Genomic DNA, 94,296 nt, shown 5'->3' with positions numbered 1-94,296 from the left:
AACTTGTAAGCTAAAAGACCGAAGTCTTCCGCATCCGCTATCAAGCGCCCACACTTATCGGTTGTTTGTTTGTTAAAGAACTCACCGCGGTTCGCTTTGCTTACCGCGTCGCTGCGTTTGCTGCAGCAGAGAAACGAGACTATAAAGAACTTTCTACGTTTCGTCAAACACTTTTAATCTTTTGCCGCCTCAGGAAGCTCTGCTATTTCTGCTCTGCCCGCCCTTGCCGCTAACCCCACAACCCTTGCCCCGTCTGCTTTGCAGCGCGTTGTTCGTGTTGCGAGGGGGCGAATACTAAAGGCTCCAGGCCAGCCTGACAAGCCCTTTTCGAAAAAAATTATAAGAGCCTTTTCGATCACCCTTTGTAGCGCACTTTCGGAGTAGTCCGAAAATAAAAGCAATACTCGATGCCTGGCACGCAGCCTAGCCACTAAGGAAGACCCATCGGGCCGCCAGCCTGCTATATGGCAGCCAGGCAAACCCACCTCCAACGGCACGAACGAAAAAATGGCCTGGAGCGCTTAACGCTTCAGGCCATTTTTTGTGCTTCTTTTACTGCTCAGAATAAGTGGTGCGGCTGGCAGGATTCGAACCCACGACCCCTTGGTTCGTAGCCAAGTACTCTATCCAACTGAGCTACAGCCGCACGCGAAGACGGCATTCTAGCGCAGTGAGAGAAAAATGCAAGCCCCTTCTTGCCCGCCCGCCCTGGCTACCAGCGATAGCGCGCGCCCAGCGTGCCCCCAGGATTGCGCCCGGCTTTCAGCTTGACCCAGAGCTTGACGCCCCCGTTCGTGCTGCCGTGCGCGCCAAGGTTGACGGAAAGCAGCCCACGCAACATGTCGGGATCGATGCGGGTGCCATTGATATTGATCACCTGCTTGCGGTCCTGCCAAAGATCCGCCTCGACAAAGGGGTAGACCCCGCCGACGCCGGTCAGCCGGGTTGGTTGCGTCCGGTAGACCCGCACCACCACCTCCGCGGCGCTCGCGTCCGCCGGCTGTCCGGAGAGAAAACCGGTTGCGTTCTTATCGAGGCCGGGCTGATAGGCGAGTTGCAGGCGCGGCTGTATCGTCAGGCCGCCGCTGCGCGGCAATACGGTATCCATCGCGAGCGCCATGCTTTGCATCCGGCCGCCAACGACCCCGGTGGCCGAAGTGGCATCGTCCAGCCGCAGGAAGAACTCGGCGTGTCGCGGCCGGCTGGCGGGTTCGGCATAAACCGGATCGCGCAAGGCCGCCGAAAGCCCGGGGGCATCGTCGTCCGCGCTGGGCGGAGCCGATGCAGCTGAAGTACTGCCGCTCCAGGAGGACCATTTGCCGATCGACGCGACCAGCGGTGCCTGCACATCGCCACCGCTGGCTGGCGCTGCCGGCGACGGGGATTCAATTGCAAGCTGTGCAACTGAATCGGGTTCGAGCTGGTCCCAGCCGAGGCCGGCGTTGCTGCCGGATGGACGCTCTTCGGCCTGCGCCAGGGAGGTCACCAACATCGCAAGGATCGAGCAGCAACAAAGCCGGCAAGGATGGGGATGGGCGGCGTATGTGCAAAGCCCGGTCCCTGCGGTGCCTGCACTACCCTGCGTCGCGCTCGCAGATGACACACTCCTGGCCATGACTGCAACCCCTGGCTGAAATGAACCATGTCGACTCTGCTTGAGCATAGATCAAACAAGGCGCAAGCGTTAGCGGTTAGGCGCGCCTTGCGTGGGGCGCCGTACAGGGCGGCCTGGCGAGCGGCCGGAACGCGCCGGCCGCTGCCACATTGCTATGCAAACCAGAGGCGCTCCGCTAGGATCGCGGCTGGCCGCCGGGACGCAGGACGAAAGCCCGGCGAGCCAGCCCAAGCAGTACAAGAAGAAGCGAAACAACGGAACAGCGGAAGATCCTGATGACCAACGACCCCATTGACAGGCCTGGCAATCCTGGCGAGCCCGATGCTTCAAAAATGAAACAGAATGGCGCCGTCGGCAAGTTGCCGATCGCCCCGGTGCACAACGTCCTGCGCGATACCCGCGAACTGCTGGGCAGCAGCGGCGAACTCGAAGCCGGGCGCGGCATGATCACCGCCATCCTCGCGCTGGCCCTGGGCGGGCTGAGCCTGCTGGGCGTGATTGCTTTCCATTTCCCGCAATACCTGACCACGCCCGAGCTACGCCATAAGTATTCGGTCGACGTGTTGCGTCACGTGCTGTTTGCCGCGCTGCTGGTGTCCGGCGGCATGTCGCTGAGCAACCTGGTGCTGGGCCGCAAGCGCAGCCTGAACGCCGCGGCATTCGCACTGGTCGCACTTGCGGTGGCGTTGGGCGGCTCACGCGTAGCCGTGGGCGACTTCCCGGACCACACGCCGTACATCGGCCTGGACTGGTTCATCCTCGACCTGCTCGGTTCGACGCTGATCTTCGTGGTGATCGAAAAGATGTTCCCGCTCTATCGCGGGCAGGCCGTATTCCGGCGCGAATGGCAGACCGACCTGGCGCACTTCGCGGTCAACCACTTCATCGTTGGCCTGATCCTGCTGACGGTCAATTTCCTGATCTTCCGCTTGTTCGGCTGGCTGGTGCGCGACAGCGTGCACGCGTTCGTGGGTGGCATTCCCTTCGTGCTGCAACTGCTGCTGTGCATTCTCGCGGCCGACCTGGCGCAGTACTGGACCCACCGCGCGTATCACGAGGTACCCTTCCTGTGGAAATTCCACGCTGTGCACCACAGCACCAAGACCATGGACTGGCTCGCAGGCTCGCGCCAGCACATGCTGGAACTGGTGTTCACGCGCGTGCTGGTGCTGGCGCCGCTCTACGTGCTGGGCTTCAACAAGGGCGTCATCGACGCGTACATCATCATCGTCGGCTTCCAGGCGGTGTTCAACCACGCCAATGTCCACCTGCCGTGGGGCCCGCTGCGCTACCTGGTGGTCACGCCGGATTTCCATCACTGGCACCATGCGTCGGATGACGAGGCGATCGACAAGAACTACTCGGCGCACTATGCCTTTCTCGACTACCTGTTTGGCACGGCGGTGAAATCCGGCAAGCGTTTCCCCGAAAAATACGGCGTAGTCGGCGACTACATGCCGGACGGCTTCGTGCGCCAGCAGCTATTCCCCTTCCGGCCGATGCCACCAGCACGCAAGGACGACGAGGCATAAGACGGTCCGGCGTGCTGGCATCGACGTACGCCCGCTCGGGATCGAAGCCCCTCAGGTCGGCGATATTCTGCTGCTGGCCGCCGCCCCATCGCAGATGGGGGCGAAACCAAGTGGCGTGCGTGGAGTGCGGGAAATAGACCGCCATGGGAGGCTGTGCCTTGCAATGTGCCGCCGAAAGGGGCCGTATGCCGCGCGGGTAGCAACCGCATGAAAGCGCGGCACAAAAGAAAAAGGCCGCTGCATAAGCAACGGCCTTTTTCATCGAGTCTTGGTGCCCAGAAGAGGACTCGAACCTCCACAGTGTTGCCACCGCTAGGACCTGAACCTAGTGCGTCTACCAATTTCGCCATCTGGGCTTCGTTTTGCTGCCTTGCTGCAGCGCTGCGAAGAACGACATTATGTAGAACACGGAATCTGCTGTCAACCCCCGCCCTGAAATTTCTTTCGCGGCGGCGATCAAGGCTGAAAACAGACGTGCCCAGGCCTGCCATCCAGGTGCAAGGTGGCTGTAGCGGGACGCGTGCTCGCCACCACCTTGCCTGCACGCAATACCAGCAGACGGGTGGCGCGCAGCCGGATCGCCTCGACCGCGTCGCGTGCCTGCAGCAGCACCAGGTCGGCCCGACAGCCCGGTGCGATGCCATAGCCTTCCAGGCCGAGGATGCGCGCCGGCGTTTCTGTGACGGCAGCAAAGCACGCGCGCATGGCGTCCTGCCCGGTCATCTGCGCCACGTGCAGCCCCATATGCGCCACCTCCAGCATGTCACCCGAGCCCAGGCTGTACCACGGGTCCATCACGCAGTCATGGCCGAACGCCACCGGCACGCCGGCGGCCAGCAACTCCGGCACACGGGTCATGCCGCGCCGCTTCGGATAGCTATCGTGCCGGCCCTGCAGCGTGATGTTGATCAGCGGGTTGGYGATSGCCGCCACGCCTGACTCCCGAATCAGCGGGATCAGCTTGGAGACGTAGTAGTTGTCCATCGAATGCATCGAGGTCAGGTGCGAGCCCGTCACCCTGCCCTGCAAGCCAAGGCGCACGGTCTGGCTGGCCAGCGTCTCGATATGACGGGACATCGGATCGTCGCTCTCGTCGCAGTGCATGTCCACCCGCAGGCCCCGCTCGCAGGCCAGCTCGCACAGGATGCGCACGGACTCGGCGCCATCGGCCATGGTTCGCTCGAAATGCGGGATGCCGCCCACTACGTCAACGCCCATGCCGAGCGCCCGCTTGAGATTGTCGAGCGCGCCCGGCGCGCGCAGCACGCCGTCCTGCGGAAAGGCCACCAGTTGCAGGTCGAGGTAAGGCCGGACCTTCTCGCGCACGTGCAGCAGCGCCTCGGTGGCAAGCAGGCGCGGGTCGCACACATCCACGTGCGAACGGATTGCCAGCAGGCCCTTGGCCACCGCCCAGTCGCAATAGGCCAGCGCGCGTTCGACGATGGCGTCCTGCGTCAGCAGCGGCTTGAGCTCGCCCCATAGCGCGATGCCTTCGAGTAACGTGCCGGACTGGTTGATGCGCGGCAGGCCGTAGGATAGCGTCGAGTCCATGTGGAAATGCGCATCGACAAATGGCGGCGTCACCAGTTGCCCTGCGGCATCGACCTCGGCAGCGGCTGGCGCCTTGAGCGCCGGCTCCACCGCCTTGATGCGGTCGCCCAGGATGCCGATGTCGATGCCGGCGCGGCCATCGGGGAGCGTGCAGTTGCGTAGGATCAGGTCGAGCATGGTGCGGGCCTTGTCATGATGATTGCTTGCCTGGAATCAACGTTCGCCCTTGCGATAGGGCTTCATCAGCGCCTGCGGGTAGGCGGCGCGACGCGCCACCAGCACCAGCGCGAGGATCGACAGCACATACGGCAACATCAGGTAAAGCTGGTAAGGCAACGCCGGCAAGCCGGGCAGGCTCGCACCGCTTTGCTGCAAGCGCAACTGCAGCGCGTCGAAGGCGGCGAACAGCAACGCGCCGGCCAGCGCGCGGCCCGGCCGCCACGAAGCAAACACCACCAGCGCCACGCAGATCCAGCCCCGACCGTTGATCATGTTAAAGAAGAATGCGTTGAACGCGGATAGCGTGAGGAACGCGCCGCCCACCGCCATCAGGGCAGAGCCCGCCATGATCGCACCGATACGCATCGCGCCTACGCGAATCCCCTGCCCCTGCGCCGCGGCGGGATTCTCGCCGACCATGCGCACGGCCAGCCCGAGCGGCGTCCGGTAGAGCAGCCAGGCCACCACCGGCACCAGCCCCAGCGCCAGCAGCGTCAATGCGGTCTCCTCACCAAACACCGGACGCAACATACCACCGATCAGCGGAATGCCGCCGATCCAGTGCATCGGGGCAAAGGGCGTGATGGTGGGCGGCGTGGACACCGAGGCAAAACCAAGCCGGTAGGCATAGTAGGACAGGCTGGTGGCCAGCATGGTCACGCCCAGCCCAGCCACATGCTGGGACAGCGCCAGGCTCACGGTCAGCCAGCCATGCAGCAGCCCGAAGGCCAGCCCGATGCCGGCTGCCACCGCCACCCCGCCCCATAGCGGCGCACCGTGATAGACCGCCAGCCAGCCACCGAAAGCGCCAGCCACCATGATGCCTTCGATGCCAAGGTTGAGCACGCCGGCACGCTCGCACAGCAGCACGCCCAGCGTGCCGAAGACCAGCGGTGTGGCCACGCGCAGCACTGCGATCCAGAATGGCGCCGAGGCCACGATATCGAGCAGTTCCATCAGGCCACCTTACCCGGGGCATCGAAGCGGATGCGGTAGCGTGTCAGCATGGTCGCCACCAGCATGGCGAGCAGCGCCACCGCCACGATCACGTCGGCAATGCTGTTGGGCACGCCCACCGCGCGGCTCATGCCATCCGCCCCCACCAGCACCCCGGCCACGAACACCGATGCCGCCACCACGCCAAGCGGATGCAGCCCCGCCAGCATGGCGATGACCACGCCCGCATAGCCATAGCCGGGAGAAATATCGAGCGTGAGGTAGCTGGTGCGCCCCGCCACCTCCACCACGCCCGCCAGCCCCGCAAGCCCGCCGGACAACAACGCGGCCCACATCGTTACCCTGCGCACCGGCATGCCGGCGAAGGCCGCGGCCCGTGCATTGGCGCCTACCGCGCGCATCTGCAGGCCAAACACCGTGAAGCGGTTGACCGCCCACAGAATCACGGCCAGCGCGCAAGCCAGCAACAAGCCGCTGTGCACGCGCGCGCGTTCCACCAGCTTGGCCAGCTCCAGCTCCGGCACCAGCGCCACCGATTGCGGCCAGCCCATCGCGGTGGCGTCTTTCATCGGGCCATCGAGCATCATCGAGACAAACAGCAGCACGATGAAATTGGCCAGCAGGGTCGTGACCACCTCATCCACACCGAGCCGGGTCTTGAGCCACGCGGCCCCAAGCAACAACATGGCGCCGGCCAGCATGCCCGCCACCACCATCAGGACAAAGAGCAAGCCCATGGGCAGTTGCTGCGCCCAGGGCGCAACCGCGCCATCGACCTGACCGCCAACCGCCACCGCGGCCAGCGCACCGAGATAGAGTTGCCCTTCCGCACCGATATTGAACAGCCGCGCGCGAAAGGCCACCGCCACCGACAAACCGGTCAGGATCAGCGGCGTGGCGCGCGTGAGCGTTTCCGACCACGCAAAGCGCGAGCCGAAGCCGCCCTCCAGCAGCAGCGCATAGGCACGTCCAACCGGTGCGCCGGCCCAGCGCACCAGCAAGGCGCAGATCATCAGCGTGGCAAGGATGGCAACGATGGGCGCGGCCAGCATGGCTACGCGCGAAACGCCGGTTCTGGCCTCARGCCGCATGGAGCACCTCCCCCTTGCCCGCTTGCGCGTGCTGGCCACCGCCCGAGCCGGCCATGGCCAGGCCGAGCTCGCCCAGCGTCCACGCCGCCGTGGGCCGGGCTTCGGTCAGGTGTCCGGCATGCATTACAGCGATGCGATCGGCCAGCGCGTGCAGCTCATCCAGGTCCTCGGAGATCAGCAGTACGGCAGCGCCTTCGCGCGCAGCCTCGAGCAGGCGGGCGCGCACATAGGCCACCGCGCCGATATCGAGTCCCCAGGTTGGCTGGCTGGCCACCACCAGCCTTGGCGCGCTGCCTTCGCCGCGTACCGAGAGCGCCCGGCCCAGGATCAGCTTTTGCATATTGCCGCCCGACATGGTTCGCGCCGGCACCTCGATGCCGGCGGTGCGCACATCGAAACGCGCGACCAGGTCCCGCGCGAACCGCTGCGCGGCGGCGCGCCGGATGACACCCCAGCGCGAAAAGCGCGGCTCGCTGAGTTGTTCACTAACGGCGTTCTCCCACACGGCAAGATCGCCCACCACGCCGATCGCATGGCGATCCTCCGGCACGCGTGCCACGCCAGCCCCAATCCATGCGCGGGGCTTTGCGGGCATTGGCTTGCCTGCCAAGGTGACACGCCCCTCACTGGCCTCCAGCGTGCCGCCGGCCAGCTCCGCCAACGCGGCCTGTCCGTTGCCTGAGACACCGGCAATGCCGACGATCTCGCCGGCACGCACCTGCAGGCTGACCTCGCGCAGCAGCGCGCGCCCGTTGGCGGCGCGCGCGCCGACGTGCTCCAGCGCAAACACGGGTGGCGCCGCGTTGCCATTGGCGCCATCCTCGACACTCGGCCGCGCCGCGCGTTCCGGCATCGCTACCACGCGGCCGACCATCAACTCTGCCAGTTCGGCCTTGGTGGTCTGCGCCGCGGCGCACTGGGCGACCAGCTTGCCGCCTCGCAGTACCGCGATGCGGTCGGAAACGCGCAGCACCTCGTCAAGCTTGTGGCTGATAAAAATCACTGACAATCCTTCGGCGATCAGTTGCGCCAGCGTGGAGAACAGCGTCTCGGCCTCGTGCGGCGTCAAGACGGCAGTCGGCTCATCGAGAATCAGCACGCGGGCACCGCGATACAACGCCTTCACGATCTCCACGCGCTGACGCTCTCCCACCGACAGCTCGCCGACCCCTGCCTGAGGGCGCACCGCCAGGCCGAAGCGCTCGGCCAGGGCCAGCACCTTGCCGCGCGCGGCGCGCCGATCCAGGCGCCATTGCCACAGCGGCTGGGTGCCGAGCATGATGTTGTCCAGCACCGAAAGATTGTCGGCTAGCGTGAAATGCTGGTGCACCATGCCGATGCCGGCTGCCAGCGCCGCGCGCGGCTGGCCGGGCGGCAACGGCTGGCCGTCCACCTCCACCGTGCCAGCGTCGGCCACGTAGTGTCCGAACAGGATGCTGACCAGCGTGCTCTTGCCGGCGCCGTTCTCGCCCAGCAAGGCCAGCACCTCCCCGCGCTGCAACTCCAGCGAGATATCGTCGTTGGCCACAAGCGGGCCGAATCGCTTGGTAATGCCGGCAAGGCGCAGGATTGGGTTGGACATGGATGGCTGATGATGGCGTTTAAAAGCGTCGACGGTTTGCTCCCCTAGCCCAAACGCGGGCGAGGGGAGCAAACGCAGCCGGGCACGTCAAGTGGCTCCGGCCACCTCACTGCGACGACTTCGGCTCCGTTTCCACCACCTTGACCGCGAACTTGCCATCGAGGATCGCTTTCTCTTTCGCCTTGACCTTGGTCATCACGTCGCCTGGCACCTTGCCGTCGAACGTGCCCAGCGGCGCCAGCTCCGCACCCTTGAACTTCATCAGCGAATAAGAGCCGTAGTCCTCGCTCTTGAACTGGCCGGCCTTGACCTTGCCAAGCGCGGCACCCACGGTGGGCTCCATGTTCCACAGCGCCGAGGCCACCACGGTAGCGGGATACTGCGGCTGCGTGTTGATGACATTGCCGATCGCCAGCTTGCCCTTTTCCTTCGCGGCGTCGGATACGCCAAAGCGTTCGGCGTAGAGCACGTCGGCGCCCTTGTCGATCATGGCGAAGGCCGCTTCCTTGGCCTTGGGCGGATCGAACCACGAGCCGATGAAGCTGACCGTGAACTTGACCTTGGGATTGACCTCGCGCGCGCCTTCCATGAAGGCGTGCATCAGCCGGTTGACCTCAGGGATGGCGTAGCCACCCACCATGCCGATATGGTTGGTCTTGGTCATGCCGCCGGCGATCATGCCAGTGAGGTAGGACGGCTCCTGGATGTAGTTGTCGAACACCGAGAAGTTAGGCGCCTGCGGCTTGCCGGAAGAGCCCATCAGGAACGCAGTCTTGGGATAGTCCTTGGCCACCTTGCGCGCGGCCGCCTCGACGGCGAACGATTCGCCCAGGATCAGCGCCGAGCCCTGCTCCGCGTACTGGCGCAGCACGCGCTCATAGTCGGCGTTGGACACGCTTTCCGAGAACACATAGTCGATCTCGCCGCGCGCCTTGGCCTCGTTGAGCGCCTTGTGAATGCGCGACACCCATTGCTGCTCGACGGGCACGGTGTATACCGCCGCCACCTTCAGCTTGGCCTGCGCCTGCGCCGGCACGACGCCACCGAGTGCGGCCACGCTGGCGGCAGCCGCCGCGAATTTCAACCAGGACCTGCGCTTACCCTCAAAACTCATGGCTCTCTCCCCTTGTTGACGATAACTCCACGGCCAGGCCAGCCGGTTCCAGCCCGCAACCTCGCAGCAAAAGCCGCACCAGGTGGTCGGTGGCCTGTTCATAATCGCGCTGCCCCAGGTGGCTCACCCCAAGCACGGCGCAAACTTGCGACTCAAAATCGGCATAGGTCTGGGTGGCAGCCCAGATCGTGAAAAACAGGTGCTGCGGATCGACGCTGGCCATCTCGCCGCGCGCGATCCACTCCCGGATCACGCCGGCCTTGCGCGCCACCAGTGCGCGCAGCGCGCCGCTGAGCACGTCGCGGATCTCCGGCGCACCGTGCAGCAGTTCGTTGGCAAACACGCGCGAGGCATCCGGATGGCTGGCAGACAGCCGCATCTTGGCGCGGATGTACTGCTCCAGTGCCACCTGGGGCCGCTGCTCCGCGCCGATGATGTCGGTCTCGGACAGCCACAGCGCGAGCGTATGCGCCAGCACGGCCCGATATAGCGCCTGCTTGGTGCGGAAGTAATAGTGCAGGTTGGACTTCGGCACGCCAGCGCGCGTGGCGATCTCGTTCATGGTCGCGCCGGCAAACCCGGCCCGGGCGAACACGTATTCGGCCGCGCGCAGGATCAGCGCCTCGTTCTCCTGGCGGATGCGCCCCCCCGCCACCTCCCGCGGCGGCGGAAAGCATGGCGGCGGCGCCGTAGCCGGCGCTCCCATTACTTGGTGCCGTAGAGGCGGTCGCCGGCGTCGCCCAGGCCTGGCACGATGTAGCCGTGCTCGTTGAGTTCCTCGTCAATGGCCGCGGTGACGATGGCTACGTCGGGGTGCGCCGCTCGCAAGGCCGTCAAGCCCTGCCGCGAAGCGATCAGACACACGTACTTGAGCGTGCTCACGCCGGCTTCCTTCAAGCGGTTGAGCGCGGCGATGGCGGAGTTGCCGGTAGCCAGCATGGGGTCGACCACGATCACCAGCCGCTCATGGATGTCTTCCGGCATCTTGAAGTAGTACTCGATCGGCTCCAGCGTTTCCGGGTCGCGGTACAGGCCGATATGCCCGACCCGCGCGGCCGGCAGCAAGTCCAGCATGCCATCCAGGAAACCATTGCCGGCCCGCAGGATCGACACCAGGCACAGCTTCTTGCCCGAGAGCACCGGCGACTGCATGGGCGCGATCGGCGTCTTGATGGCGATGGTCTCCATCGCCAGGTCGCGGGTCGCCTCGTAGGTCAGCAACTGGCTGATCTCGCGCACCAGCCGGCGGAAATTGTCGGTGGTGGTGTCTTCGCTGCGGACCAGCGTGACCTTGTGCTGCACGAGCGGATGATCCACTACCATCACGGACGCGGTGGCAGGCGGTACGGCGGAGAGGTCGGTCATGATGCGCTCCTGGAAGGCGGTAGCGGATAGCACTTGCTGGTTGCTCATGCTGTTTGCTGTTTGCTGTTTGCTGCGGCGCGGGTCTGGCAAACCCGCTAGAACACCGTGCCGTCGCTGTTGATGGCGAAAGGCGGCGGGCCACCTGGCCTGCGCTTGGCGGCAATGCGCCGCCCCGCGGCCCAGGTGCCGCCCTCCAGCACGCGGGCCAGCGGGAACGACTCTGCCGACAACCCGAGCGCCTCGCGCACGGACGCGGCCACGAGGTCGAGCCCCGTCACCGTGAGCGCGCGCCATTCCACGATAACCGGCTCATCCACCGTGTGCGCCACGGCAGTGAAGCCAGGGTCGCGCGGCACCATCAGCTCGAAATCGAACAGCAGCCCGCCGTTGCGGTATTCGGGCAAGCCCGTCAGGACCTCCAGCCCGGTCACGGTCAGGCCGGCATCTTCCAGCGGTTCCAGCAGCGAGTAGGTGAGCCACTGGGTCAGCTTGTGAAAAGGCACCAGGCCATCCGTACAGGCCGGGTGGTGCCAGCAGTCGCCCAGCGACACACCTTCCAGGCTCACGCGCCCGGGCCATACCGGCCCCAGCGCCACCAGCAGCGTGGTAAGCACGAAGCCGGCCTCGATCTGCCCAGAGCTGGCATGCGCCTTGAGGTAGTCGAACAGGTTGCCCAGCCGCGCCGGCGAACCAAAGACCGCTGGCGTGGCTTGCGCCACCTCGCCAAGACGGCGCAACAGCCCGGCGCGTCCATCCAGGCCCACCAGCGGGTTGTGCTGGGCCACCTGGAATGCGGTTGCGATGGAAGACGCATCGATACGCATCAGGCGCTCGGCATCGGAGCGCAGCGGCTGCCCCGGCTGGGCGGAAAAGCCGCCGCGCGCGAACAGGTCGAAGCTGGCCACGCCAAGCCCTTCGGAGCGCGTCAGCAACAAGTCGCTGGCGGGATCGCGATAGCGCCAGTCCGGGCCCGCGCCAGCATCCAGCAATACGCTGGGGATCACCAGGTCGATGCCGATGCGCGCGCGCTCCTCACGGTCGGCCTCGCCGGAGAGCCCGCCGCGTTCGCACAGGATCTGCCAGCGGTCCAGCTTCTCGCCAGGGCCGCCGCTCTCGAAATGACGCCAGCGGCTGTGGTACGGCACGTTGAGGTCGGGATAGCGCTGGCGGATGGTGGCCGCCACGTAATCGGCCACTGCCGGGATCCGCTCCGGATGCCAGGTAAACAGTTCGGACGCGCCGGCTGCCACATGATCCGTCACGGCAGCGCAGCGGGTGCGTACCGCATGGCCGGTGAGCAACGCGGCGGCCGGATGGCCCGGCGGCACGGGACTGGCCCAGCCACCGGCATCATCCTCGCCGTTGATGAAGGGATTCGCGGCGCCGCGCACGCCACCCGCTTCGGGTATCTCGTTCATTCGTGCAGTCCTCTACCCTTGGCCAGCGCGAGTTCTTCCGCGTCGGGCGGGGTATAGCTAGTGAAGTAGCCAGCCGCCACCTTGGCGTCGATTTCCACGCGGGCATCGGCCGGGATCAGTGCATCGGGAATCGCAACCTGCTCGACCACCTCGATACCCTGAGCGGTCAGTGCCCCGTGCTTCATATTGCTCATCGAAGCCCAGCGGTCGATACGCTTGATGCCGAGCCAATGGAACACGTCGGGCATGAGCTCCTGGAAGCGCATGTCCTGCACGCCGGCGATACATTCCGTGCGTGCAAAATAAGTCTCGGCGCGGTCGCCGCCAACCTGGCGCTTGCGGGCGTTGTAGACCAGGAACTTGGTCACCTCGCCCAGCGCCCGGCCTTCCTTCCGGTTATAGACCACCAGCCCCACACCGCCCTGCTGCGCCATCTCGATGCACACCTCGATGCCGTGGGCCAGGTACGGCCGGCAGGTACATATGTCGGAGCCAAACACGTCCGAGCCGTTGCACTCGTCGTGCACGCGGCAGGCCACCTTGGTCTCGGGCTTGCCAAGCTGGCTGACATCGCCAAAGAAGTACAGGGTCATGCCACCGATCGGCGGCAGGAACACTTTCAGGTCGGGGCGTGTGACCAGTTCCGGGAACATGCCGCTGGTCTGCTCGAACAGGCTGCGGCGCAGCATGCTCTCCTTGATCTCGAAGCGGCGCGCCAGCCCCGGCAGGTACCAGACCGGATCGATCGCGGCTTTGGTGACCCGCACGTCGCCATTGGCATGAAGGATCTGCCCGTCGGGTGTGAGCCGGCCGGCCGCAATGGCGCCCATCAGTTCCGGCATATTGATGTGGGCACGCGTAATGGCGATCGAGGGACGGATGTCGATGCCCGCGGCGATCCGGTCGCCGAAGGCGCTGGAAACCAGGTGGCCCCAGGGATCCATCGAGACGATCTTGTCCGGATCGCTCCACTGCGGGTGAGGCCCGATCACCTCGGCCGGCGAGGTATCGGTGAGATCAGCGCGGTGGTCTCGCTGCAGCTTGCCGGAGGCCACCGCCAGCGCGCGGTAAACCGCGTATGCGCCGGAATGGGTGCCGATCACATTGCGCTGAGCCGGATTGGTCAGACTTGCGATCACGGGGCCGCGCTCCGCTGCCGTGGCGGCCCCCCAGTGGATTGGCTCGGCCGGCTTGTCGCGGCGCGCGTGCGAGGTCAGGACAATATGATCGGACATGGCAGCCTCGGAACAAGAATCCTGACCAAACGGTCAGGTTTACGATTCCATAGTAGGCAACCTTCGTGCCATATCCCAATGCTCGTTTTTACCTTGTGTTGCACGCCGCACGATGCCGCTTGCGCACTGTGCTTGTGCGCAAGCGCCGCGGCTAGCACCAGTCCTGGTGCATCGGCACCATGTAAAAGCGGCACCGGGCCGCTAGGGCCGGGTGCCGCTGGATATGCCTTCGGATAAACCGAAAGCGCTATCGGGACTATCGGGACTATCGGTCGGTCAGGTTGACCGTTGCTGCCCCGCCTGCTGCCGCTGGACCGGCTCGTGAGCAGCGGGCCACAGCGCCAGGCGCAATGCGCGCAACGGCGCACCGCTCTCCACGTAGCGATGGAACAATGCCCCCGCGGCGTTGCTCAGCAGCCAGGCCAGCACCATGCCGAGCGCATTGAGGACGGGCTGGTGCGGAGCCAGATGGAAGACCAGGGCATTCACCACCAGGCAAATCGGGAAATGCACCAGGAACACCGAGTAGGAAATGCGCCCGAAAAATGCCAGGAACTGGGCCTGCGGCCAGTGCTCAAGCCATCCGCCACGGCGCGCCGTGCCGAGCAGGAGCGCGATGGCCAGCGCCACCGCGATGCGCAGCCGGAAATCCACGACCAGCGCTGCCAGCACCACGGTGCACAACACCAGCAGTGCCACCGGTGAACGCTCAGGCTCGGATGCCCAGAAGGCCAGCGTGCCCAAGCCGTAGGCGCCGAAGAAATAAATCGCCCAAATATCCCACGTGGCATCACGGTTGAACCAGAACAGTGAAGCCAGCACCAGCCCGGCCACCGCCAGCGGGCCCATCGGGCTGCCGCCCACGTCGAACCATTGCTCGCAGCGGCGGGCTGCCCACAACGCCACCATCAGCAAGGCGAACAACTGCAGGTCGATGGCCACATACCAGACGCCAGCAGACAAGGCATCGAAGTCCAGCACGTTGTGCAGCAGCAGCACATGCGCCAGGAACTGGTGCAGGCCGGGGGCGCCGGGAATGGAGTCGTGATGCATCCAGGTGCGCGCAATGGCGGCACCGGCAATGGCAATCAAGATAGCCGCGGTATAGGGCACCACCAGCTTCTGGTAGCGGCGCCAGATTGCCTGCAAGGGGCGCGGCACCATCAAATGCCCGCCGGGCGCCAGGCTGCGCGCCGCCAGGAAGCCGCTGATGACGAGGAACACCTGCACGGCGATGCGCGCGTACTGCGAAAACCRGTCGAGCAGACCGGGCGCCAGCACGTGGGCCGCATCGGACATGGGGCCATAGAAGGCAAGATGGTGCAGCACGATCAGCTGTGAACTGATCGCCTTGAGAGCGTCAATGCACGCCATGCGCGAAGGACGGGGGCTCATTTGTTATAAGAATGCTACAAAGTACACAAGGGCCGGATTCTACTCCCAGGAAACAGGATGGCGCCAAAACGGGTCACGATGCACCGCCGCAAAATGGCGAGAAGCGTTGTATTGGTCACACATTGCACCGCAACATATGTACCAAACAGCATATTGACGGCATTTACCTAAAAACTGTAACGATTCCCCACCGGCCCCCTGCATGACCACCAGAGCAACACCGCCGCCACGCCCAGCGAAACCCAATAATCGGTAGGCGCGCCGGCCCACCAGTGGATGTGCCAGGGCGCGAAACTCGGCGCAAAGCGCGCCAGCCCGAACGCCGGGTTCAGCACGAACCAGAGAAAATCCTCGCTGATCCAGAACACCATGATGCAGGCGATCACGCGCGCCTCGGCGCGCCAGTTCCAGCGCCCGCCGAACACCAGTGAAAAATGGAAGAACAGCGCCACGCAGGGGAATACCCACGCGTGATAGCCCGTCATCGGGCGCCCACCCCAGAAAATATCCAGCAGCCAGTGATGCTCGATGCGCCAGGTGGGCAGGTTGGCCGCCCAGCCCGCGGCGCCCTCGATCTGGATCTCCACGTTAGCGAAGAAATAGGCCAGCAGCAGGGTCCACGCCACGGTCAGCACCAACACCATGGGATGGCGCGATGGATAAGACTGGCCCGCGTGCCGGGTTGAAGAAGACAGATTCAGCGCGCGCATCTCAACGCGCCGCCGTCGCAGCCGCGCCGCCGTGGCCGGCTAGCTGGCCGCACTGCGCCAATTGCCCGAGCACGGTTTCCAGCACGCGGCGCGCGGCCGCCGGTTGCCCCAGCGCGCTAGCCCGCGCACGCATCTGGTCGAGCCGTGCCGGCTCCGCCAGCAAGAGGCGCACCCGGTATTCGAGCGATACCAGGTCGACCGCCTTGAGCGCGGCGCCTTGCTCCAGCAGGTAATCGGCATTGCGCTCTTCCTGACCGGGAATCGGCGCATTGACCACCATCGGCACGCCCATCGCCAGGCATTCGGACGTGGTCAGGCCGCCCGGCTTGGTGATGACAAGGTCGGAGCACGCCATCAGGCGTTCCACCTCGTTGGTAAAGCCGAAGGGAAAGAGGCGTCCGGGGTGTGCGGCGGCCAGCGTCTTGAGCCGCGCCAGCGCAGTCTCGTTGCGCCCGGCAAGCACGATCAGCTGGAAATCGTGGTCCAGCCGCATCAGCGCGCCGGCCACCTCGTCAAGGCCGCCGAGCCCTGCCCCGCCGCCCATCAACATGATGGTGCGCCGTGCCGGATCGAGCCCGAAATGCTGTGCGCAGGCCTGGCGATCCTGCGGGCGGGAAAACGCCGGCACCACCGGAATCCCTGTGGTATGGATGCGGCCAGCCTCGATCCGGCTGGCCCGCATGCGAAAGGCGATTTCCTCGCTGGCGGCAAAGTAACCCGTCATATGGGGAATCACCCACATGCCGTGCAGATCAAAGTCAGTCACCTGCACCCACACGGGCACCGCCAGCCGCTCCCTGCGTACCTCATGCATCAGGATCTCGGCGGGCAGGAAGTGCGTGCAGACGATGGCATCCGGGGCGAACTCGTCGATCGCACGGCGCAGCGCGCGCGTGCTCAGGCGCTCGGCGGCGCGCCGCAGCTTTTGCATTGGCGCTGCCGGGTCGGCCTCGGAAGTGTGCTGGTACAGCATGCCCCAGAGGGCCGGATAGCTGTTCACCAGCTTGATGTAGAAGTCGGTGTAGAGCTTGCGAAACGTGGCCGGGACGTATTCCATCACGTCCAGGTGAAGCGTCTGCACGCCGGGGAATTGGGCTTCGGCGGTCAGGCGCAGTGCTTCAGCGGCGCGCATGTGGCCGGCGCCGGCGGAAACACTGAGGAACAGGATCTTCTGCTGCTGCATGGGGATTGGGGGGGATTGGGCTTCCGGGGTGATCCCGGAGGTGCCGGGACGCTGGGGTGCTGGAGAGTTTCGGGGAGGTGCTCACTTCATGACGAAGGACTTGATCAGCGTCAGTTCGCCGGGCTTGCGCATCGGCACGCGGAACACCTGCTGCTTTTCGTTGGGCGTGTTTTCATCGGTGATCAGCGCCACTTGCGCCACGGTAATGGCTTCGGGGCCGGCGCCGCTGCCGTAGTAGTTCACATAGACCAGGTAGGTGCCGGGGGGCGGCGCGGCAATCGAATAGATCTCCGGGCCATAGCCGGTGGTGACGTCAACATCGAGCGCGCCGCCGTTGCTGGCCACGCGATTCGCATAGAAGGTGTGCTGGCCGTCGGGCGCCACCACATGCAGGTCCAGGTCGGTCTGATCGCTGTCCCAGGACAGCACCACGCGCAGGCGCGGACGGGTCTTGCCCTGGTAGCCGTCGTAGAACTGCACGCGCTTGCTGGCGCCCTGCGCACTGCGGATCTCCACGCTGTTGCTGCCGCCCGAGAAGGCGTAGGGCCGTGAGAAGCGGCCATCCTCCTCAACCCGCTGTGGCATCGCCACGCCGTTGACCACCAGGGTGGCAACCGAGCCGCCACCGCGCCGCCCGCGCCCGCCGGGTGCGGGGCTCGACGCGGCGCTCGCGGCATCCGCCTCGGACTTGGGCGCCGCGCGGATGCGCCCGGCAATCATGGCGCTGGCGGCTTGCCCGGCTCGCGTGGAGACCGCCACCGCCGGGTAATGCACTTCCTGCGTATAGGCCGAAGCATCACCGGCCGAGTTGCGCCAGCCGTTGCGCGGCGTGGTGAACTCGATGGCATCGTCGGCTCGCGCGGCGCCGGCCAGCAACAGTGCCGGCAGGGTCAGGCTGATCAAGGCTAGTTTCGGCGAGTGCTGCATATCCACGGTTCCTTCCTGCGTTCTTTGCGACTGGTTTTCTGGCTAGGCGTCAGTGTGGCTGATCGATGTGCCGGATCGATGTGCCGGATCAGAAACGCACCGACTTCATGAGCGCCAGTTCGCCCAGCTTGCGCAGCGGCACCACGAGCGTCTCACGCTTTTCATTGAGCGTGTTCTCGTTGTAGATCAGCGTGAGCTTGGCGGTAATCAGGTCGCGATCGTTCTTGCCTTTCTCGAAGTTGTAGCCGTCGGCGTTGAAATTGCCCCAGTAGTTCACATAGAACAACCACACCCCGGGACGCGGCGCCGCGCTCGAGAAAATCTCCGGCCCCGCTCCATCCACGCTATCCACGTCCAGACCACCCCCTTCCGGCAGCAAGGGGCTGGCAAAGAAGGCATGGCCACCGTCAGGTGAAATCACATGCAGGTCGACCTCGGCCTTGGGATCGTCCCAGGTCAACACCGCGCGCAGCTTGGCCTGAATCTTGGCCGTGTCGGCCTCGTAGAACTGCAAGCGCTGGCGCGAGGCGCCATCAGCGGACACGATCTCCACACTGTTGGAGCCACGGCCAAACGCCCACGGCCGCGCGAAGCGCCCCTGCTCGTCGGCATACAGCGGCATGGCCGTGCCGTTGACCACCAGCGTGGGCGGCTTGCGGCCCTCCTTGCCGACCTTGCGCAGGCGCCCCTCGATCAGCGTGCGGTACTTCTGCGTGCCCCGGTCCACCGGCGGCTTGGGATAAGCGGCGGTATAGCGCTCAAGCTCGTTGGACAAGCCGCCGTGACGCCAGCCGCCCACCGGGCCGTCCAGATCGGCAACCGGCTCGGCCGTGGCCACCAGCGGCGCCGCGACGCAGACCAGGGCCAGCACGCCGTGGCGCCAGTTGCGGGACAAATTGCGGGTGAGATTCATGATGGGTTTTGCGTACGTACCAGCTTGCGCGCCATGGCTTCGACAAAGCCTTCGTCCTGCCCGCGCGGGTGGCGGGCAAATGCAAGATGGAGATATTCGTGGGCCAGCGCAATGCGGTCGTCCTCGCTGGCCAGCCGTTGGATATAGAGCCGGTTGCGGCGCGCGTCGGCATAAGGGCGGCCTTCGCGCACTTCGCACACGGCGGGCAGCGGCGGCGTTTCATAGCCCGGCTCCGCCGCCAGCCGGCGCTCCCAATGCGGCGCGCGCTGCGCCAGCCACTGCCGCGCATTGGCCACCGCCAGGCAATCGCCGGCCACGGGGCTCTGGAACGAGGTGAGCGTGGCCTGAGGCCACCAGCGGGCCAGGATGGCATCGAACGACTGCCCCTGCCCGGCCGCGCGCCGGGCCTCCAGCCAGGCCATGCGCCCCTGGCCGCTCGCGTCATGGTGATAACGCACGGCCACGCCGGACAGCACCAGCGCATCGGTCACATCAGCGGCACGCCGCGCCGCGGCGGTAGGTGCACGCGGCAGCACACGCTGGGTGCGGCTGCTATCGGCAATATGAAAGCAGCCTTGCTCACGCGTGGCTTGCTGGATCAGGTAGCTGCGCGCGGCCACCGCCAGGGCACGGGCGGCCTCGGGCTCGGTGGTATCGCCCTCGCGCTCGACAACCCGCGCCACGTAGTCATTGAGGCCCAAACGGCCCACTACGCGCGGCGCGGCGCCGGGCTTGCGCAGCAACGTGAGTTCGCCACGGCTCTCCACGCGCAGGGTGTTGCCATTGGCAAACTCAGCGCGATAGGTGCCGTTCAGCGGGCCATCCGGCACGGCCTGGCGACTTGCGCCGGTGCCATTGCCGGTACCGGCGGCTTGCAGATCGCGCAGCGGATAACGCTCGAACATGTCGACCAGCACGCAGGCGCCATCATCGGGCACCGGCACGGTGGCCAGCAACGGCTGCAGGCGGGGCGCCGCGCGGCGCAGCACATTGGCACTGGCGCCGGGGCCGCCCAGCCAGACCGGGCTGCCATCGGCAAGCCAGCCGGCCGCGCCGCCGATGGATGCGCCCGGCCGCGCTGGGTCCGGCATGGTCCACGTCTTGGCGCTCAGCAGGCTGCCATAGTTGGCCAGCGTGCCTTCGCCGCGCCCCACCGTCAGTACCGAGACAAGCGTAGCGGCGGCTGCCTGTTGCGCGGCGGGGGGCACGGCATGCAGCCCGGCAAGCAGATCGGCAACGGCCACGTTGCGAGCGGGCTGCATCGCCTGCATGTCCTGCAGCCACGCGGGTGCGCCTGCCTCCTTCCAGAAACGGCGCCAGTCGGCAGCGGACAAACCCAGCCGCCGCGGCTCGAAATAGCGTCCGCAGGATTGAATCAGCGCACGCTCGCGGTCGATGCTCTGGCCGGCCGTGCAGCAGTAAACCTCCTCCGGGTCGCCGCCACGGCAGGTGTAGTCATTGGTTGGCTTGTCACGGCCGACCAGGTAGCCATAGACGAACAGCTTCCACACGCTGCCCAATGGGGTCTGCAAGCTGGCAGGCAATGGCGTGGCAGCGGGCGCGGCGGCGTTGCCGTCGAGGCCGAACAATTGCGCGTCCGCTCCCGCGAGCCGTGCGAAGCGCAGGGGCTCGGCGGGCGCGAGCGTGGCAGCCAGCACGGGCCCGGCGCACGCCGCGCCCACGGCGGCCAGCACCGCAAGCCGTCGCCACCAGGCACGGCCGGTCGCCATGCGCGCTGCCCCGTTCATGCCCGCCTCACTCCACCGTCAAGGGGAAGCCCGCCGTCTTGCCGTCGCCTTGCAGGGCCTTGGCATCTGGCTGGTACATGCGGAAGTAGCGCACCGGGGGCAGGTTGAACTTGCCTGGCAGCGAGAAGCGCACCAGCTGGCGCAGCACCACCGGGCGCTCCAGCGAGACTACCGGCTGGTGATACGACAGCATGCCCATCTCGTACGTCACGGCACGCTGGAACGGCTGCAAGCCGGTGACCTTGTTGTCCGGATCGGGCAAACCGTCGATCCGCAGGCCCCACGTCATGCCTTCGACCTCGCCGCCGGGCGGCAGCGGTGCTTCGACCAGCCCGTAGCGGTAGGTGCCCTGGCGCGGGCTCAGCACGATCTCATCGACGTAGAGCGTGTTGCTGTCGAGCTTGTCGCCCGGCTTGACCGGCTTGGCCGAGAAAGTCAGGCCGGCCGTACCCGCGGCGGCGGCTTCGGCTGGCTTGCCGTCTTTCGCCGCGCCTTCGCTCGTGGGCACCAGGCGATAGAGCTTGCGCTCGATGCCGATCGGCAGGCGCGAGGCTTCCTGGGCACGGCTGCGGTAGGACACCACGGCATTGGTGTTGAACGACTGCGAAGCCGCATCCATGTTCTGCGGCACGGTAAGCGCGAGCGTCTCAGGCAGTTGTGCCCCGCTCCAGCGCCATTCCGGCAGGCCGAGCGGGCTGCGCGCAGCCTTCCAGTTGCCCTGCGGCACGCGCAGCGCGGGATCGCCCTCGCCGGCCAGCCCGCGGCCCAGCCCGCCGCCAAGGGCTTTGTTGAGCCACACCAGCGTCACGGCCCGGTCAATCGTCGGTGAGGCAGCGCCGGCGCGGGCCAGCAGCGCCTGCACGTCGGAGGTGGCAGCGCCCTTGCCCGCCATCAGCAGCAGGCTCTGCACCAGCGGCGAAGGATCGCTCGCCAGCGTCTGGCGCGCGGCCTCGGCGGCGCTGGCCAGGCCTTCCGGCATCGGCTGGCCGATCTGCTTGTAGAGCTGCGCGGCCAGCACCGTCGCCACGCGGCGGCCTTGCGGCGAATCCGGCGCGGCAAACACCAGGCTCTCGCCCACGGCCGCGCCAGGCGCATCGGCGCCGGGGCGAGCGAGCTCGCCGGCCACGCCACCAAGCTGCGTGGCCACCGGCAGGCCCATCTCGTTGATGAACCACAGCGCGAGCGCACGGTGCAGCAGCGGCTCCTTCATGGCCTGCTTATAAGCTTCCAGCGTGCGCTTCCAGTGATCGGGCGGCAGGCTGATGCCGACGGCGCGCGTTGCCAGCCAGTCGGCGTAATAGGCATACGCCGTCAGCAGCGCGCTATTGCCCACCGTATCGCCCCACCACCCAAACTGGCCATTGACCCCGGCCAGCAGCGCCAGGCGCTGGCGCTGGGTGCGCAGCAGCGCGTCGACGCCCTGGGTGCCACCGCCCGTGTCCGCGCCGGTGGCGGCCAGGCTGCGCTGGGCCAATGCCAGCGGAATCAGCCGGCTGGCGGTCTGCTCGGTGCAGCCGTACGGATAAGCCAGCAAGTCGTCCGCCACGCGGGCAAACTGGCTGGCGGCGCCGTCGACGAAGCGCAGGCGCACGTCCTGTGCGTCCGCCGGCAGCTTGAACGCGGCATTGGCACCTGCCAGCGGCAGCGTCAGCTCGCGCTGCGAGAGCCAGCCGGTAGGCTCGACCGTGAGCGTGGTCTGCAGGCGGTCCAGCACCTTGCCCTGCAGCTTGATCTCCGCATTGACCACGCCACCCTGCAGAGCGCCCTGCGCAACCGGCAGGCGCACGTAGTTAGCACCACGCTTGAGCGTCACGCTCTGGTTGACGTTCAGGCCGGCGCCGATCACCACGAGGTCCGCGGCCACCTCCTGCTCACCCTGGTTGAAGGCCACCATGTCGATGCGCGGCGCATCCTCGGCGCGGTAGCGTTGCGGCCCGGTCCATTTGAGATACAGGCCCTTGTCGGACCGGATGCTGGCGGTGCGCTGCCCGACCATGCCGTCGCCAGACATCGCTCGCACCGTGACGCGCCAGCGAGTCAGGGAGTCAGGCATGGTGAAGCTCATGCGCGCGCGGCCGTCTGCGCTGGTACGCAGGTTGGCCTCCCACGCGGCAGTGTCTTTCTCGTCCCGGCGTGGGCGCTCCAGCACCTTCACGCCACGCTCGTTATAGCGGCCTCGCTCCGGGCCACCGGCGCCGGGCTGGCCCGACACGGCGAGGTCGTAGCCGATGAAGTTCAGGCTGGAAGTGGTGCGCACGCTGTTGCGGCGCGGATGGTAGAAGAAGTCGACGATGCTCGGGGCGATTTCAGGCTGCAGCACGTAGACCATCTCATCCACCACGCTGACGGTGAGATTCGCCGGCACGGGCTTGCCATTGAAGGCGCTGGTGAGGTCCAGCGTGACGGTCTCGCCGGGGGCATAGACAGGCTTGTCGCTCTTGACCGCCAGCTCGATCGTGGGCTGTACCACGGCAATGCCGGCGTTCTGGAACACGTAGTCGCCGTCCTTCACGTACAGCACGGAGAACGTCATATTGGGGCTGAAATCGTTGCCCACCTTGATCCGCGCCCGCCATTGCCTGTCGGTGACCTTCTCCAGCGACAGCCAGTCGCCGCCCTTGGACAGCAGGCCGCGCCGCTCCACCCGGTCGCGCTCCAGCGTCAGCAAGGCATCCTCGACGGCGAGCGGGAACGTCACCAGCGCTTCGGCCGTGTCGCCGATGCGGTAGCGGTCCCGGTCGAACACGATCTCGATATTGCCCGGCACGGTCTGCAGGCCCTCGCCAGCCACCCAGTGGCTAGCGGCGGCCAGCAGATTGCCTGCGCCGTCCTTGACGGAGAGCGTGTACGAGCCCGGCTGGTCGAACTTGACCGGGAACGACACAGTGCCATTGGCGGCGGGGCTCAGCGCGCCTTCGCTGCGGGTGCGGGACTCCAGGCGTACCAGTTCCCACTTGGCCGGCGCCTGCGCCGAGGCCTGCCCGGCTGCGGCCAGCGCCCGCAACTGGAAGGTCACGCTCTGGCCCGGGTTGGTGAAGTTGGCCGGCGCCGTGAGCTTGTATGGCGTGGCGCCACGCGCGATCAGCAGTTCGCGCGTGACCTTGACCCGATAGGCCGCGCCGTCGTTGGCGAACACCGTCACCACGTAGCGGCTCGGGTCCTTGGCGGCAGGCAGCACCAGCGCGGCATTGCCACTGCCGTCGGTGGTCAGTTCCTGCTGCTCCAGCTTGACCGGGAACAGGCCGGCATATTGCAGCTCGCCCTCCACCATCGTCACCTGCTGCGCGCGCAGGCTGACGGACAGCTTGGCGTCCTTGACCGGCTTGCCGTCGGGATAGCGCAGCTGGATCTTGCCCTTGACCGCCTCGCCGGTGGCATAGTCGGCCTTGTCCAACGCAAGATTCACGTCGAAATGCGGCTTGATGTACTCGGCCACGCGGAAGGCGCCGCCGTAGGTGTTGCCACCGTAGTCGAAGCGCAGCGTATAGCCGCCGGCCAGGGCATTGGCGGGCAGCGTGAAGCGCGCGTCGGCGCCGTTGTCAGCGGCCAGCGCGGTAGCGACCGAGGCCAGCGGCGCGCCGTTGGGGTCCAGCACCTCCAGCTTGATATCACCGGGCGCGGCGGGGCCGGATTCGGTGGCATTGCGGAAATTGCGGCCGATGAACTTGACCCGGACTTCGTCGCCGGGGCGGTACAGCGGCCGGTCGGTGAAGGCGTACAGCTTGGTGTTGTAGATCTCGCTGTCGTAGTAGAAGTTCTCCGAGATAAACGCGCCGCCGGCTGGATCCACGCCCAGCAGGTAGCTGCGCTCGGGGCTGGCGTGGGCCRGATCTACCGCACCGTCAGCGCCAGTGGTAGCGCTTTGAAGCACACCGAGACCATCTGTCCAGGCGAGGCTGGCGCCGGCAACCGGGCGGCCGCTCTTACGCTGCGCGGCCCAGACCAGCATACCGTTGCCGGTGCTCTTGGTAATGGCCACGGTATCGGACACAAACAGCAAGGTATGGGCACGGTAGGTGCCGATAATGCCTTCGACGATGTACAGGCCCGGCTTGAGCTTGCCCAGCGGCACCATCACGTTGCCCGCGTCTCGCGGCAGGAATTCGCTGCTGCTGCCTTCCAGCTTGACGTCCTTGGGCGGCGCGATTTCCTTGGCGTCCCAGATCGGGTAGCGGAAGCGCTCGACCACGTCATAGCCCTTGAGCGGCTTGTACTGCGGGTTGTTCTCGAATCGGGTCGGCTGGGCAATCTGGTCACCCATGCTGAACTGCGGCGCGTCCTCCACCGCCTTGCTGCGGGTCGCGAACGACAGCACGCGTTGCCATGCGCGGCGCGCCTGCTTGTACCAGCTATCCCACAGGTAGGACAAGGTATTGGCCAACCCTTCACCGCGGTAGTTCGCCTTGACATCGATCCGGTGCAGGTTCTTTTGTGCCTTCAAGAAGGCGATCGGATCGGCGACCCGGTACACGAGGATGTCGGCGCCGCCGTAGCGCTGCAGCTCGCTCTTGTATTCGCGGCCCGGGGCTTCCAGGCGCACCTGCGCCGTCTGGTCGCTACCATAGCTGGCGTCCGACAGCAGGAAGAACGGCTGCCCTTGGAAGGCGCTATAGCCGCTTGACGGCACCGTGTCGAGCGTGACACTCGGCCGCTCGGCGGCGCCTGCCACCTGGGTGCCTGCCAGCAAGGCAAGCGCCAGCAGCATGCGGGGGATGGAGGAACGCAGAAGCGCGCTTGCGCGCGTCATGACGACAAGCATCGTCTTTACCTCGACAAAAAGGCGAAACGGAATACGCCGATGAAATTGGGATTGCCGTCCTGCGGCTGCCAGCGCGAATCGTTCCATTGCATCAAGCGGGAAAGGGTGACGGCACGCAGGCCGTTATCGGTACGGGTCACGGTGCCGGTGTGATAGGCCAGGTACYGGCCCATCCAGATCATCAGGTGCTGKTCRTCGCCCTGGTCGTAGAAAAGCAGGTCGCCGGGCTGCGCCAGGTTGACGTTCCTGGCGACAAAGCGGCTATTGCCCTGCACCAGGGCCAGGGCGGAGGCATAAGCCCCGGTGCTGCCGTCGGCGCGGGTCCAGCGCTGGCCAAGCGTGCGCTGGCTCGGGCTCAGGCTAAGCTCCGGCGGCAACTGGCGGGCCGAGGCGCTGCCTTGCATGCCGTTGGCGCGCAGCCAGCGCGCGTCATGCACCTTGAGCGCCTCGCCCACGGCAAAGCGCACCAGGCCCGCACAATCGCGCTGGTACCAGCGCGGGGTCGGGCCTTGGCGCAGCTGCTCGCCGACGATGCGTACGAACCAGGCACGAAACGCCGCCGATTGCGAGGCATCGAGCGCATCCGCCTCTGGCGTGTCCGACGCCAGGCCCGACAAGGCCCAGGCCCGACCGCCACCGGCCAGGGGCGAGGCAAGCGCCAGCGCCGCCAGCATCGCGCGGCGGCCTCGGCTCACAGCTATCACTGCGCGGCCTCTTGCGGTGCCGGTGCTATCGGTGCTATCGGTGCTATCGGTGCTATCGGCGGGGCCGCGGCCAGCACGCCGCGCGGCGGCGTGCCTGCCTGCTGCCAGGTCACCGGCACCCACGCACGCCCCGAAGGCAAGCTATCAGACAGCACCAGCGAGACCGCCGGGTAGGCCGCAAGGGTCTTCAGCTTAGGGAACAGGTGAGCGCGCGCCGCGTTCAGGAACAGGGCTTCCTGGTCCGCGGGCAACGCCTTGGTGGCTTCGCGGCGCACCAGTGGCGCCAGCATCGACGGGGTGAAGCTGAGCACGGTACGGGCCTGCTGGCCGCGCTGCATGGTGTCGGCCACCGCGGGGAAGCGCTTGCCCTGCACCGCCAGCGCGTCATCCACCAACGCCCCGTCAGGCGAGAACAGCACAGTGTTGCCAGCCAGTGCCAGCGTCACAGGGAAATAGGCACCCGCCGAAAGCTGGGCCGCGAACGGCGCCCCCTTGCCCTCACGCGTGCCGTAGGGCGAGCTGACCGCGCGCGACCACAACACCGCGCCGCCCGCGCCCTGGCGGGTCTGCACAGGCAGGCGCGCATAGGCGTCCTTTTCCGTGCCGGCCTTGGGCTCATAGGCACCGATCACTTGCTCGAACAGGCTCGCCAGCACCGGGCGCAGCGCGGTAGCGGCATCGGCCGACTTGACCCGGGCCATGAACAACGGCGCCACCAGCGCCGACTTGCTGTACCAGCACACCGCAGCCGGCCCTTCGAAGGCCTGGGCCACCTGCGTAGCCAGTTCGTCCTTGCCGCCGCCGACCTTCTGCAGCATCTTGCCTACGGCCTGCCAGTCCACCGGCAGCGTGGCGCACGCCGCGGGGTCGGCCGGCAAGGCCTTCCAGAGTTCGGCCGTGTTCCACGCCCCCGGCAGGCGCGCGCCATCGACCAGCACCGCGCTGTGCCAGGCGGCATCATCGGCGCCGGCCTTGGAATCGGATTTTGAATCGGACTTAGAGTCGGCGCCGGCAAAATCGAAACGCAGCGCTTCGATGCCCGGGAAGAATGCCTGGTAGCCAAACGAGAGGTAATTCGCGCCCACCAGCACGCGATGGCCCTTGGGCGGGCCCTTGGCGGCGTCGAGCGCGAACGATTGCAGCGGGGTCTCGCGCGCGCCGGCATCGTCGGACAGCCAGGCGGCCACCGCCTTCGCGCGGGCGCCGATGGGCTTGCCTTCCGCGTCCAGCAGCATGCCGGCTTCCGACAACACTACCAGGCGATCGCCCTTGCCCGCCAGCAGCAGGCTGCGCGCCGGGCCGATCCGCAAGGCATACAGCGGCGTGCCGCCGACCTCACCGGCACGGCTCAGCTGCGTGTCAGCTGGGGCGATCGTGCCAAGTGTCTGCAGCACCTTGGCCAGCCCGTTGCGCTCCATCGACAGCGCCCAGTAGCGCAAGGTGCCATCGGCGCCGCGCCAGGCCATAAGCCGGCCCGGTTCGTCGAACACGCGCTTGAGCAACGCATCGCCCCAGTCCAGGTCGTGCTCGAAGGCAATGCGACGCAACGCGCCCGAGGCAGACAGGCGGCCTTCGTTGTCTTCGTAATAATTGACGAAATCTTCGGTGAGCACATCGCGCAGCAGCGGCACGCGGAGCATGTCGCGCGGCAGGCTGGACAGGCTTTCGCTGTCGACCAGCGCATCGGGGCGGCTGAAATCGAGTTCAAGCTGGCGGGGCTGCCCCTTCCAGGCGCGTCCGAACGGGTGCCAGACCATTTGCACGGCCACACCAGCGGCAATCGCCAGCGCGGCGGTGCCAAGCGCGATTCTCTTGCGCGAAATCTTCATGATTCCCTTCACGATCGTGATCACTGCACGTCACAGATGCAGCGAACCCGGTAGCGTACCGCGCACATCAATCAAACTGCAACCCAGCCACCGTGAATTTTTGTGACTGCCTGCGCAGCCGCGCGCTCGGCGCCACCCGCCGTCGTAGCGCGCTTTCGGACCGGGCACCGTTGCCCAGGCGGCTCTCCGGGCCGATATTTGCTTATGACAAAGATGTACTTTGCCGAAGCAGGCCACAGGCGTAGCCTCGCCACTTTTGAAATATTCGACATATGTTCTCGTTTGCCACATTCGCCAGTGCCGGCACGTTCCGTGCCTCCCGCCTGCTGGCAAAGCTAGCGTTCGTCGCTGCCGCTGCCCTCTCGATTTCCGCCCCACACGCCGCCCAGGCCCAAAGCCCGGTGCTGGACAAGATCCGCAACACCGGCACCATCGTGCTGGGCTACCGTGAATCGGCGCTGCCCTTTTCCTTCGCCAACGACAAGGGCGAGCCCGCAGGCTACGCGGTGGACCTGTGCCTGCGCGCCGCGGAGGCCGCGCGCGTGAAGCTCGGGCTGAAGACGATCAAGGTGCGCTGGATGCCGCTCACCCCGCAGAACCGGATCCCCGCCGTGGTCAATGGCCTGGTCGATCTCGACTGCGCGCCCAACACGAACTCCCTGGAGCGCCAGAAGCAGGTCGCCTTCAGCGTCTCGCATTACATTTCCACGGTCCGCATGCTGGTGCGCGCGGACTCGGGCATCAAGTCCTTCGAGGACCTGCGCGGCAAGAACGTGGTGACCAGCGCCGGCTCCACGGGCGATCGCCATGTGCGCCGCCTGAAGGGCCAGTATGGCTTCCATGACATCTACGCGAAGGACCATGGCGAATCCTTCCTGCTGCTCGAATCCGGACGTGCGCAGGCATTCGTGATGGACGATGTACTGCTGTCGGGACTGCGCGCCCGCGCCAAGGACCCTTCGCAGTTCGTGATCGTGGGTCCCGCTCTGTCGATCGAGCAGAATGCGCTGATGATGTCCAAGGCCGATCCGGAGTGGAAGCAACTGGTGGACCAGACCCTGGCATCGGTATTCGCCGGCCCGCAGGTGATCGCCTTGCAAAAGCAATGGTTCCAGCAGCCAATCGGCGCCCGCAGCATCAACCTTGCGCTGGCACCGAGCCCGGAAGTCCGGGATGCGTGGAAGCATCCTTCGGATGTCGCGACCGAATAACGGCCTTCGAAGCCCGGCGATCCACCAAAATCAAAGCCCCCGCAGGCCATCAGGCCTGCGGGGGCTTTTTTTTCACCTAACGCAAACGGAAAGTGTGCGATTAGGCACATAGATCGTCAGGCGTCAAGCAAGTCTTGGCGATAAAGGCAATAGCGGCTTTCCATAGGACGATACAAAGCGTGCATTTCACAATACAGCGCATGTTGACAGCCAGGCGAAATGTTGGCGACACTGGGGACCAGCGGACAACGCGGCAACGGTATCCCACGCAATCGGCGTGGCGGCCTTGGCCGTCAGTTTCCGTGTATTCGAACCGCCGGAAGGCGGCATTTACCAGGAGAAAACATGAACAAGTTCGTCGCGACAGCCATCGCGCTGTGCATTGGCGCCGTCTCCGTGGCTGCCCAGGCGCAATCGACCGGGAAGAAGCAATTCGACCCGTATAGCCAGGGCGCCAAGTCGGGCGATAAGTTCGACCCGTATAGCCAGGGTGCCAAGTCCGGTGACAAGTTCGACCCGTATTCCCAGGGCGCGAACAAGAGCACCCGCACGGACCTGACCGACGCCTCCGCGCCGCCGGCCAAGAAGTCGACCAAGAAGAGCAAGAAGAGCAAGAGCAAGAAGCCCGCCGCATCAGCCGCAGCCGCGAACTGATCGGCAAGGGGCGCCGCGCTGGTATCCGGCGCCCTGACAGCAGAAAGCCCGCCAATTCAAACTGGCGGGCTTTCTGCTGTCTGCTGCCGGAGAATCCGCTTTGGCGGGCGGGGAAAGCGTCAGGGCGAAGTCGTATCCAGATCCATCCCCGTGACGTCGATCCGTTGCACCTTGTCCTGCTGGCGAATCTCGGTGCGCAGCACGAATGCCTCGGCGGGGCAATACCAGTCGGTTACGTGCATCAGCGTGGGCTCCACCTGCACCACCTCCTCCCCCACCATCAGCGGCCCCAGCGAAGTCCGCTTCTCGTAGGTGATCGGCATGCACTCCTTGCGGCCCAGCACGGTATCGATCATCTGGCGCTTGCCCACGTGGCGGGATCCGACGCTGATCGAAGCATATAGCGCCCGCATGCTTCCCACGACCTCGTCCGCGCCCACCGGATAGATCTGCAGCGAGACGCTGGACTCGAACGCCTCGCCCTCCAGAGTGCCGCCCTCGTGGATATCCATGCCTGCGTAGCTGAACACGCCCTGGCCCCTGAAGGCGGCTTCGCCGTACATGCGGGCATAGCGCCCTTGTGCATTGATGACGGCATGCTCGCTCTCGATACTGCTCTTGGCAGAGTCGGAGCGGCGGTCGATATTGACCATGTGGACCTGGTCCATGATGACCGGCGGCCCCATCAGGGCAGACAGCGCCGACTTGGAGCGCACCTCGAGCTGCGCCCGGCATCCGGTCTGGTTCTTGGTCGCCCGGCGCAAGGTCATGGTGATCGACATGGGCATGGCCCCGTCGCCTTCCATCTGCACCCGCGAGCCGGAGCGGAACCATGGCGCGTCGCACAGCGGAGCAAGAGCCCGCGCCGGCGCCTCCTCGGGCGTGGCAGCGGCCACCGCCACTGTCTGAGCCTGCGCAAGGCTGCCCACGGCCAGCAGCACTGCGCTGGCAATGGAAGCAGCCCCAAACCGTTGCGCCTTTGTCCTCACATGAATCCTGTCTAGAATGATTTCGCGCCCCCGCTCGTTCCGACCCGGTGTCCCACACGCAAGGCCAGCCAGACGTTGTAGCTCGCGCTGGCTAGAAACTAGCGCTTTTTTGCCCGCGCGTGTCGGCAATCTTAGTCGGTCACCATCGCTGCCGGCCCATGCGGGCAGCTTGCCAGGGAGTTCCTATGCTTCAGTATTACGCCAAGCTTTGGTGGGTCGTGGCCTTGCGCGGCATTCTCGCCGTTCTTTTCGGGATTTGTGCGTTTTTCGCACCCGTTGCCACACTGGCTGCACTCGTGCTCTTGTTTGGCGCCTTTGCCACCGCCGACGGCGTCAGCGCGCTGCTGATGGCCATCTCGGGCAGCCAGCGCGAGGCTAGCGACCGCGGCATCCTTGCATTGCAGGGCCTGCTTGGCCTGGGCGTGGGCCTTCTGACCTGGTTCAGCCCCGTGGTCACGGCGTTTTCCCTGCTGTTATATATCGCCGCCTGGACGCTTGCCACAGGTGTGCTGCAAATTGTCGCGGCAATCCGCCTGCGCAAGGACATTCCCAATGAATGGTGGCTGATCCTGGCCGGGCTGGTGAGCATCGTGTTCGCTTTCCTTCTGCTGTGGCAACCCCTTGCCGGCGCGCTGGCGGTGCTGTGGATGATCGGAGCCTGGGCGGTGGTTTGCGGCATTCTGCTGATCGGCGTCTCGCTGCGCTTGCGCCGGGCCAGAAACATGCCTATTGCACCACTTTCAAGCTAAGCCACGCGCGCTGCCCAGGCCATCCCGCGTGCGCCGACCCCGCGCGCGACAGTGGGTTGCGGCGGTCGTGCTAACATTGCGCGCCGCGCCACTTGGCAACCAAGGTTGGCCATGGGGTAACGGCTAGAAAGACTGACAAAGCAGAAGGCGCGTGGAAACGGGCACGATCGCTTGCTTTTTTTGTCTACCAAAGCCGTCGCTGCTGCGTTGTGATGTTTTCGCCTGGTGCCCGGGCGGCCCGAAACCGTCAAACAGCCCGGCCGCGCGCTGCGGCAACAGCCTGACGCCGCCTGTTTAGCGGTGCCAAGGCGGTATTACCAAGCTTTATTCATCATGCAAGTGGCCGCGCCATCGTGAGCCAATGCAATGATTGTGTGGCAGCAGGCGGGACAAGCCACCCGGTCCGCCAGCGCGCGGATCGCCACACCCCGCAAGCCCGAGAACCGGCCGTCATGTGCGCAAGCCAGGGCGGTCACCCGATCCCTTTCCAGGAGACGTATGCGTAGTTCCGTGACCTCGCGAGACACCTCGCGAAGCACCGCACAAGGTGTTTCGCAATCTGCCGGCTTGCCCACGACCGCCATCGTCCTGGTTTGCCTGTTTATTCTCCTGGTCTGGTTCGGCACGCTTGACGCTCGCCACCTGCTGCGCTCCGATGAAGGCCGCTATGCCGAGATCGCCCGTGAGATGTTTTCCACCGGCGACTGGGTCACCATCCGCTACAACGCACTCAAGTACTTCGAGAAGCCGCCCTTCCATATGTGGGTGACTGCGCTGTCCTACACCGTGTTCGGCGTAGGCGACTGGCAGGCCCGGCTGTGCGTGGCGCTGTCCGGCATGGTCGGCCTTGTGGTCTCGATGCTCGCCGCCCACCGCTGGTATGGCTTCCGGGCCGCCTTCCTGACCGGGCTGGTGCTGGCCGCCGCGCCGATGTGGAGCGTGGCCTCGCACTTCAACTCGCTGGACATGACGCTGTCCGGCGCCATGGCCTGCGTGCTGGCCTTCATGTTGCTCGCGCAACACCCGGCTGCTACGCCGGCCGCGCGGCGCTACTGGATGTGGGCCTGCTGGATAGCGATGGGTGTGGCGATCCTGACCAAGGGGCTGGTAGGCATTGCCCTGCCCGGCCTCGTGCTGGTCATCTACACCCTGATCTCGCGGGATTTCGGCCTGTGGCGCCGCCTGCACCTGATCACCGGCATCGCACTGATGCTCATCGTCACGGTGCCCTGGTTCTGGCTGGTGTCTGAGCGCAACCCCGAATTCCTGAATTTCTTCTTTATCCACGAGCACTGGCAGCGCTATACCTCGACGGTACACTCGCGCAAGGGCCCGCTGTGGTACTTCGTGCCGTTGCTGGTGGCGGGCTTCATCCCCTGGCTGGGCCTGGCGCCGCGCATGTGGCAAGTGGTCCGAGGCGAAGGCGCGGCGGCACGCGTGGCGCCGGCACGGCCATTCCAGCCGGCGCTGTTGCTGGCCGTGTGGGCCATTGCCATCTTTGTCTTCTTCAGCCTGTCCGGCTCGAAGCTGCCCGGCTACATCGTGCCGATCTTCCCGGCGCTTGGCATGCTGGCAGCCGTGGCGCTGCAGCACATCGATGAGCGCAGCTGGAAGCGGCAACTCAACGGCATGCTGGTCATTGCGGCAATCGGCTTGCTGGCCAGCCCGGTGGTGGCCACGCTGAATTCCGACAATACGCCCAACGAGCTGTACCGCTTGTTCGCAGTCTGGGTCGGCGCCGCCTTCGTGCTGATGCTCGGCGCCGTGTTCCTCGCGCGCAAGCTGCTGGCGAGCAAGGGCCTGATGGTCAGCATCACCGTTTACTCGCTCGGCTTGTTCACCAGCTTCACAGTGGCGCTGCTGGGCCACGAGGTCATGGGACGGCAGACTTCGGGCGTGGACATGGTGCCCGCCATCAACGCCGTGCTGACGGATGACATGCCGATTTACGGCGTGCGCATGCTGGACCACACGCTGCCGTACTACCTGCGCCGCACCACCATCATGGTGGAATGGCCGGACGAACTGGAGTTCGGCACCAAGCAGGAGCCGCAGAAATGGCTCCCCACGCTGGATGCCTTTATTGCAAAATGGCAGGATGGCCAGCACGCCGTGGGCATCATGTCGGCTGCCACCTACAAGATGCTGCAAGAGAGCAAGGTGCCGATGTACAAGATCGGGCAAGACAAGCGCCGCGTCGCGGTCACAAACTTCCCGCCTCCCGGCCAGGCGCCGGCGGCCCCGCAGCAAGAACCGAACCGCGCGCCATGACGCTCTCTACCTTCGCTTTTATCTTCACCGGCGTGCTGCTCAATGCGTGCGCGCAGTTGCTGCTCAAAGCCGGCACCAACGCCGTGGGCGCCATCACCATCGAGCGCGCGACGCTGTTTGCCACGGCGTTTCGCGTGCTGACGCAGTGGCCGGTACTGGCTGGCCTGACACTGTACGTAGTCAGCGTCGGCGTGTGGATCGTCGGGCTGTCGCGCGTCGATGTATCGATCGCTTACCCGATGCTGTCGCTCGGTTATGTGGTGAACGCCCTGGCAGCCTGGTGGCTGTTCGGTGAAATGATCGGCCCCCTGCGCGTAGCAGGCATCCTGCTGATCCTCGCCGGCGTGTTTCTCATCGCGCGTTCCTGATCACCGTACCTTCGCACCATCGCAACAAGAGCCTGATTGCCATGACCGCTTCCGCTGCGCAAGCCTTTCTGCCTTTCGTCAAGCCGAATATTGACGCCGCTGCCATCGCCGAGGTGGGCAAGGTGCTGGCCTCGGGCTGGATCACCTCCGGCCCCAAGATGCACGCCTTCGAGGCCGCCCTGTCCGAGCTGTTCGGGGGCCGCCCCGTGCGCACCTTCGCCAATGGCTCGGCGACAATGGAAATCGCGCTGCGCGTGGCCAATATCGGCCCCGGCGACGAAGTCATCACCACCCCGATCACCTGGGTTGCCACGGCCAATGTCGTGATCACGGTGGGCGCCAAGCCCGTCTTCGTCGACATCGACCCGCGCACGCGCAATATCGATCTCGATGCCGTGGAAGCCGCCATCACGCCCCGTACCCGCGCCATCATGCCGGTCTACCTGTCGGGCCTGCCGGTGGATATGGACCGCCTCTACGCCATCGCGAAGAAGCACAACCTGCGTGTGATCGAGGATGCCGCSCAGGCCATCGACTCGCKCTGGCGCGGCCAGCGCATCGGTKCCTTCGGCGACCTSGTCWSCTTCAGCTTCCAGGCCAACAAGAACATCACCASCGKCGAAGGCGGCTGCCTGGTGMTGAACTCGCCCGAAGAAGCTGAACGTGCCGAACGCCTGCGCCTGCAAGGTGTGATCCGTACCGGCATGGACGGGATGGATGTGGAAGAGCCCGGCGGCAAATTCAACCTGACCGATGTCAACGCCGCCATCGGCCTGTCGCAACTGGCGCAACTTGACGCCATCACGGCACGCCGCGCCGAACTGGCCGAGGCGTATTACCGCTGTGCAGCCGACAGCGGCCTGGCCGAACTCGGCATCGAGCTGCCGCTGCCGCGCGACGGCGAGCTGGCCACCACCAACTGGCATATGTTCCAGGTGGTGCTGCCGGCCGAACGCATCGAAGGCGGACGCACCGCGGTGATGGAGGCCATGCGCGAGCAAGGCGTCGGCACCGGCGTGCACTATCCCGCCGTGCACCTGTTTTCTTATTACCGCTCCCTGGGCTGGCGCGAAGGCATGCTGCCGCACGCCGAGCGCATCGGACGGGGCATCGTCACGCTGCCGATGTTCCCCGCCATGCAAGCCGCCGACGTGGAGCGGGTATGCGCAACTCTTAGTGAAACATGCAAACGCCTCTTCAAATGAGCCCTGTCGAAGTCTCCGTCGTCATTCCCGTCTATAACGAGGAAGATGGCCTGCAAGCCCTGTTCGACCGGCTCTACCCGGCGATGGACGGGCTCGGCTGCAACTACGAGATCATCTTCGTCAACGACGGCAGTCGCGACCGTTCGGCACAGATCCTGGCCAGCCAGTTTCACAAGCGCCCGGACACGACGCGCGTCGTGCTGTTCAACGGCAATTTTGGCCAGCATATGGCCATCCTGGCCGGCTTTGAGCACACCCGTGGCCAGATCGTGATCACGCTGGATGCCGACCTGCAAAACCCGCCGGAGGAAATCCCGCGGCTGGTGGCAACCATGCGCGAAGGCCATGACTATGTTGGCACCATCCGCCGCGAGCGCAACGACACGGCGTTCCGCCGCATTGCGTCCCGGGCCATGAACCGGCTGCGCGAACGCATCACGCGTATCAAGATGACCGACCAGGGCTGCATGCTGCGTGCCTACGACCGCAATGTCGTCGACACCATCAATGCCTGCCGTGAGGTCAATACCTTCATCCCCGCGCTGGCCTATACCTTCTCCTCCAATCCGGTGGAGATCGTGGTCGAGCACGAGGAGCGCCACGCCGGCGAATCCAAGTATTCGCTGTTCCAGCTCATCCGGCTGAACTTCGACCTGGTAACCGGCTTCTCCATCGTGCCTCTGCAGTGGTTCTCCGCCATCGGCACCTTGCTGTCGCTGGCATCGGCGGGCCTGGTGGTGGTGCTGCTCGTTCGGCGCTTCGTGCTTGGCGCGGAAGTGCAGGGTGTGTTCACGCTGCTCGCCTTCAACTTCTTCCTGGTTGGCATCATGCTGTTCGGCATCGGCCTGCTGGGCGAGTACATCGGCCGCATCTACCAGGAAGTGCGCAACCGTCCGCGCTATCGCATCCAGGCAGTGCTGGAAGGCACGCCAGAACAGCAAAAGGCGACGGAGGTCTCGTGCGCGCAGTAGTCTTCGCTTATCACAACGTCGGCGACCGCTGCCTGCGCGTGCTGCATGCGCGTGGCGTGGAAGTGGCGCTGGTTGTCACGCACCGCGACCGCCCGGATGAGAACATCTGGTTCTGCCGCGTTGCCGATACCGCCGCCGAACTCGGCTTGCCCGTCATCTACGGCGAAGACCCGGCCGATCCGGCGCTGGCTGCCGCGGTGGCCGCGGCGCGTCCCGACGCGATCTTCTCTTTCTACTACCGCGCGATGATTCCCGCGGCAGTGCTAGCGCTGGCGCCGCAAGGCGCGTTCAATATGCACGGCTCGCTGCTGCCCAAGTATCGCGGCCRCGTGCCGGTGAACTGGGCGGTGCTGCATGGCGAGAGCGAGACCGGCGCCACGCTGCATGCGATGGAAGCCAAGCCGGATGCCGGCTTCATCGTCGACCAGACGTCAGTGCCGATCCTGCCCGACGACACCGCCGGCGAGGTCTTCGAGAAAGTGACCGTGGCCGCCGAGCAAACGCTCTGGCGCGCCCTGCCCGCCATGATGGCCGGCAACATCACGCCGCTGCCCAACCGCCTTGCCGAAGGCAGCTACTTCTCCGGGCGCAAGCCGGAGGACGGCCGCATCGACTGGCAGCAGCCGGCCGCACAGGTCTACAACCTGATCCGCGCAGTCGCACCGCCTTATCCTGGCGCCTTCACCGATGTCGGCTCGCGCCGCTTCGTGGTGGCGCAGGCGCGCCTGCCGCATTCTGGCAGCGCGGCCGGAGCAACCCAATTGCAGTCCACCAGCGCCGCCCGCCCGGGCTTGCACGTGATCGACGGGCAGATCGTCGGCGTGTGCGGCGATGGCGGCCTGATCCTTGTACGCGAACTGCTGGACGATGGCGCCCAACCCGCGCCCGTCTTGCCCGCCGCGCTTTCCACATTTCTTACCGCATTGTCCAAAGAGGAAAACCGATGAAAAAGGTCCTGATTCTTGGCGTCAACGGCTTCATCGGCCACCACCTGACGCGCCGCATTCTCGAAACCACGTCGTGGGAAGTCTACGGCATGGACATGTCCAGCGATCGCCTTGGCGACCTGATCGACCATCCGCGCATGCACTTCTTTGAAGGTGACATCACCATCAACAAGGAGTGGATCGAGTACAACATCCGCAAGTGTGACGTGGTGCTGCCGCTGGTGGCCATCGCCACGCCCGCCACCTACGTGCGCCAGCCGCTGCGCGTGTTCGAACTCGACTTCGAAGCCAACCTGCCGATCGTGCGCGCCGCCGTGAAGTACGGCAAGCACCTGGTGTTCCCGTCCACCTCCGAGGTGTACGGCATGTGCCATGACGACGAGTTCGATCCCGAGACGTCCGAGCTGATCTGCGGCCCGATCAACAAGCCGCGCTGGATCTATGCCTGCTCCAAGCAGCTGATGGACCGCGTGATCCACGCCTACGGCATGGAGCAAGGCCTGAACTACACCCTGTTCCGCCCGTTCAACTGGATCGGCGCCGGCCTGGACTCGATCTTCGAATCGAAGGAAGGCTCCTCGCGCGTGGTCACCCAGTTCCTCGGCCACATCGTGCGCGGCGAGCCGATCAAGCTGGTGGACGGCGGCGCGCAAAAGCGCGCCTTTGCCGACGTCACCGACGGCATCAGCGCACTGATGCGCATCATCGAGAACCCGAACGGCATCGCCACCGGCAAGATCTACAACATCGGCAACCCGCGCAACATCCACTCCGTGCGCGAGCTGGCCGAGATGATGCTGAAGATGGCCGGCGACTACGCCGAGTACGCGGAAGAAGCCAAGAAGACCCAGATCGTGGAAACCTCCTCGGGCGACTTCTACGGCAAGGGCTACCAGGACGTGCAGAACCGCGTGCCGAAGATCGACAACACCGTGGAAGAGCTCGGCTGGAAGCCCGAGGTCAGCATGGAAGACGCGCTGCGCGCCATCTTCGAGGCTTACCGCAGCAAGGTCATCGAGGCGCGTACCCTGGTCGATTCGGCCAACTGAGCGCACGCACCCGATGGCCCGTATCGCCCTGAAGGTCGACGTCGACACGCTGCGCGGCACCCGCGAAGGCGTGCCGGCGCTGCTCGCCATGCTGGCCCGCGTGCGGGCCGAGGCCACCTTTCTGTTCAGCCTTGGCCCCGACCATACCGGCTGGGCGCTGCGGCGCGTGTTCCGTCCCGGCTTCCTGAAGAAGGTGTCGCGTACCTCGGTGGTGTCGAACTATGGCTTGCGCACGCTGATGTACGGCGTGCTGCTGCCCGGTCCCGATATCGGCCGCAAGGGCGCGGCCGAGATGCGCGCGGCGCGCGCGGCGGGGCACGAGTGCGGCATCCACACCTGGGACCACGTCTACTGGCAGGACAACGTGCGCGAGCGCGATGCGGCCTGGACTCGGCGCCAGATGCAGAGTGCATTCGACCGCTTCGTCGAGATATTCGGCGAAGCTCCGCCCACCCATGGCGCGGCCGGTTGGCAAATGAACGATGAGGCCTTCCGCCAGATCGACGACTGGGGCATGGTGTACGCGTCCGATGGCCGCGGCACCGGTCCGTATATCCCCACGGTCGATGGTGTGGCATGCCGCCACGTGCAGATGCCGACCACGCTGCCGACGCTGGACGAACTGATCGGCGTGGGCGACCTGACGGAAGACAACGTCCACCACGCCGTGCTGCGCCTGAGCGAAGACGGGCGCGACCACGTGTTCACCCTGCACACGGAACTCGAGGGCGGCAAGCTTGCGCCGGTGTTCAACCGCCTGCTGGATGGCTGGCGCGCGCAGGGACATGAACTGGTGTCGATGGCCACGCTCTACCGGCATATCGATCGCAGCGCCCTGCCGCAACTGCCGGTGACATGGGGCGCGATCGAGGGAAGAAGCGGCGAGCTGATCCTGCAGCCGTAGGCATCTGGCCGGGACGGCATGTTGCCCGCGCCCGCCCGCATCAAAACACAGTCAGTACCATCAACGATCGTCAACGGCCGGCAGCCGGCCATTGACGATGCGTTCATGCGCGCACCGCTTACGTGCGCGTGTGCCTCGGCCTCACTTCGGCCCGTTGGCGAAGGCCCCGGCGGACCCGACAACGCTCAGCTACGGTCCCTCCCCGCCAGCCTCAGGCCGTTGAAGACCACCAGCAAGCTCGCCCCCATATCGGCGAACACCGCCATCCACATGGTGCCCAGGCCCATGACCGTGAGTGCCAGGAAAATCGCCTTGATGCCAAGCGCCAGGGCAATGTTCTGCTTCAGGATCGTCGAAGTCTGCCGCGACAGCCGGATAAAGGCGGGGATCTTGCGCAGGTCGTCATCCATCAGCGCCACGTCGGCGGTCTCGATCGCCGTATCGGTCCCGGCCGCGCCCATGGCGAAGCCGATATCGGCACGGGCCAGCGCAGGCGCATCATTGACGCCGTCACCCACCATGCCCACCACGACGCGCTTGCTACCATTGCTACCATTTCCCGGCGCCCCTTCTGCCCCCTTCACGCTCAGCGCAGCGATGGCGTCTGCCTTGTCCTGCGGCAACTGATTGCCGCGTGCCTCGTCGATCTGCACCTGCGCTGCGATCGCTTGCGCGGTATGCGGGTTGTCGCCCGACAGCATCAGCGTCTTGACACCCAGCGCGTGCAGCTCAGCCACCGCCTCGCGGCTGCTGTCCTTAACCGTGTCCGCCACGCCGAACAGCGCCTCGACGCCGTGATCCGCGCCCAGTAGCACAACCGTCTTTCCCTGCCGCTCCAGCGCTTCCAGCGTAGCCTCCAGCTCCGGCGAGCACAGCCCGCGGTCGTGGATCAGGCGATGGTTCCCCAGATAGTAGCTGCGCCCGTTCACGCTGCCGCTGACCCCGTACCCGGGCAGCGCCGCAAAGTCCTGCACTTCCAGCGGCACGATGCCGTGCGCACGCGCGGCATTGGCCACGGCCATCGACACCGGATGGTCGGACCGGGCAGCCAGGCTGGCCGCCATCAGGCGCGCCGCATCGCTCGCCGCCGCACCTGCCGCGGCGGTTGCGCCCAGGGGCTGGAAATCGGTCTGGACCGGCTTGCCGTGGGTGATGGTGCCGGTCTTGTCCAGCGCCAGCCATTTCAGATCCTTGCCCTGCTCCAGGTAGACGCCCCCCTTGATCAGGATGCCGCGCCGCGCCGCGGCCGCAAGGCCGCTCACGATCGTTACCGGCGTGGAGATCACCAGCGCGCACGGGCAGGCAATCACCAGCAGCACCAGCGCCTTGTAGATCCATGCGCTCCAGCCGCCATCCATCACCAGCGGCGGCACCACGGCCACCAACACCGCGCCAAGGAACACCAGCGGCGTGTAGATGCGGGCAAAACGGTCGACAAAGCGCTGCGTGGGCGCGCGGCTGCCCTGCGCCGCCTCTACCGCGTGGATGATGCGCGCCAGCGTGGAGCCGCTGGCCGGCGCGGTGACTTCGTACTCCAGTTCGCCAGCCTGGTTGATGGTGCCGGCGAAAAGCGCATCGCCGACGGTCTTGTCGACCGGCACGCTCTCGCCAGTGATCGGCGCCTGGTCCAGTGTGGACTGGCCACGCAACACCCGCCCGTCGAGCGCTACACGTTCGCCGGGGCGCAGGCGCACCAAGGCGCCGATGGCCACCGCGCTAGCCTCCACCGGCAGCCAGCTGCCGTCCGGCTGCCGCACCGTGGCCTGCTCCGGCGCCATTGCCATCAGGCCGCGCACGGCGTTGCGGGCACGGTCCAGCGACGCCGCTTCGATGCGCTCGGCCAGCGCGAACAACACCATCACCATGGCCGCTTCCGGCCACTGCCGGATCAGCATGGCGCCGGTGACAGCGATGCTCATCAATGCGTTGATGTTCAGGTTGCCATTGGACAGCGCAATCCAGCCCTTCTTGTAGACGCCCAGCCCGGCTATTGCCACAGCCGCCAACGCCAGCAGGGGCGCAAGCCATTCCTGCCCGGGCACTTGCAGCCACTGCACAGCCTCCGCGCCGAGCGCGGCCACGCCGGCGAGTGCCAGCGGCCACCATGGCTTGGCGGCTTGCGGCGGCAGCGCCGCGGCCTGCTCCGATAACGGCTCGGCCTTCATGCCGAGGCTCTCGATGGCCCGCACCACCGGCTCCAGGGAGTCCAGCGTATGGTGCACCGTCAGCACGCGCTGCATCAGGTTGAACTGCAGCGCGGCCACGCCGGCCATGCTGCCCAGCTTGTTGCGGATCAGGGTCTCTTCCGTGGGGCAGTCCATCGCGTCGATGCGATAGCTGGCCGCGGCGGCGCCGGCAGGAACGGCTACGGCAATCGGCGGCGCCACGCTGGCGCTGCCGCAGCAAGCCGCGCCGCCCGCCTGAGCATGCTGGTGGCCATGGTCGTGGTCATGGCCGTGCTGGTGACCATGATCGTGGCCATGGTTGTGCTGGTGTGCGTGATCGTGCTTATGCGCGTGTTCGTGTGGATCAGAATGCCCATGACCGCAGCACGATGGGTCACGGAGCGAAGCTTGGTCTGGCGTTGCGCTAGGCATGGCGGTTTTCCCTGCTTGTTTTTGCTTACCGCCCATTTAAGACCCTGAAGCGACTACAGGGTCAAGTGCTGTCTGCACATCGGTCGATACGAGCGCCCGAGGTCACATTTGCGCCACGGTTTAAGCCACAGTCGCGCAAGGGCCATGCTTGCTGCCTATATAATCCGCCGCATGCGCCGTTTCCTGATCCTGCTTTTCGCCATCATGCTGCCCCTCCAGTTCGCCTGGGCCGGGGCTGCGGCGTATTGCAATCACGAAAGCACGCAGCAGGGCAACGGCACCGCCACAGCCAGCGCCAGCTGGCATTTCGGCCACCATAGCCACGCCCATCAGGGCAAGCTCAGCCAGCACGGCACCAATGGCGGCAACGACAGCAAGAGCAGCAAGGACAACATCAAGCGGCCCGACCTGGACTGCGCCGTGTGCCACTTTGCCAGCGCCCAGCTGGTCTTGCCGGACGTGGCCACGAGCGCCTCGCACCACGGCGTGGCCATCAGCTACCGGGCGCTAGCCGCGTCCTACCTGTCGGCGCCCGGCACCACCCCCGACCGCCCGCAGTGGCCGCTCGCCGCCTAAACGGCGAGACGACTCCCTTTACCTCCAGACTCTCGTCTCGCCGAACTTCCCTGGCTTTTTTCCGGTGAAATTCGATGAGAACACTTGTGATGCCGCTCGGGCTGGCGGCAGCTTTGCTCAGCCCGGCCGCGTTCGCCCAGAACGCGGCGACGACCCCATTGCCCGCCGCGCAAGCGGCGCAACAGATCCCCGAGCCCGCCGGCACGCTCACGCTGGACGATGCGCTCGCCCTCGCGGCCGGACGCAACTTCACGCTCTCGGCCGCCGGCCATGAGCTCGATGCCGCCGAGGGCGGCATCATGCAGGCCCGCACCATCCCCAACCCGGAAGTCGCGGTGCTCTTCGAGGACAACCGCCGCGATACCCGCACCACCACGGCCCAGGTCAACCTGCCGATCGAGCTCGGCGGCAAGCGCGCCGCGCGCATCGGCGCCGCGCAGAAGGCACGCGAACTGGCCCAATCGCAACTGGGCGCAACGCGCACCGACCTGCGCGCGGCCGTGGTTGGCGGCTTCTTCTCGGTGGTCATCGCGCAGGAGCGCGTCAAGCTGGCGCGAGGCTCGGCCGAGATCGCCGCCAAGGGCGCACAGGCGGCAATCCGCCGCGTAGCCGCCGGCAAGATCGCGCCGCTCGAAGAGAGCAAGGCACGCGTGGAGCAGGCCAATGCGGAACTCGAGGTCGCCGACGCCGAGGCGGCACTCGCGATGGCACGCCAGTCGCTGGCCGGCCTTTGGGGCAGCAGCGAAGCCCACTTCCAGGTAGCCGCCGGCAACCTGGACACCCTGCCCGCGCGGCCCGACGGCGCCAGCCTCGCCCAAGCGCTGGACAGCGCGCCGGAACTGGCAAGCCAGCGGCTGGAACTGGAACGCAGACAGGCCATCATCGGCGTGGAGCGCAGCCGCCAGTACCCCGACCTGACCGTCAGCCTGGGCAGCAAGCGCGACAACGGCTCGGACCGCGGCACCATGCCCGTGCTGGGCGTGTCGCTGCCGCTGCCGCTGTTCGACCGCAACCAGGGCAATCTCTACGCCGCGCTGCGCCAGGCCGACAAAGCAGCCGACGACTACCGCGCCACGCAGGTGCGCCTCGCCAATGCGCTGCAGCAAGCCACGCGCCAACTGAGCGTATCGCGGACCTCGGCCGACTCGCTCAAGGGCACCGTGCTACCGGCTGCCCAGCAGGCCTATGAGGCCGCTACGCGCGGCTTCGAAGCCGGCAAATTCAACTTCCTCGACGTGCTCGATGCGCAGCGCACCTGGTTCCAGGCGCGCATCCGCTATCTCGGCGTGGTCGCCAATGCCTATCAGGCAGCCACCACCATCGACCGCATTCTTGGCCGCTAGCACCAAAGGAATTCCATCATGGCAATCAGCAACAAGCAGAAAACGAGCATCGCCATCATCCTGGCGGGCGGCGCCATCGCAGCCGCGGGACTGATCTTCGCCGGGCGCGGCAGCGCCGACGCCACGACCGAGGCCGGCCACGCAGCAGGCGCGCATAGCGAAGACGCGGCCCACGGCGACGGCGAGCATCACGGYGGCCCGGCCAGCGCGGCGCACGGCGACGCCGCCCGGCACACCGACGGGGAGCACCACGAAACGCAAGAAAAGGAAGGCCACATCGAGATGACCCCGGCGCAGGCCCAGGCGGCCGGGCTCACGCTGCGCACGGCAGGACCAGCGCACATCGAGGGCACGGCATCCTTCCCCGGCGAGATCCGCTTCAACGAGGACCGCACGGCCCACGTGGTGCCGCGCGTAGCCGGCGTGGTGGAAGGCGTGTCCGCCAACCTGGGGCAACAGGTGAAGAAAGGCGATTTGCTGGCGGTGCTGGCCAGTACCGCGCTGTCCGACCAGCGCAGCGAACTGCTGGCCGCGCAAAAGCGCCTGGAGCTGGCCGAATCCACCTTCCAGCGCGAGAAGAAGCTGTGGGAGGACAAGATCTCCGCCGAGCAGGACTACCTGGCCGCGCGCACCGCGCTGCAGGAAGCCCGCATCGCCACGCAAAACGCCACGCAGAAGCTGACCGCCATCGGCGCCAGCGGCAACGCAGGCAGCGCCAAGTCGCTCAACCGTTTCGAGCTGCGCGCGCCCTTCGACGGCACCGTGGTCGAGAAGCACCTGGCGCTGGGCGAAGCCGTGGCGGCCGACGCCAACGTGTTCGTCATCTCCGACCTCAGCTCGGTATGGGCCGAGTTCATGATCGCGCCCAAGGACCTGGATCGCGTGCGGGTTGGCGAGAAGGTGAAGATCGCCTCCACCGCCTTCGACGGCAAGGCCGAAGGCACGGTCTCGTATGTCGGCTCGCTGCTGGGCCAGCAAACGCGCACCGCCACCGCCCGCGTCACGCTGCCCAACCCCAAGACGGCCTGGCGTCCCGGCCTGTTCGTCACCGTGGGCGTGACCGACTCCAGCGCCGAGGTGCCAGTGGCGATCGAGGCCGAAGCCCTGCAAAGCAACGGCGATCAGCAGGTGGTATTCGCTGTCGTTCCAGGCGGCTTCCAGGCGCAGCCGGTCAAGACCGGCCGCAGCGACGGCAAGCTGGTGGAGATCACCGAAGGCCTGAAAGCCGGCACGCAATACGTGGCAGGCAACAGCTTCGTGATCAAGGCCGAGCTTGGCAAGGCCGGCGCCGAACATAGCCACTAAGCGGAGAATCCCTCATGTTTGAAAGACTGATCCGCTTTGCCATCGTGCAGCGGTGGCTGGTGCTGCTGGCGGTGGTTGCCATGGCGGCACTCGGCATCTACAACTACAGCCGGCTGCCCATCGACGCCGTCCCCGACATCACCAACGTGCAGGTGCAGGTCAACACCTCCGCGCCAGGCTATTCGCCGCTGGAAACCGAGCAGCGCGTCACCTACCCGATCGAGACCGCGATGTCCGGCCTGCCGGGCCTGGAGCAAACCCGCTCGCTGTCGCGCTACGGCTTGTCGCAGGTGACGGTGATCTTCAAGGACGGCACCGATATCTACTTCGCGCGCCAGCTGGTCAACCAGCGCATCCAGGAAGCCGCGCAGAACCTGCCCACAGGCGTTGCGCCACAGATGGGCCCGATCTCCACCGGGCTCGGCGAGATCTACCTGTGGACGGTGGAAGCCGAGGACGGCGCCAGGAAAGCCGATGGCACGCCCTACACGCCCACCGACCTGCGCGAGATCCAGGACTGGGTCATCAAGCCGCAGCTGCGCACGGTGCCCGGCGTCACCGAGATCAACTCCATCGGCGGCTTCGCCAAGGAGTACCTGGTGGCGCCCAGCCCGGAACGGATGGCCTCCTACGGCCTGAGCCTGCAGGACGTGGTGGTGGCGCTGGAGAAGAACAACGCCAACGTGGGCGCCGGCTATATCGAGCGGCGCGGCGAGCAATACCTGGTGCGCGCGCCGGGGCAGGTCAGGTCCGTCGACGATATCCGCGAGATCATCGTGGGCAGCGCGCAGGGCCAGCCCATCCGCATCCGCGACCTGGCAGACGTGGGCATCGGTCGCGAACTGCGCACCGGCGCGGCCACCGACAACGGGCGCGAAGTGGTGCTGGGCACCGTCTTCATGCTGATCGGCGAGAACAGCCGTGCCGTGTCGCAAGCGGTGGACCAGCGCATGGCCGCCATCAATCGCTCGCTGCCGGCCGGCGTCAAGGCTGTCACCGTGTACGACCGCACCGTGCTGGTGGACCGCGCCATCGCCACCGTCAAGAAGAACCTGGTCGAGGGCGCGATCCTGGTGATCGTGATCCTCTTCCTGTTCCTCGGCAACCTGCGCGCCGCCATCATCACCGCGCTGGTCATCCCGCTGTCCATGCTGTTTACGTTCACCGGCATGGTGACCTACAAGATCAGCGCCAACCTGATGAGCCTGGGCGCGCTGGACTTCGGCATCATCATCGACGGCGCCGTGGTGATCGTGGAGAACTGCGTGCGGCGCCTCGCCCATGCCCAGCAACAGCACGGCCGCCCGCTCACCCGCAGCGAGCGCTTCCACGAGGTCTTTGCGGCCTCGCGGGAAGCACGCCGCCCGCTGATCTTCGGCCAGCTCATCATCATGATCGTGTACATCCCCATCTTTGCGCTGACCGGCGTGGAGGGCAAGATGTTCCACCCCATGGCGATGACGGTGGTGCTGGCGCTGATCGGCGCAATGATCCTGTCGGTTACCTTCGTGCCGGCGGCCGTGGCGCTGTTTATCGGCGACAAGGTCGCCGAGAAGGAAAACCGCCTGTTGCTGTGGGCCAAGCGCGCCTACGCGCCCATGCTCGGCAAGACCATCGCCAACACCCCGGTGGTGCTGACCCTTGCCGCCGTGGCGGTGCTGTTGAGCGGCCTGGTGGCGACGCGGCTGGGCAGCGAGTTCATCCCCAACCTGAACGAAGGGGATTTCGCCGTGCAGGCGCTGCGCATTCCCGGCACCAGCCTCACCCAGTCGCTCGCCATGCAGCAGCAGATCGAGACGCGCCTCAAGGAGAAATTCCCCGAAATCGAGCGCGTCTTCGCCCGCACCGGCACTGCCGAGATCGCCTCGGACCCGATGCCGCCCAACGCCTCGGATGGCTACATCATGCTCAGGCCGCGGGCAAAGTGGCCCAATCCATCCAAGACGCGCGAGCAGCTGCTGGCGGAGATGGAGGCCGAACTGGCAACCATCCCCGGCAACAAGTACGAGTTCTCGCAGCCGATCCAGCTGCGCTTCAACGAGCTGATCTCCGGGGTGCGCAGCGACGTGGCCGTGAAGATCTTCGGTGACGACAACGCCGTGCTGGAGGACACCGCGCAAAAGGTCGCCACCGTGCTGCGGGCCGTGCCCGGCGCAACCGAGGTCAAGGTCGAGCAGACCAGCGGCCTGCCAATGCTGACGGTGGACGTGGACCGCGCCCGCGCGGCCCGCTACGGCCTCAACATGATCGACGTGCAGGACACCGTGGCCATTGCCGTGGGCGGCAGGGACGCCGGCATCTTCTTCCAGGGCGACCGCCGCTTCAATATCGGCGTACGCCTGCCGGAAGGCATCCGTACCGATGTGGAGGCGCTGCGCCGGCTGCCGATTCCCTTGCCCAAGGGAAGTACGGCAGCCGCCAGCTATATCCCGCTGGGCGAAGTGGCCACGCTCACGCTGGCCCCGGGCCCCAACCAGGTCTCGCGCGAGAACGGCAAGCGCCGCATCGTGGTCAGCGCCAATGTGCGCGGGCGCGACGTGGGTACCTTCGTGCCCGAGGCGATGGCGTCGCTGGATCGTCAGGTCAAGGTCCCGGCGGGCTATTGGGTCACCTGGGGTGGCACCTTCGAGCAGTTGCAATCGGCCGCCACGCGGCTGCAGATCGTGGTGCCCGTGGCGCTGCTGATGGTGTTCGTGCTGCTGTTTGCCATGTTCGGCAATGTGCGCGATGGCCTGCTGGTCTTTACCGGCATCCCCTTTGCGCTCACTGGCGGCATCCTGGCGCTGTGGCTGCGGGGCATTCCGCTGTCGATCTCGGCGGCGGTGGGCTTTATCGCTTTGTCCGGCGTGGCGGTGCTCAACGGACTGGTGATGCTGTCCTTCATCCGCAGCCTGCGCGAAGAAGGCAAGCCGCTCGATGAAGCCATCCATACCGGCGCGCTGACCCGGCTGCGTCCCGTGCTGATGACCGCGCTGGTGGCATCGCTAGGCTTTATCCCGATGGCGATTGCCACCGGGACTGGGGCCGAGGTACAGCGTCCGCTGGCCACGGTGGTGATCGGTGGCATCCTGTCTTCCACCGCGCTGACCTTGCTGGTGCTGCCGGTGCTGTACCGGCTGGCGCATCGGCGCGACAAGGATGAAGCTAGCGTGGAAGATGACGCAGGCAACGCACGCCTGGCTGGCGGCTTGCCGGTGCCACCGGCATTGCCCAACGGCTAACCCTGGCGGCAGCAGGAGCGGCACGCCGCTCCTGCCATCAAGTACCGCTGCGCCATGGCATGGCGACGCGTTCACATGCGTGGCAATGCGTGGCAGCAAGCGGGCTCTTAACGTCTACCCGCCGGGTCTGCCGCGGACCCGGCATATTGCATCGGAAACTTCAGCTCCGCCACCGTCTCACCGGGCCGGCTGCGCATGCTCACACTGCCTCCATGCAGCCGCATGATCGTATCCACGATGGCCAGCCCAAGCCCGGTCGAACCCGCCGAATTGCTGCGCGCGGGATCGCCTCGGTAAAAACGCCCGAACACATGCGGCAGCGCCTCGGCGGCAATGCCGGTGCCCCCGTTGCTCACCTGGATCCGGGTAGCTGCGGTGTCCGCCGCTACCCGGATGTCCACGGCGCTGCCCGCGGGCGCGTGCCGCAAGGCGTTGTCGACTAGGTTGGTCACTGCGCGGCGCAGCAGCGTCTGGTCAGCGCGCACGGCGCCCTGGCCCGCAAGTTGTACCTTGATGTCGCGGTCCGCCGCCACGGCTTCGTAGTACTCGGCAACCTTGTCCAGCTCCGCGCGCGCGTCCAGCTCTCGCACCTTCATGGCCACCTGGGCATGATCCGCGCGCGCAAGGAACAGCATGTTCTCGATCATGCGGGCCAGCCGCTCGTATTCTTCGAGGTTGGATTCCAGCAGGTTCTCGTACTCCTGCACCGGGCGGCTATGGCCCAGCGTGACCTGGGTCTGGCCGATCAGGTTGCTGATGGGCGTACGAAAATCGTGCGCCAGGTCGGCAGAGAATTCGGAGAGCCGATGGAAGCCGTCTTCCAGACGTGCCAGCATGTCGTTCAGCGCGGCGACAAGCGCGCGCAGCTCGGTGGGCGCCTGGCCGGCATCGAGCCGCGTGGCGAGCCGGCTCATGGTGACGGCGGATGCGTCCTGCGCCATGCGCCTGAGCGGGCGCAGGCCGCGCCTGGCCAGCAGGTATCCCAGCCCCGCCGCGACCGCCGCGCCGCATAGCGTTGCCCACAGCATCTGCGTCTGGTAGGCCTTCATCAGCGCCACGCGGTACCCGGCATCACGCAGCACCACGATCTCGACCGCGCGCTCGGAATCCCCCAACTGCCCCAGCGCGGAGATGCCGCGCGAGGCGACGCCATTGCGGGGATACCAGGTATGCAGCTGGGATTTGTCGGGCGGTGTGGCTGCGGGCAGCACCGGCAATGCCGGCACTGGCTCATGGCGTGGGTTCAGGGTGACCAGCGGCTCGCCGCCGCTGCCGCGCACCAGCAGGATCAATCCTTCATGGCCCAGCGCGAGATCGGCGAAGCGATGTGTGTCGGCACGGATCTCCGCCTCCGAGCCCACCTCGCGCAGCAGATGGCGCACCAGCAGCACTTCGCTGACCAGCTCGCTTTCGTCGCGATCCTGCAACTGGGCGGCAAGGGCGCTTGCCAGGTAGGTGCCAACGGCCACCAGGATGGCCACGGTGGCGGCGCCATAGGCCAGCGCCAGCCGTGCCGTGAGCGATGCCGGCAGGCGGAGTACGGCGCGGATCAAGCGGCGGCCCCTGACATGGACCGGCTCACCGGGCTTCCTCTTCCAGCACGTAGCCCATGCCGCGGCGCGTGTGGATCAGCTTGGCGGGAAAGGGGTCGTCGACCTTGGCACGCAGCCGGCGGATGGAGACATCGACCACATTGGTGTTGCTGTCGAAATTCATGTCCCAGACGTGGGAGGCAATCAGCGAGCGCGACAGCACTTCGCCGCTGCGGCGCGCCAGCAGCTGCAGCAGCGCGAACTCCTTGGAGGTCAGTTCCAGCTTCTGGCCGTCGCGCGTGACGCGGCGCTTGACGGTATCGATCTGCAGGTCCGCCACTTCGATCAGCTCGCTTTCACGCAGCGGGCCACGCCGCAGAATGGTACGGATGCGCATGACCAGCTCGGCGAAGGCGAAGGGCTTGACCATGTAGTCATCGGCGCCCAGCTCCAGGCCCTTGAGCCGGTCGGAAAGCGCATCGCGCGCGGTGAGGAACAGGACCGGCGTATCGCGCTCGCGCCGCAGTTCCTGGAGCACCTGCCAGCCATCCATGCCCGGCAGCATGACATCCAGCACGATGAGGTCGTACTCCTGCCCGCGTGCGTGGGCGAGGCCGTCCACGCCGTCACGCGCCAGGTCCACCACGAAACCGGATTCGCTCAGGCCCTTGCGCAGGTAGTCGCCTGCCTTGGGTTCGTCTTCGACAATCAATATGCGCATAGTTATTCACTCCGGGCCATCCACTGGCCCTGCAAGACCGACACGCTATATGAGCAAGCCCCGCCGCGGCGGAAGATGTCAGCATTGTCATGTTGGCGTCACGCTACCGCACCTTTCGATGCAGGTACAATATCGGCTGCTGATTCCCCTACCCCGATGAAACGCGTCCTTAGCTACTTCCTGTTATGCCTTGCCATGATCGCGCTGCCCGCACAGGGTGTCGCGGCGGCAGTCATGATGGTCTGCAGCGCGGCGCAATCCGTGCATTCGGGGCATTCGGGGCAGGTGCCATCCGTCGTGCTGCCGGCCGATTCGCCAGCCGTGGAATCGATGATGTTACGCCATGCGGCCATGAAATCGCAGGCGGAAGCCGCGCTTGGCAGCCATGCCGGCGCGCATTGCCACGACGCGGCGGACACGGCCCAGCAGCAGGACGGGATGGCCAGTCTGTCTGGCATGACTGGTATGACTCACCCGCCAGCCCATCATGACCTTCAAGACCATCAGGATCACCACGCCAGCCATGGCGCCGGTGGCGCCTGCAGCGCCTGCTCGGCCTGCGCGCTCGGGGCCATCATGCCCACCATCCTGCCTGAACTCGCCCTGGCCAGCCATGGGCACGCCGCACCGGTAGCCGCCCTGGCCGCCTACACCGGCTTCCTCCCCGCCCCCTCCGACCGCCCGCCCGCCGCACGCCGCTGACACCCGAGGTGCGTCCAGCGCACGCTCGCCCCCCGTTCGTCTTACCCCGCGCGGTCATTCGCGCATCCCACGAACACTGAGGTTGTCATGCATTTCGTCCGCATTCTTGCGGCGGCTTGCCTGGTGCTCGGGCCGACCTTGTCGTCGGCCCAGTCCAGCGCACCCGCCGCCGATCCACTCGATCCGCGCGCATCCGTGCCGCCGCTGCCGGCACCGAACGTGCTGGCGGGCTACGTGCCGTTCCAGGCGCAAGCCATCGCCCCGTGGCGCGAGTCCAACGCGCAGGTCACGCCGATGGCGGGCAAGGACACAACGGGCGCCAATGCGCCCATGTCCATGCCCGCGTCGACACCAGCGGCCAAGCCCGCTGCCGCCGGCCACGGCCACCACCACTAAGGAGGCCACATGTCGTTCCCATTGCCAATCCGGCCGGGACTGGCCGCGGCGGCCTGTGCCCTGCTGCTGGCCGGCTGCGCCGGATTTACCGCCGACGGTGGCTTCGGCACCGCGGCCACCGCCGCGCGCGAGCGCCTCGGCAAGGAGGCTATCTGGGTCCGCTCCGACCAGGACCGCGCCGCTGTCTACGAGCGCACCCAGGCCTTGCTGGCGCAGCCGCTCGACGCCGACAGCGCCGTGCAGATCGCGCTGCTCAACAACGCCGGCCTGCAGGCGACCTTTGCCGACCTGGGCATTTCCGAGGCCGAGTACGTCCAGGCAACGCGCCTGCCCAACCCGGGATTCTCCTTCAGCCGCACGCGCCAGGGCGACGACCTCAAGATCGACCGCGCCATCTCCGTCGGCCTGATGAACCTGCTGGTGCTTCCGCTGGCGGCCCGCATCGAGCAGGATCGCTTTACCCAAACCCGGCTCGCCGTGGCCGACACCTTGCTGCGCCAGGCGCTGGAAACGCGCAAGGCCTTCGTCAACGCGGTGGCCGCGGAGCAATCGGCGCGCTATGCGGAGCAGGTCAAGAACGCCGCCGAAACAGGCGCGCTGTTTGCCCGCGACCTGGCGCGCGCAGGTAACGTCAGCGCGCTCGATCACGCGCGCGAGCAGGCCTTTTACGCCGAGGCCGCGACCCAGCTGGCCCGCACCCGGCAGCAGGCACTGGCCGCGCGCGAGCAGCTCACGCGCCGGCTTGGCCTGTGGGGCACCGGCGCGCAATACCGGCTCCCCGAACGCCTGCCGGACTTGCCGAAGGGGCGTCCCGCCATGGCGGACCTGGAGGGCTATGCCATTGCCAGCCGCCTCGATCTGCAAGCCGGCAAGCTGCAACTGGATAGCCTGGCGCGCTCACTTGGCCTGACCCGCGCTACGCGCTTTATCAGCGTGCTGGATGTGAGCTACCTGCACAACTCGGAAACCGGCAAGCCGCGCGAGACCGGCTACGGCATCGATATCGAGATCCCGCTGTTTGACTGGGGCGGCGCCCGCGTGGCGCGTGCCGAGGCGGTCTACATGCAGGCCGCCAGCCGGCTTGCCGAACGTGCCATCAATGCCCGCTCGGAAGTGCGCGAGACCTACGCCGGCTACCAGGCGCGCTACGACATCGCCCGGCATTACCGCGACGAGGTAGTGCCGCTGCGCAAGCGCATCTCCGACGAAGGCATGCTGCGCTACAACGGCATGCTGGTCAGCGTGTTCGAGCTGCTGGCCGACGCGCGCGAGCAGGTCGGCGCCGTCAACGGCTATCTCGATGCGCTGCGCGAGTACTGGGTGGCCGAAACCGAGCTGCAAGGCGCGCTCGGCGGACGGCTGCCGGACGGCAGCGCATTGCCTCCGCCTGCATCCCCCACCGCGGCCTCGCCGGCCTCGCCGGCCTCGCCCGCCACGCCCAAAGGACAATGACCATGGTTACCCGAAGACAATTCCTGCATGGCTCCGGCGCCACCATGCTCGGCGCGGCGCTGGTGACGCGCGCCGGCGCCGCGGTGCTGCCCGAGGCCGCGCTGCAAGCCAGCCCCGCCACCCAGCCGCCGCTGGCGCCTGCCACTGGCCGCCCGTACAACCCGGTGGTGACCCTCAATGGCTGGACCCTGCCCTGGCGCATGCGCCAAGGCTGGAAGGAGTTCCACCTGGTGGCGGAGCCCGTCGAGCGCGAGTTCGCGCCCGGCATGAAGGCGCACCTGTGGGGCTACAACGGCCAGAGCCCCGGCCCCACCATCGAGTGCGTGGAAGGCGACAAGGTGCGGATCTTCGTCACCAACAAGCTGCCAGAACACACCACCGTGCACTGGCACGGCATCATCCTGCCGGCTGGCATGGACGGTGTCGGCGGCCTCTCGCAGCCACATATCCCGCCCGGCAAGACCTTTGTCTACGAGTTCGAGATGAAGCACGCCGGCACCTTCATGTACCACCCGCATTCCGACGAGATGGTGCAGATGGCAATGGGCATGATGGGTTTCCTTGTGGTGCATCCGAAAGACCCGGCGCAGATGCGGGTCGATCGCGATTTTGTGTTCCTGATCTCGGCCTACGACATCGACCCCGGCTCCTACACACCGCGCGTGGCCGAGATGACGGATTTCAATATGTGGACTTGGAACAGCCGGGTGTTCCCGGGCATCGACAGCCTGCCGGTACGCCTGGGCGATCGCGTGCGGATCCGCTTTGGCAACCTGACCATGACCAACCACCCGATCCACCTGCACGGGCATCGCTTCGAGGTGAGCGGCACGGACGGTGGCTGGGTGCCCCCGTCCGCGCGCTGGCCGGAGGTAACCACCGACGTGGCGGTGGGACAGATGCGCGCCATCGAATTCATCGCCGACAACCCCGGCGACTGGGCCTTCCACTGCCACAAGTCCCACCACACCATGAACGCGATGGGCCATCAGCTGCCGACCATGATCGGCGTCAAGCAAAAGGACCTGGCCAAGCGGATGAACGCGCTGGTGCCGGAGTACATGGCGATGGGCGAGGCAGGCATGGCGGACATGGGCGGCATGGAGATGCCGTTGCCGGACAACACCTTGCCGATGATGACAGGACAGGGACCATTCGGCCCGATCGAGATGGGCGGCATGTTCACGGTGCTCAAGGTGCGCGCCGGCCTTGGCCGCAGTGATTACCGCGACCCCGGCTGGTATCGCCACCCCAAAGGCACGGTTGCCTTCGAATACGCCGGCACGCCGGGCGTCAGCCAATGACCACGCCAGCCAGAAAAAGGAAAGACAACATGCGAAACAGGAAATCCCGCGCCGCTACCGCCTGGATGGCGGTGGCCAGTGCCGTTGCCCTCGCCGTCCCGTGCGCCGGCGCCTTCGCCGCCGGCAACCATGGCGGCCATCATGCCAGCGAGGCCACCAGCGCCACCAGCGCTATTGGCGAGCCTGGCGACGCGGCCAGCGTGAGCCGCACCGTCCAGGTGAACATGACCGACAACATGCGCTTCAGCCCGGCCGATATCCAGGTCAAAGCAGGCGAGACCGTGCGCTTCGTGGTGCGCAACGCCGGCAAGCTCCGGCATGAGATGGTGCTCGGCACCGAGGCCGACCTGAAGGCGCACTACGCCGAGATGCTGAAGCTGCCCGAGATGGAACACGCCGACCCGAACGCCGTCACGCTCGAAGCCAGCCAGCGCGGCGAAATGGTGTGGCGCTTTACGCGCAGTGGCCGGGTGGACTTTGCCTGCCTGCAGCCCGGCCACTTTGACGCCGGCATGCGCGGCAAGGTCAGCGTGCGCTAAGAGCGCCATTTCAAAAAAGATGCTGGCGTCGTTGCGCGGCCTTGCCGTACCACTAGTACTGTCTGCGGCCGCGCGCCTAGCCAGGACCGCTTCGCTTCATTTTGAAACAGCCACTAGGCGATTTCGCGGCGCGGCGACGCCGCGCCCTGTATGCAATACCAGCCAACCAGGAAGGAATGCAAATGAACCCCAGCAAGAACCTGCTCGCGCTGCTGCCGCTACTGGCAGCCTTCGCCACCTTGCCGGCCCAGGCCGCCACCAATGCCGGCAATGCTCTCGCCCCGGCCAGCGCGGCGCAAGCCGAGGCTGTGCCAATGACCGATGGGGAAATCCGCAAGGTAGATGCCGCGGCTGGCAAGCTGACCATCAAGCATGGCCCCATCGCCAACCTGGATATGGGCGCCATGACGATGATCTTCCGCGTGCAAGACCCCGCCCTGCTGGGTCAGGTCAAGGAAGGCGACCAGGTGAGGTTCAGCGTGATCCGGGCCAACGGCGCGCTGACGGTAACCACGCTGGTGGTACAGCCGCCAGGGAAGTGAGAGGATTTCTATCCGACGTTTATCCGACCCGGAAGAAATCGACCGTCTGCCCCGCGTTGACTGCCCGCTGTAGCCACTCCGGACGCTCGCCGGTACCGTCCCAACTCTGGCCCATGGCGTTGCGGTAAAGCGCCCGGGCGGGCTTTTCCGCCTCGGGGGCTGCCGCCGGCGCAGCAGCCGGGGGCGTAACGGCCAGCGTGGCCCTTGGCACTGCCTGAGCTGGTGCCGGCGGAGCCGGGGGGGCAGCGAAACAGCCCGCTTCGAGTAAATCGTCGAGCGTGAGGCCGTGGCGATCCATCTGCTCACGGACCCACGTCGCCGCGGCTAGTTTGGCTTCATCAGACTCTGACATGACTTTCGTAATTGACTTTGCCGCCGGACAGATGGCCGGCAAAGCGGAGGAAGGGGGGCATTCCGGCGGGTCAAGCCGCCTGTGAGGCAGGATTTTACAGGGTCTTGTGTCTTTGCTGGCGCAGACATTTCCTAAGCGTTAATGCCAGTTGCCGCGCGGCCCCTGGCACTCCCTCAGATCCTGCCAATGCACCGCAAGGTGCACACTCCGTCTCTCGGCGCCCGCCCGCGTGCCAAGGCAGCGGTGACACTAGGCCAGGCAGGCGGCATTGACGATGCCCGCCGCCAGCGATACCACCCCCATCAGCGCACCCATGCCGCGATTATCCGCGGTGATTTCCTCGCTGACGCCGCGCAGCGCCCGCGCCACCAGCACATAGGCCACCACCTGCACCACGAACGCGCCAAAGCCCCACAGCACGAACATCGAGAAAGCGGCGTTGTGCTGGATGCTGGCCGAGAGCGTCAGAGAAAACCCCAGCACGGCGCCGCCCAGCGATAAGGCCGCCGCCACGTTGCCCCGGCGTATCAGTTCGAACTCGCGGTGCGGCGTGATCCGCGTGTACACGAGCAGAAACAGCCCCAGCATGCCGAAGCTGGAGAGAATGTAGATCAGGTAGGCATAGACGGGTTGTAGGGGCAATGTCATGTGGATTCCTGGTTGGGTTGGACCGGATTTGGAGCCGATCTGAAAGGATGCGATGCGGCCTTAGCCGCCGCCGGAGCGCCCAGACCCGCCAAAGCGGCTGGTAAAGCCGCCGCGCGAGGACACGGCAGGCGCCCGGCTGACAGCGGCCGCGCGCATCGACATGCCGCCGCTCGCGCCACGCCCGAGACTGCCGCGGCTCAGCGTGGCCTCCTCGACCATCGTCGCGTGCGGCGTGCCTGGCACCTGGCTCACGCGGGTCAGGTTGCCGTTGCTGTCATAGACGCCCATGGGCCGCGAGTTGCCGCTCGACATGTCGCGCCGGGTCTGCGTGCCGTCTGGGTGGTAGACAGTGCCGGACTCGGTGTAGTACGGGCCGTACCAGCGGGCCATGCCGCCGTGATATCCGCCGTGATATCCGCCGTAGTAGCCGCCGCCATGGCCACCGCTGCTCGTGCTGGCGCTGCTGCCATCGCTACCGCCCGTATCCGCCAGGCTCGAGGTGTAGATGTTGTCGAGCGGCACGCCTTCGCAATCCTCGGGCGCATTCCAGTCAGCCACGCAATCGGCTTGCGAGGCATAGCTGGCACGCCGCACGGTTACGGCTTCGTCGTCGCCATCATCGCGGCATGAACCGATCACCGCCACGCCGGCTGCCAGCGCGCAAGCGCCGATCAGCCACAGCGCCGGCGAGCGGGACTTGCGCCGGAGCGCGGGCTGGCCGGACCATGCGGACCGGCTGGAGCCGCTTGCCCGCGGCTGGTAGGCGCTGCCGTACTTTGACGGCTGGCCGCCCTTCTTGCCTTTCTTCTTGGCCATTGCGCTGCGTTTCTCCTTTCTTCGGATTAGCCGTGCTGAAAATAATGCGGGACGAAGAAGCTGGTGTTCTTGGCGATCGGTCCCAGTTCCTCGCGCACGCACAGGCCACTGGGCACGTCGTCGACCAGCCATACGCCGAGCGTGGTGTAGCGATCGTCAAAGCGCTGCGCGCTCGCGTAGGCCTGGTAGATAAAGCCTTCCTCGCCGTACTCGCCGGGATTCTCGAAACGCCCCTGCGGGGTCACCAGCGCCACGCTCTCGCCCTCGCGCGACAGGAACGGCTTCCTGGCGTAGGAGCGCCCGGCGAAGGTGGCTTCGCGAAACGAGGCCTCGAGCAGATTCGGATGGCCGGGGAACAGGTCCCACAGGATCGGCAGGATGGCCTTGTTGGAAAGCACGGCCTTCCAGGGTGGCTCCACCCATCGCACCGCGCTGCCCGCCAGCTCCGTGCGATAGTCGGAAGTGGCCATCCATTCCCACGGGTACAGCTTGAAGACCAGCTCCATCGGCTGGTCGTCGCCGTCGTAGAAGCCGCCGCGCCCATCGGAGCCAACCTGCTCCAGGTCGGTCAGCTTGACCGACCACCCTGCCTGCAGCGCCGTGTCCATCAGGTACTCGACATTGCAGACATCCTCCTGGCTGTCGAACATGCAGGCGAAATGCAGGACCTTGGCGTCGCGATAGTGGCGGCGCAGCCATTGCCAGCGCGACACCAGCGCTTCATGCAAGCTGTTGAACTGGTCGGCATCCGGCCGCACCGCCGCCTTCCAGAACCATTGCGCCAGGCTCGATTCGATCAGCGAGGTGGGCGTATCGGCGTTGAACTCGTACATCTTGGGCACGCCAAGCGCATCCATGGTCATGTCGAAGCGGCCGAACAGCGTTGGCTCGTCGCGGTCCCAGGAGGTGCGGATCAGCTCGGCAAAATCCGGGGCAATGGCGAGCCGCGCAAACAGGTCGTGGTCAATCACGTGCTGCACGGCTTCCAGGCAGCGCTGGTTCAGATCGAGCGCGGCGGCATACAGCGCCTCGATCTCCTGCGCCTCGAACTCGTAGGCGACGTCTTCGCGCCAGTAGAAGAACGTGTTGCGATCCACCTGGCGCGGCAGGTTTTGCTCGTCGAGCGAGTGGAAGTGAAAACCGATGCGCTCAAGCTGCTGCGGCCAGTCGGCACGCGGGGTCTGGGCAATGCGTTTCATGGCAGGGCGATCTGCGCGGCGCTCGGCGTTGGCGCCGGCGCGGATGCGGTAATGAGGAATTCGTCGAAGGCCAGCGAGCGACGGCCCGGCCTGGGCGTCCAGTCGGTGAAGCGCGTGACGAGAGGCGCCCACCAGCCGGCTGCGTGCTCCAGCACTACGTGGTGATCCATGGCATCGGACTCGGTCACGCCGCGCGCCGGATTGGCCTGCGCCCAGCGCATCGCGGCGACGATGCTGGAGGCCACCTGCAGGCTGGTGGCGGAGTTGTGCGGCGCCAGCGCGCGTGCCCGGTGGATGTCGAGCTGCGAGCCATGCCACACCGCGCCATGGCGCCCGCTCATCAGCAGCACGCCAAGCTCATCCACGCCATCGACGATCTCGTCCTTGAGGATGCGGTGGCTGGCAATGCGGCTGGCGTCGCGCTCGCCCAGCCACTGCATGGATGCCATCGTGGCGCGGGTGGGACGGTAGGCGTAGTAGGCCGTGGGCCGGTAATGCGGCTCGCCCGGCGTGGCACAGCTGAAATACTCGGCGATCGAGATCGATTCGTTGTGCGTGATCAGGTAGGCATCGAACGGACCGTGCAGCGCGGACCAGGAGCGCACACGGGTGCGGTGCCCGGGCCGGTCCAGCACGATCGCCGCATCGCTGCCGTAGCCATGGCGCCGGCCACCGGCAGGCAGCGCCGGCTCGTGGCTGCCCCAGCCCAGTTCGGCGTCCTGCAGGCATTCCGTGATGAAGCCCTCGGCCGACCAGGTATTGGCAAATTCGCCGTGCGCCGGATAGCCCGGGGCGCACTGGCTGTCGTGCTCCGCCACCTGGATCACGCGCACGTCGAGCCGGCGCGCGAGCCGCGCCCAGCCAGCCTGGTCCTGCGGTGGGGTGTCTGGCACGCCGGCGTGCCGCGCGAGTTTCAGCAAGGCGGCCTTGACCAGTAGCGAGACCAGCCCGGGATTGGCGCCGTGGGCAACCAGCGCGGTGGACATCCGCTCGCGGCCGCGGGCGAATGCCAGCATCTCGCTGCGCAGGGCATAGTTGCTCAGATGGGACGCGGCTGCGCCGTCCTCGTAATCCCATGGCTCGATGCCGCTATCCAGGTAGAGCGCGTGGTGTGCCTGCGCCAGCGCGATCAGGTCGCGGCTGCACACGGCGGGCGCCAGGTTAAGCAGGCAGGTTTGCGCCCCCAGCAGCGGACTCAGCACCCGCGCAAAGTTGTCCGGCGCTACCGTGGCATGCAGCGGCGTGGCGCGGTATTGCCGGGCCAGCGCCAGGCGGTGGGCGTCCATGGCCCGGTCGACAACCGTAACCGCCGCTTCCGGGTGAGCCTGCGCCAGCAAGGGCAGGATGGCCTGGCCGATGCAGCCAAAACCGACAATGACGATATGCTCGATGCGCTTGCTAGACATGATGACAACGTGCAGGGCCAACGCGCGGGCTGGACCGGCAAAATTCAAGAAGAATAACGACGAAGGCGATGGACCCGCTCAGGGCACCCACCAGTACCGCGTGATGTGAAAGAAGATCGGCGCGGCGAACACCACCGAATCCAGCCGGTCCAGCATGCCGCCGTGGCCCTGGATCATCTGGCCCCAATCCTTGATGTTGCGGTCGCGCTTGATCGCCGACATCACCAGCCCGCCCAGGAAGCCCATCAAGGCGATCACCAGCGCGATCAGCCCCGCCTTCCAGGGCGAGCCGTACGGCGTGATCCACCAAAGCGAGGCGCCCAGCGCGGTGGCGCTGGCCACGCCGCCGACAAAGCCTTCCACGGTCTTGGACGGCGACAGCAGCGGCGCGATCTTGGTCTTGCCTAGCAGCTTGCCCCACACGTACTGCAGCACGTCGCTGCCCTGCACCACGATCACCAGGAATGCGATCAGCAACAGGTTGCGATCCTCGAAGCCGGGAATCGGCAAGGTCAGCAACGCCGGCACATGCGATACGCAGAACACGCAGATCATCACCGCCCACTGCACCCCCGCGCAACGCTCGAGAAAGCGCGTGGTCTCCGCGGACAGCGCTGAAAGTATGGGCAGGATCAGGAAAGCGTAGACCGGGATGAAGATGGAAAACAGCCCATACCAGCCGGTGTACACCAGCACGTATTGCAACGGCAGGAAGACGAAGAAGGCGGCGACGATAGCGCGATGGTCTCCCCGCCGCGTGGTGGTGATGGTGATGAACTCGCGCAAGGCGAAGAACGACAGCAGGTAGAACAACACGATGATGGCGGTGCGCCCCATCACGAACGCTACGCCTAGCACGCCGATCATCCACCACCATGCCGATACGCGCGCGGCAAGGTTGTCGATGACCGCGTGCGGGCCGCCCCGGGCCACGCGCCAGCGCAGCAGCGCGGTCACCGTGGAAGCCAGCACGAGTACGCCCAGCACGCCGCTAAACAGCAGCCAGGTCTCATGCATCATGGTCAGGTGAGGAAAGGTCATGGTTCTTAGTCCAGCGCGGGCGCCAGCGTCAGCAGGCCGTCCCGGCAGCGCGCCAGGAAGTCATCCTTGGCTTCTTCCGCGCCCAGGGTCAGCGGTTTGCCGAACGTCACGGTGCACAGCAGCGGCACCGGCACGATCTCGCCCTTGGGCATCACGCGGTTGAGGTTGTCGATCCACACGGGCACGAACTCGATCTCTGTGCAAACCTTCGCCAGGTGGTAGATGCCGCTCTTGAAGGGCAGGAGCCGTTCGTCGGTGGTATTGCGCGTGCCCTCGGGAAACAGGATCAGCGAGTCGCCTTTGCGCACCGCCTGCTGCATCAGGGCCACGGGATCGCTGCCCGGCTCGCTGCGGGTGCGATCGATCAGCAGCGCGTTGAATACATCCTTGCCGATAAAGCGGCGCAACGCTGACTTGTTCCAGTAATCCGCGCCGGCCACGGGCCGCGTCAACGAGCGCAGCTCCGGCGGCAGGCAGCCCCAGATCAGCACGAAGTCGCCGTGGCTGCTGTGATTGGCAAAATAGATACGCTGCGCCGCGGCGGGCATGCAGCCGTTCCAGCGCGCCTGCATGCCGGTCAGCAAGCGTGCGAACAGGATGATGGCACGCGCCACCAGTCTGGAAATCCACATCGTGTGTTATCTCAGCAGCAGTAGCAGCAAGGCCACCAGCAATTGCAGGGCGGCGAGTCCCGCGGCCCAGTGGAGAAAGCGCAAAGCGCCGCGAACGCGCTGCACCAGGGATCGCCCGGCGGCCTCGGGACCCGCCCATCCGAGCAGCCCAAGCGCCTGGTCCAGCGAGGCCAGCGTCGAGATGGGATCGGCGATGCGCAAGGCCTCGGCAAGCGCCGCAAACAGGCGGCGGTCGATTGCCACGCGGATCAGCAGCCACAGCTGGACCGCGCCGAGCAGCGCCGCCACGATGCCGAGCACCAGATAGCGCTGCCCCGCCGGCGACAAGGTACCGGCCAGCAGCAGATTGATGAGTGCCAGCACCAACCCGGCCCAGAGCACGCGGCCCGCGCCATCGAGGCCACCCACCGCGGCCTGCGCCATCCAGTGCCCGGCGGCAGCATCCAGGTGAGGGTCGTCATGCATCGGAACGGACATGGCCTGCTCCCCCAGAAGACTGTGCGGCCGCCTGCCGGCGGCGGATGAATTGCGACAGCGCCGCAACGCTATCCGGGCCCAGCACCACGGCCGGACGCCCCTTGCGCAGCAGGGCCAGCGCCTGCCCGGCATCGGGCGCGCCGGCGTGGCCCGCGAGCCAGGCGGCGGCCACCAGCGCGCTGCGCGAATAACCCAACGCGCAGCATACAAGCACCTTGCGGCCATCGCGATGCCAGGCTTCAAGCACGGCCACCGCTTCGTCCAGCTGCGCCGGCGCGGGCACGGTCAGGTCCAGCACCGGCACGCAGCGGTACCAGGCGGCATCCGCCAGCCGCGGCAGCTCGGCGGTCAGGTCGAGCACGGCATCGGCCCCGAGGCGGCGCAGTTCGGCACCGCCGGGGAAGCGGCCGACCCAGAGGCCGGGCACGATCTGGCTGGCGCCGGGCTGGCGGCGCGTCCACCAGCGCGAGTTGGCCAGCGCGCCCAGCAGGTAGGGCGCCAGCACCCAGCGCGCGGCCATCGGCATGGTGCCGTCGTGGCGCTTCTGGAACATGGCCGGAACGCCCTGCCGGTAGATCGCCGCGACGCAAGCCAGCGACAGGGCCAGCCAGCCCAGCAGCAAGGCGGCCAGGGCCGAGGCCGGCAACAACGCCAGCGCTACCGCCCCGACGGCCAGTGCGCCCATGGCATAACGCCCGGCCAGTTGCCACGTGCGCATGCGGGCAGCGGGCTCTGCATTGCCCTGCCCCATCCCGAAAGGAAACAAGAAAACGCAGAACCAGCCCACCAGCCAGCCGGTGGGCACGTCGATGACATGGTGCTGGTAAGTGGTCAGCACCGACACGCCGATCAGCGCGAACCAGCCGTGCAGCAGCCAGCGCCAGGCGCCGCGCGCATGCATGGCATAGGCCACCCACAGGATCACCAGCAGGCTGATGTGCAGTGACGGCGCCTGGTTGAACGGCTTGTCGAAGCCGCCCAGCAGCGTGAAGAGGTGGCCGGGCACGCCGTCGGCCTGCGGGCGATCGAAGGCGAAACGCAGCGGAAAGGCAATGAAGCAGGCAACCGAGATCAGTTGCGCCGCCAGCAAGCGCTTGGCATGGACGAGCAGATCGGCGCGCGTGCGCCAGAGGAAAAAGGACAGGCCGTAGAGCAGGTCGATCGACCAGTACGGCACGATGCTCCAGGGCACAAAGGGAATGTGCCGCTCCCACTCAAAGTAGAAGAACGGGACCTCGGCACGCTGGCTCGCCAGCCAGTTGGCCAGCCCATAGGACGAAAAAAACAAGGCACCCATGCCGGCCAGCAGGACCAGGGCAAGGCCCCAGGGGCGAGCCTCGGCAGCGCCCGGCTCCCCTGCGGCCATGTCCGCGGCCCCGTCTTCGGCCTGCTGGCGCAGCATCACGCGACCCTGCGCGCCAGGCTGACCGTGAAGATGCCCCACGGGTCGATGCGCTGCGCGATCTTCTCGAAGCCGGCTTGCCGGACCAGTTCATCCATCTCCGCTTGCGAGCGGCGCCGCATCACCCAGGCCGAGCCTGCGCGGTGGCTGGTGAGCGCCCGCGCGATGAACTCGAGCTGCGGATGCCAGGGCTGCCCGGTATAGACCAGGTAGCCGCCCGGCGCCACCGCCCGCGACAGGCCGCCAAGCGAACGAGACACCATGCCGTTGTCGCCGAACAGCTCATACAGGCCTGAGACGATGGCCAGCGTGGGGGCCGGATCGAGCGCGGCGAGATCGTCGGCGTCGAAGGCGTCGCCCTTCTCGAAGCGGGCAATATCGGACAGGCCCTTGCTGCGGATCAGCGCGCGGCCCTGTTGCACGTTGATATCGCTGTAGTCGCGCAGCAGGATGCTCTGCACCTGTTGCGCGGCCGCTCCGTTGATGCCCTTGGCAGCCAGCGCCTCCAGCACGTAGCGGCCATGGCCCGCGGCGATATCGACGATGCGCACCGGCACGCCGGCGGCGCGCAGGCTGCCGATGGCAACGCCAAGCAGCTCCTCGATGTTCACCTTGCGCTGGCGGATGCCCCGCCAGCCGATCGCGTCCAGGTAGTTGCGGTCGACCATCGGGCCGAGGCCAAACCGCCCCTGCGCCTTGTTGCAGTAGACGTAGTCGAGCGTGGAGCCAGAATCGAAACCGGTCTTGTGCCCAAGCCGCACCCCGTCGGACAGCAGGCCGCCGAACTTCAGGCCGGCGCGCGTGAGGCCCCAGTAAATGCCTGCCGGGCTGGCCGGGGACAGCGGCTGCGCCAGCCGGTCGGACTCATCCTTGAAGGCGCCGCCGCGATCGGCGTTCAGCAAGGAGACCGGCGCCGATGGCGTCTCGAACTCGCGCACGATAAAGCGCCGCGCCGCCGCCACGGCCTGCGCGCGGTCGCGCTCGCCCAAGGTGTCGTGGTAGAAGCCGTCCAGCACGATGCGCTCCTTGACGCTGGAGCCCAGCCGCTCATAGAACGCATCCTGCGGGCCGCGATGCACCACCCAGTCCGCGCCGGAGATCAGCAACTGCGTGGGCACGGTGATGGCGGCCGCGTCGGCCACGATGCGATCAGCCGTCTCGTAGAGATCCAGCAGGATATTGACGGCAATCGGGCGCGTAATCAGCGGATCTTGCTGGTAACTGGCGATACGCTCGGGATCGTGCGTGAGAAACCTGGCCTTGACGTAGCTGTTGACGAAGAACTTGCCCCGCAGCTTGTGCATGAGCTTGAGGCCCGGCCGCGCCAGCGGCACGTAGAGCTTGACCTTGAACGCCGGCGAAGCCAGCACAAGGGCGCGGATCCGCGGCGCGTAGTCGTGCACCCACGTTGACGCCAGGACAGCGCCAACGCTCTGCGCGACCACGGCAATGCGCTCTACCGGAATGCCGTGCTCGGTGGCGATGTGGTCGATGAACGTCTGGATATCACGCACCGACGTAGCCAGGCTGGGGCTATAGCCGCGCTCGCCCGGCGAACGGCCATGGCCGCGCGCGTCCCAGGCGAAGAAGGCGTGGCCGGGCAAGCCCAGTTCGTCCACCAGGTGGGCGATGCGGCCCGAATGCTCGTGCCCGCGGTGAAACAGCACAACGGCGCCCTGCGGCGCCTGGCCTGTGGCTGGCGCCGCAGGCCAGTGGCGATAGAACAGCGGCTGGCCATCGTGGGTTTCGAACTGTGACTCAATAGCGGTACGGCCGGTTTGACTATCCACGTAGTATCACTCCACGGGTTGGGAAGACGATTTGGCGTGCGGGGCTGCCTGGGCATGGGCCTGGCGTGCCTGCTCGCCCTCGGCCACGCCGCGGCGCACCCGGTTGGCGATGGTCAGCAACGACAGCAGCGACAACAGCACCCACAGCCAGTGAGCGGCATGCGCCAGGCTCAGCCCGAGGCCGGCCCACAAGCCCAGCGCGCCCAGCACGAGGGCCCGGTCGCTCTTGCCCAGGGGGCCGTCGTAGCGGCGGCTGGCACCGGCCAGCGGCCCGATCAGGCCAGCACACTCGACGATGACGGCCAGCAGCGCAAACACCATGATCTCGCCGGCACCAAACGGCGCAACGAGGGCGAACGGCAGAATCAGCGCAATATCGGAGACGATGTCCCCAAGTTCATTGAGATAGGCGCCCAGCACGCTCTGCTGACCGTGCTCGCGGGCCAGCATGCCGTCGATGGCGTTGAGCGCCATGCGCACGAACAGCCAGAGCGGCATCAGCAGGAAGACGCCCGGCAGCCAGGCCAGCGCGGCCACCAGCGCCCCTACTACCAATGACCCGCCAGCCGCCGCCAGCGTGACCTGGTTGGCGGTGACGCCGCGCGCGGCGAGGTGCTTCACCAATGGCCGCAGAAGGGCCTGGAACTTCGGTTTGATCTGGTAAAGCGTCATGTTTCACGACCTTTTCAGGCCTTATGTCATTTTCGGTCGTCATTTTCGGCCATGGTATCCGCGCCCGCGGCCACTGGCCAAGCCGGACCCGTTGCCCAGCCTCCCTGCAGCCGCCTTGGACGGCCGGATGGTGTGCTGCACGCCCGACAATCGGGCAAGCATAGCTTGATTGCGCGTTTTCGCCAATCATTAAGAATTTATGAGATTTTTGGCACATTTTCGACACAGTTTGGGTGTGCCGAGCCAAGTTACTACCCGCCAGGATTGGCGAGTCACGCCAGTTGGCAAAAGTTGGGGCGCCGCGGGAAGAAATTGAGCGAACTTCGAAGGCGATGGAACTTGTGGAAATTACGTGGCGGCGGACAAGGAATGCCGCCGAGGCAACGCCCGCCGCATGACAGCATTGTCATGTGCCGGTCATGTTGTCGTGGGTGCCTGTTTCTTAGACTGCCAGCACGGTCGATCGAAAGAGATCGCCCGCCCCTCGAATCCTCGGAGAAAAACAATGCGTACACTCAAGCAAGCCCTGCTCGCCACTGCGCTGGCCACCACCCTTGGCGGTGTCACCAGCCTCGCCAGCGCCGCCCCGCGCAGCGTGGACCCGTATCTCGATGGCGCGGCCACCGGCCAGGCGCGGGACATCTACACCCAGGGCGCCAACAAGCTCGGCCCGCGCGACCCGTTCACCGACGGCGCACGCACCGGCACGCGGGACCCGTTCACCGACGGCGCGCGCAACAGCACCCGCGACTCGTTCAGCGACGGCGCATAAGCACCGGCGCCGAGCGCCGCCGATCAGCGGATCTCGCTGTAGATTTGCCTGGCTTCGTTGGCCGAAGCTAGCGGGCGCCCAAGCGTGCGCGCGCCTTCGGCCGCCTGCCCGACAAGTGCCGCGTTGCCTGGCGCGGTGCTGCCGTCGCGCAGCTTCAGGTTATTCTCGAAGCCCACCCGCACGTGCCCGCCAAACGCAGCGGCCGTGGTCACGCAGGCATGCTCCTCTCGCCCGAAGGCGCAGATTGCCCACGGCAGCGCGCCGTCATAGACCTGCAGGAACGGCAGCAGGTCGCGCGGCGACGATACCTGCCCCGCCGAATACCGGCCCAGCACAAACAGCACCGACCACGCGCCCGGCGGCACCAGCCCGCGCGCGCGCAGCGCTTGCCAGCGCGCCACGTCGGCTGCGTCGTACAGTATGATCTGCGTCATCACCCGCTCGCGTGCCAGCCAGGCCAGGAAATCGGCCAGCTCGGCCTCGGCAATGTCCGGCACGGCGATCTCGCGCAGCCCGATGGAAACTGCCTCGGGCCGCAGCTCGCGCACCATGGCGATCTGCTCGGCCGCGCGGTAGATGCCGGCGGCTTCGCTGGTCACCTGGACCAGCAAGGCGTCGCCTACTTCCTTCTTCACCACGGCAAGCGCTTCGCGATAAATCTGCGGATCCAGCGAATGGCGGCCGTCGGGCTGGCGCACGTGCATGTGCATCATGGCCGCGCCGGCTTCCAGGCAGGCCCGCGCGTCGGCCGCCAGTGCCGCCGCGGTCAGCGGCACGGCCTGGTGGTCCTTGGCGGTCTTGTAGGCGCCGTTGGGCGCGACGGTAATGATCAGCGGCGAATCCGCCAGCAGGGTGTGTTCACTCATAGTGCGCTCTGGTCGACCTAATCGATCTAATCGATTTCATGATTCTTGTGGATCTGGTGAGGTTCAGGGTTCGATCTTGGGCAGTTCCGGCGCAATCAGGTCCAGCCCCGCGCGCAGCAGCCGATCATAGCGCTCGCGTTCCGCGGCGATGGTCTGCGGCGTCCACTGATAAAAGCCTTCGCCGCTCTTCATGCCGTGGCGGCCGTCCGACGCGCGCTCGGTCAGGCACCGGGCCGGCTCCGCCGCGTTGTTGAACGTGGGATACATGGTAGCCCCGGCCGCCGCGTGCACGTCGATGCCAGCGTGGTCGCGTTGCATGACGGGCCCAGCGGCCAGGAAACGAAAGCCGAAGCCAAAGCGCACCGCCGCATCCACATCCTCGGGCGAGGCGATGCCGCGGTCGATCAGGTCGAAGGCTTCGCGCGACAGTGCGTGCTGCAGGCGGTTGGCAAGGAAACCCGGCAGGTCCTTCTTCACCTTGACCGGCACCATGCCGCAACGGCGCATGAAAGCGATCAAGGCATCGGCGCCGGCCTCGGCGCTGCCCTCGCCCAGCACCACCTCCACCAGCGGCACCAGGTGCGCGGGCATGAAGAAATGCAGGCCGAGCATGCGCTCGCGGGTGGGCAGGCCCGCGCCGATGGCGCTGATCGGGAAACTCGAGCTATTGCTGGCGAGGATGGCATCCGGGCGCGCACGCTGGGCCAGGTCGGCGAACAGCGCGCGCTTGATGTCGAGCCGCTCGGGGATGCACTCGATCACCAGGTCGACCGTGCTCCAGTCGACTGCGTCGAGCCCTGTGGCTACCGTCAATCCCGCCAGGCCAATCTCGGCCGCCGGGCCGATCGCGGCGAGATTGGCGGCTACCCTTGCAGCGACCGCTTCCGCGCGCTGCGTATCCGGCTCCACCACGGTGGTGCGGCAATGCGCGCGGGTGAGCACCACGGCCACGTCGGCGCCCATGGTGCCGCCGCCTACCACCACGGCGTGCGCGGTGCCGGGAGCGGCTAGCGAAAAGTGGGCGGCGTCGGGCATGGCGTTCCTTTGAACTGTCTGGTGTTGTCGTTAGGCGGCTGAACCCACGTCGGCCACGAAAATATGGCGCAAACATCGCCTGCACCGCGTCATGGCCCGGGTTCAGCGGGATTGAGCATGAGTGTAGACAAGCCGCTTTGATTGATGAATCAGATTTTCTGGATAAAATGATCGACAATCAAGATCAATCCGCCATCCATGCCGTGAAAATCAACCTGTCGATGCGCGATGTCGAGACCACCCTGGTGCTCGGCCGCACGCTGAACTTCCGTCAGGCAGCGGGGCAGTTGCACCTGTCTCAATCTGCGCTGTCCACCCAGATCCTGCGCATCGAGGAATCCCTCGGCGTGCGGCTGTTCGATCGCACCACCCGCACCGTGCGGCTGACCGCGGCAGGCGAAGTCTTCATGCAGCAGGCCGCGATCCTGCAGGCGGCCTTCCGGGACGCCATCGACGCCGTGAGCGGCATTGCCAGCGCCGAGCGCGGCCATGTTGCGGTGGCCGCCCTGCCCTCGCTGGCCGCCCGCCTGCTGCCGCGCGTGCTGATGGCCTACCGGCGGGAGCATCCCAAGGTCACGCTCAAGGTCTTCGACACGCTCTCCGGCCCGGCCTTCGACCTGGTGCGTGCGGGCGAGGTGGATTTCGCGCTGACTGCGGCCGACCCGCAGCAGGCGGACCTGCACTACGACCCCATGATGTCCGACCGCTTCGTGCTGCTGATTCCCAGCGAGCACCCGCTGGCCCACGGCAAGGGGCCTGTGCGCTGGGCCGATACAGTGGACGCCGGCCATGTTTCCATGACGCACCCCAGCAGCGTGCGCCAGTACGCCGAATGGGCCTTCCTGCAAAACCGTATCCGCTTCCAGCCGGTGTTCGAGGCCGAGCACCTGGCCACCATCGCGGCCATGGTCGAATGCGGCTTCGGCGTGGCGGCGCTGCCTGAGATTGCGGCCGGCACCGTGCGCCAAGCCGGCATTGTCGAGCGCTTGCTCACCGCGCCGGTGACGGAGCGCTCGATCGGGCTGGTGACGGCACGCAACCGCAGCCTGTCGCCCGCGGCGGTGGCGCTGGTCGGCGTGCTGCGCGCCCACCTGGCCCAAGCCGGCGGCGGCGTGGCCGATCCGGCATGAGCGAGCGGGAACGGGATCGCGCGAAGCGGTGAGCAAAGCGCACGAGGYTTGAAAGCGCGCGCGATATCGCGGTATGTTCGGAGCCGGCAGCCACCTAAGCGTAAGGATCCCTCAGTGACACTGTCGTCGCCCACATTACAACTCGGGCCGTCCCGCGCCCGGCAACGGAGGCACGCTTGAATATCGTCGTCGACGTGCTCATCCTGGCGGGCGCGCTGCTGGCCATCGTGGCGGTGGTGCAGGTCGCCGCCGCCAAGCTGGCACTGCCTGAGTCCACGCTGCTCTCGGCCATCGGCATCGCCATCGGCGCGGGCTATGTGGCCATCGACGCCGCCTACCCACAGTTTGCCTTGCATTTCCTCCATCCCCTGATCGACCCGGCCCTTCCGCCCGAGGCCTACCTGTGGATCTTCCTGCCGCCTTTGCTGTTCCACGCCGCGCTGACCGCCGACGTGCGCAGCATGCTGCCGGACGCCGCGCCGATCCTGCTGCTGGCCATCGTCGCGGTGATCGTGGCCACCGGCGTGATCGGGCTGGTCACCACGCTGGTCAGCGGCGCCAGCCTGGTGGTGTGCCTGCTGCTGGGCGCGGTGGTGGCCACCACCGACCCGGCAGCGGTGATCGCCATCTTCCGCGATGTCGGCGCACCTGGCCGGCTGATCCGGCTGGTGGAAGGCGAGAGCCTGCTCAACGACGCCGCGGCCATTGCCATTGCCGGCGTGCTGGTGGCCATGCTGACCGGCCATGGCGCCGAGGCCACGCTGGCCGCCGGTGCGCGGGAGCTGGCGTGGTCGTTCGTGGGCGGCGTGGTGTGCGGCGCAATTGCCGGACGCCTGCTAGCCGACCTGCTGCCGCGCCTGGCCGGGCTGGCCATGGCCGAGGGCGCGCTGACGCTGGCGCTGCCCTATCCGCTCTACCTGCTCGCCGAACAGTTGCTCGGCGTGTCCGGGGTGGTGGCCGTGGTATGCGCCGGCCTGATGGTGAGCGCGCTCGGGCCCACGCGGCTGAGCCCGCGCAACTGGAACCACATGCGCATGATCTGGGAGCAGTACGCCGGCATCACGGGCGCCGTCGTGTTCTTGCTGGCGGCGGTGCGCGTGCCGTCCTTGCTGGCCGGGGTGACCGTGCATCACGGCTTGCTGCTGCTGGCACTGGTAGTCGCCGCGCTGGGGGCGCGCGTGCTCACGCTGTTCGGCCTGCTGCCACTGCTCTCCTGGCTGAAGGTCAGCGCGCCGATCAGCAATGCCTACAAGCTGGCCATTGCGTGGGGCGGCCTGCGCGGCGCGGTGACGCTGGTGCTGGCGCTGGGCATCGCCGAGAACGAGGCGCTGCCATATGAGGCACGGCATTTCATCGCCATCCTGGCCACCGGATTCGTGCTGGTCAGCCTGCTGCTGAATGGCACCACCCTGCGCGGGCTTATCCACCGGCTCGGGCTGGACCAGCTCACCGCCCAGGACCGGGCATTGCAGCAGCAGGCCATCCAGCTCTCCACCGAGGAGGTCGAAACCACGCTCGACCACATCGCACAGACCTTCGACCTGCCTCCCGCGGCAGCGCGCGAGGTGGCGCAGCACTACCGGCGCGAGATCGAGCTGGGCGCGCTGGAGTTCGATTTCGACGCCGCGCTGTCCGAGCGCGACCGCGTCACCATTGGCTTGGTCACGCTGGCCACGCGCGAGCGCGAACTGATCCCGGAGTACGGCGACGGCGTGATCTCCGTAGCCAACCTCGACGCCATGATGCGCAACACCACGCTGATGATCGACGCCGCGCGCGAGCATGGCCGCCTGGGCTACAACCGCGCCGCCCGGCATATCCTGGATTACCAGCGCGGTTACCGCGTGGCGCTCYTCCTGCACCGGCGCCTGTCGATCGACCGGCCGCTGGCCCACGCGCTGGCCGACCGCTTCGAGCTGCTGGTCTGCCGCCAGACGGTGCTGGAGCGGCTGCGCCAGTACAACCGCTCGCTGCTCACGCCGGTGTTCGGCGCGCGCATGGCGACCCTGCTGGACGGCGTGCTGGAAGAGCGCGTCAAATCGGCCGGCGGTGGCCTGGATGAGATGCGCGCGCAGTTCGGCGGCTACACGGTGGCACTGGAAAAGCGCCTGCTGATGCTGTTTGCCCTGCGCAAGGGCCAGCGTTCGCTGGAGGCCATGCGCGAGGAGAAAGTCATTTCCAGCCAGGCCTACAACCAGATAGCGCAAGTGATCCAGCGCGCCTGGCGGGCCAACCTGGCGCGCCCGCCGCTGCGCAGCGCGCTGTCCGCGCAACCGATGCCAGCGCCGGAGTCGCCGTCGCGCGAATGAGGGCCGCCATGCTTCGCGCAGGTTATCGCGCCAGGCGGCGCTGCCGGCGCGATCAGGGCGAATCCGCCTGGACGGCCGGCTCCGGCTGGTACCGGACCGTGTTGTTGCGCCCGTTGCGCTTGGCCTGATAAAGCGCGATATCCGACTTTTTCAGCACCTCGCCAACCTCCTCCGCCGACGAAGGAAAATGCGCGACGCCAAGCGAAACCGTCACGACCCCACCCGTGGGGTTAGGTGTCTTTTCCACGGCCTCGCGCAGGCGCTCCGCAATCAGGAACGCATTGTCCGCGGTCGTGCCGGGCAGCAAGATGACGAACTCCTCCCCGCCGTTGCGGCATGTCATGTCGCCGCCCCGGGAGCCGGCCCGCATCAGGCTAGCGATATGCGTCAGCACCTCGTCACCGACATCGTGCCCGTAGCGGTCATTGATCGACTTGAAGTGGTCCACGTCGAGCGTGATGACGGCAAAGGACTGCCCGCCAAGCTCGTACAGGCTGAGCGCATTGCCCAGCCCGCGGCGATTGCGCAGCCCCGTCAGTGCGTCGGTGATGGATTCATGGTTGAGCCGGTCCAGCTTGCTGCTGGTCAGGCTCATGCCCCGCAGCAGCGCTTTCTTGAGACGATCGGCTTCCACATACCTGGCCTGGATCCGCTCGATCCGCTCCATGCCGTCGGGGGTAGTCCCCATCCGGGCGTCATCGGCCAACTGCCCCAACGGCCGCGAGATCCAGCGGGAAAACCACAAGATAAAGACCAGCGACAGGAGCAGGATGGGAATGCTGTTGCCGAACGTCACCAGCACCAGGTCATTCAGATCAGCCAGCGTGGCTTGCGTGGATCTCTGCGCCACGATGCCCCACCCGGTGGACGCGACCGGCGCATAGCCTGCGAGCATCTCGACACCGTACTGGTTCATTATCTGCTGCGCGCCCGCTGCGCCGCTGGTTACCGCCAGCACGACTGAATTCTTGAAGATCGACTTGCCAACATGGGAGTCGTCCGGGTGAAAAATCACGGTGCCGTTACGGTCCACCACATAGACATAAGAGCTATCCCGATAATAATGGCTATCGAGAATCTCATGCAGCAGGTTCTTGGCATTCAGGTAAATCGTACCCCCGACATAACCAAGCAGCCGCCCCTCCGCATTAATGATGGGATGGGAAATAAAGATAATCAGCCGCCCGCTGGAGGTTGTAAAGGGCTCGCTGATCGCCGGGGTGCGGGTGGTCAGGAGCGTGTGCCCCCAATCGGTCTTCACGCTCTGACCGCTCCGGCGCAAGGCCGCTGGCGACACGGATAGCACCATGCCGTCCTGGCGGACGATGGCCACCGAATTCAGGCTCCTGGTCTGCAAGCGCAAGCGCTCGGCCTCCTCGTTCACACGGGCCGGATTATCCATGGCCGCAGCGAGCAAACTGGCGCTGTACGCCAGCTGCTGCATGGTGCTTTCAAGATGGGCTCCCGTGGACTCCGCCAGCTTGGCCGCATAGACACGGTTGGCTTCCAGCGTATTGCGGATCAGCAGGTCACGCTGCACGCGGTAACTGGAGTACAGCGCATTGGCCATGGTCAGCAGGACCGATCCCAGGGCCAGGAGCAGGATCAGACCACCTAGCCCTATTTTGGGCGAGCGCTCCGGAAGCGGCTTACACGGTTGCGCTGACATCTCTTTTGCAGGCCGACAATCGTCTGAACTTCAGAAGGGAACGATCTTAGCACGGTCCGCTGGCTAATATTCCTGCCACAACGCGCAAATGCCAGCCCGCGCGGTTAAAGATTGGGAAATGGATTTCAAGTTTCCCCTCGACTGGCGTATTGATTTCCCCCAATATTTCCATTAACCATGCCCGAGAGACAATTAATGTAATGTACTAAGCAGGCCCTCCGGCACGCTCCCGTTCTGCCGCGAGGTAAGCATCGCGCGAGGGCAGCAGATGGCTACGGCATAGCGCGACAAGATCCTCGCGCCGGCCCTCGCGCAAGGCCTCGATCATGGCCCAGTGTTCCTGCCTGGCACGCTCGCGATAGCCCGCTGCAGCGAGCGACCCGAAGCGGATCGGATGGGCGCGGCGCGCGTATTCCTCGATGGCCTGCCGCAGCACCGCATTGTCGACCAGGGCGAACAACTCCCGGTGAAAGCGCTGGTTGATGCGAAACACCGCACGCGCATCGCCCGCGGCCACCGCAACGTCGTGCTCCTGCTGCACGGCCACCAGCGCCCGCAATCGCGCCGCAGGCACGGGCAGCGCGATCAGGCTGGCGGCATGCGTTTCCAGCACTTCGCGCAGTGCGTATAGCTCCATCACCTCGCGCGCCGGAAAGGCACGCACCACCGCGCCAACGTTGCGCTTGCGCTCGACCACGCCCATGCCTTCGAGCGTGACGAGCAGCTGGCGCACCACATGGCGCTTCAGGTTGAAGCGCGCCATCAGGTCGTCTTCGACCAGCCGCTCGCGCGGACTCAGCAAGCCAAAGACGATGTCTTCCTCAAGGATCGCGGCGGCGGCCAGCATGGCTTGGGCGCCGCCGGCAGTATCGTCCTGAACGCTATGCGCCGCTTGTGCGCGCGTGCCTGCACGGGTTGGTCGATCCATGACAGGACGCTCAGGACTTGCGCGGCACGGTTTCGCTGGTCCGCGCGGCGCGCAGGAAATCGAAGTCCACGCCCTGGTCGGCCTGCGTTACCGTGGCCAGGAACAACTTGCGATAGCCGCGCTCGGCGGTAGGCCGCACCACTTCGTGCTCGGCCGCGCGGCGGGCCAGTTCCGCGTCGTCGATCAGCAGGGAAATTTCGCGCCGCGCCACCGACAGGCGGATGCGGTCGCCGTTGCGCACGTGCGCCAGCGGGCCGCCGATGGCGGCTTCCGGCGTCACGTGCAACACGATGGTGCCAGCCGCGGTCCCGCTCATCCGGCCGTCCGAGATGCGCACCATGTCCTTCACGCCGGCACGCGCCAGCTTCCTGGGAATCGGCATATAGCCTGCCTCGGGCATGCCGGGCGCGCCCGTCGGCCCGATGCGCTTGAGCACCAGGATATCGTCGGCTTTCACGTCCAGCGCGTCGTCATCGATGCGCAGCGCCATGTCCTCGGCATTTTCGAACACCACGGCGCGTCCTTCATGCTCCATCAGCACAGGATCGGCGGCGGATTGCTTGATGATGGCGCCGCCCGGAGCCAGGTTGCCGCGCAGCACGGCCAGGCCACCCACCGGATAGATCGGCGCGTCGAACGGGCGAATCACCTCCTGCGCGAACGGCGCGGGCGCGGCGTCGAGCTCCTCGCCCAACGTGCGGCCTGAGACCGTCAGCGTGTCCAGGTGCAGCAGCGGGCGCAGCTCGCGCAGCAGCGCGGGCATGCCGCCTGCCGCGTGGAAGTCTTCCATGTAATGCTGGCCGGAGGGCTTCAGGTCCACCAGCACGGGGGTCTCGCGGCTCATGCGGTCCAGCCCGGCCGGGTCGATGTCGATGCCCAGGCGCCCGGCGATGGCGGTCAGGTGCACGATGCCGTTGGTGGAGCCGCCGATGGCCAGCAGCACGCGGATGGCGTTCTCGATCGCGCGGCCGGTGAGGATGCGGTCCGGCGTCAGGCCGGAGCGGGCCATGGCCACGGCAGTGGTGCCGGTGCGCTCGGCCACCCGCACGCGGTCGGCGGTGACCGCCGGGGCCGATGCACCGCCGGCCACCATCATGCCGAGCGCTTCGGTCAGGCAGGCCATGGTGCTGGCCGTGCCCATCACCGAGCAGGTGCCCACGCTGGCAACCAGCTGGTTGTTCACGTCAGCAATCTCGGGCGCATCGATCTCCTCGGCGCGGTAGCGCCCCCAGTAGCGGCGGCAATCGGTGCAGGCGCCCACGCGCTCGCCGCGATGCGAGCCGGTGAGCATGGAGCCGGTGACCAGCTGGATTGCCGGCACGCCGGCCGAGGCCGCGCCCATCAGCTGCGCGGGCACGGTCTTGTCGCAGCCTCCGATCAGCACCACGGCGTCCATGGGCTGCGCACGGATCATTTCCTCGGTGTCCATCGACATGAGGTTGCGCAGGTACATGCTGGTGGGCGCCGAGAAGCTCTCATGCACGGAGATGGTGGGAAAGTCCACCGGCAGGCCGCCCGCCAGCATGACGCCGCGCTTGACGGCTTCCACCAGTTGCGGCGCGTTGCCGTGGCAGGGGTTGTAGCTGCTGTTGGTGTTGACGATGCCGATCACCGGCCGCGACAACGCGTCGTCGGTATAGCCCGCGCCCTTGATGAAGGCCTTGCGCAGGAACAGCGAGAAACCTTTGTCGCCATAGTTGGTCAGGCCCTTGCCCAAGCCGTTCTCGGCGTCTTGCGCCGGCTCGAAGGGGTCCTGGCCGGCTTGTGCCGAAGCGGAAGGGTCCTTGCGGGAATCGTGGGAGCCGGCCATGCACATCTCCAATAATATTATTGATAATCGAGGCAGGCATCATATCTGGCCTCGCCACTCAGCCGCAATGGAAAATTCAGCCCTGCACCTTTAATTGAAGATTCAGATCAGTCGATAGAAAACTTCTGATTCTTCTATCAAGAGACGCCCCCTACACTCTGCCATAGCGACGAGCCGGGCGTCCCGCGCTGCACAGCCTTGCTGTGCCTTCCCATCCATACCAACCCGGCGCAGGAGATTCCCCTATGACCGGCATTCGACGCCACGCGCGAACGCGCGTTTCCGCGCCCAGGCGCCATCTGATTCTCTCCGCGCTAGCCGGTGCCATGCTGGCAGGCACAGCCGCCTTCCCTGGCCTGGCCGCTGCCGCCGACTATCCCACCAAGCCGATCCGCCTTGTCGTGCCCTACCCGCCGGGTGGCGCCACCGACGTCATCGGCCGCACCCTGGCGCAGCACCTGTCCACCGCGCTGGGCCAGCAGGTGGTAGTCGACAACCGGGCCGGCGCCGCCGGCAATATCGGCGCGGAGCTGGTCGCCAAGTCGCCCGCTGACGGCTATACCCTGCTGATGGGTGCCCTGACCAGCCACGCGATCAACGCGGCGCTGTACAAGAACCGCGTCTCCTACGACATCGAGAAGAGCTTTGCCCCGGTGGCCATCGTGGGTACCGTGCCGCTTGTGTTCGTGGTCAATCCCAGCGTCAAGGCCAACAACCTGCCGCAATTGATCGCGCTGGCAAAAACCACCCCTGGCGCGATCACCTTTGCCTCCGCCGGCAACGGCTCGCCCCAGCACCTGGCCGGCGAGATGTTCAAGCGCATGGCCGGCGTGGACATGCTGCACGTGCCTTACAAAGGCAGCGGCCCCGCCATGACCGACCTGATCGGCGGGCAGGTGCTCAGCATGGTCGAGACCGTGCCGGCGGCGCAGTCCTACGTCAAGGGCGGCAAGATCCGCGCGCTGGCCGTCACCACCAGCGAGCGCGTGGCGGCGTTGCCCGACGTGCCGACGGCCAATGAAGCGGGCCTGAAGGACTTCGAGGTCAACTCCATGTTCGGCATTGTGGCCCCGGCCGGCACCCCGGCACCGGTGGTGGACCGGCTCAACGCCGAGCTCAAGAGGATCCTGGCCGAGCCCGACGTGAAGGCCTCCCTGCTCAAGCAAGGCGCCATCGCCACCTGGACCACGCCGGCGCAGACCCAGGCCCGCATCAAGTCCGAGCTGGCCAAGTGGACCGCGGTGATCCGGGAAGCGGGCGTCAAGCCAGAGTAAGCAGCGCCGAATCCCCGAGCCCGATTCCGGATCGCAGGTTGCCCGCCCCGCCCTGATGTGACGGGGTGGGCGCCTGCCGTCGCGCGCCTTGACACCCTGACGATTGCGCCTATGATGACTAGCGCAATGCTGCGGCGCAGCAAGTGACGATTGCCACCGGCGAAATCCCTCGGACGCGTTGCCTCGTCATGAACTATCGGAGACGCTCATGGCTACCCTCTCTCACGCTGAACACGTCGAGGCGCCTTCGCCTTACCCCGTCATCGATTTTGGCCTGGCAAGCCCCTGGGCGCAGGTGGCGCAGAAGATCGGCGCGCTGAACCTGCAAACGGCAAAGACGCTCATTGCCGAAGGCACCGACTATTTGCGCGAGGCGGCCGCGCAACCGTTCAGCTTCACCACGTTCCGGCCCGAGCTGGCCGACGTGATGGCGCAGCACATTGCCGCCTACACCCACAGCCTGATCGAGATCGTGTTTGGCGCGAACGCTGATTTTTCCGACAACGTCCAACGCCATTTCGCCACGATCGGCGGCCAGGATCCGTTTCAATGGTGCCTGATGGGTCGGGATTTCCTGCCGGAGTACGGCAACGGGCTGCCCAACATGGGCGCAGCGATGACGGGATGGGTCGCGGCCTACCTGCCAGGCGGCAAGCTGCTGCCAGAAGCAACCGTCGAAACCGCGCCGCGCAAGACTGCGCTGCTGGCGGCACCGGCCGACGTTGTGGAGCCGGTCGCGGAGCCGATTGTGGAGCCGGTCGTGGCGCCGGCCAAGCCAGCCGAATAAACCCGGTGCCCGCCTTGAGCGGGTGGCGCGAACTGGCGTGGCGAAATTTCAATGGCAACCGGCCTGAAGTGGGGCTCCCCGGCCGCGCCGTCCTCCTCGCGTAGCAAAAAGCGCCGATCCAATGCGTCTGAATCAGCGCTTGCACAGCGCGCTTGGCGACATCATTGGCAGGCGGTGCCGGGCACAGGCTTGCCCGAGTTGGTCATGCCCTGGCAGGCATCGCCAACGATGGTGTCGGAGTCGAAGGCGGCGTTGTTATATGGCTTGAGCCTGCCCGCTACCGTGCAGCAAAAGCGCGGCTCGCCCGGGACGGGCGTTGCCGGCGGCGCGCTCTTCGCCATGCGGGAGGACGCAGGCACCTGACTGGCCGCAGGCGTTGGCGCGGGAGCAATACGAGAGGCTGGCGGCTTGGCGGGCTGGTCGACGCTCTGGTCGTCGTCATCCGGAGACACGCACTGGCCCTTCTGGCAGATCCGCTCCCCTTTGCACTGCATGTCATATTGGCAACCCGCTGCGTATGCGTGCAGCGGCGACGCCATCGCCAACGTGGTGGCGAACAGCAAGCCCAGCGTTCTCATGTTTCCTCCTACTCGACTGCCAGCGCGAATCGTACGAACCGCCCGCACCGGATCCTATATTCCGGCACTGGCGAGCGCCGGGCATCGTGCCGTTTTGCACGGGATACCCGACTCCGGCGTCGACCGCCACGTCAGCCGAAGCGATCCACCGCCACCTCTAGCATAGGCATCGGGACCCGCCACAGGGAACCCCGCCATGCAAGCGTGTGAGCGCCGCACCACCAAGGGCGGCGACGGCAAAAGAGCGCTGCGCCCCGTGCCCGGCCAGGCCGTCCAAACGCCCGTGTGAAACCGCTTGCGACCGGCACGCGCACGCTGCAAGTCCTTGTATGATTGCCGCTGGATTCATTGCACAGCCCTGCCCCACCGACCATCCGATCCTCGGATCCTCCAGAGGCAAGCCGAATGATGTTTCGCACCGTTGAGTCAGAGTTGCTGAACAAGCCGGTGCCGGCGCCGGTGCAAGCCGAGTTTGCCCAGCATGAATTCGAGAGGCTGCAGCGCTTTTGCCTGATGACCTTCGCGGCCAGCGTGGGGATCTGGCTCGTGTTCGATCTGCTGGTCAGCTTCAAGGGAGGCCAGGGTTTCACGATCAACTCGATCCTCCACCTTGCCCTGTTGTCGGCGCTGACCGCGGCCGTGCCCTTCGTGCGGAGCGCGCAACAATTCCAGATCCTCAACTTTGCCTTTGTGGTGGCCTTCTGCGTGGGTGCCCGCCTGGTGCTGGACGGCACGCCGGACGACACCCGTCCGATCTGGTCGATGCTGGTGGCGGCCAGCGTGCTGTTCTGCGCCTCCACGCTGCCGCTGAGCCCCAGGGCGTTTTTCGGCGTCGTCGCGCTGGCCTGGGTCCTGCTCTTTCCCATGATGGCGGCGCAGGACCTGCTGGAACTCAAGGGCATCCTGGTCGTCTGCTACGCGCTCTATTTCACCGGCATCACGGTGTACACATTCATCACGCTCCGGCGCGCGAAGCTGCAGAACTTTGTCATGGCGAAGACCTTGCTGCAGCAGGCATATGTGGATGCGCTGACCGAGATTCCCAACCGCCGGGCCTTCATGCTCAACGTAGGCAGCCTGGTACCGCGCGCCACCGCGGAGCAAGACCACTACCTGGCGATGGTGGACATCGACGACTTCAAGAAGGTCAATGACCGCTACGGCCACGATATTGGCGACGAAGTGCTCAAGCACGTGGCTGCGGGGATCAGGCGGGTGATGGGGGACTGCCAGTATGCGCGCCTGGGGGGAGAGGAATTCGGCATCYATCTCAAGGGGATGACGCGCGCCGAGGCGGAAGTCCGCATCGGACTGCTGTGCCGCAGCATCCGGGATGCGCCATCGGAGCCCCCCGTGACCATCAGCATTGGCGTCACCCACATGGTCAGCGGCGACACGCTCACCAAGGCGCTCATCAAAGCCGATGAAGCGCTCTATGATTCAAAGAGGACCGGCAAGGACAAGTACACATTCCACCAGGCCCCCTGCCAGCCCGAAGGATCGCCATGACCCATATCAACCTGCTTTGCACTGCCTGGCTGGCATCCGCCTGCCTTGCCGGCGCGGCACTGGCTCAGTCAAGCACCGTGGTTATCAACCAGAGCGGCATTTCTGCCTCGGGCACGTCCGGGAGCAGTGTCGTCATCGTCAATGGCCAGGTGGTGACTTCCCATGACGCCACCAAGGGAGGCGGCCCCGAGAAGACCGAGCAGCGCATGGTCGGCGCGTTCTCCGGCGTGCAGCTCAATGCCCCGGCCGATGTGGTGTTCTCGGTTGCGCGCGCCTACTCCGTTTCCATCACCGGCCCCGAGGACATCCTGCCGCTGGTGCTCACCAGCCTGGACGACGGCAAGCTGACCATTGGCCTGAGCGCGCCGGTCGTGCTCGCGGCGCCGCTCAGGGTGGCCATTACCGGGCCCTCGCTCCAGGCGGTCAGCATTCCCGGCGCCGGCACCCTGCGTGCATCCGGCTTGCACGAGACATCCATCGACCTGCGTCTGTCCGGGTCCGGCTCGATCGTTGCCGAGGGCACCGTGGGCAGCGTGCGCGCCGCCATCTCCGGCTCTGGCGAGGTGGATGCCAGCGGCTTGCGCGCGCAGCGGCTGGACGCGCAGCTCAGCGGCTCGGGCCGCATCCTCGGCTACGCGTCGGATGCGGCCAGCGTGGCGCTGACGGGATCCGGCGACATCATCGTTGCCGGCAAGCCGCACCAGCGCGCCGTCAGCCGGACCGGTTCCGGCCAGGTATCTTTCGAATAGCCAGCCGCGCCGGACCTACCAGGCCGCCAGCCCGTCCACCGCCTGCTGGGTGATGGCGACGCCATGCCGCACCGTGGCGTCGCGCCACGGCTGGGCCACCGGGATGAACGCATCGAGCATGTCGGCACGCAAGAGCGCGTAACGCGCCGTGCCACGCTCTGCCTTGAACCGCAGCCACTGGTCCAGCCGCAGGGCATGGCCCATATTAGCGCCCCGGGTACCGAACTCGACCACCGCCCCCGCCAGCGGCCGCCCGCCAAGGAAGCGCTCGACGCCGTGGAACACCAGACCGGTGTAGGCGGGACGCGCCAGGCCATGCGGACGCACGCCAAGCACGCGTTGCTCGCCCCACCAGCTGGCCGCGCGCGCCTGCTGCTCACTGCCGTCCGGGTTGAAGCACARGAAGAACGGYTCGCCGTATTCGCCGATGCCGGTATGCCAGTCGATCAGGCCAATCCGCTCGGCGCTCGCGAGGTGCTCCCGCACGATCGTCTCCAGCGTCAGGTTTGACCACTCCCGGTGGTGGCCACCAAACACCAGGCCATCCGGATGGCTGTATTGCCCACGGGCGCGCGTGTCGAACAGGGCATCGGCACCGTGCGTGGCCCCGTAGGCGCGCGCCGCGGCATCCGCGGCGGCAATGCTGTCCCAGCTCCATGCCTGCGGGATCAGGTCGGCGTGCAGCGCCGCGTAGCCGGGGTTGGCGGGCACCGGCTGCGTCGCATCGAACAAGTGCGCGGCAAAGTTGCGGTTCAGGTCGACATTGTTCTCGGTGGTGCGGGTGCCATGTGCAAAGCCGTAGGGGTTTAGCCCGTGCACCAGCAGCACGCCCAGGCCTGCCGGCAACCGGCTGGCCGGCCCGCTCGCCAGCCACGCCACCTGTGCCGCCGAGCCGGCGTAGCCTTCCTGTCCGTGGGTGCCGCTGATCAGCACCAGCTGGCGCGGCGCGCGCGCGTCGCCAAGGTGCGCGACGTCAATGGCCAGCGGCTCGCCGGCCGGGCCGGTTGCATGGGGATGCGGGTAGACGCTGAGCGCAGCGCCCACGGCATCGGCCGCCGCGCGGAACTTGTTGCGGGCGCCGGTGTAGTCCAGCGCGTAGAAATCCGTGAAATCCATCGGGATACCGTCCGCGCTTATTCGGTAAAGGCAAGGGTGACGCCTGCCGCCTCGGCAGGTGGCACCACCAGCAGGCCGTCAATCTCCTCGACGCCGCGGATCTCGCCTGCCGCCAGCGCGGCGCGCGCTGTTGCCAGCGCCGTGGTGCGCAGCACCAGCGCCACCATGCGGTCGCGGCCATCAATCAGCGGCGGCACGCTCGCGCCGAAGCGCCGCGCCGCCGCCTCCGGCGTCAGCACCACCACTGACGCACCGCCGGCGCGCAGCAGCTCGCCGTGCGCACCCTTGCCCACATGCTCGGCGCCGAACAGGCGCGATAGCAGGCCGATGGTGCGCGCCGGGTCCGCCGCCGCGATCACGTATTGCGCCACGCCGGTCACGCCGTTGGGATGGACTTGCCAGTGCCCGCGCCAGACCAGTTCCGGCGTGAAGTGGTGGCAGAAGTAGAGGCGTCCGTTTGGCACCAGGTGCGCGGCCAGCCGCACCGTGCGAAAGCGCGCTTCGCCGGTGGCGCCGGGCAGCTCGACCGGTCGCGTGAACTCACGCGGCGGCCCCTCCACTTCCAGCCCGCGCGCCAGGATCTCGCGGTGCAGGCCGGTGGAGTCGGCGCTCTTGAAGACAAGCCCGGTCAGGCCAGCCGGCTCGGCCAGCAGGTCCGCGCGGCCGGTCGTCGCCTTGCCGGCTTCAAAGCCGAGCAGCTCCAGGTAATCCGTATCGAAGATCGCGAGGTGGTTGCTGGACCCGAGCGAATGATGGCCGCGCGGCGTCAGCTGGAAACCCAGGCGGCGATAGCGGCTGGCGGCGTCGTCCAGGCCTTCGTGGACATTGACGACGACGTGGTCGAGCAGCGGGATCAGGTTTGGCATGAGAGGGGTTCCGTTGGAATAAACGAGCGWTGGGCGAGCGTACGCGAGCACGGCGCGATCCCCAACTGCGCGTTTCGTCTTTGCATATGCGCGCGGTGTGCGCCTGCCGGGTGCGCCGCGCGCCGCGCAGCCAACGTCTTTGCATAGACGAAAAGCGCGTTTCCCTCGCGCAGCGGCGCCCCCTACACTCGCTGGCTGCCCAGCCTTCGTGCTCCCTGCATCCTGCATTCCTTCGATTACTGTGGAACCCCTGCCATGTCCCTGACGCGACGCGACTTCCTGATTCAATCCGGTGCCCTTGCCGCTGGCGCCACCCTGCCGGGCACGCTGCTGGCACAGGCTGCCGACACGCCGCGCAAGGGCGGCGTGCTGACGGTGCTGCTGGGCGGCGAGCAGCGCATCCTCAACCCCGCGCTGCGTGCGTCCACCGGTGTCTACGTGGTGTCCAGCAAGATCATCGAGTCGCTGGTGGACCTGGACGCCAGCGGCAAGCCCGCTCCCGTGCTGGCCACCAGCTGGAGCAGCTCACCGGACGGCAAGACCATCACCTTCAAGCTGCGCGAGGGCGTGACCTGGCACGACGGCAAGCCCTTCACCTCGGCCGACGTGCAGTACAACGCGATGGAGCTGTGGAAGAAGCACCTGAACTACGGCACCGCGCTGCACCTGTACCTCGATGCCGTCGATACGCCCAACGCACAGACCGCGGTGTTCCGCTATTCGCGCCCGATGCCGATCGAGCTGCTGCTGCGCGCGCTGTGCGACCTTGGCTACGTGGTGCCGCGCCACAAGTTCGAAGGCACCAACGTGCTGGAGAACCCCGCCAATACCGCGCCAATCGGCACGGGGCCATTCCGCTTCACCCAGTACGAACGCGGCCAGTTCGTGATCGCCGAGCGCAATGCCGCATATTGGCGCAAGGCCGCGCCGTACCTGGACCGTGTGGTGTGGCGCATCATCACCGACAAGTCCGCCGCGGCTGCCGCGCTCGAAACCGGCGAGGCGCAGCTGACCACCTATTCGCATGTCGGCCTGGCGGATCTTGAGCGATTCAAGAAGGATGGGCGCTTCAAGGTGTCCACCAAGGGTCTGGAGGCCAACTCCTACAACAACACGCTGGAGTTCAACGTGCGCCGCAAGGAGCTGTCGGACGTGCGCGTGCGCCGCGCCATCGCGCACGCCATCGATGTCGACTTCTTCATCAAGAACTTCCTGTACGGCACCGCCAAGCCGGCCACCGGCCCGATTCCCTCGACCTCGTCGTTCTATCCCGGCGGCAAGCAGCCCTATCCGTTCGACCGCAAGCGCGCCGAAGCCCTGCTCGACGAAGCCGGCTTCAAGCGTGGTGCCGACGGCAACCGCTTCACGCTCAAGCTGGTGCCGATCCAGAACGGCGAGGACGTGCCACTGTTCGCCACTTACATACAGCAGTCGCTGGCGCAGGTGGGCATCAAGGTCACCGTGCAGCAACTCGACATCGCTGGTGCGTTGTCGACCGTGTACCGCGACTGGAATTTCGACCTTGCCACCGGCTGGCACCAGTACCGCGGCGACCCCGCGGTGTCGACCACCGTCTGGTACCGCTCGGGCAGCCCCAAGGGCGCGCCCTGGACCAACCAGTACGGCTGGCAGTCCGCCAAGGTCGACAAGCTGATCGACGACGCCGGCTCGGAGATCAACCCGGCCAAGCGCAAGGCGCTCTATGCCGAGTGGGTCAAGGAGGTCAACGACGAGCTGCCGGTCTGGATGGTGACCGAGCGCGAGTTCTACTCAATCACCAGCAAGCGCGTGCACAACGACCACAACACACCGCGCTGGCCGTCCAGCAGCTGGTACGACACCTGGCTGTCGGCCTGAGCCGGCCATGCGCATCTTGTCACTCGCCCTGCGCAGGCTGGCAGCCAGCCTGCCCTCGCTGCTGCTGATCCTGTGCGGCCTGTTCCTGCTGCTGCAATTCGCCCCGGGAGACACCGTCGATGCCCTGGTCGCCGAAATGGGGGGCGCGGATGCCGCCGTCATCGGCCAGCTGCGGCAGTTCTACGGGCTCGACGCCTCCACCACGGTGCAGCTTGGCCGCTACCTGTGGCGTCTGGTGCATCTGGACCTGGGCTACTCCGCCATCTATGGCAAGCCGGTGGCCACCGTCATCCTGGAACGCCTGCCCGTCACGCTGCTGCTGATGGGCTGCGCGCAGGTGCTGGCCGCCGTGTGCGGCATTGCGCTGGGCGTGGCCGCGGCGCATCGGGTGGATCGCTGGCCGGATACGCTGGTGTCCATGCTCGGGCTGGTGTTCTATGCCACGCCGTCGTTCTGGTTCGGGCTGATGGGCATCGTGGTGTTCGCCATCCACCTGGGGTGGCTGCCACCCGGTGGCTACCAGGACGTCGCCGCCGGTTACACAGGCCTGGCACGCCTGGCCGACATCGCCTGGCACCTGGTGCTGCCGACCGTGACGCTGGCGCTGATCTACCTGGCTATCTACCTGCGCATCATGCGCGCGTCGATGCTGGAGGTGCTGACGCTGGACTTCGTGCGCAGCGCGCGCGCCAAGGGCCTGTCCGAGTATGCCGTGCTGGTGCGCCATGTGCTGCGCAACGCGCTGCTGCCGCTGCTCACGCTGGCCGGGCTGCAGTTCGGCACCATGCTGGGGGGCTCGGTGGTGATCGAAAGCGTGTTCGCGCTGCCGGGGCTGGGCCGGCTGGCCTATGACTCGGTGGTCCAGCGCGACCTGAACACCCTGCTCGGCATTGTCTTTATCAGCGCGCTGCTGGTGATCGCCATCAATTTCATCGTCGACATGCTGTATGCGCTGCTCGACCCCCGCATCCTTCACGAACGCAAGGCATGAAGCTGCTCCGACGTTACCTGCGCAACCCGGCCGCGGCCTTCGGCCTGCTGGTGTTGCTGGCGGTCATTGCCATGGCGGCCTGCGCCTCGGCCGTGTTTCCCGCCGATCCCCTTTCCCTTGCCGGCCGCCCATTGCAATGGCCGCTGGAAGATCCGCATTTCTGGCTAGGCACCGACCAGACCGGGCGCGACATCGCCGCCCAGATCTTTCACGGCGCGCGCGTCTCGTTGCTGATCGGCTTCGTGGCCACACTGATTGCTGTGTCCATCGGCATCCTGATCGGCGCATTCGCGGGCTACTACGGCGGCTGGGCCGACAACCTGCTGATGCGGCTGACCGAAGGCTTCCAGACGCTGCCCAGCTTCTTGCTGCTGCTGGTGCTGGTGTCGGTGTTCGGCTCCGGCATCACCACTGTGACGCTAGCCATCGGGGTGGTGTCCTGGCCCGCCACCGCGCGGCTGACGCGCGCCGAGTTCCTGACCCTGCGCAACCGCGACTTCGTCCACTCCTGCCGCGCGCTGGGCATGCGCGACCTGCAGATCATCTTTCGCGAAATCCTGCCTAACGCACTGCCGCCGGTGGTGGTGTACGCCAGTGTGGTGATGGCGCTGGCCATCCTGCTGGAAAGCGCGCTGGCCTTTCTCAACCTGTCGGACCCGAACGTGGCCTCCTGGGGCAACCTGATCGGAGGCGGGCGCAGCGTGCTGCGTTCGCAGTGGTATGTCTCGGCCATTCCCGGCATCGCCATCCTGCTCACCGTGCTGGCTGTATCGCTGGTGGGACAGGGCCTGAACGACGCACTCAACCCCAGGCTGAAACGCGCATGAGCGGACCGTTGCCCTTCCTTCTCAGTATCGACGCGCTCAGCGTCGCCTTGCCCGCCGGCGCCGACCGCCCGCTCGCGCTGGATGGCGTCTCGCTGGCGCTGGCGCCAGGAGAAATCCTGTGCGTGGTTGGCGAAAGCGGCTCCGGCAAGTCCATGACCGCCGGCGCCGTGCTTGGGCTGCTGCCCGATGGCGTGCGCCGCAGCGCCGGGCGCATCCTGTTCGAAGGCCGCGAGCTGACGGCGCTGTCCGAGGCGGATCTGCGGCGCATACGCGGCGCCCGCATCGGCATGATCTTCCAGGAACCGATGACGGCGCTCAATCCGCTGCGCACCATCGGCGACCAGATCGGCGAGGTGTTCCGCACCCACACCCGGTTGCCCAAGGCGGAAGTCGCGCGCAAGGTGCGCAGCCTGCTGGAAGACGTGCAGATCCCGCAGCCGCTTGCCGCCGCTGGCGCCTATCCGCATGAGCTGTCCGGCGGGCAGCGCCAGCGCGCCATGATTGCCATGGCGCTGGCGCTCGAGCCCAGCTTGCTGATTGCCGATGAGCCCACCACCGCGCTCGACGTCACCACCCAGGCCCAGATCCTGCGGCTGATCCGCGAATTGCAGCAACGCAAGGGCACGGCGGTGCTGTTCATCACGCACGACTTCGGCGTGGTGGCGGAGATTGCCGACCGCATCGCGGTCATGCGCCAAGGCGAGGTGGTGGAGACCGGGCCGGCCGCCGAGATCCTGGCGCGGCCGCAACATCCCTACACCCAAGCGCTTCTGGCCGCCGTGCCCGCGCTGGAGCCGCCGCCGCCGCGCGTGCAGACGGGTGACACGCTGCTCGCCATCGACGGCATCGGCAAAACCTACCGCGGCGGCGGCTGGCTCGGCCGGGGCCGGCGCCAGGTGCAGGCGCTCGACCAGGTATCGCTCGCGCTGCCGCGCGGCGGCGCGCTCGGTATCGTGGGCGAGAGCGGCTGCGGCAAGAGCACGCTTGCGCGTTGCCTCGTGGGCCTGCTCGCCCCGGATCGCGGCAGYCTGCGGCTCGATGGCACCGATCTGCTGACAGCCGCTGCGGGCCAGCGCCGGCAGCGCGCCCGGCGCATCCAGATGGTGTTCCAGGACCCGTTTGGCTCGCTCAACCCGCGCCGCCGCGTGGGCGAGCTGGTCGCGCAAGGGCCGCTGATCCACGGGGAACATCCGCTGCGGGCGCGCCTTCGCGCCGCCGAGCTGTTCGAACTGGTAGGGCTGGATCCCAGCGCGCTCGACCGTTATCCGCACGAATTCTCCGGCGGCCAGCGCCAGCGCATCGGCCTGGCCCGGGCGCTGGCCCTGTCGCCCGACGTGCTGGTGGCGGACGAGCCGGTGTCCGCGCTGGATGTCTCCGTGCAGGCACAGGTGCTGGCGCTGCTTGACGACCTGCGCGCGCGCACCGGCTTGTCGCTGATCCTGATCACGCACGATTTGCGCGTGGCGGCCCAGGTCTGCGACCGGGTGGCAGTCATGAAGGACGGGCGCGTGGTGGAAGAAGCCGATACCGCCACGCTGTTCGGCGCGCCCCGCCATCCTTACACGCAGGCCTTGCTGGCAGCCGTGCCGGGCAGGCGGGCGATGGGCCGGGCAAGCGCAGCGGTGAGCGAGCGCAGCGTGCGCTGAGGCTTGTCGACCGCCTCGCCGCCCCTGACATGCGCGTGCGCACAACAATTTCCCGCGGCACCGCTTGTTGACGTTGCAGAGCAAGAATGGCAGCATTCCCGGCTTCGGTGGGCTGCCCACCTGGCCAACCACTCGCCCGCCGCCAAACGCGGGCTTCGGAGTATTCAAGTCATGCGCGTTGCATTTATCGGCCTGGGTGTCATGGGCTATCACATGGCGGGCCATCTCGCCGCCAAGGGTCATCAGGTCACCGTCTACAACCGCACGGCTGCCAAGGCCGAGCAGTGGGTCGCCGCGTTCGGCGGCAAGTCGGCCGCCACCCCGGCGCTGGCCGCGCAAGACGCCGAAGTGGTCTGCTCCTGCGTGGGCAACGACGATGACCTGCGCTCGGTCCTCACTGGCAAGGACGGCGCCTACAGCAACGCACCGGCAGGCTGCGTGTTCGTGGACCACACCACCGCCAGCGCCAATGTGGCGCGCGAGTTGTATGCCGCGGCTAACGAGCGGGGCCTGCACTTTGTCGACGCGCCGGTCTCGGGCGGCGAAGTCGGCGCGCAAAAGGGCATCCTGACCATCATGTGCGGCGCCGACGAGGCCGTGTTCGGTCGCGTCGAGGCCGTGCTGGGCGCCTATGGGCGCGCCGTCACCCGCATTGGCGGCTCCGGCGCTGGCCAGCTGGCCAAGATGGTCAACCAGATCTGCATCGCCGGCCTGCTGCAGGGCCTGTCCGAAGCCATCGCCTTTGGCGAGCGCGCGGGACTGGACATGAGGGTAGTGCTGGATGTGATCAGCAAGGGCGCCGCCGGCTCCTGGCAGCTGGAAAACCGCGGCCCCACCATGATCGAAGACAGGTTCGATTTCGGCTTCGCGGTGGACTGGATGCGCAAGGATCTGGGCCTGTGCCTGGACGAGGCACGCCGCAACGGCGCCAGCCTGCCGGTCACCGCCGTGGTGGACCAGTTCTACGCCGACCTGCAGCAAGACGGCTGCGGCCGTGCCGATACCTCCTCGCTGATCAAGCGCCTGCGTTGATCCTGCGCTGACCGAATGGCTGCCGGGCATGTGTGCTGCCCGCGCCGCCGGCCGTTCTGCCGCCCTTTTCCCCCGTTGCCCCCTTTCCTGACGCCGCGCTCGCGGCGTCATCCAATTCCTACATCCGTATCAGAGGCCGTCCCGCTGGGCCGGACTGCATGCCCGGCTATCTTGTAAGCATGGCGGGCGCGCCCGTTAGCGCCGTCAGCAGCATCATTCACGTAGGAGACCACTATGTTGAGACTGGCAAGCGCGCTCATCGCGGGCGCAGCGCTACTGTTCGGATTGAACGGTTGTACCGCTACCGGCGCCGTGGCTGGCGGTGTCGCGGGTCATGAACTGTCGCACGGCAGCACCGCGGGCACCATCGGCGGCGCGGTGGCAGGCGGCGTCATCGGTCACGAACTAGGCAAGTAAACAACAGTTAACAACGAGATCAGCGACGATCCAGAACGCCATCCAGAACGCTATCCAAAAGGCGAACCAGAACACAAACAAGATAGCGCGAGCCCCGCGCTGATCCCCTCGTCAAGGAGCCAATCATGGCCATCGGTACGATCCTGCTCATCCTTCTTATCCTGCTGCTGATCGGCGCACTGCCCACGTGGCCGTACAGCACGGGATGGGGCTACTACCCCAGCGGCGGCCTAGGCCTGGTCGTGCTGATCGTCGTGATCCTGGTGGTCATGGGCCGGCTGTAGCGCAAGCTGACTTCCTCAGATAAAAAACGCGCCGCATGAAGATGCGGCGCGTTTTTTATTATTTTCATCGCTGAAAGAATGCCAGCGCCGCCGCACGGATTGGCGGGCAATGCATCAAGAGCGGGTTCAATACGACTTCGGCAAACCCAGCACGCGCTCGGCGATATGGCACATGATGAGCTGCGCGCTGACCGGGGCAATGCGCGGGATATACGACTCGCGCAGGTAACGCTCCACCTGGTACTCACGCGCATAGCCCATGCCGCCCAACGTCAGGACCGCGGTCTGGCAGGCTTGGTGCGCGGCTTCCGCCGCCAGGTACTTGGCGGTATTGGCTTCGGCCCCGCAGGGCTTGCCGTTGTCATACAGCCAGGCCGCCTTCCACATCATCATATCGGCGGCCTCCAGCGCCATCCACGCTTGCGCCAGCGGGTGCTGGATGCCCTGGTTCTGGCCGATCGGGCGCCCGAACACGGTGCGCTCCTTGGCATAGCGCGTTGCCGCTTCCAGGGCGACGCGGCCAAGGCCGACGGCTTCGGCGGCAATCAGGATGCGCTCGGGGTTGAGGCCGTGCAGGATGTACTCGAAGCCGCGCCCTTCCTCACCGATGCGGTCGGCCACCGGCACCGTCAGCCCGTCGATAAAGAGCATGTTCGAGTCCACCGCGGCGCGCCCCATTTTGTGGATCTCGCGCACCTCGATGTGCTTGCGGTCCAGCGCCGTGTAGAACAGGCTCAGGCCCTGCGTCGGCTTGGCCACCTTGTCCAGCGGCGTGGTGCGGGCCAGCAGCAGCATGCGGTCGGCCACCTGCGCGGTGGAGATCCAGATCTTGCGGCCGTCCACGCGATAGCTGGCGCCATCCGCCGACAGCACGGCCTGGGTCTTGAGATGGGTGGTGTCCAGCCCGGCGTCGGGCTCCGTCACGGCGAAGCAGGCCTTCTCGGTSCCGGCGATCAGCGGCGCCAGCGCCGCCTCCTTCTGCCGGTCGTTGCCGAACACCACCACCGGGTTGAGGCCAAACACATTCATATGGATGGCCGACGCGCCGGAAAAACCCGCGCCGGACGCCGACACCGTCTGCATGATCAGCGCCGCCTCGGTAATGCCAAGCCCGGCGCCGCCGTACGCTTCCGGCATCGCGATGCCGAGCCAGCCCGCCTGCGCCATGGCCTGGTGGAAGGCATGGGGAAACTTGCCTTCGTCGTCCAGCCCCGACCAGTAGTCGGCGCCGAAGTCGCTGCATAGCTGCGTCACCGCTTCGACGATGGCGCGCTGCTCGGGGGTTCTTTCAAAGTTCATGCCTACCTCATTCCGGCTGGATGCCAGCGTCCTTGACCAGCTTGGTCCACTTGACCAGTTCGCCGGCCACGAAGCCGGAGAACTGCTTGGGCGATTGCCCGAATGCCTCAAAGCCCAGCGCCTCGAAGCGCGGGGCAACTTCCTTGCTCGCGGCGATGCGCGACAGTTCGCGGTTGAGCCGCTCGACCACCTCCGCAGGCGCCTTTGCTGGCGCGAACACGCCATTCCAGGACGTAATATCGAAGCCTTTCAGCTCAGGCGTGTCGGCCAGCGGCGGCAGTTCCGGCAGCAGCCGGCTGCGCTGCGCGGTGGTCACCGCCAGCGCCCGCAGCTTGCCCGCCTTCACGTTGGCAATGCCGGCCGCCACGTCGACAAACATCATCGGCACCTGCCCCGCGATCACATCGGTCATGGCCGGCGGCGTGCTCTTGTACGGCACATGCAGCAGGTCCAGCCCGGCCATGCGCCCGAGCGTGGCGCCCGACACGATGCCGGTGCTGTTGCCGCTGGCGTAAGACATGCCCGGATGCGTGCGCGCATAGGCGATCAGGTCCGCCACGGTCTTGACCGGCAACTTCGGGTTGACCACCAGCATGAACGGCAGGTTGCCCATGCGCGCCACCGGCGTGAAGTCGCGGATCGGGTCATACGGCAGCTTCTTCATCAGCGAAGGATTGGCCGAATGGGTCGTGTTGGTGGTCATGAACAGCGTGTAGCCGTCCGGCGCGGCCTGCGCGACGATCTCGGCGGCAATCGCGCCATTTGCCCCAGGGCGGTTGTCCACCACCACATTGGTCTTGAGCGCGTCGCCGAGTTCCTTGGCGGTGATGCGGGCCACCGCGTCGGTGCCGCTGCCGGCGGCGAACGGCACCACCAGGCGGATCGGCTTGCTGGGATAAGCGTCGGCCGCCGCCGCGAACGGCGCCGCGGCGAGGCTCAGCAATGGCAGCGCGGCGCGCAGCAGCGTGGTGAGGCTTGGCATAGTGTTGTCTCCTGTTTTTTGGCTAGCTATCTCGTTGTCGTGGATTAGCCTTGTCAGCTTCGTCAGCTTTGTCTTTGCGATGCCCCCGGGCACCATGCCGCCTCACCGCGCGGTCTTCTCTTTGTAGTTCGTGTCCTTGACCAGCTTGGCCCAGCGCGCGGCGTCGTCGGCAATGATGGTGGCAAACTGCTCGGGCGTGCTGCCGACGGCCTCATAGTCGATGGCGGCAAGGCGTTCCCTGATATCCGGCATCGCGACGATCCGCACGATTTCCTGGTTCAGCCGGGTGACGATTTCCTTCGGCGTGCCTGCCGGCGCCAGCAGCCCAGCCCAGGAATTGAAGTTCATGCCCTGGATCCCGGCCTCCTGCATGGTCGGCACATCGGGCAGCGCCGGCGAGCGCTTGGGCGACAGCACGGCCAGCGGGCGCAGCCTGCCGGCCCGGATCATCGCCATCGCGTTGAAGGGATCGATGGTCATGTCGACCTCGCCCGCCACCACGGCCTGCATCTGCGGGCCGGTGCCCCGGTACGACACACTGACCACGTCCGGGGTGCCGGCGGTGGATTTAAATGTCTCCCCGATCAGCTCGATCATGCTGCTGCCGGCCGACAAGCTCAGCGGACGGCTCTTGGCGCGGGCCAGCCCGACGAACTCCTGCACGGTCTTGGCCGGCACCGACGGGTGGACCACCATCACAAAGCCGATGCTGCTGATCAGGCTGATCGGTGCAAAGCTCTTCAGTGGCTCGTAACCTGCCTTGTACAGCACGGGGCTAAGCGTCTGCGCGCCAGCGGTGTTGAGCAGCAGCGTATAGCCATCAGGGGCGGCACGCGCGACCATATCGGTGCCGATGATGCCATTGGCGCCGGGGCGGTTCTCCACCACCACCGGTTGCTTCAAGGCCTCCGCCAGCCTCTGCGACACCAGCCGCGCCACCACGTCGGAGGCGCCGCCCGGCGCGAAAGGCACCACCATGCGGATCGGCTTGGCGGGATAGGTGCTGCTCCACGCCAATGCGGGCATGGCGCTCCAGATGGCGGCGCAAACGAGCAAACGGCGTCGGGAAGACAGTGTCATCGGAATCTCCTACCAGGCTTGAACAACAAACGTCGTATCGGGTGCGGGCACCCAGGCGAAATGGCAGCGATCTGCGGCGTTCAGCAGCGGTCGGCAGCAGTCCTCAGGCGGGACGGATCACGCGCTCCGGGGATTCCTCGTAAGGCGGGGCGTAGATCACCAGCAGTTTCACGGGCTCGTCGCTGATCACCGTGAACACATGCATGGCCTCGGCCGGGAAGAAGCAGCAATCGCCGGGGCCAAGCTCGCGCGATTGCCCGTTCACCTCAGCGCGCGCCCTGCCCTCCAGCACATAGCAGACCTGCTCGATGCCGGGATGCGCGTGCGGCAAGGCACCTTTGCCGCGCTCGATCGTGCCGTGAATGACTTCTAGCTGGGTGGCGCCGACGTTCTCGCGGCCGATGATGCGGCGGTTCAGCGTGCCGACGTGATTGGCCGGGTGGTAGCCGGGCACGTCTTCGGCACGGACAAAGTAGATCGGTGAGGACGACGAGGGGGTCATTGCAGTCTCCATGCCGGCTACGCCGCGACCCTATGAGGGCGGCTGTGATGCCTGGCTGTTTTTCATGTTTGTGAAAGTTATTTTATCCCTATGAAAAAACTAGTCAACAGTTTCGGCCGGACCAAGGCGCCTCAACCGCCTCAGCAGCAAA

81 protein-coding genes and 2 tRNA genes are annotated in these 94,296 nt (G+C 66.5%); 35 read left to right on the top strand and 48 right to left on the bottom strand.

From position 1 onward, the window contains the following. Positions 1–569: 569 nt before the first annotated feature. Both AC1DQR_RS16120 and AC1DQR_RS16115 read right to left on the bottom strand, forming a co-directional pair. Positions 570–646: transfer RNA gene (locus tag AC1DQR_RS16120), tRNA-Arg, on the bottom strand. A gap of 66 nt (positions 647–712) precedes the next feature. Further along, a complete protein-coding gene (locus AC1DQR_RS16115; RefSeq protein WP_477133343.1) occupies positions 713–1,492 on the bottom strand; it encodes a hypothetical protein in 780 nt (259 codons plus the stop codon). A 455-nt stretch (positions 1,493–1,947) separates the two neighbouring features. On the opposite strand from AC1DQR_RS16115, the gene AC1DQR_RS16110 reads away from it, so the two are divergent. Next, positions 1,948–3,147: a sterol desaturase family protein gene (locus tag AC1DQR_RS16110; RefSeq protein ID WP_477133342.1), complete on the top strand. Its 1,200-nt coding sequence runs from the start codon at positions 1,948–1,950 to the stop codon at positions 3,145–3,147. Between the two features lie 269 nt (positions 3,148–3,416). Here AC1DQR_RS16110 and AC1DQR_RS16105 read toward each other — a convergent pair. The 19 genes from AC1DQR_RS16105 to AC1DQR_RS16015 form a co-directional block, all read right to left on the bottom strand. Continuing rightward, a tRNA-Leu gene (locus AC1DQR_RS16105) sits at positions 3,417–3,503 on the bottom strand. Between the two features lie 100 nt (positions 3,504–3,603). Next, positions 3,604–4,875 (bottom strand): amidohydrolase family protein, encoded by a 1,272-nt coding sequence (locus AC1DQR_RS16100; RefSeq protein ID WP_477133341.1) that lies wholly within the window; start codon positions 4,873–4,875, stop codon positions 3,604–3,606. A gap of 36 nt (positions 4,876–4,911) precedes the next feature. Continuing rightward, on the bottom strand, positions 4,912–5,877 hold the full coding sequence (locus AC1DQR_RS16095) for an ABC transporter permease (RefSeq protein WP_416053275.1): 966 nt from the start codon (positions 5,875–5,877) through the stop codon (positions 4,912–4,914). Then, complete coding sequence (locus AC1DQR_RS16090; RefSeq protein ID WP_477133340.1) at positions 5,874–6,965, bottom strand: ABC transporter permease; 1,092 nt, start codon at positions 6,963–6,965, stop codon at positions 5,874–5,876. Before AC1DQR_RS16090 ends, AC1DQR_RS16095 begins: the two co-directional genes overlap by 4 nt. Beyond that, the gene (locus tag AC1DQR_RS16085; RefSeq protein WP_477133339.1) at positions 6,955–8,547 is read right to left on the bottom strand and encodes an ABC transporter ATP-binding protein; all 1,593 of its coding nucleotides are present in this window, start codon (positions 8,545–8,547) and stop codon (positions 6,955–6,957) included. Before AC1DQR_RS16085 ends, AC1DQR_RS16090 begins: the two co-directional genes overlap by 11 nt. A 106-nt stretch (positions 8,548–8,653) precedes the next feature. Then, a complete protein-coding gene (locus AC1DQR_RS16080) occupies positions 8,654–9,661 on the bottom strand; it encodes a BMP family protein (protein ID WP_477133338.1) in 1,008 nt (335 codons plus the stop codon). Beyond that, entirely contained in the window at positions 9,651–10,367 is a 717-nt protein-coding gene (locus AC1DQR_RS16075; protein WP_043355603.1) for a TetR/AcrR family transcriptional regulator, read from the bottom strand. Before AC1DQR_RS16075 ends, AC1DQR_RS16080 begins: the two co-directional genes overlap by 11 nt. Beyond that, positions 10,367–11,026, bottom strand: a complete 660-nt coding sequence (gene upp / locus AC1DQR_RS16070) for a uracil phosphoribosyltransferase (RefSeq protein ID WP_183037098.1) — start codon at positions 11,024–11,026, stop codon at positions 10,367–10,369. Before upp ends, AC1DQR_RS16075 begins: the two co-directional genes overlap by 1 nt. Positions 11,027–11,121: 95 nt before the next feature. Next, positions 11,122–12,444, bottom strand: a complete 1,323-nt coding sequence (locus tag AC1DQR_RS16065) for a URC4/urg3 family protein (protein WP_183037084.1) — start codon at positions 12,442–12,444, stop codon at positions 11,122–11,124. Then, positions 12,441–13,679 carry a GTP cyclohydrolase II gene (locus AC1DQR_RS16060; RefSeq protein WP_043355607.1) on the bottom strand — a complete coding sequence of 413 codons (1,239 nt, stop codon included), beginning with the start codon at positions 13,677–13,679 and terminating at the stop codon, positions 12,441–12,443. Before AC1DQR_RS16060 ends, AC1DQR_RS16065 begins: the two co-directional genes overlap by 4 nt. A 276-nt stretch (positions 13,680–13,955) precedes the next feature. Continuing rightward, positions 13,956–15,074, bottom strand: coding sequence for an acyltransferase family protein (locus AC1DQR_RS16055; RefSeq protein WP_477133337.1), 1,119 nt, complete (start codon positions 15,072–15,074; stop codon positions 13,956–13,958). Positions 15,075–15,241: 167 nt separating this feature from the next. After that, positions 15,242–15,718 carry a hypothetical protein gene (locus AC1DQR_RS16050; protein WP_477133350.1) on the bottom strand — a complete coding sequence of 159 codons (477 nt, stop codon included), beginning with the start codon at positions 15,716–15,718 and terminating at the stop codon, positions 15,242–15,244. Positions 15,719–15,785: 67 nt separating this feature from the next. Continuing rightward, positions 15,786–16,967, bottom strand: a complete 1,182-nt coding sequence (locus AC1DQR_RS16045; protein WP_416052809.1) for an MGDG synthase family glycosyltransferase — start codon at positions 16,965–16,967, stop codon at positions 15,786–15,788. An 81-nt stretch (positions 16,968–17,048) separates the two neighbouring features. After that, on the bottom strand, positions 17,049–17,894 hold the full coding sequence (locus AC1DQR_RS16040; RefSeq protein WP_183037100.1) for a YfaP family protein: 846 nt from the start codon (positions 17,892–17,894) through the stop codon (positions 17,049–17,051). An 88-nt stretch (positions 17,895–17,982) separates the two neighbouring features. Further along, positions 17,983–18,807 (bottom strand): YfaP family protein, encoded by an 825-nt coding sequence (locus tag AC1DQR_RS16035; RefSeq protein ID WP_416052810.1) that lies wholly within the window; start codon positions 18,805–18,807, stop codon positions 17,983–17,985. Further along, a complete protein-coding gene (locus tag AC1DQR_RS16030) occupies positions 18,804–20,555 on the bottom strand; it encodes a DUF2300 domain-containing protein (protein WP_477133336.1) in 1,752 nt (583 codons plus the stop codon). Before AC1DQR_RS16030 ends, AC1DQR_RS16035 begins: the two co-directional genes overlap by 4 nt. A gap of 7 nt (positions 20,556–20,562) precedes the next feature. Continuing rightward, the gene (locus tag AC1DQR_RS16025; RefSeq protein ID WP_477133335.1) at positions 20,563–25,302 is read right to left on the bottom strand and encodes an alpha-2-macroglobulin family protein; all 4,740 of its coding nucleotides are present in this window, start codon (positions 25,300–25,302) and stop codon (positions 20,563–20,565) included. A 17-nt stretch (positions 25,303–25,319) separates the two neighbouring features. Further along, entirely contained in the window at positions 25,320–25,988 is a 669-nt protein-coding gene (locus tag AC1DQR_RS16020; RefSeq protein ID WP_477133349.1) for a DUF1175 domain-containing protein, read from the bottom strand. A 26-nt stretch (positions 25,989–26,014) separates the two neighbouring features. Beyond that, positions 26,015–27,847 carry a DUF2138 domain-containing protein gene (locus tag AC1DQR_RS16015; protein WP_477133334.1) on the bottom strand — a complete coding sequence of 611 codons (1,833 nt, stop codon included), beginning with the start codon at positions 27,845–27,847 and terminating at the stop codon, positions 26,015–26,017. Between the two features lie 272 nt (positions 27,848–28,119). Between AC1DQR_RS16015 and AC1DQR_RS16010 the strand changes: the two genes are divergently transcribed. Continuing rightward, positions 28,120–29,058, top strand: a complete 939-nt coding sequence (locus AC1DQR_RS16010) for an amino acid ABC transporter substrate-binding protein (RefSeq protein ID WP_416052814.1) — start codon at positions 28,120–28,122, stop codon at positions 29,056–29,058. Positions 29,059–29,403: 345 nt separating this feature from the next. Then, positions 29,404–29,712: a hypothetical protein gene (locus AC1DQR_RS16005; protein WP_043355619.1), complete on the top strand. Its 309-nt coding sequence runs from the start codon at positions 29,404–29,406 to the stop codon at positions 29,710–29,712. Positions 29,713–29,831: 119 nt separating this feature from the next. Here AC1DQR_RS16005 and AC1DQR_RS16000 read toward each other — a convergent pair whose 3' ends face one another. Continuing rightward, positions 29,832–30,701 (bottom strand): hypothetical protein, encoded by an 870-nt coding sequence (locus AC1DQR_RS16000; RefSeq protein WP_416052815.1) that lies wholly within the window; start codon positions 30,699–30,701, stop codon positions 29,832–29,834. A gap of 185 nt (positions 30,702–30,886) precedes the next feature. Between AC1DQR_RS16000 and AC1DQR_RS15995 the strand changes: the two genes are divergently transcribed. The 8 genes from AC1DQR_RS15995 (at position 30,887) to AC1DQR_RS15960 (ending at position 39,165) form a co-directional block, all read left to right on the top strand. Next, entirely contained in the window at positions 30,887–31,450 is a 564-nt protein-coding gene (locus tag AC1DQR_RS15995; RefSeq protein WP_416052816.1) for an HdeD family acid-resistance protein, read from the top strand. A gap of 498 nt (positions 31,451–31,948) precedes the next feature. Then, a complete protein-coding gene (locus tag AC1DQR_RS15990) occupies positions 31,949–33,721 on the top strand; it encodes a glycosyltransferase family 39 protein (protein ID WP_416052817.1) in 1,773 nt (590 codons plus the stop codon). Further along, positions 33,718–34,089 (top strand): DMT family transporter, encoded by a 372-nt coding sequence (locus tag AC1DQR_RS15985; RefSeq protein ID WP_043355625.1) that lies wholly within the window; start codon positions 33,718–33,720, stop codon positions 34,087–34,089. The genes AC1DQR_RS15990 and AC1DQR_RS15985 overlap by 4 nt, the downstream gene beginning before the upstream one ends. Before the next feature lie 41 nt (positions 34,090–34,130). Continuing rightward, a complete protein-coding gene (locus tag AC1DQR_RS15980; RefSeq protein ID WP_477133333.1) occupies positions 34,131–35,294 on the top strand; it encodes a DegT/DnrJ/EryC1/StrS family aminotransferase in 1,164 nt (387 codons plus the stop codon). Continuing rightward, positions 35,273–36,265, top strand: a complete 993-nt coding sequence (locus AC1DQR_RS15975; RefSeq protein ID WP_477133332.1) for a glycosyltransferase — start codon at positions 35,273–35,275, stop codon at positions 36,263–36,265. The genes AC1DQR_RS15980 and AC1DQR_RS15975 overlap by 22 nt, the downstream gene beginning before the upstream one ends. Beyond that, on the top strand, positions 36,253–37,212 hold the full coding sequence (locus AC1DQR_RS15970; RefSeq protein WP_477133331.1) for a formyltransferase: 960 nt from the start codon (positions 36,253–36,255) through the stop codon (positions 37,210–37,212). The genes AC1DQR_RS15975 and AC1DQR_RS15970 overlap by 13 nt, the downstream gene beginning before the upstream one ends. Then, the gene (locus tag AC1DQR_RS15965; RefSeq protein ID WP_052495092.1) at positions 37,209–38,261 is read left to right on the top strand and encodes a bifunctional UDP-4-keto-pentose/UDP-xylose synthase; all 1,053 of its coding nucleotides are present in this window, start codon (positions 37,209–37,211) and stop codon (positions 38,259–38,261) included. Before AC1DQR_RS15970 ends, AC1DQR_RS15965 begins: the two co-directional genes overlap by 4 nt. A gap of 13 nt (positions 38,262–38,274) precedes the next feature. Beyond that, the gene (locus tag AC1DQR_RS15960) at positions 38,275–39,165 is read left to right on the top strand and encodes a polysaccharide deacetylase family protein (RefSeq protein WP_477133330.1); all 891 of its coding nucleotides are present in this window, start codon (positions 38,275–38,277) and stop codon (positions 39,163–39,165) included. 185 nt (positions 39,166–39,350) lie between these two features. Here AC1DQR_RS15960 and AC1DQR_RS15955 read toward each other — a convergent pair whose 3' ends face one another. Continuing rightward, positions 39,351–41,762 carry a heavy metal translocating P-type ATPase gene (locus AC1DQR_RS15955; RefSeq protein ID WP_477133329.1) on the bottom strand — a complete coding sequence of 804 codons (2,412 nt, stop codon included), beginning with the start codon at positions 41,760–41,762 and terminating at the stop codon, positions 39,351–39,353. A 144-nt stretch (positions 41,763–41,906) separates the two neighbouring features. Between AC1DQR_RS15955 and czcI the strand changes: the two genes are divergently transcribed. From czcI to AC1DQR_RS15935, 4 genes are all read left to right on the top strand, one after another. Continuing rightward, on the top strand, positions 41,907–42,338 hold the full coding sequence (gene czcI / locus AC1DQR_RS15950; RefSeq protein ID WP_477133328.1) for a cation efflux protein, CzcI family: 432 nt from the start codon (positions 41,907–41,909) through the stop codon (positions 42,336–42,338). Positions 42,339–42,412: 74 nt separating this feature from the next. Further along, positions 42,413–43,681, top strand: a complete 1,269-nt coding sequence (locus AC1DQR_RS15945; protein WP_416052823.1) for a TolC family protein — start codon at positions 42,413–42,415, stop codon at positions 43,679–43,681. 18 nt (positions 43,682–43,699) lie between these two features. After that, positions 43,700–44,986 carry an efflux RND transporter periplasmic adaptor subunit gene (locus AC1DQR_RS15940; RefSeq protein ID WP_477133327.1) on the top strand — a complete coding sequence of 429 codons (1,287 nt, stop codon included), beginning with the start codon at positions 43,700–43,702 and terminating at the stop codon, positions 44,984–44,986. A 14-nt stretch (positions 44,987–45,000) separates the two neighbouring features. Further along, positions 45,001–48,207, top strand: a complete 3,207-nt coding sequence (locus AC1DQR_RS15935) for a CusA/CzcA family heavy metal efflux RND transporter (RefSeq protein WP_416052824.1) — start codon at positions 45,001–45,003, stop codon at positions 48,205–48,207. Positions 48,208–48,314: 107 nt separating this feature from the next. On the opposite strand, the gene AC1DQR_RS15930 is transcribed toward AC1DQR_RS15935, so the two are convergent. Next, positions 48,315–49,760: a heavy metal sensor histidine kinase gene (locus tag AC1DQR_RS15930; protein WP_477133326.1), complete on the bottom strand. Its 1,446-nt coding sequence runs from the start codon at positions 49,758–49,760 to the stop codon at positions 48,315–48,317. A gap of 25 nt (positions 49,761–49,785) precedes the next feature. Then, positions 49,786–50,460: a heavy metal response regulator transcription factor gene (locus AC1DQR_RS15925; protein ID WP_174427535.1), complete on the bottom strand. Its 675-nt coding sequence runs from the start codon at positions 50,458–50,460 to the stop codon at positions 49,786–49,788. Between the two features lie 156 nt (positions 50,461–50,616). Here AC1DQR_RS15925 and AC1DQR_RS15920 point away from each other — a divergent pair, with 156 nt between their 5' ends. The 6 genes from AC1DQR_RS15920 (at position 50,617) to AC1DQR_RS15895 (ending at position 55,395) form a co-directional block, all read left to right on the top strand. After that, on the top strand, positions 50,617–51,162 hold the full coding sequence (locus tag AC1DQR_RS15920) for a hypothetical protein (RefSeq protein ID WP_416052826.1): 546 nt from the start codon (positions 50,617–50,619) through the stop codon (positions 51,160–51,162). Positions 51,163–51,249: 87 nt separating this feature from the next. Then, positions 51,250–51,558 (top strand): hypothetical protein, encoded by a 309-nt coding sequence (locus tag AC1DQR_RS15915; protein WP_477133325.1) that lies wholly within the window; start codon positions 51,250–51,252, stop codon positions 51,556–51,558. Positions 51,559–51,567: 9 nt separating this feature from the next. Next, positions 51,568–53,010 carry a TolC family protein gene (locus AC1DQR_RS15910; RefSeq protein WP_477133324.1) on the top strand — a complete coding sequence of 481 codons (1,443 nt, stop codon included), beginning with the start codon at positions 51,568–51,570 and terminating at the stop codon, positions 53,008–53,010. Between the two features lie 2 nt (positions 53,011–53,012). Next, positions 53,013–54,314, top strand: coding sequence for a multicopper oxidase family protein (locus tag AC1DQR_RS15905; protein ID WP_477133323.1), 1,302 nt, complete (start codon positions 53,013–53,015; stop codon positions 54,312–54,314). Positions 54,315–54,379: 65 nt separating this feature from the next. Next, a complete protein-coding gene (locus tag AC1DQR_RS15900; RefSeq protein WP_477133348.1) occupies positions 54,380–54,853 on the top strand; it encodes a cupredoxin domain-containing protein in 474 nt (157 codons plus the stop codon). Between the two features lie 182 nt (positions 54,854–55,035). Then, on the top strand, positions 55,036–55,395 hold the full coding sequence (locus AC1DQR_RS15895) for a copper-binding protein (RefSeq protein ID WP_416052830.1): 360 nt from the start codon (positions 55,036–55,038) through the stop codon (positions 55,393–55,395). Positions 55,396–55,414: 19 nt separating this feature from the next. On the opposite strand, the gene AC1DQR_RS15890 is transcribed toward AC1DQR_RS15895, so the two are convergent. From AC1DQR_RS15890 to AC1DQR_RS15840, 11 genes are all read right to left on the bottom strand, one after another. Beyond that, positions 55,415–55,747, bottom strand: coding sequence for an H-NS family nucleoid-associated regulatory protein (locus tag AC1DQR_RS15890; RefSeq protein ID WP_043355655.1), 333 nt, complete (start codon positions 55,745–55,747; stop codon positions 55,415–55,417). Positions 55,748–55,996: 249 nt separating this feature from the next. Further along, complete coding sequence (locus tag AC1DQR_RS15885; protein ID WP_416052831.1) at positions 55,997–56,395, bottom strand: DUF350 domain-containing protein; 399 nt, start codon at positions 56,393–56,395, stop codon at positions 55,997–55,999. A gap of 60 nt (positions 56,396–56,455) precedes the next feature. After that, entirely contained in the window at positions 56,456–57,211 is a 756-nt protein-coding gene (locus tag AC1DQR_RS15880; protein ID WP_416052832.1) for a hypothetical protein, read from the bottom strand. A 26-nt stretch (positions 57,212–57,237) separates the two neighbouring features. Next, a complete protein-coding gene (locus AC1DQR_RS15875) occupies positions 57,238–58,410 on the bottom strand; it encodes a glutathionylspermidine synthase family protein (RefSeq protein WP_477133322.1) in 1,173 nt (390 codons plus the stop codon). Continuing rightward, positions 58,407–59,816 (bottom strand): saccharopine dehydrogenase NADP-binding domain-containing protein, encoded by a 1,410-nt coding sequence (locus AC1DQR_RS15870; RefSeq protein WP_416052834.1) that lies wholly within the window; start codon positions 59,814–59,816, stop codon positions 58,407–58,409. Before AC1DQR_RS15870 ends, AC1DQR_RS15875 begins: the two co-directional genes overlap by 4 nt. Positions 59,817–59,894: 78 nt before the next feature. Further along, entirely contained in the window at positions 59,895–60,857 is a 963-nt protein-coding gene (locus AC1DQR_RS15865) for a phosphatidate cytidylyltransferase (protein WP_416052835.1), read from the bottom strand. A gap of 5 nt (positions 60,858–60,862) precedes the next feature. After that, positions 60,863–61,489, bottom strand: a complete 627-nt coding sequence (locus AC1DQR_RS15860; protein ID WP_416052836.1) for a lysophospholipid acyltransferase family protein — start codon at positions 61,487–61,489, stop codon at positions 60,863–60,865. 6 nt (positions 61,490–61,495) lie between these two features. Continuing rightward, positions 61,496–61,966: a hypothetical protein gene (locus AC1DQR_RS15855; protein ID WP_477133321.1), complete on the bottom strand. Its 471-nt coding sequence runs from the start codon at positions 61,964–61,966 to the stop codon at positions 61,496–61,498. Next, positions 61,947–63,368, bottom strand: coding sequence for a phosphatase PAP2/dual specificity phosphatase family protein (locus tag AC1DQR_RS15850; RefSeq protein WP_477133347.1), 1,422 nt, complete (start codon positions 63,366–63,368; stop codon positions 61,947–61,949). The genes AC1DQR_RS15855 and AC1DQR_RS15850 overlap by 20 nt, the downstream gene beginning before the upstream one ends. Then, positions 63,368–65,158 (bottom strand): bifunctional alpha/beta hydrolase/class I SAM-dependent methyltransferase, encoded by a 1,791-nt coding sequence (locus AC1DQR_RS15845; RefSeq protein ID WP_416052838.1) that lies wholly within the window; start codon positions 65,156–65,158, stop codon positions 63,368–63,370. Before AC1DQR_RS15845 ends, AC1DQR_RS15850 begins: the two co-directional genes overlap by 1 nt. 6 nt (positions 65,159–65,164) lie before the next feature. Beyond that, the gene (locus AC1DQR_RS15840) at positions 65,165–65,830 is read right to left on the bottom strand and encodes a CDP-alcohol phosphatidyltransferase family protein (RefSeq protein ID WP_416052839.1); all 666 of its coding nucleotides are present in this window, start codon (positions 65,828–65,830) and stop codon (positions 65,165–65,167) included. Positions 65,831–66,335: 505 nt separating this feature from the next. Here AC1DQR_RS15840 and AC1DQR_RS15835 point away from each other — a divergent pair. Beyond that, entirely contained in the window at positions 66,336–66,602 is a 267-nt protein-coding gene (locus AC1DQR_RS15835; RefSeq protein ID WP_416052840.1) for a hypothetical protein, read from the top strand. 23 nt (positions 66,603–66,625) lie between these two features. On the opposite strand, the gene AC1DQR_RS15830 is transcribed toward AC1DQR_RS15835, so the two are convergent. Beyond that, a complete protein-coding gene (locus AC1DQR_RS15830; RefSeq protein ID WP_416052841.1) occupies positions 66,626–67,468 on the bottom strand; it encodes a beta-keto acid cleavage family enzyme in 843 nt (280 codons plus the stop codon). Positions 67,469–67,531: 63 nt separating this feature from the next. Then, positions 67,532–68,503, bottom strand: coding sequence for a 3-hydroxyacyl-CoA dehydrogenase family protein (locus tag AC1DQR_RS15825; RefSeq protein WP_416052842.1), 972 nt, complete (start codon positions 68,501–68,503; stop codon positions 67,532–67,534). 203 nt (positions 68,504–68,706) lie between these two features. Here AC1DQR_RS15825 and AC1DQR_RS15820 point away from each other — a divergent pair, with 203 nt between their 5' ends. After that, entirely contained in the window at positions 68,707–69,633 is a 927-nt protein-coding gene (locus tag AC1DQR_RS15820) for a LysR family transcriptional regulator (protein WP_150986653.1), read from the top strand. 176 nt (positions 69,634–69,809) lie between these two features. Continuing rightward, positions 69,810–71,942, top strand: a complete 2,133-nt coding sequence (locus AC1DQR_RS15815) for a cation:proton antiporter (RefSeq protein ID WP_477133320.1) — start codon at positions 69,810–69,812, stop codon at positions 71,940–71,942. A gap of 52 nt (positions 71,943–71,994) precedes the next feature. On the opposite strand, the gene AC1DQR_RS15810 is transcribed toward AC1DQR_RS15815, so the two are convergent. The 3 genes from AC1DQR_RS15810 to AC1DQR_RS15800 form a co-directional block, all read right to left on the bottom strand. Next, a complete protein-coding gene (locus tag AC1DQR_RS15810; RefSeq protein WP_416053280.1) occupies positions 71,995–73,566 on the bottom strand; it encodes a sensor domain-containing diguanylate cyclase in 1,572 nt (523 codons plus the stop codon). Between the two features lie 250 nt (positions 73,567–73,816). Continuing rightward, positions 73,817–74,458, bottom strand: a complete 642-nt coding sequence (locus AC1DQR_RS15805) for a GntR family transcriptional regulator (RefSeq protein ID WP_477133346.1) — start codon at positions 74,456–74,458, stop codon at positions 73,817–73,819. A gap of 91 nt (positions 74,459–74,549) precedes the next feature. Continuing rightward, positions 74,550–76,349, bottom strand: a complete 1,800-nt coding sequence (locus AC1DQR_RS15800; protein WP_477133319.1) for an IlvD/Edd family dehydratase — start codon at positions 76,347–76,349, stop codon at positions 74,550–74,552. 245 nt (positions 76,350–76,594) lie between these two features. Here AC1DQR_RS15800 and AC1DQR_RS15795 point away from each other — a divergent pair, with 245 nt between their 5' ends. Next, positions 76,595–77,623, top strand: coding sequence for a Bug family tripartite tricarboxylate transporter substrate binding protein (locus AC1DQR_RS15795; RefSeq protein ID WP_416052844.1), 1,029 nt, complete (start codon positions 76,595–76,597; stop codon positions 77,621–77,623). A 208-nt stretch (positions 77,624–77,831) separates the two neighbouring features. Then, positions 77,832–78,410, top strand: a complete 579-nt coding sequence (locus AC1DQR_RS15790; protein WP_477133318.1) for a phasin family protein — start codon at positions 77,832–77,834, stop codon at positions 78,408–78,410. A 161-nt stretch (positions 78,411–78,571) separates the two neighbouring features. Here the strand turns inward: AC1DQR_RS15790 and AC1DQR_RS15785 are convergent, their stop codons facing one another. Beyond that, a complete protein-coding gene (locus AC1DQR_RS15785; RefSeq protein ID WP_416052846.1) occupies positions 78,572–78,988 on the bottom strand; it encodes a hypothetical protein in 417 nt (138 codons plus the stop codon). Between the two features lie 405 nt (positions 78,989–79,393). Between AC1DQR_RS15785 and AC1DQR_RS15780 the strand changes: the two genes are divergently transcribed. Together AC1DQR_RS15780 and AC1DQR_RS15775 are read left to right on the top strand one after the other, a co-directional pair. Beyond that, positions 79,394–80,497, top strand: a complete 1,104-nt coding sequence (locus AC1DQR_RS15780) for a GGDEF domain-containing protein (RefSeq protein ID WP_477133317.1) — start codon at positions 79,394–79,396, stop codon at positions 80,495–80,497. Further along, on the top strand, positions 80,494–81,246 hold the full coding sequence (locus AC1DQR_RS15775; protein ID WP_416052848.1) for a head GIN domain-containing protein: 753 nt from the start codon (positions 80,494–80,496) through the stop codon (positions 81,244–81,246). The genes AC1DQR_RS15780 and AC1DQR_RS15775 overlap by 4 nt, the downstream gene beginning before the upstream one ends. A 15-nt stretch (positions 81,247–81,261) precedes the next feature. Here AC1DQR_RS15775 and AC1DQR_RS15770 read toward each other — a convergent pair whose 3' ends face one another. Both AC1DQR_RS15770 and AC1DQR_RS15765 read right to left on the bottom strand, forming a co-directional pair. Further along, entirely contained in the window at positions 81,262–82,362 is a 1,101-nt protein-coding gene (locus AC1DQR_RS15770; protein WP_477133316.1) for a M14 family metallopeptidase, read from the bottom strand. A gap of 17 nt (positions 82,363–82,379) precedes the next feature. Then, positions 82,380–83,228 (bottom strand): VOC family protein, encoded by an 849-nt coding sequence (locus tag AC1DQR_RS15765; protein WP_416052850.1) that lies wholly within the window; start codon positions 83,226–83,228, stop codon positions 82,380–82,382. A gap of 255 nt (positions 83,229–83,483) precedes the next feature. Between AC1DQR_RS15765 and AC1DQR_RS15760 the strand changes: the two genes are divergently transcribed. The 7 genes from AC1DQR_RS15760 (at position 83,484) to AC1DQR_RS15730 (ending at position 90,282) form a co-directional block, all read left to right on the top strand. Then, a complete protein-coding gene (locus tag AC1DQR_RS15760; protein WP_416052851.1) occupies positions 83,484–85,085 on the top strand; it encodes an ABC transporter substrate-binding protein in 1,602 nt (533 codons plus the stop codon). Between the two features lie 7 nt (positions 85,086–85,092). Next, on the top strand, positions 85,093–86,076 hold the full coding sequence (locus AC1DQR_RS15755; RefSeq protein WP_416052852.1) for an ABC transporter permease: 984 nt from the start codon (positions 85,093–85,095) through the stop codon (positions 86,074–86,076). Beyond that, positions 86,073–86,903: an ABC transporter permease gene (locus AC1DQR_RS15750; RefSeq protein ID WP_416052853.1), complete on the top strand. Its 831-nt coding sequence runs from the start codon at positions 86,073–86,075 to the stop codon at positions 86,901–86,903. The genes AC1DQR_RS15755 and AC1DQR_RS15750 overlap by 4 nt, the downstream gene beginning before the upstream one ends. After that, a complete protein-coding gene (locus AC1DQR_RS15745; protein ID WP_416052854.1) occupies positions 86,900–88,549 on the top strand; it encodes an ABC transporter ATP-binding protein in 1,650 nt (549 codons plus the stop codon). Before AC1DQR_RS15750 ends, AC1DQR_RS15745 begins: the two co-directional genes overlap by 4 nt. Before the next feature lie 120 nt (positions 88,550–88,669). Beyond that, positions 88,670–89,581 (top strand): NAD(P)-dependent oxidoreductase, encoded by a 912-nt coding sequence (locus tag AC1DQR_RS15740; RefSeq protein WP_416053281.1) that lies wholly within the window; start codon positions 88,670–88,672, stop codon positions 89,579–89,581. A 234-nt stretch (positions 89,582–89,815) separates the two neighbouring features. Further along, positions 89,816–89,998, top strand: a complete 183-nt coding sequence (locus tag AC1DQR_RS15735; RefSeq protein WP_416052855.1) for a glycine zipper 2TM domain-containing protein — start codon at positions 89,816–89,818, stop codon at positions 89,996–89,998. A gap of 125 nt (positions 89,999–90,123) precedes the next feature. Next, positions 90,124–90,282 carry a DUF3309 family protein gene (locus AC1DQR_RS15730; protein WP_183034576.1) on the top strand — a complete coding sequence of 53 codons (159 nt, stop codon included), beginning with the start codon at positions 90,124–90,126 and terminating at the stop codon, positions 90,280–90,282. Positions 90,283–90,408: 126 nt separating this feature from the next. Here AC1DQR_RS15730 and AC1DQR_RS15725 read toward each other — a convergent pair whose 3' ends face one another. From AC1DQR_RS15725 to AC1DQR_RS15710, 4 genes are all read right to left on the bottom strand, one after another. Next, on the bottom strand, positions 90,409–91,581 hold the full coding sequence (locus tag AC1DQR_RS15725) for an acyl-CoA dehydrogenase family protein (RefSeq protein WP_477133315.1): 1,173 nt from the start codon (positions 91,579–91,581) through the stop codon (positions 90,409–90,411). 7 nt (positions 91,582–91,588) lie between these two features. Further along, positions 91,589–92,563, bottom strand: coding sequence for a Bug family tripartite tricarboxylate transporter substrate binding protein (locus AC1DQR_RS15720; RefSeq protein WP_416052857.1), 975 nt, complete (start codon positions 92,561–92,563; stop codon positions 91,589–91,591). A gap of 102 nt (positions 92,564–92,665) precedes the next feature. Next, positions 92,666–93,643: a Bug family tripartite tricarboxylate transporter substrate binding protein gene (locus AC1DQR_RS15715; RefSeq protein WP_477133314.1), complete on the bottom strand. Its 978-nt coding sequence runs from the start codon at positions 93,641–93,643 to the stop codon at positions 92,666–92,668. A 103-nt stretch (positions 93,644–93,746) separates the two neighbouring features. Further along, a complete protein-coding gene (locus tag AC1DQR_RS15710) occupies positions 93,747–94,145 on the bottom strand; it encodes a cupin domain-containing protein (RefSeq protein WP_043355682.1) in 399 nt (132 codons plus the stop codon). Between the last annotated feature and the right edge of the window lie 151 nt (positions 94,146–94,296).

Source organism: Cupriavidus sp. 05L411 (assembly GCF_056398045.1).
This window is presented reverse-complemented; position numbering and strand designations above follow the sequence as displayed.

Coding starts and splice junctions, on each gene's coding strand:
- AC1DQR_RS16115 (WP_477133343.1), bottom strand. CDS start 1,492: ATGTTGGTGACCTCCCTGGCGCAGGCCGAAGAGCGTCCATCCGGCAGC.
- AC1DQR_RS16110 (WP_477133342.1), top strand. CDS start 1,948: ATGAAACAGAATGGCGCCGTCGGCAAGTTGCCGATCGCCCCGGTGCAC.
- AC1DQR_RS16080 (WP_477133338.1), bottom strand. CDS start 9,661: ATGAGTTTTGAGGGTAAGCGCAGGTCCTGGTTGAAATTCGCGGCGGCT.
- AC1DQR_RS16075 (WP_043355603.1), bottom strand. CDS start 10,367: ATGGGAGCGCCGGCTACGGCGCCGCCGCCATGCTTTCCGCCGCCGCGG.
- upp (WP_183037098.1), bottom strand. CDS start 11,026: ATGACCGACCTCTCCGCCGTACCGCCTGCCACCGCGTCCGTGATGGTA.
- AC1DQR_RS16065 (WP_183037084.1), bottom strand. CDS start 12,444: ATGAACGAGATACCCGAAGCGGGTGGCGTGCGCGGCGCCGCGAATCCC.
- AC1DQR_RS16060 (WP_043355607.1), bottom strand. CDS start 13,679: ATGTCCGATCATATTGTCCTGACCTCGCACGCGCGCCGCGACAAGCCG.
- AC1DQR_RS16050 (WP_477133350.1), bottom strand. CDS start 15,718: ATGGTGTTGGTGCTGACCGTGGCGTGGACCCTGCTGCTGGCCTATTTC.
- AC1DQR_RS16045 (WP_416052809.1), bottom strand. CDS start 16,967: ATGCAGCAGCAGAAGATCCTGTTCCTCAGTGTTTCCGCCGGCGCCGGC.
- AC1DQR_RS16040 (WP_183037100.1), bottom strand. CDS start 17,894: ATGCAGCACTCGCCGAAACTAGCCTTGATCAGCCTGACCCTGCCGGCA.
- AC1DQR_RS16035 (WP_416052810.1), bottom strand. CDS start 18,807: ATGAATCTCACCCGCAATTTGTCCCGCAACTGGCGCCACGGCGTGCTG.
- AC1DQR_RS16030 (WP_477133336.1), bottom strand. CDS start 20,555: ATGAACGGGGCAGCGCGCATGGCGACCGGCCGTGCCTGGTGGCGACGG.
- AC1DQR_RS16015 (WP_477133334.1), bottom strand. CDS start 27,847: ATGAAGATTTCGCGCAAGAGAATCGCGCTTGGCACCGCCGCGCTGGCG.
- AC1DQR_RS16010 (WP_416052814.1), top strand. CDS start 28,120: ATGTTCTCGTTTGCCACATTCGCCAGTGCCGGCACGTTCCGTGCCTCC.
- AC1DQR_RS16005 (WP_043355619.1), top strand. CDS start 29,404: ATGAACAAGTTCGTCGCGACAGCCATCGCGCTGTGCATTGGCGCCGTC.
- AC1DQR_RS15995 (WP_416052816.1), top strand. CDS start 30,887: ATGCTTCAGTATTACGCCAAGCTTTGGTGGGTCGTGGCCTTGCGCGGC.
- AC1DQR_RS15990 (WP_416052817.1), top strand. CDS start 31,949: ATGCGTAGTTCCGTGACCTCGCGAGACACCTCGCGAAGCACCGCACAA.
- AC1DQR_RS15985 (WP_043355625.1), top strand. CDS start 33,718: ATGACGCTCTCTACCTTCGCTTTTATCTTCACCGGCGTGCTGCTCAAT.
- AC1DQR_RS15975 (WP_477133332.1), top strand. CDS start 35,273: ATGCAAACGCCTCTTCAAATGAGCCCTGTCGAAGTCTCCGTCGTCATT.
- AC1DQR_RS15965 (WP_052495092.1), top strand. CDS start 37,209: ATGAAAAAGGTCCTGATTCTTGGCGTCAACGGCTTCATCGGCCACCAC.
- AC1DQR_RS15960 (WP_477133330.1), top strand. CDS start 38,275: ATGGCCCGTATCGCCCTGAAGGTCGACGTCGACACGCTGCGCGGCACC.
- AC1DQR_RS15955 (WP_477133329.1), bottom strand. CDS start 41,762: ATGCCTAGCGCAACGCCAGACCAAGCTTCGCTCCGTGACCCATCGTGC.
- czcI (WP_477133328.1), top strand. CDS start 41,907: ATGCTTGCTGCCTATATAATCCGCCGCATGCGCCGTTTCCTGATCCTG.
- AC1DQR_RS15945 (WP_416052823.1), top strand. CDS start 42,413: ATGAGAACACTTGTGATGCCGCTCGGGCTGGCGGCAGCTTTGCTCAGC.
- AC1DQR_RS15935 (WP_416052824.1), top strand. CDS start 45,001: ATGTTTGAAAGACTGATCCGCTTTGCCATCGTGCAGCGGTGGCTGGTG.
- AC1DQR_RS15925 (WP_174427535.1), bottom strand. CDS start 50,460: ATGCGCATATTGATTGTCGAAGACGAACCCAAGGCAGGCGACTACCTG.
- AC1DQR_RS15920 (WP_416052826.1), top strand. CDS start 50,617: ATGAAACGCGTCCTTAGCTACTTCCTGTTATGCCTTGCCATGATCGCG.
- AC1DQR_RS15915 (WP_477133325.1), top strand. CDS start 51,250: ATGCATTTCGTCCGCATTCTTGCGGCGGCTTGCCTGGTGCTCGGGCCG.
- AC1DQR_RS15910 (WP_477133324.1), top strand. CDS start 51,568: ATGTCGTTCCCATTGCCAATCCGGCCGGGACTGGCCGCGGCGGCCTGT.
- AC1DQR_RS15905 (WP_477133323.1), top strand. CDS start 53,013: ATGGTTACCCGAAGACAATTCCTGCATGGCTCCGGCGCCACCATGCTC.
- AC1DQR_RS15900 (WP_477133348.1), top strand. CDS start 54,380: ATGGCGGTGGCCAGTGCCGTTGCCCTCGCCGTCCCGTGCGCCGGCGCC.
- AC1DQR_RS15895 (WP_416052830.1), top strand. CDS start 55,036: ATGAACCCCAGCAAGAACCTGCTCGCGCTGCTGCCGCTACTGGCAGCC.
- AC1DQR_RS15890 (WP_043355655.1), bottom strand. CDS start 55,747: ATGTCAGAGTCTGATGAAGCCAAACTAGCCGCGGCGACGTGGGTCCGT.
- AC1DQR_RS15885 (WP_416052831.1), bottom strand. CDS start 56,395: ATGACATTGCCCCTACAACCCGTCTATGCCTACCTGATCTACATTCTC.
- AC1DQR_RS15880 (WP_416052832.1), bottom strand. CDS start 57,211: ATGGCCAAGAAGAAAGGCAAGAAGGGCGGCCAGCCGTCAAAGTACGGC.
- AC1DQR_RS15875 (WP_477133322.1), bottom strand. CDS start 58,410: ATGAAACGCATTGCCCAGACCCCGCGTGCCGACTGGCCGCAGCAGCTT.
- AC1DQR_RS15870 (WP_416052834.1), bottom strand. CDS start 59,816: ATGTCTAGCAAGCGCATCGAGCATATCGTCATTGTCGGTTTTGGCTGC.
- AC1DQR_RS15865 (WP_416052835.1), bottom strand. CDS start 60,857: ATGACCTTTCCTCACCTGACCATGATGCATGAGACCTGGCTGCTGTTT.
- AC1DQR_RS15860 (WP_416052836.1), bottom strand. CDS start 61,489: ATGTGGATTTCCAGACTGGTGGCGCGTGCCATCATCCTGTTCGCACGC.
- AC1DQR_RS15855 (WP_477133321.1), bottom strand. CDS start 61,966: ATGTCCGTTCCGATGCATGACGACCCTCACCTGGATGCTGCCGCCGGG.
- AC1DQR_RS15850 (WP_477133347.1), bottom strand. CDS start 63,368: ATGCTGCGCCAGCAGGCCGAAGACGGGGCCGCGGACATGGCCGCAGGG.
- AC1DQR_RS15840 (WP_416052839.1), bottom strand. CDS start 65,830: ATGACGCTTTACCAGATCAAACCGAAGTTCCAGGCCCTTCTGCGGCCA.
- AC1DQR_RS15835 (WP_416052840.1), top strand. CDS start 66,336: ATGCGTACACTCAAGCAAGCCCTGCTCGCCACTGCGCTGGCCACCACC.
- AC1DQR_RS15830 (WP_416052841.1), bottom strand. CDS start 67,468: ATGAGTGAACACACCCTGCTGGCGGATTCGCCGCTGATCATTACCGTC.
- AC1DQR_RS15825 (WP_416052842.1), bottom strand. CDS start 68,503: ATGCCCGACGCCGCCCACTTTTCGCTAGCCGCTCCCGGCACCGCGCAC.
- AC1DQR_RS15805 (WP_477133346.1), bottom strand. CDS start 74,458: ATGCTGGCCGCCGCCGCGATCCTTGAGGAAGACATCGTCTTTGGCTTG.
- AC1DQR_RS15800 (WP_477133319.1), bottom strand. CDS start 76,349: ATGGCCGGCTCCCACGATTCCCGCAAGGACCCTTCCGCTTCGGCACAA.
- AC1DQR_RS15795 (WP_416052844.1), top strand. CDS start 76,595: ATGACCGGCATTCGACGCCACGCGCGAACGCGCGTTTCCGCGCCCAGG.
- AC1DQR_RS15790 (WP_477133318.1), top strand. CDS start 77,832: ATGGCTACCCTCTCTCACGCTGAACACGTCGAGGCGCCTTCGCCTTAC.
- AC1DQR_RS15785 (WP_416052846.1), bottom strand. CDS start 78,988: ATGAGAACGCTGGGCTTGCTGTTCGCCACCACGTTGGCGATGGCGTCG.
- AC1DQR_RS15775 (WP_416052848.1), top strand. CDS start 80,494: ATGACCCATATCAACCTGCTTTGCACTGCCTGGCTGGCATCCGCCTGC.
- AC1DQR_RS15765 (WP_416052850.1), bottom strand. CDS start 83,228: ATGCCAAACCTGATCCCGCTGCTCGACCACGTCGTCGTCAATGTCCAC.
- AC1DQR_RS15760 (WP_416052851.1), top strand. CDS start 83,484: ATGTCCCTGACGCGACGCGACTTCCTGATTCAATCCGGTGCCCTTGCC.
- AC1DQR_RS15755 (WP_416052852.1), top strand. CDS start 85,093: ATGCGCATCTTGTCACTCGCCCTGCGCAGGCTGGCAGCCAGCCTGCCC.
- AC1DQR_RS15750 (WP_416052853.1), top strand. CDS start 86,073: ATGAAGCTGCTCCGACGTTACCTGCGCAACCCGGCCGCGGCCTTCGGC.
- AC1DQR_RS15735 (WP_416052855.1), top strand. CDS start 89,816: ATGTTGAGACTGGCAAGCGCGCTCATCGCGGGCGCAGCGCTACTGTTC.
- AC1DQR_RS15730 (WP_183034576.1), top strand. CDS start 90,124: ATGGCCATCGGTACGATCCTGCTCATCCTTCTTATCCTGCTGCTGATC.
- AC1DQR_RS15720 (WP_416052857.1), bottom strand. CDS start 92,563: ATGCCAAGCCTCACCACGCTGCTGCGCGCCGCGCTGCCATTGCTGAGC.
- AC1DQR_RS15715 (WP_477133314.1), bottom strand. CDS start 93,643: ATGACACTGTCTTCCCGACGCCGTTTGCTCGTTTGCGCCGCCATCTGG.
- AC1DQR_RS15710 (WP_043355682.1), bottom strand. CDS start 94,145: ATGACCCCCTCGTCGTCCTCACCGATCTACTTTGTCCGTGCCGAAGAC.